Here is a 113778-nt window from a genome sequence, read left to right on the forward strand (position 1 = left end):
CTGTCTGAATATGGGGGGACCATCCTCCAAGGCTAAATACTCATCATTGACCGATAGTGAACTAGTACCGTGAGGGAAAGGCGAAAAGAACCCCGGGAGGGGAGTGAAATAGATCCTGAAACCGCGTGCTTACAAAAAGTAGGAGCCTCGTAAGGGGTGACTGCGTACCTTTTGTATAATGGGTCAGCGACTTACATTCAGTGGCAAGGTTAACCGAATAGGGAAGCCGTAGAGAAATCGAGTCCGAATAGGGCGATCAGTCGCTGGGTGTAGACCCGAAACCAAGTGATCTATCCATGGCCAGGATGAAGGTGCCGTAACAGGTACTGGAGGTCCGAACCGACTAGTGTTGCAAAACTAGCGGATGAGCTGTGGATAGGGGTGAAAGGCTAAACAAACTTGGAAATAGCTGGTTCTCTCCGAAAACTATTTAGGTAGTGCCTCAAGTATTACCATCGGGGGTAGAGCACTGTTTTGGCTAGGGGGTCATGGCGACTTACCAAACCAAGGCAAACTCCGAATACCGATGAGTACAGCTTGGGAGACAGAGCACCGGGTGCTAACGTCCGGACTCAAGAGGGAAACAACCCAGACCGCCAGCTAAGGTCCCTAAAATTGGCTAAGTGGGAAACGAAGTGGGAAGGCTAAAACAGTCAGGATGTTGGCTTAGAAGCAGCCATCATTTAAAGAAAGCGTAATAGCTCACTGATCGAGTCGTCCTGCGCGGAAGATGTAACGGGGCTAAGCCAGTTACCGAAGCTGCGGATTTGCAATTTATTGCAAGTGGTAGGAGAGCGTTCTGTAAGCCTGTGAAGGTGCGTTGTAAAGCGTGCTGGAGGTATCAGAAGTGCGAATGCTGACATGAGTAGCGTTAAAGGGGGTGAAAAGCCCCCTCGCCGTAAGCGCAAGGTTTTCTACGCAACGTTCATCGGCGTAGAGTGAGTCGGCCCCTAAGGCGAGGCAGAGATGCGTAGCTGATGGGAAACAGGTCAATATTCCTGTACCGATATATAGTGCGATGTGGGGACGGATCTTAATAGGTCATCCGGGTGTTGGATATCCCGGTTTAGTTGGATGTAGGCGTGCATTAGGCAAATCCGGTGCACATATACCGAGGCCAACGATCGAGCCAGCTTGCTGGTGAAGTGACTGAACGAGGTTCCAGGAAAAGCCACTAAGCTTCAGCTATATACGACCGTACCGCAAACCGACACTGGTGCGCGAGATGAGTATTCTAAGGCGCTTGAGAGAACTCAGGAGAAGGAACTCGGCAAATTGACACCGTAACTTCGGAAGAAGGTGTGCCCTATTAGTGTGAAGTGAACAACGGAGCATGAATGGGTTGCAAAAAATCGGTGGCTGCGACTGTTTATTAAAAACACAGCACTCTGCAAACACGAAAGTGGACGTATAGGGTGTGACGCCTGCCCGGTGCTGGAAGATTAAATGATGGGGTGCAAGCTCTTGATTGAAGTCCCAGTAAACGGCGGCCGTAACTATAACGGTCCTAAGGTAGCGAAATTCCTTGTCGGGTAAGTTCCGACCTGCACGAATGGCGTAACGATGGCCACACTGTCTCCTCCTGAGACTCAGCGAAGTTGAAATGTTTGTGATGATGCAATCTCCCCGCGGAAAGACGGAAAGACCCCATGAACCTTTACTGTAGCTTTGTATTGGACTTTGAACAGATCTGTGTAGGATAGGTGGGAGGCTTTGAAGCAGGGTCGCTAGATCTTGTGGAGCCAACGTTGAAATACCACCCTGGTGTGTTTGAGGTTCTAACCTAGGTCCATTATCTGGATCGGGGACAGTGCATGGTAGGCAGTTTGACTGGGGCGGTCTCCTCCCAAAGCGTAACGGAGGAGTTCGAAGGTACGCTAGTTACGGTCGGACATCGTGACGATAGTGCAATGGCATAAGCGTGCTTAACTGCGAGACTGACAAGTCGAGCAGATGCGAAAGCAGGACATAGTGATCCGGTGGTTCTGTATGGAAGGGCCATCGCTCAACGGATAAAAGGTACTCTGGGGATAACAGGCTGATACCGCCCAAGAGTTCATATCGACGGCGGTGTTTGGCACCTCGATGTCGGCTCATCTCATCCTGGGGCTGTAGCCGGTCCCAAGGGTATGGCTGTTCGCCATTTAAAGAGGTACGTGAGCTGGGTTTAAAACGTCGTGAGACAGTTTGGTCCCTATCTTCCGTGGGCGCTGCAGATTTGAGGAAGCCTGCTCCTAGTACGAGAGGACCGGAGTGGACACACCTCTGGTGTATCGGTTGTCACGCCAGTGGCATTGCCGAGTAGCTAAGTGTGGAAGAGATAACCGCTGAAAGCATCTAAGCGGGAAACTCGTTTCAAGATGAGATCTGCCGGGGCCTTGAGCCCCCTAAAGAGTCGTTCAAGACCAGGACGTTGATAGGTCAGGTGTGGAAGCGCAGTAATGCGTTAAGCTAACTGATACTAATTGCTCGTGCGGCTTGACCCTATAACTTTGATCAGTCTGATCAAGGTGTTATGCCAAGTTGACGCATTCAAAATAATTCGCCAAAAGCTGATTCCAAACTCTATGAATTCGTTTGATTGATCACGTGATCAGTCAGACAACCCTTTATGCCTGATGACCATAGCGACGTGGTACCACTCCTTCCCATCCCGAACAGGACAGTGAAACGCGTCAGCGCCGATGATAGTGCGGGTTCCCGTGTGAAAGTAGGTCATCGTCAGGCTCTTACAGCCCAGAAACCCCCAGTCAGCATTGACTGGGGGTTTTTGCCTTGGGGAACGCAATCAGGAAGCGAATTAGGTATTGCGAATACCTGAAATGCTCATCTCAGCTGCGCCTGCGGCAACCAATTCCGCCAAGATATCTCTGGTCAATTGATCCAAATCAACAGCGCCGAAAAAGCGCGATCGAATGGCTTCAAGATAAGCGGTGCCCCGCAACCAGGCATTCCAATCCACGACAGAGATCGATTGCACCTCCAGCAGCTTGAACTTCATCAACACCTTGATGGCGTGACGTGCGTGTTTCACTGGATCGCGCTGCAAGCCGTCGAGCCGTCGACGCGCAACGGACAAGGCCTTGTCGACATCGTCGAAGGCAGCGCCATGTCCAGGAATCACTTGTTGCGGCCTGAGCTCGCCGATCAGATCCAGCGTCGCGCCCACATCTTCGAACGACGGTTCGCCGGCCAGCTCGGGAAACGCAATGCCAAATCCGTTCTCCCACAGGGCATCTGCAGAAATCAGCGTCCGTGATTCCGCGTCGAACAGAATGACCGAATGCGGATCGTGGCCTGGCGCAGCATGCACCTGCCACGGTTTGTCCCCGAGCACGCATTCCGTTCCTGGCCGCAGCAGTCCCGTAAAGCGAAACCGTGGGCATGTCTGCCCCGTCGCCAGGAAACTTAGGCCGCGCTGATCCCAACTCTCCACCAGCGCAGCCTCGCCTGGCGGAATCTCAGTACGAGCCAACGGATAGCGCGCCTGCAGCGCCGCGTTCCCCCCGCAGTGGTCGCTGTGAAGATGCGTATTCAGAATCCGATCAAGCGGCCGTTTCTCCAGCACTGATTCAACCAAGGCCAAGGTCTGATCGGCATGCGTCGCATACCCCGTATCGACCACAGCTGTCTCTTCATCGCCCACGAACAGGACGTTATTCGAAGACAACCACCCTCGCTCGAACACGATGACATTCGCCGGCAGCCCGGCGCTCGCCGACGAATGGCTCATTCAGGCGATCGCAGCGGTGCGAAGTTCGCGGCGCAGGATCTTCCCCACATTGGTTTTCGGCAGCGATTCCCGGAACTCGATGTGCTTCGGCCGCTTGTAGCCCGTGAGCTGCGAGTGGCAGTACTGGAGCACGGCGTCTTCGGTCAGCGTCGGATCCCTGCGGACCACGAAGACCTTGATGGCCTCGCCCTGCTTCTCATCAGGCACACCCACCGCCGCGCATTCCACAACGCCAGGACACAGCGAGATCACGTTCTCGAGCTCGTTCGGGAACACGTTGAAGCCGCTCACCAAAATCATGTCTTTCTTGCGATCGACGATGCGGCTGTAGCCGTCTTCCTGCATCACGGCGATGTCGCCAGTACGCATGAAGCCGTCAGCGGTGAAGGCTGCCGCAGTCTCGGCGGGCTGGTTGTAATAGCCCGTCATTACATTCGGCCCCTTGATGCAGAGCTCGCCAGACTGGCCGATCGGCAGCGAATTCCCGTCATCGTCCTTGATCGAGATCTCAATGCTGGGCAGCGGTAGCCCAATCGTCCCGGTGAACTTGGTGTTCGATACCGGATTGTTCGTCCCGATCGCGCAGGTCTCACTCATGCCCCAGCCTTCGATCATCGGACAGCCAGTGGCCTCGAACCACTTGCGCGCCGTACCTTCCGAGGCGGCCATGCCGCCCGCCTGCGAAACGAACAGCGTCGAGAAATCGATTGACTTGAACTCGGGGTGCATCAGCAGCGCATTGAACAGCGTGTTCACCGCTGGCAGCATGTGGAACGGCCGCTTCTTCAGCACAGCAATGAACTTGTTGAAGTCCCGCGGGTTCGGAATCAGCGTCATGTGCGAGCCCTGGCGGATCACCAGCAGGCACAGCGTCAGCGCGAAGATGTGATACAGCGGCAGCGCCGCAATGCTGTTGACCTTCGCGAGGTCACCGGCGCGCGATAGCGCCGGCGTGAACCAGGCCTCGGCCTGCAGGGTTGCCGCGACGATGTTGCGATGGGTCAGGACCGCGCCCTTCGACAGGCCAGTCGTGCCACCCGTGTACTGCAGGAACGCGATCGAATCGAGCGTGCTCTGATCGGGCCCCAGCGTGCGGCCGCGCCCCTCGGAGATCGCCTGGGTGAACGGAGTGACCGTACGCCCATCGCTCAACGGCAACTTGTAGGCCGGCACGAGCTTCGCCAGATGGCGCACCGCCACCGTGATCCACGCGCCATACAACCCGCCCAGCAAGTCGCCCATCGACGTCATGACCACGTGCTTCACGGGCGTGCGCTCGATCACCTTTTCAAGCGTTGCCGCAAAGTTCTCGAGGATGACGATGGCCGTTGCCCCGGAGTCCTTCAGCTGATGTTCCAGCTCCCGCGCCGTGTACAGCGGATTGACGTTGACACAGGTATAGCCCGCACGCAGCACGCCGCACATGGTGACCGCAAACTGCGGAATGTTGGGCAGCATGATCGCCACGCGTGCACCAGGCTCGAGCCCGCGCGATTGCAGCCAGGCGCCCATCGCCTTCGACAGCGTGTCGAGCTCCCCGTAGGACATCCAGCGCTCCATGCAGACCGAGAACGGTCGATCGGCATAACGGCCGAAGGCCTCGTCGAACATGTGAGGCAATGAACGGTACTGCTCGGGATGAATCTCGTGCGGTACGCCGGCCGGATAGTTTTGTTGCGCGGATGTTGTCTGCATGCAAGCTCCTTTGGCGCGGATTGTGGGAGGCAGTGCGCCTCCGCCGCCAGCGGGCTTGTCCTAGGGAGCGGGTGTGCGCTGTCGCACGCGCGATAGCTGCGCAGCGACTGACAACCCTTCGAAAATTCAGGCCTTGCCCGATTCGCCCGGCAGCAGTACCCCAGCCTCGATGTCGGACTCGACCTTCAGCGACTCATACAGCGGCGTGAAGTCGGGCGCCGTGAAGTCGAACAGCTGCGCAAAGCTGTCGATCACGAAGTAGTTGGCCTGGTAGGTGTCGATCTTGTAGCGCGTGCGCATGGTGCGTAGCAGGTCCAGCGGCAGCCGGCGCGGCTCGTCGCTGAGCACCGCGTGCTTCAGTTCGCCCACTGAGCTCAGGATGCCGGCGCCGTAGGCACGAAGGCCGTCTGGCTGGCGGATCAGCCCGAACTCCACCGTGTACCAGTAGAGCCGCGCGAGCTTCTCGCCAGCGCCCAGTTCGTGCGCCTTGATGCCGCCTGCGCCGTAGCGCTGCACGTAGTCGGCGAAGGTCGGGTCGAACAGCATCGGCACGTGGCCGAACAGGTCATGGAACACGTCGGGCTCGACGATGTAGTCGAACTCTTCGGGCTTGCGGATCCAGTCCGTCACCGGAAACTTGCGGTTCGCGAGCAGCGTGAAGAACGGCAGCTCCGGAATCAGCCCGGGCACCGCCACGATCTCCCAGCCCGTTGCGCGATACAGCCGCTCGTTGAGCTCGTCGAAGCGCGGGATGCGGTCTTTCACGCCGAGCGAAGGCAGTGCCTTGATGAAGGCGTCGCAGGCCAGCCCCGGCAATTGCGCTGCCTGGCGCTCGTAGAGCCGCCGGTACGTGTCGTGATCGGCCTCTGTATAGCTGGCCCAGTCCTGCGGGCAGGTGTAGTCGGCCAGCACCGCGCCGCCGCGCGAGTAGTCGCCGCGGGGCGGCCGGTCCGAGGCGCCGTAGACGGCGGGGGTGACAACAGCGGCAGGGGTTTCCATGAGATCGAATCTTGAGTTACTTGAGCCAGCGGTCCATCGTGCGCTGGAAGTCGCCGCCGGCTTGCTGCAGGTGCAGCCATTGGTCGACATACGACTTGAAGGCCACGTCGTCGCGCGGCAGCATCCAGGCCATTTCGCCGTACTGCAGCGGCTTGTCGGGGTTGATCGCGCACAGGCCCGGCTTGAGCTTCTGCTGTGTGATGGCCTCGGCCGCTTCGGTCACGAACACATCCGCGCGGTTGGCGAGGATCTCGTCGAAGATCGTCACGTTCTCGCCGTGCAGCGTGAGCTTGGCCTGCTTGAAATTGGTCCGGGCGAAGCGTTCGTTGCTGCCGCCCGGGTTGAAGATGACGCGCACCGACGGCTTGTCGATGGCGGCCACGCTCTGGTATTTGGACACGTCGGCGCAGCGCGCAATGGGCGTCTTGCCGTTGACCATGTAGGGCGCGCTGAAGAAGGCGCGCTTCTGCCTGTCGGTAGTGACCGACACGCCGCCCACGGCGATGTCGCACTTGCCGGCGCTCAGGTCGGGCAGCAGGTTGGCCCAGGTGGTCTTGACCCACTCGGGCTTCGCGCCGAGGCTGGCGCTGAAGCCAGTCATCAGGTCGACGTCGATGCCCTCGAAGGCGCCGTCCGTCTTCTGGAAGCTGAAGGGCTTGTAGTCGCCCGGCGTGCAGATGCGCAGCACCGCGGCCTTCTGCACCACATCGAGGTGCGAGCCGGCCACCGGCGCGGCCGCCGGTGCCATGGCACAACCCGAAAGAACGGCGGCAGCTGCCGCGATGAAGGTCAAACCGATTGAAGACGTACAGCTGCGCATGCGGGCTCCAGAAGCAATAAGGGAAGGGGCCCTTATTTTGCGGCGCTCAGCACGCCGCGGCGCATCTGGTCGAGCTCGATGCTCTCGAACAGCGCCTTGAAGTTGCCGTTGCCGAAGCCGTCGTCGCCCTTGCGCTGGATGAACTCGAAGAAGATCGGGCCCAGCTGGTTCTCGCTGAAGATCTGCAGCAACAGCGCGTCCTTCTTGCCGTCGATCAGGATCTTGCGCTTTTGCAGCTCTTCCACGCTCTCGCCGTGGCCGGGGATGCGCTTGTCGACCAGCTCGTAGTACGTGTCGATGGTGTCGAGCAGCGTCACGCCATTGGTGCGCAGCGCGTCGACCGTGCTGTAGAGGTCGTCCGAGCCCATCGCGATGTGCTGGATGCCTTCGCCTCGGTACATGTCCAGATATTCCTGGATCTGGCCAGCCTGTTCCTTGCCCTCTTCGTTGATCGGGATGCGGATCTTGCCGCAGGGGCTGGTCATGGCCTTGCTCTTCACGCCCGTCACCTGGCCTTCGATGTCGAAGTATTTGATCTCGCGGAAGTTGAAGAGCTTTTCGTAGAAGCCGGCCCAGACGTTCATGCGGCCGCGATACACGTTGTGCGTCAGGTGGTCGATGTAGGTCAGGCCGTTGCCGAACGGCGAAAGCGCCTGTTCCGGCGCAACGCCGGGCAACGCCTCGAAGTCGACGTCGTAGAAGCCGATGTTGCCGATGTCGCCGGGCTTCGCGCCGTTCTTGCCGGGCCAGCGGTCCACCAGGTAGATCAGGCTGTCGCCGATGCCCTTGATGGCGGGAATGTTCAGTTCGCCAGGACCGGCCTTGTCGGCAAAACCCCACGCGCCGAGTGCCGTGGCGCGTTCGTAGGCTTGCTTGGCGTCTTGCACGCGGAAGGCGATGGCGCACACGCTCGGACCGTGCTCGCGTGCGAACTTCTGCGCGAAGGAATCGGGCTCCGCGTTCAGGATGAAGTTGATCGTGCCCTGGCGGTACAGCAGCACGTTCTTGTGGCGGTGCTTGGCCACGGCCTTGAAGCCCATGCGCTCGAACACCTTGCCCATGGCGACCGGATCGGGTGCCGCGTACTCGATGAATTCGAAGCCGTCGGTGCCCATGGGGTTCTCCCAGGGCGTGAAGGCGGGTGCGTCGGCTTGGCTCATGTGCGGTCTCCGGTGGGTGGGGATTGAATGAATAAGGCGCTAAATCGGCCGGTCATGCAATGTAGGGTGGATGCCTCTCAGGTTTTCTGCGTTTCCGGGCGCTCATGGTGGCTCTTGCGCAGTAAAACTGCAAGAATGATGAAATGGAAGCTCTGGACAAGATTGATAGGATGATTTTGCGCACGCTGCAAGCAGACGGCCGTGCAACCTACGACCAGATCGCGGAGCAGGTGAGCCTGTCGCCCAGCGCCGTGCTGCGGCGGGTCAAGCGGCTGGAAGAGCACCGCGTGATCGACCGCTACGTGGCCCTGGTCCAGCCCGAAGCCATCGGCCTGGGGCTGACCGCCTACCTCAACGTGCGGCTCGAAAAGCACACCGAGACCCACAAGCGCAACCCGATGGACCTGTTTCGCGCCAGCGTGCAGACCTGGCCCGAGGTGGTCGAATGCGCCGCGCTCACCGGCGACATGGACTACCTGCTGCGCGTCGTGGTGGCCGACATGGCCCACTACAGCCGATTCATCATGGACACCCTGCTCAAGCACCCCAGCGTGGAAGACTGCAAGACCAGCTTCGTTCTGGACCGTGTCAAAGCCACAACAGCTGTGCCGGTTTAGCTACATCTGGTTGCGTGAGCGCCACGTCCCTCGGTACTGGTTCACGAATGTGTCCCGCGATTGACCTTGTGGACTTGTTGTTTAAGGGAAAACCCTTACATTTGGGTCATGCTCACCGCCAAGACCCTTCTCAAAGCGTCTCTCGGCCTCGGCTCTTTCCTGAAAGCGCCGATGGTTGAAGCGCAACCACGCGCCGTCAGCGCGCCTCAACCCGTCATGGTGCCGATCCGCTCGATCGGCCCGCGCGAACGGGAGCGCATCGCCCGCCACCTGCTCGAACTCACCCCGCACGATCGCTACCTGCGCTTCGGCTATGCGGCGGCCGACGAACAGGTCCAGCGCTACGTCGACAGCCTCGACTTCGAGCGCGACGAACTCTTCGGCATCTACAACCGCCGCCTCGACCTGATCGCTATGGCGCACCTGGCCTTCGCGCCCGGCGATGAGCATAGCGACTGCGCCGAATTCGGCGTGTCGGTCTCGGCGCACGCCCGCGGCCGCGGCTACGGCGCCCGCTTGTTCGAGCGCGCCGTGGTCGTGGCCCGCAACGAAGGCGTGGGCATGCTCTTCATTCATGCGCTGAGCGAAAACGCCGCCATGCTGAAGATCGCCCGCAACGCCGGCGCCACCGTGGTGCGCAGCGGCTCCGAAGCCGAGGCTCACCTCGAGCTGCCCAGCGCCACCTTCGACAGCCGCATGAGCGAAATCGCCCTGGAGCACTATGCCGCCGTCGACTTCGCACTCAAGAGCCGCGCCAAGCAGTTCTGGGCCTTCCTGGCCAGCCTGCAGGAAGTGCGCAGCGGCATGCGCGACGCCCGCAAGAAATCCGCCCCCTGAGGGAGCGGGGCGCCCCCAACTGGCTTATGCCGGCCGTGGGGTAGAGCGTGTCACACGCAATCCGGTATCCTTGTCCCTCCTCAACTAAGCCCTCCCGCAGTGGCCGACCCTCACCCTGAACGCGCTCCCGTTGAACGGGAAGACAAGCGCGGCTTTCTCCAGAAGCTCGCCGAATTCATCCACCCCGGTCCCGACTCGCGCGACGAGCTGATCGAAACCCTGGCGGACGCCGAGGACAACGAGGTGATCGGCGCCGAATCGCGCGTGATGCTCGAAGGCGTGCTGCGCATGGCCGACATGACCGCCGGCGACGTCATGGTCGCCGCGCCGCGCATGGACCTGGTGAACATCGACGCGCCGTTCGATGCACTGCTGCACCTCATCATCGACACCGCGCACTCGCGCTTCCCGGTGTACGAGGGCGAAAAAGAAAACATCATCGGCATCCTGCTCGCGAAAGACCTGCTCAAGCTGCAGCGCGCGCCGGGCCTGAACATCCGCGCCCTGCTGCGTCCGGCCACCTTCGTGCCCGAGAGCAAGGGCCTGAATGATCTGCTGCGCGAGTTCCGCGGCAACCGCAACCACCTGGCCATCGTCATCGACGAGTTCGGCCGTGTCGCGGGCCTCATCACCATCGAGGACGTGCTCGAGCAGATCGTCGGCGAGATCGAGGACGAGTTCGACATCGCCGAAGACGAGGGCGACATCTTCGGCCTTGCCGACCACACCTACCGCGTCTCGGGCGACACGCCCATCGAGCGCGTGGCCGAGGCCTTCGGCATCGTGTTCGACGAAGAACAGCTCAGCGAAGACTTCGACACCATCGGCGGCCTGATCGCGCACGAGATGGGCCACGTGCCCAAGCGCGGCGAGCACCATGCGATCGGCGGCTTCGACTTCGTGGTGCTGCACACCAAGGGCGGCGCGGTGCGCTGGTTCAAGGTGTCCCCGGCACGCGGCGGCGACGCGGCCGACTGATGCGCGGCGCGCCGGCATCCTCTTCCGCCAACCTGTTCCGCCTGCTCGGCTTCGGTGTCGCCGGGCTCGCGCAGGCGCTTTCGATGGCTTCGCCCGTGGGCGGCAAGCCGCTGTGGTGGCTGCAATTGCTGTCGCTCGGTGTGTTCGTCTGGCTGCTCGACGGCCTGCGCGCGCAGGGCGCGGGCTGGCGCCGGGCTGGCCTGCATGGCTGGCTGTTCTCCACCACCTGGCTCACCGGCAGCTTCTGGTGGCTCTTCATTTCGATGCACACCTACGGCGGGCTGCCTGCGCCGCTTGCGGCCATCGCCGTGCTGGCGCTGGCCGCGGCGCTGGGGCTGTACTACGCGGTTGCTGCTGCCTGGTTCGTTGTGCGCGGGCCGAAAGGGCGGGTGACTGGTGCGCTCGTCTTCGCGGCGCTGTGGACGCTGGCCGAGCTTGTGCGCGGCAGCTGGTTCACGGGCTTTCCGTGGGGCGCCGGCGGCTATGCGCATGTCGAAGGTCCGCTGGCCGCGCTCGCACCGTGGGTCGGTGTCTACGGCATCGGTGCAGTGGCGGCGCTGGTCGTTGCGTTGGTCGCACTGCATCGACCTGTTCGCGGCTTGGAGATGGCGCAGGGACTGGTGCTGATCGCGCTGGTGTTCGCGGTGCCGCATCTGGTGCCACCACTGAATGGCGACGTTCAGGGCGCCAAGGGTTCGACCGGCAAGCTCCAGGTCGCGCTCCTGCAAGGCAACATCCCGCAGGACGAAAAGTTCATTCCCGGCGGTGGCATCGAGACCGCGTTGCGCTGGTACGGCGAACAGCTGCGCGATGCCAGGGCCTCGCTCGTCGTGACGCCCGAGACCGCCTTGCCGCTGCTGCCGCAGCAGTTGCCGGCCGGCTACCTCGACGCGATCCAGGCGCGCTACAGCCAGGGCACGCAGGCCGCCATCGTCGGCCTGCCGATGGGCGGGCAAGGCAGCTACAGCAACTCGGTGCTCGGCTTCCAGCCCGGTGCCGCACAGCCCTACACGTACAGCAAGCACCACCTGGTGCCTTTCGGCGAGTTCATTCCGCTGGGCTTTCGCTGGTTCATCCAGATGATGAACATCCCGCTCGGCGACTTCGAGCGCGGCGGGCTCGCGCAGGCGCCTTTCGTCTGGCAGGGTCAGCGCATCGCGCCGAACATCTGCTACGAAGACTTGTTCGGCGATGAGATCGGCGCGAACTTCCGCGATGAGGCCACTGCGCCCACCATCCTGCTCAACGTGAGCAACATCGCGTGGTTCGGCGATTCGGTCGCCATCGACGAGCACTTGTCGATCTCGCGCATGCGCGCCCTCGAGTTCGCGCGGCCGATGGTGCGCTCCACCAACACCGGCGCCACGGTCGTGATCGACGCCGAAGGCCATGTAACGCACGAGCTGCCGCGCCTCACGCGCGGCGTGCTCGAAGCCAGCGTCGAAGGCCGACGGGGCCTCACGCCCTATGCGCGCTGGGTGGCGCCCTTCGGCCTCTGGCCGCTGTGGATATTGGCAATGGCCATCGTGGCAGCAGCCTTCGTGCAAGGCCGCCGCCGGCGCTGAATCTCAGGCCGCTGGCGCAGCCTTCACCGGCCAGTCGCGCAGCTTGCCCGGGTTCAGCAGGCCCATCGGATCGAAGCGTTTCTTCACCGCGATGACTTCGGGCGGCAACGGTCCGCCGGCCTTGCCGTCTTCCACGATGTTCACGTGCGGGTTGTTGATGTGCACGTCGTGCTCGCGATGGATGCGGATGATCTCGTTCAGCCGCTCCTCGGTGCTGAAGCGCACCAGCTGCAGCCCGCTGCAGGTCATGAGCCCCGCCACGTTGCGCAGGAACTCGATGTGCATCATCACCTCGCCGCCCAGCAGCCTTTCCATCTCGATGACCTGTTCGACGTGCTTGCCGGGGATGAACCCGCTCTGCAGGTAGGTCAGCGTCGGGTCGATCTTCAGCGCGTGCAGCGTTGTGTGGTTCCAGGTGAACTCCATCAGCGTGCGGTTGCTCTTCTGCACCTCGTCCGCCGTCTTGCGGTAGCTCACGGTGCCGCCGTGCGCTTCCACCAGCAGCATCATCGCGGGCTCGTTCGATTCGGCCACCAGCGACAGCACCGTGTGGCAGCCCTTCGGCAGGTGCGCGGCCAGCTGCGCGAGGTGATCGGAGATCGGCGCGGCAAAGAACGAGATGCCGCGCTTGATGATGCCCGGCGCATGCGCCAGTTTGTCCGCGAAGTTCAGCGCGCTCTCGAAGTCGTCGAAAGTCACCAGCGTTTCGAGCCACGGATGTGCGGGCGCCAGCGCGATCTCCAGCTCCAGCACGAGGCCGTTGGTACCCCACAGGTGGTGCATGCGCATCGCCTCGGCGCCGCGCAGCTCGATCACCTGCGGCTCGGCCTCGATGGTCATCGCGCGAATGCCGAGCACATTGCCGGGCGCGCCCAGCGGCCCATAGTTGATCGAGCCCACGCCGCCGAAGCCGCCGCCGAACAGGCCGCCCAGCGTCGCACTGCGGTAGGTCGAGGGCACGCAGCGCATCTCCTGCCCCGTGGGCTTCGTCTGCTTTTCCAGTTCGCCCAGGCGGATGCCGGCCTGCGCGCGCGCCACGCCGGGCCGCACCCACAGGCAGGTGTTGTAGCCCGTCATGTCGAGCACCACGCCACCGGCCAGCGGCGTGGTCTGGCCGTAGTTGCCGGTGCCGCTGCCGCGGATGGTGATCGGCACGCAGCGGCGCGCGCAGGCGCCGACCACCGCGCGAATCTCTTCCTCGGTGCGCGGGCGCACGACCACGTCGGCGCGCTTGTCTTTCAGCTGGCGCGTGAGCACGGGGCTGAACCACGAGAAGTCTTGCGAGAGCCGCGTGACGCGGCTTTCATCGGTGATCCAGTCGAGATCGGGCAGTTCGAGCAGCAACTGCTCGATGGCGCTGTCGAGCGTGAGGGTGGGAGCATTCATGGTCAAGGTTCAATCCTGGGAAAGTTCGCTCGCATGCCACGAGCCCAGCGCCAGCTTGGTCAGCCAGGCCATCAGCACGAAGAGCGCAACACCGGTCAGAGAGATCAGCAGCAGGGCCGCGAACATGCGCGGAATGTTCAGCTGGAAGCCCGCCTGCAAAATCTGGTACGCCAGCCCCGCGCCCGAGCCACCCGTGCCGGCAACGAACTCCGCCACCACCGCACCAATCAGCGCGAGGCCGCTTGAGATGCGCAGTCCACCGAAGAAGTACGGCAGCGCGCTAGGAATGCGCAAGCGCACCAGCTGCTGCCAGCGCGTCGCGCGGTTCAGCTTGAAGTAGCTCTGCAGGTCGGGATCGATGCTGCGCAGGCCGAGCGTGGTGTTGCTGATGATCGGGAACAGCGCCACCAGCGCCGCGCACACCGTCATGGCCGCCACCGGGTTCTTCACCCAGATGATGATCAGCGGTGCCACCGCCACGATGGGCGTGACCTGCAGCAGAACCGCGTACGGAAAGAGCGCGGTCTCGATGCGCTTGCTCTGCACGAACAGGAACGAGATCAGCACCCCCGCCACCGTGGCCAGCAGGAACGACAGCACCGTGATCTTCAGCGTGACCAGCAGCGCATTGCCCAGCGGCGCCCAGTCGGTCACCAGCGTCTGCATCATCAGATAGGGCGAGGGCACCAGGTAGGGCGGCAGCTCCATCGCCACCACCATCCATTGCCACAGCGCGACCAGCACCACGCCGATCAACACCGGGTAGAGCACGCGCTGCACGCGCGGCTGGTTCAGCAGGGGCGTTGCTTTCGCTTTCGTCATCGCGCGGGCTCCTCGTCGGCGCTGCTGGCGCGCAGCAGGCTGTCCTGCAGCCGCTTGGCGTAGCGCGCGAACTCGGGCGTCACCATGAAGTCGGCGCTGCGCGGATAAGGTTCGTCGATGTGGAACTCTTCCACCACGCGGCCCGGCCGCGCGGCCATCATCACCACGCGGCTCGACAGGAACACCGCCTCGTGAATCGAGTGCGTCACGAAGATCACCGTGAGCTTCTTCTTGCGCCACAGCTCCAGCAGATCGGCATCGAGCTTGTGGCGCGTGATTTCGTCGAGCGCGCCGAAAGGCTCGTCCATCAACAGCAGGTCGGGCTGCGTGACGAGGCCGCGCGCAATCGACACGCGCATCTGCATGCCGCCAGAGAGCGCGCGCGGCAGCGCATCGGCAAACTTCTCGAGCCCCACCAGCGCAAGCGATTCCATCACCCGCGCATCGGCCTCCTTGCGCGGCACGCCGGCCAGGTCAAGCGGCAGGCGCACGTTGGTCCGCACGCTGGCCCAAGGCATCAGCGTGGGCGACTGGAACACGAACGACAGCTTGTGCGGGCAATCGTGAAGCTGCGCCACGGGCCTGCGCCACACCAGCAGCCTGCCGTCGCTGGGTTCGAGCATGCCCGCCACCATCTTCAGCAGCGTGCTCTTGCCGCAGCCCGAGGGGCCCAGCAGCGTGACGAATTCGCCCTCGGCGATCGACAGGTCCACCGGCAGCAACGCCTGCGTGCCGTTGGGGTAGGTCTTCTCGGCCGAGAGCACTTCCACCGCGGGCACGGCAGGCGCCGTTGGCGGCGCGAGGGTGTGAGGTTCGATGCGATTCATGAAAGGCTGAGGCTCGTCAGGGCAGGACTTTGGCGTCTTTCACGAACTCGGTCGTGTAGGTCTTGGCGAGCTCCACCTTGGCCGGGTCGAGCAGCTTCGCGGTCACGAGGAAGTCGTAGCTTGCCTTGGAGCGTGCATCCGTCATCACGCCGATGCCGAGCTTGGCCGCGTCGCCGCCGGTGACCATGCCCATCTCCTTGAGCTTGGCCACGCTGTAGGCCAGCTGGTCGTCGGTCATGTTGGGGTTGTCTTTCTTGATGAGCGCGTTGGCGGGCGCCGGGTCGGCGAGGTAGCTCTTCCAGCCCTCGGCCGAGGCCTTCACGAACGCGGCGACCTGCTTGCTGCGCTCCTTCACCGTCTTCTCCATGCACGACACGGTGGTCGCGTACGCGGGGAAGCCGTGGTCGCTGAACATCAGCACCGTGCTCTTCACGCCTGCCTTCTGGATGGCGTAGGGCTCGGAGGTCAGGTAGCCCTGCTGCGCGGTGTTCTTGTCCGCCACGAAGGGCTGGATGTTGAAGGTGTAGGGGCGCGTTTGTTCGTCGGTGAAGCCGAACTTGGCCTTCAGCCACGGCCAGTAGCCGCGCTGGGCCTGCGCACCGATGAGCAGCGTCTTGCCCTTCAGGTCCTCGAACTTCTTCACGTCGTCGTGCGCGATCAGCACCTGCGGATCTTTCTGGAAGAAGGCCGCCACGTTGACCACCGGCACGCCGCCTTCGCGCACCTGCATCATCTGGATGTCGCTCGAACCCATGATGCAGTCGGCCTGCCCGGCAGCCATCATTTGCGTGATGTTGACCTGCGGTCCGCCCATCTTGATGGTCACGTCGAGGCCGTACTTCTTGTAGATGCCCTGCGCCACTGCCTGGTAGAAGCCGCCGTGCTCGGCCTGCGCGTACCAGTTGGTCATGTAGGTGAACTTGTCCTCGGCCTGCGCGGGCGCGGCGGCGAGGAAGGCGATGGCGGCGGCGCCGGCCAGGGACAGTGCGAAGGAGCGCATGGGAGACCTCTCGTAGGCTGGGTGAAGTGAAGAAAAGGCGAAGTAGTCGATGCAAGAAGCAGGCTCAGGCCCATCTCAGGCCGGTTCGAAGCTCTGCTGGATGAAGCCCTGCTGATGGCCGCGCTCCCAGGTGGCTTCTTCGCGCACGACCCAGCGCAGCGCGTAAAGCTCGGTCAGTGCCTGCACCCAGCTGTCGGAGAGCGTGTCGAGAATGGCTTCGCCCTGTTCGCGCGTGGCCGTGGTCGGGTCGCCGATCACGCCGCTGGGGCCGAAGTCGCGCGCGGTCCATGCGCAGGCCGGGCGGCCATCGGCCGACAGCAGCTTGATCGGGAAGGGCGGCGGAAAGTTGGCGACCGCGCGCTCCATGTGCACCGTGTCGGGCGCGAGCGCGAGCATCAGCGCGGTTTCTGAATGGCCGGCGTGCATCGCGAGCTTTTTCTCCTGCTCGCTCACCTGTTTGCTCGCAGCGCTCGGCAGGCGCGACACGCCATGCGGCACCACCACGAAGTCGCCGTGGCGCAGGCGCAGTTCGCGCGCCGCCATTTCCAGCACCTGTGGCTGGCCACCGTGGCCGTTGGCGAACAGCAGCTTGCGAAAGCCCGAGCGATACACCGACTCGCCGATCTCGATCACCGTCGACAGCAGCGTGGTGCCCGTGAGCGTCATGGTGCCGGGAAAGTGCAGATGCTCTTCCGACTTGCCATACGTGATGGTCGGCAGCGCGAAGGCGCGCACCTCGGCGGGCAGCTTTTCCAGTGCCTTGCCCATCACGCCCGAGCAGATCACGCTGTCGACCGAGCACGGCAGGTGCGGCCCGTGCTGCTCGATGGCGCCGCAGGGCAGCACGATGACGGTGTTCTCGCGGTCGGGCAGCGCGGCGATTTCGGTCCAGCTCAGGTAGGGCAGGAAGCGGTGGGGCGGGATGTAGCCGTGGAGCATGGGAATCCTTGTGCGTTCGTTCGTTACCGGGGAAGGAAGGGCGTTGCGTCGCCGTGCGTCACGCGGCCATCGCGCAGCACCACGCGGGTGGCGGTGCGCGAGGGCCAGCCATGGCGGTCGGCCTGCGTGAACAGCACCAGGTCGGCGGCACGGCCGACCAGCGTGGGCGTGGCGGGCGTGGGTGCGCGCTGCAGCCAGTCGCCGCGGCACAGTGCCTGCGACCAGGTGTCGAAGGGCTCGTCGAGCTGCGCCACCAGCGCGGCCGTGCCCAGCGCTTCCACGGGGTCGAAGCTGCCGAGCCGGCAGAAGGGGTCTTGCACGTTGTCGCTGGCAAACAGCAGCGGAATGCCGCGCTCGCGGGCTTCCTTCACCAGCGTGATGCCGCGCTGGCGCGGCGTGCGGCCAGTGACGGCGTCCTGCAGCAGCAGGTTGGTGGCGGGCAGCGAGACAACCGTGATCGGCGCGCGCGCCACCGCATCGAGCGTGGCGAAGGCCTGCGCCTCGGGCTGGGCGGCGAGCGCGCAGATGTGTCCGCAGACCACGCGGCCTTCGTAGCCGATCTCGCGCAGGATGCGCGCCGTGGTCTGCAGGCCGACCGCCGAGGAGTTGAGTTCTTCGTCGACGTGCAGATCGATGTCGAGGTCACAGGTCTGCGCCGACACCAGCAGGTTGCGCAGCGCGTTCTCGCTCCAGTTGGTGGAGTGCACGAAGCCGCCGAGCAGCGCGTGCGGCCCGGTAGCTTTCACCTGTTTCGCGAGCCGCATCGCCTGCGCGGCGTCTTCGAACAGCGGCAGCTTGATGAGGCTCACCTGTTCGAGCCGCACCCTGCCGGCCCATTCCTGCGCCAGTTCGGCCATCACGGGCCAGGCCATCGGCACCGAGTCGGGCTCCCACCAGTCGACATGCGTGCGCAGGTGCGTGGTGCCGCATTCCCAGGCCCATTGCAGGCCGCGCGAGGCGCGCTCGCGCACGTCGTCGGGCGTCCAGTGCACGCGGTCGGCCAGCATCGCGTCGATGGCGCCGAGCAGGCCGGGCTGCACCTGTTTCATGCGCGGCAGGGTGAAAGCCTTGTCGAGATGGGTGTGGGCGTCGACGAAGCCGGGCAGGGCCAGCGTGCCGGCGAGGTTCCAGGCCGACGGCGGCGCTGCGGCTGTGGCGGGTTGCACCGATTGCACGCGGCCGGCTTCGAGCGCAATGCACGCCAGCACGGGCACGCCGTCGCGCAACGGCCAGTCCGTGGGCAGCAGCCAGCGTGGCAGCCGCACGTTGTCGAGGAGCGAGGGCGCGTTCATGCGAAACGCGCCATGGCTTGCCCCACGCGCGCCATGAAGCGCTTGAGCTGGAGCTCGGTCGCGATGTTCATGTGGTAGTGGGCGTGGTAGTCCACCTTCGCGCGTTGTCCGGTCAGCCGCTTCATGTACCGCGTGACGATCTTGCGCGGCGGATCGCCCATGTACATCGCCATCCAGCGCGGCCGGCCGTAGGTGACGACAGCGCTGATGCGTTTGATGTGCGTGAGCATCGGCTTCACGTTTGCCGGGTCGCTGATGTCGAAGGCCACGCCCGGCATGAAGAGCCGGTCGAAGTAGCCCTTGAGCATCGCCGGCAGGCCGAAGCACCAGGTCGGAAAGCAGAAAACGATGCCCTCGGCCCATTGCAGCCGATCCACGTAAGGCTTCAGCGGGAGTTGGTTGGCCGGCACGTCGTGGTAGCCCAGCCGCTCCTCGCGCGACAGCACCGGGTTGAAGCCCTCGGCGTAAAGGTCGCAGTCGTCCACCTCGTGCCCGGCGGCGCGCAGGTTCTTCAGCACCTCCTGGTGCAGGGCGGCGTGGAAGCTGGTTTCGACCGGGTGGCAGTAGACGACGAGCACGCGCATGGTGTGTTTGACCGCTTAATCAGAGCAAGTGGTCAGGTTATGCAAGCGACGTGCCAGTGCGGGTGCACCGGTTTGGGGAGGCGTGGTGGGCGGGCGACGCGACGCCTGGAAAACCCGCGCTAGCGGGCCTGAATTTCGTAACAAAAGTCACGGAAGTCTGCAAAAACGCAACGAGAAGAGCACAGCTCCTACGCTTTACGTAACACTCTCACACCCTTTCTTCTAATTGTTAACTAAAATTCACACTTCCAAGGTTGTGAACTTTGGACTTCATTTCCCGTTCGATTCACCAAGAGTTCCGTCTTACTTACATCTGTAGGCATTCCTCATGAAAAAACCTTCCCTTATCGTTGCCGCCGTCCTTGCAGCCATGGCCACCAGCGCGGCGGTAGCCGCAACGGCCACCTCCACGTTTCAGGTCCTCATTACCGTGACCAAGGCCTGCTCGGTCACGGCAGGTGCGGCATCGAACATCGATTTCGGCTCGGTCGCTTCCACCGCCACCGCTCTGTCCGCCAGCAACAACATCAGTGTGACCTGCTCCAAGTCGACGCCCTACAACATCGGCCTGCTGCCCTCGAACAACAACACCACTGGCGCCGGCGTGATGAGCCCCGTCGTGGCGGGCCCTGACACCATCGCCTACCAACTGCGCTCGGTGAGCGCCACCGGTCCGATCTGGGGCAACACCGCCACGCCCGTCGCGGTCGGCAATGGCGTGGCCGGCACCGGCACCGGCGCGGCTCAGACGATCCCCGTGTGGGCCACGGTCGCGAGCGTCAACGTGACGCCTGGCGCCTACCTCGACACCGTGACCGTCCAGGTCAACTACTGATCGATTGCCTGGGTTGCCCGTGCACCGCTTGCTTCGCTACACCTTTGCCCTCGCGTTTGCCCTGGCTCACGCGGTCGCTTCGGCGAGCGGGCTGCAGGTTTCTCCGGTCACGCTGACGCTTCAGGCCACGCAGAACGCCGATGGTCTCTGGCTCAGCAATACCGGTGACGACGTGGTGCACGCCCAGGTGCGGGTCTATCAGTGGTCGCAGGAGAACGGAGCCGAAAAGCTGACGCCCTCGCGCGAACTCCTCGTGAGCCCGCCGATGGTGCAGCTGGCCCCGTCCGAGCGACAGCTGATCCGCGTCATCCGCACCGGCGTTCCTGCCGGCGCGGCCGAGAACTCGTACCGGGTCATCATCGATGAGCTGCCGGTCGAGATGAAGGAAAAGAAGGGCCTGCAGCTCGTGCTGCGCTATTCGGTGCCCATCTTCATCGCCGCCGCTGGCGCGCAACCGACCGCGCCCCAACTCGCTTGGTCGCTGCGCCGCGAAGGCAGCCAGGCGGTGCTCGAAGTCGCCAACGGCGGCGGGATGCACGCCCAGCTTGCCGATCTGGATTTTGTCGATACCGCCGGCCGGCGCACCGCAGTGCATGCCGGCTTGATGGGCTACGTCCTGCCGGGTGCGAGCATGCGTTGGCCCTTGAAGACACCCGCGGAAGCCTTTGCTGGCGGCGGCGTTCTGGAAACGAAGATCAATGGCAACGCGACGCAGGAAAAAATCCCGCCGCTTCAACGCGTCCGCTGAGCGCCTGTTGCCACTGCTGCTGCTTCCCGGTCTGATGCCATTTGCTGCTCAGGCCGAGAACGCCGCAGCCGACTCGAGCTCATGGCTGGTCGCGTCCGCCGCGGAAAGCGACCTTACCGGCACGAACGGCAGCGACCTCTATCTGGAGCTGAGCCTCAACGGTAACCCCCAGGGGCTGGTGCATTTCGGCCTGCGCGGCCAGGAGCTCTGGGCCAGCGCCACCACGCTGCGGCAACTGGGCTTCATCCTGCCGGCGGACGCGTCCGATCCTGTGCGGCTCAAGAGCCTTCCCGGGGTCCAGGTGTCGTACGACACCGCAAGGCAGAGCCTTTCAATCAATGCCTCCGACGACGTGCTGCGCCTGCCCAGGACTGTGGTCAACACGTCGACGGTCGTCTCGCCGAAGGCCAGCGCCTCGCCCGGCCTGCTGCTCAACTACGACCTCTATGGCACGCAGGGCCGGGGCAACAACTCCACCCTCAACGCGCTCGCCGAAGTACGCGCGTTCAGCGGAACCAGCGTGTTCAGCAGCACGATGATGTCGCGCGCGACCCGCGTCGACAGCGAAGGCTGGCAGCACGATTCGGTCCGGCTCGACACCACCTGGAGCCAGTCGTTCCCCGACGACATGCTGACGCTGCGCGTGGGCGACACCACCACCGCATCTTTGCCGTGGTCGCGCTCCACCCGGATCGGCGGCATCCAGCTTTCGCGCAATTTTTCGCTGCAACCCTATCGCACCACCACCCCGCTGCCGGCGTTCCTGGGGTCGGCCACGCTGCCTTCGCAGGTGGAGCTCTACATCAACGGCCTGCGCCAATACACCGGCCAGGTCCCGGCGGGGCCCTTCCAGCTCAACACGGTTCCGAGCATCAACGGCGCGGGCAACGCCCAGGTGGTTCTCACCGACGCCTTCGGCCGTGCCACGACACTCGATTTCTCGCTGTACGACACGCAGCGGCTGCTGGGGGAGGGCCTGTCCGACTGGTCCGTCGATCTCGGCGTGGTGCGCAAGAACTACGGCCTGCGCTCGAACGACTACGGCAGCGACCCCGCCGCCACCGGCGTCTGGCGCTACGGCGTGAGCAACAGCTTCACGCTGGAGGCGCACGGCGAGGCCACCAGGGGGCTGGTCAAGGGCGGCGTCGGCGGCGCATGGCTGCTCGGGCAGAGCGGCGTGTTCACTGGCGCCGTGGCGCGCAGCAGCTATCGCGGGGAGGGGGGCTCGCTGCTCAGCATGGGCTACAGCTGGCGCGACAACCAGTTCAATTTCGCGGTCGAGGGCACGCGCACGCGCGGCGAGTACCGCGACGTCGCATCCCTGTACGGCAGCGCGCCGCCGAGCGGTTCGGGCCGGGCGTCGATCGGCTACACCACCAAGGACTTCGGCAGCTTCGGCCTCAGCTACCTCTATCTGCGCTATCCGGCGCAGGAGGCGACGCGCTTGGCCAGTGTCTATTGGTTCAGGGCGATCGGATCCAGTGCCTCGATGAACGTGAGCCTCAACCAGAACCTGGACAACCGCCGGGAACGCAGCCTTTTCGTCGGCTTTACCTGGGCGCTGGACGGCAAGGTCACGGCCAGCGCCGGCATCCAGCGCGACCGCGGCCAGACCGTCTACACCGCCGATGCGCAGAGCTCCATGCCGGGCGACGGCGGCATCGGCTGGCGCGCCGGCCTGCGCCAGGGCGGCGGCCAGAACGGCGGACAGGCCGAGATCGACTACCTGGGCCGCTACGGCCGCGCCATGGCCGGCATCAGCGTGCTCGGCGACAACCGTTACGCCTACGCCGGCGCCACCGGTTCGATCGCGTTCATGGGCGGCCAGCCCTTCGCGGCCCGGCGCATCGACGACGCCTTCGCGGTGGTCTCCACCGACGGCATTGCCGGCGTGCCTGTGAGGCTGGAGAACCGGGACATCGGCACCACGGACGACAAGGGCATGCTGCTGGTGGCGCCGCTGCGGTCCTACCAGAGCAACCAGCTGTCCATCGATCCGATGCAGTTGCCCGCCGACGTGAAGATCGAGCGCGTGAAAACGGTCGCCACGCCGAGCGACCGCTCCGGCACGATGGTGCGATTCGGCATCACGCCGGTCAGCGCGGCCGCGCTGCTGCTGGTGGACGAGGCGGGCAAGCCCCTGCCGCTGGGCAGCCGCGTGCGCGCCAATGGGCAGGATGGCGAGCCGGCGCTGGTCGGCTTCGATGGCGCGGTGTATCTCGAATCGCTCCAGGCCCACAACACGCTCGATGTGCAGACGCCCGGCGGCGCCTGCCGGACCAGCTTCGACTATCGCAAGGACGGCGTGGCAATCCCGCAGATCGGGCCGCTGCGCTGCGCCAGGGAGGCCAAGACGCCATGAGTCTTCTGACCAGTACTTTGCGCGCCCTGCGCCTGCCTCTGTTCTGCGCACTGCTGTGGCTGCTGTCGGCGGGCAGCGCGCAGGCGTCAATCAATTGCACCGCGACGATGACGGCCGTGGCTTTCGGCACGGTCGACCTGGTCGCCGGCGGCACGCCCACGCCCGCCACCGCCACGCTGAGCTACACCTGCACCAAGACCGGCAACACCAACACTACCGAGTACGCGAGGGTCTGCTTCAACATCGGCGATGGCAACGAAGGTCTCACGAACTTCAATCCGCGCGTCATGAAGAGCGGCGCGGGCGACTCCTTGAAGTTCCAGCTCTACCAGGGGACGACCAGCACGATCTGGGGCTCGAGCGGCAACGCCGCGGTGCCGAACCCGTACACCATCAACATCGCCATTCCTGCCCGGTCCACCACCTCCTCGGGAAGCACCACGATGCGAGGGGAGCTGATTGCCCTGCAGACCACCGTGCCTCCGGGCGCGTACCAGGACAACTTCGCCGGAATCCATACCTCGATCACGCTGACGTCGAGCACGAACGCCCCGCCGACGACATGCGGCACGGCGGTGGCGGACCAGTTCGCCTTCATCGTCAGCGCGACCATCGCCAAGAGCTGCCTGGTCACGGCCGATCCACTGAACTTCGGCTCCGTCGCGGGCCTCCCGGGCGGGGCCAACATCGACCAGATCAGCACCATCAACGTCACCTGCACGACGCCCACGGCCTACACGGTCGCGCTGACGCCATCCAACAACGCGACCACCGGTGCAGGGGCGATGACGCCGACCGGAGGCGTGCCCGGCAACATCGACACGGTGGCCTACCGGCTCTACAGCAATGCCGCCCGCACGAGTCCCTGGGGCGGCGTCACGGGAACCAACACCGTCGCGGGCACGGGCACCGGCCAGGTCCAGGCGTTGACCTTGTATGGCCGCGTTCTGGGCGCCAGCGTCAACGTGCGGCCGGACAGCTACCTGGACGTCGTGACGGTCGGCGTGACTTACTGAGCTGCGCCGGCGGCTGTACCGACACGGAAAAGCCTGCTGGCAAATTGCAGGCAATGCGCGAAGAATAGCGCCCGGACTACCTTCATTTTCCCGAGACTCTGCCGATAAACCGGGTTGGGCATCGATGCGATGCCTCCCATCCAGGTTGCGAGGAGGAGTTCCCATGTCCGGAAACAGGCGCTTTGCAAGGGCGGCTGCGCTGCAATCACCGCGAACGGTGCCACCGCTGGCCGCCGTCGGCGTGCTGCTGCTCTTGCTGCCACTGCCGCTGCAGCTCAGTTCCGCGGAGCCGACGCGCGGCACGAACAGCGCCACGGGCTGGTTCAACCTGACGATGGTCGTTCTTCCGACCTTCAAGGTGCTCGAGATCACGCCTGTGAAGGGTGGGCATGAGTACCGCGTCTGGACCAACATGAAGTCGGTGCTCATCAAGGGGCGCGAGTACCGGTTCGACAAGATCGGAGAAACGACGTTCATGGTGGCTGGCACCGATGCCGATGGCCGCGACAGCCTCGCCCCCGCCTGGCGCGGCGCGATCGGTGCTATGGCGGTGACCACTGGCGGCGCTGCGCCGCAGGCCGCAACCGCTCCGGCCGGCGACGGCAGCAACGCGACGCGGGTGACGGTGACTTACTAGGGGCCTTGCCCTGAATGTCGCCTTCGGGGGTCCAGAAGGACCGTCGAGAAAAAAGCCGCCTGAGCCCTGCACTTCTTCCCGTTTCCGCCGATATCCGGAGGTCGGGCGCCGATGCAGCGCCCAAAGCTCATGTTCTTCGGACGGATCGGGCCTTATGACGGGAAATTGGCTTCAATCGGCGCGCTGTGCGCTGGCCGCGTCGTTGCTGCTCGCGCCGATGCTGTGTGTAGCGGAGAGCGGCTTCGGCAGCAATTCCGCGACGGCGCGGGTGCGCATCACAGTGGTCGTGCTGCCGGTGTTCCGCGTGCTGCAAGTCACACCGACCGCCGAGGGGTATGACTACCGCGTCTGGACCAACATGAAGTCGATCATGCTCGACGGGCGCGAGTACCGCTTTGCGCGCGTCGGCGAGAACACGCTGCGCGTGCCTACAGCGCCGGGCGACACCTGGGTCGTGTACGGGCTGTAGGACGGGCGCGTGCTCGCGCCGTCGCGTCAGTTGCAATACTGCGCGTTGCCGCTCGTATCGAGCGACACCGGCGGATCGGCCAGGAACTGCTGCACTGGAACGATCGACGCATTGCAGGCTTCGTCCGTTCGCACGTCGAAGACATGCCAGTAGTCCGTGCTGTTGCTTTCACCGGCGGGCGGCGAAAAAACCGTCTGCGCCCCCCGGTTGCTCACCTCGACCCGCGCAGGAGAGCCGGTCTGTCCCGGATCGAAGGTGCCGGAGAAGTTGCGGATGTAGAAGCGGTAGGTGCGGTTCTTGGCCAGCTTGGCAAAGGTCGTCACTTCGGGGCCGAAGCTGTCCACGTCGTCCACGTCGAGCGCGATGAAAGGCGCGGCCGCGAGGCTGCCCTTGTCGCTGTAGTAGACGTGTTCGTCGGCGTTGGCGCCCAGCGTGTGCGAGTCGAGGTCACGCGGGCGCTCGCCCCAAGTCAGCTTGATCGACAGCGCGGAGCGCGTGAGTTCGAGGCAGCTGCCCAGCGGCACGTCCTCGTCCGCGACGTTCACCGTCGGCGCATTGGAGATCTCGCTGGCGGTGGTGGCGACCACGAAGGCCGAACTGGTGCGCTTCACGGCCACCGAGAACTCGCCGTTCGCATTGGTCAGCGCAGTTGCCTGGCCGGTGTACGACTTGCCTTCGGAAGCCACCAGTGCGCCTGCGACTCGCGCACCCGTCGCATCCTGCACGCAGCCATTGATTCGCACGGTGTTGTAGATCTGGTCCGCGTTCCAGGTGGTGAAGTGCGTCACCGTGCCTTCGTAGTACTGGTTGGGCGCGGTGCCTTGCAGCGTGGCCGAGCCTTCCTGCACCCACAGCCCCGTGGCCGTGTTGTAGAAGAACAGCGGCACCGACGGCGGCAGCGTGCCGGCGCGCGAGGACGGGGCGATACGCACCGTCGCGCTGGAACCCGCGGCCAGGTTCAGCGGCGTGCCGTCGGCATCCGTGAAGCTGGCGTCGAGCGCGCCGAAGCTCTCCATCGGCGCGCTGCCGCCGTCCGTGGCGGCGAGGTAGTTGCCGGGCATCACGTTGACGTCGCTGGCCGGCGCGATGGGCGTCACCCGTGCGGTCACCAGTCCGCTGGGCGCGCTGCCGTCGGGGCGGCGAAGCGAGTTGGCGCTCAGGCGGACCATCGCGGTCGAGCCCGGAACGACAACGTCGTGCGCCGATTGCCCGTCGAAGGTCTCGGTCACCGCCACGGGCAGCATCGGCACGTTGACGACTGTCGATGCGCCCGAGCCGCTCAGCGCGGCCGTGGCCCGGCTCTGCGGCACCATGCCGGCCTTCGAGAAGCTCAGCAGCACCGACGCATTCGGCGGAATCTCGGCGAGCGAGTAGCTGCCGTCGTCACCCGTGACGGCGGAGACGCCGGCGGCCGTGACCGTGACCTGCGCGACGCCCTGGCCGTCGAGTGCATTCGTCACGCGGCCGCTGACCTTCGCGTTGGTCTGCTGCTGCGGCGGTGGTGGAGGCGGTGGCGGCGGTGCGTTCTGGTCGGGTGGGGGCAGGGTGACGAAGCCCGCGCCTCCGTCGCTTCCGCCGCAGGCCACCAGTGCCGCTGCTGCCGCGAGCGCGGCAAAAAACATCCTCGTTTTCATGATCCCTCTCTCCTTTGTGTTCGTGATTCGCCGCAACCGGACAACCCGGGCAGCGAGCGTGCGAAGGTAGGCGCGCAGGCGCGGCGTCGCCAGTGCCGAAAGTCACCGCGTCGCAGGAGTAAGAAGAAAGGATTGGCCCAGACAGGGCCGCTTGCTCAGGCCTTGATGCCGCAGCCGTTCAGCACGAAGCTCACGAGCTCGCGCGCGATCGGTTCGCGATCGATGGGCGCGTCAGGCGGCAGGCCGAGCATCACGCGCGTCTGGATCGCGTAGTCGGCATAGCTCTGGGTCATGGCCCAGATGTGCATCAGCAGGATGCGCGCGTCGAGCGGGCGCATCAGCCCGCGCGCGATCCAGCCGTTGATGATGTCCACCTTCTTCTGCGTCCAGGCCCGCGCGTTGGGCCAGTAGCGGTCGAGGTTGCGGCCGCCGTCGAGGATCTCGCGCGTGAAGATGCGCGACATCTCGGGGCTGTCGATGGCGTGGTCGAGCTTCTTGCGGATGTAGTCGCCGAGCACCGTGGCAGGGTCGCTCGCGTCCTCGAACGAGAACACCACCTTCCACGCATGCAGCACCTGCATCAGCAGCTCTTCGTAGAGCTCTTCCTTGCCGGCGATGTAGTAGTGCAGCTGGGGCTTGGTGAGGCCGGCGCGCGCCGCGATGGCCTGGGTCGAGGTGCCCTTCAGGCCATGCAGGCTGAACTCGGCGACCGCCGCAGTGCGGATCGCCGCCATGATGCGTTCGCGCCCCGGCCGCGCGCGCGACAGCGGGCCGTCGGGGGCGGGCATTTCCTGGGCGGTTGAAACGGGGAGGGCGGCGGGATCGGCGTTCATGATGGCGGTGGGCGGCAGGGCGCGCGGTCGATGGTAATACCTCGCCCTTTTTCGGGCCGTCCCGGCTCTCGTGCATGACCGCATGCCATGCCGGCATGGGCAGGCAGGGCATGCGGGCACGGTTCATGTATCTTCCTCGCCGCCCCGAAAAATTCCACCTCAACACAGGAGTTCTCCATGTACCTCTCTCCCCGTTTCCGTGCCTTCGCGGCCGGCGCCGCATTGCTGGCTGCTAGCGCGCTTGCGCAGGCGCAGCAGGCACTGCCCAACGTGGTGATCCTCGCCACCGGCGGCACCATTGCCGGGGCCGGCGCCTCGGCCGTCAACAGCGCGACCTACGCGGCCGCCAAGGTTGGTGTCGAGAAGCTGATCGCCGGCCTGCCGGAGCTCTCCAAGGTGGCCAACGTGCGCGGCGAACAGGTGTTCCAGGTCGCATCGGAAAGCCTGACCAACGACAACCTGCTGACGCTGGCCAAGCGCGTCTCGGCGCTGTCGAAGCAAGCGGACGTGGACGGCATCGTCATCACCCACGGTACCGACACGCTCGAAGAAACCGCCTACTTCCTGACCCTGACCGTGCACACCAACAAGCCGATCGTCGTGGTCGGCTCGATGCGTCCGGGCACCGCGCTGTCGGCCGACGGCGCGCTCAACCTGTACGACGCCGTGAACGTGGCGGGCAGCAAGGACGCAATGGGCAAGGGCGTGCTGGTGACGATGAACGACAACATCGACAGCGGCCGCGACGTGAGCAAGAACGTCAACATCAAGACCAATGCGTTCTCCAGCCAGTGGGGCCCGCTGGGCATGATCGTCGAGGGCAAGAACTACTGGTTCCGCGCACCGGTCAAGCGCCACACCATGAACTCGGAATTCGACATCGACAGCATCACCGCGCTGCCGCCGGTCGAGATCGCAATGGGCTACGAGGGCGTGTCGTCGGTGGCCATCGACGCCATTGCCAAGAGCGGCGCCAAGGCGCTGATCCACGGCGGCACGGGCAATGGCTCGGTGGCCGACCGCATCGTTCCGAACCTGCAGAAGGCGCGTTCCGACGGCGTGATCGTGATTCGCAGCGCGCGCGTGCCCGACGGCTTCGTCATTCGCAATGCCGAGCAGCCCGACGACAAGTACGACTGGGTGGTGGCGCACGACCTGCGCCCGCAGAAGGCGCGCATCCTGGCCATGGTGGCTCTCACCAAGACCAACAACACCAAGGAACTGCAGCGCATCTTCTGGGAGTACTGATCTCCCTTGGGGTGCCTTCGGCGCCCTTCCCGGATCGGGCCGCAGCGGTGAAAGCCGTTGCGGCCTTTTTCATGGGCGACCTGTACCTCGATGGTGCCGTGCGTACTCGATGCTCGCGATGCAGATCGCCAGCCAGGCGCCGCCCGAGCACAGCCCCGCGAGCACGTCGCTCGGAAAGTGCGCCCGCACGAAGATGCGGCTGCAGGCCACGGTGGCGACCACGGCCGTTGCCGCCATCACCGACGGAACCCGCCAGCGCGGCGGCAGCATGCGCAGCCCCAGGTAGCCCAGCATGCCGTAGAGCACCATCGAGCCCGAGCTGTGGCCGCTCGGAAATGAATAGCCCGACACCTGCGCGAAGCCGAAGTCGTGCACCGGCCGCGCGCGCTCGAAGATGAGCTTGAGCACGTGGTTCAGCACCCCGTTACCGGCGATGGCCGCGACCCAGCCGGCCGCGAAGCCGCGGTGCCCGCGAAGCCACAGCGCCACTGCCAGGCCAGCACACAGCAGCACCGCGACGATAGGGTCGGCCATGTGGGTGAGCCACGAGAACACCTCCCGCACGCCCGACGGCGTGTGCATGCCCACGGCGCGGCTGATCGTTTCGTCCAGCAGGCCCATGGGCCGGCCGTCGCCCAGGCCTTCCGCCACTTCGGCGAACACCCAGGCCAGCGCGATCACCGCCGCCGCGCCGATGGCCAGTCCGCCGAACAGCAGCCCGGCGCCCGGCTCGGGCTGCGCCGCATGCCGGCGCCGCAGGTGCTCGAAGCCCCAGGCCGCGAGGCCGGCGGCCGCGGTCAGCGCGACGAGAAGAATCAGGAATCCGGGCCAGGCCTGGGCGCCGAGGCGCTCTCCCAGGGCGATCAATGCGGCATCTTCAACGGGCATGGGCGGAGCAGGCGGACGGCAGGGGCAGGCGAATCACGGCGTATCGACGAGGGTTCCAAAAGGGGAGGCCGAGCATAGCGGCCAGTTCCTGACCGCCCGCTGCCTCGTAAAATAGCCGGTTCGTTGCGCCGCGGGTTCTTCTCCCACCGGGCGGCCGCCTTCACGCAGAGCCATGCTGACCTTCCAACAAATCATTCTCAAACTGCAGTCGTACTGGGCCGACAAGGGCTGTGCGCTGCTGCAACCGTACGACATGGAAGTGGGCGCGGGCACCTCGCACACCGCCACCTTCCTGCGCGCGCTCGGCCCCGAACCCTGGAAAGCCGCCTACGTGCAGCCCAGCCGCCGCCCCAAGGACGGCCGCTACGGCGAGAACCCCAACCGCTTGCAGCACTACTACCAGTACCAGGTCGTGCTGAAGCCGGCGCCTTCCAACATCCTCGAGCTCTACCTCGGCAGCCTCGAAGCCCTGGGCTTCGACCTGAAGAAGAATGACATCCGCTTCGTGGAAGACGACTGGGAGAACCCTACGCTCGGCGCCTGGGGCCTGGGCTGGGAGGTGTGGCTCAACGGCATGGAGGTGACGCAGTTCACCTACTTCCAGCAGGTCGGCGGCATCGACTGCAAGCCCATCACCGGCGAAATCACCTACGGCCTGGAGCGCCTGGCGATGTACCTGCAGCAAAAAGAAAGCATCTACGAACTGGAGTGGGCGCCCGGCGTGACCTACGGCGACGTCTATCACCAGAACGAAGTCGAACAGTCTGCCTACAACTTCGAGCACAGCGACGCCGAGTTCCTGTTCACCGCCTTCAACGCGCACGAAAAGCAGGCCAAGCACCTCATGACCGAGCAGCTCGCGTTGCCGGCCTACGAGCAGGTGCTGAAGGCCGCGCACAGCTTCAACCTGCTGGACGCGCGCGGCGCAATCAGCGTGACCGAGCGCGCTGCCTACATCGGCCGCATCCGCAACCTGGCGCGCAGCGTGGCGCAGAGCTACTACGACAGCCGCGAGCGCCTGGGCTTCCCGATGGCGCCGCGCGAATGGGTCGCGCAGATCCCCCCGAAGAAGGCCGCCTGAGCGATGACGACCCCCATGAACAAGAACTCCCTGCTGGTCGAACTGTTTGTCGAAGAACTGCCGCCGAAGGCACTGAAGAAGCTCGGCGATGCTTTCGCGGGCGTGCTGCGCGAACAACTGGTGGCGCAAGGTCTGGCCGAAGCCGGCTCGGTGCTCACCGCCTACGCCTCGCCGCGCCGCCTGGCCGCGCACCTCACGCACGTGGCCGAGCGCGCCGCCGACAAGGCCGTGTCGCAAAAACTCATGCCCGTGGCAGTGGGCCTCGACGCCTCGGGCCAGCCCACGCCCGCGCTGCTCAAGCGCCTGGGTGCGCTCGGCGCCGACGTCTCGGCCGTGCCCGGCCTGAAGCGCGCGATGGACGGCAAGGCCGAAGCCCTTTTCTACGAAAGCACCGCCAAGGGCGCCATGCTGGCCGAAGGCTTGCAGAAGGCGCTGGCCGAGGCGATTGCCAAGCTGCCGATTCCCAAGGTCATGAGCTACCAGCTCGAAAGCGGCTGCGAGCTGCCGGGCTGGAGCAGCGTGAGCTTCGTGCGTCCCGCGCACGGCCTCGTGGCGCTGTATGGCGACACCGTGGTGCCCATCGAGGCGCTGGGCCTGAAGGCCGGCCGCGAAACGCATGGCCATCGCTTCGAGGCGGCGGTCGATCCGGTCGTGCTGCGCGATGCCAACAGCTATGCGCTGCAGATGCAGGAAGACGGCGCCGTCATCGCGAGCTTCGAGGCGCGCCGCGCCGAAATCGCGCGCCAGCTTGCAGCGGCCGCGGTGAAGGTCGGTGGCGGCTCCGTGCCCATCCACGACGACGCGCTGCTCGACGAGGTTACTGCGCTGGTCGAGCGCCCCAACGTGCTGGTCTGCAGCTTCGAACGCGAGTTCCTCGAAGTGCCGCAAGAGTGCCTGATCCTCACGATGAAGGCCAACCAGAAGTACTTTCCGCTGCTCGACGTGTCGAGCAAGCTCACCAACAAGTTCCTGGTCGTCAGCAACATCAGCCCCGCTGACGCGAGCGCGGTCATCGAAGGCAACGAGCGCGTGGTGCGCCCTCGTCTGGCCGATGCCAAGTTCTTCTTCGACCAGGACCGCAAGAAATCGCTGGCCTCGCGCGTCGAGTCGCTGGGCAAGGTGGTCTATCACAACAAGCTGGGCACGCAGGGCGAGCGCGTGGAGCGCGTGATGCGCATCGCGCGCGGCATTGCAGAGAAGATCGGCGACACCGCGCTGGCCGCGCACGCCACGCAAGCAGCACAGCTCGCCAAGGCCGACCTCGTGACCGACATGGTCGGCGAGTTCCCCGAGCTGCAGGGCACCATGGGCCGCTACTACGCGCTGCACGACGGGCTCGACGCATCGGTGGCCGACGCCATCGAAGACCACTACAAGCCGCGCTTTGCCGGCGACGAGCTTCCGCGCAACAGCGTGGGCCTCGTGGTCGCGCTGGCCGACAAACTTGAAACGCTGGTCGGCATGTTCGGCATCGGCAACCTGCCCACCGGCGACCGCGACCCGTTCGCGCTGCGCCGCCACGCGCTGGGCGTGATCCGCATGCTGATCGAGAAAGACCTGTCGCTGGGCCTCGACGCGCTGCTGCAGGACACTGCCGCGCAGTTCAGCGGCATCGCCGGTTTCGAAAGCAGCCGCGCAACGGGCGAACTGCAGGACTTCATCCTCGATCGCCTCGCCGGCAGCCTGCGCGAGCAGGGCGCCAGCGCACAGGAGGTCGACGCTGTGCTGGCCCCGCGCCCGCAGCGCCTGGGCGAAGTGCCCAAGTTGCTGGCCGCGGTGCGCGCCTTTGCCGCCTTGCCCGCCGCCGCCGCGCTGGCCGCTGCGAACAAGCGCATCGGCAACATCCTCAAGAAGGCCCCCGAAGCCGACGCGCACGTCAGCGAGCTGCTGCTGCAGGAGCCGGCCGAAAAGGCGCTGCACGCAGCCATGGCGCAGGTCGTGCCCGCTGCCAACGCACAGTTCGAAGCCGGCGACTACACCGCCTCGCTGCAGACGCTGGCCGCGCTGCGCGAGCCGGTCGACGCCTTCTTCGACGGCGTGATGGTCAACGCCGAACAGGCCGACCTCCGGCTCAACCGCCTGGGCCTGCTGATGTCGCTGCACACCGCGATGAACCGCGTGGCGCAGCTCGAACGGCTGGCTGTCTGAGCTCATTCACGACGCCTCCCCCAGGAGCGGCACCACCATGAAACTCGTCATCCTCGACCGCAACGGCACGATCAACGTGCACCGCGAAGACTTCGTGAAGAGCGACATCGAGTGGACGCCGCTGCCCGGTGCGCTCGAAGCCGTGGCGCGGCTCAACCATGCGGGCTGGCACGTGGTGATTGCATCCAACCAGTCGGGGCTGGGCCGGGGGCTGTTCGACATGGCCTCGCTCAACGCGATGCACGCCAAGATGCACAAGATGCTCGCGGCCGTGGGCGGCAAGGTCGATGCGGTGTTCTATTGCCCGCACAGTCCCGACGAGGGTTGTGAGTGCCGCAAGCCCAGGCCCGGCCTGTTCCTGCAGATCGGCGACCGCTACGGCATCGACCTCAAGGGCACCCCGACCTGCGGCGACAGCCTGCGCGACCTGCAGGCGGGCGCGGCTGCAGGCTGCGAGCCGCACCTGCTGCTCACGGGCATGGGCGCGGCTTGCCGCGGCGTCGATCCGTTGCCTTCCGAATACCCGGCGAACACGTTGGTTCACGACGATCTCGCCGCTTTTGTCGACTTTCTGCTCGCGCGCGAAGCGCGGGCCGCACTGCAGGTGGCTGTCTGATGGCGTTTTTCCGTTCCGTTCTCCACGCGTTGTGGATGCTCGTCACCGTGATCCCCTGGGGCATCATCATGTGCGTCAGCTCGCTCTGGAAGCGCGGCATTCCGCTCTACTGGATGGCCGAGCAATGGCTCAGCTGGGCCATTGGCGGCGCGCGCGTGCTGCTGGGCATCAAGACCCGCGTGAGCGGCATGGAGAACCTGCCGACCGACAAGCTTGCCGGCGCGGTGCTGCTGGTGAAGCACCAATCCACGCTCGAGACCTTCCTGATGCCCACGCTGATGCCGCACCCGCTGGCCTACGTGTTCAAGAAGGAGCTGATCTACATCCCCTTCTTCGGCTGGGCGATGGCGCGGCTGGACATGATCCACATCGATCGCAGCCAGCGTGCGCAGGCTTTCAACAAGGTGGTGAACCAGGGCCGCAAGCTGCTCGCACAGGGCATCTGGATCATCATGTTCCCCGAGGGCACGCGCATTCCGCGCGGGCAGAAGGGCACCTACAAGAGCGGCGGCACGCGGCTCGCGTGCGAGACCGGCGTGCCGGTGATTCCCATTGCCGTGACCTCGGCCAAGGTGTGGCCGCGCAAGGCCTTCATCAAGCGCCCGGGCGTGGTCGACGTGTCCATCGGCCCGGCGATCCCGAGCGTGGGCCGCAAGCCTGACGAGTTGATGCGCGAGGTCGAGGCCTGGATCGAGGCCGAGATGCGCCGTCTCGACCCCGAGGCGTATGTCGACAGCCCTCTGCAGCCCACGCAAGAAGCGGTGAGCTGAAGAGGAAAAGAGAGCCCGTCATGGGATTGCTTCGGTTCACGATGGATCTTTTCGAGGGGCTGGGCAGCGAGTTCGCTCCGCCAGCGCCCGCACCGGAGCGGCCACGCAGGGTGAAGAAGCCGAAGCCGGTGGCACCGCCGACCGCGCCTTTGGCTCCGCCCGCACCCGTCGACCTCAATGCGCCACCCGCGGTGCCGTTGGCCGATACGCTGACGCTTGCGAACTTCGCGCATCCGCAGGCCACGCGCGAAGTGGTGCTCGGCTCTGCACGCGTGGCCTATGAATTCAAGCGCGGCAAGCGCAAGACGATCGGCTTTCTCGTCGGGGCCGAAGGGCTGTCGGTACGCGCGCCGCGCTGGGTGGCGCTGCGCGATGTCGATGCGGCTATCCATGAAAAGTCGGACTGGATCCTGCGCAAGCTGACGGAAACGCAGCAGCGCCATGCGCGCGTCGAGGCCACTCGCATCGAGTGGAAGGATGGGGCCGGGTTTCCATTCCTGGGCGAGCCGGTTGTGATGCGGCTTGATCCGAAGCATGGCTTTGCGAGTGTTGGCGGCACGCTTGACGACGCTGTTGAAGAAGGTGGGCCGCGGGTGCTGCGGCTGGCTGTGGCGCAGAACGCCGAGCCTTCGCAGATTCGTGATGCGGCGCAGGCCTGGTTGATGCGGCAGGCGCGCAAGTTGTTTATCGAGCGGTTGGATCACTTTGCGCCGTTGCTTGGGGTGCAGTGGCAGAAGTTGTCGCTGTCGAATGCTTCTACGCGCTGGGGTAGCGCCAGTGCTGATGGGTCGATTCGGCTGAATTGGCGGTTGATTCACTTTCGGTTGCCGGTGATCGACTATGTTGTTGCGCATGAGTTGGCGCATCTGCGGGTTATGGATCACTCGCATCGGTTTTGGGAGACCGTTGAGAGTGTTGTGCCTGACTACGACTTGCTGCGGCGGCAACTGAAGGATGAAGCGGTTCCTCGCTGGGGCTGAATTTGTCGTTGGTATGGGTTTGCTTTCCGGGGCCGGGACTCGCCCCGGCGGGCGACCTACTTTTCTTTGCTTCGCCAAAGAAAAGTAGGCAAAAGAAAGGCGACCCCACTGTCTGCGACCCCTTCGCGTAGCGAAGGGGCAACCTGCGGTGCTCGCGTTTCGCGGGGTCTCGCCCAAACTCGCTTCGCTCAGACAAGGGCGAGCCCTGATCCGCGAAACGCTGCGCTCCTCGGCGCAGCCAGAGGGGGTTGGATACAACACGGGCCTTTGCTTCGCTCGGCCACGGGGCCACTGCAGGCGCGTAGCGCCTGCAGTGGTTGGAGTTGGCTGTTGGATGTTCGAGAGCCGAGCGCAGCGATGGCTCGTTCGGTTCCCCAATCCCTTCTGGCTGCGCCGAGGAGTGCAGACGTAGACGGGATCAGGGCCGCAGCTGTTTGAGCGAAGCGAGTTCTGCGGCCCCCCTCCGGAGTCGAGCACCGCAGGTTGCCCGTAGCGAAGCGGAGGGGCGCAGACAGTAGGGTCGCCTTTTCTTTGGCTACTTTCTTTTGGCGAAGCAAAAGAAAGTAGCTCGCTCGCCGGGGCGAGACCCGGCCCCGGAAAGAGAAAACTCAACGAGCGTGAGTAACCCCCCCATCCACAACCAACGTAGACCCCATCACATAGTCCCCTGCACGCGAGGCCAAGTAGATAGCCGCCCCAGCCATATCTTCAGGCACCCCGATGCGCCCAGCCGGAATCCGCCCCTTCACCTCATCCCCATGGTCCCGCGCCAACTTGTTCATGTCAGAAGCAAACGCACCAGGCGCAATAGCACTAACCACGATCCGATCCTGCGCCAACCGCAGCGCCATCCGCCGAGTCAACTGAATCAGCCCAGCCTTGCTCGCCGCATACGAATAAGTCTCCTGCGGATTCACCGAAATCCCGTCGATAGAAGCGATGTTGATCACCTTCGCCAGATGGTCCGTCGCAGCCTTCTTCAGCATCGGAGTCAACGCCTTGGTCAAAAAGAACGGCGTCTTCAGATTCAGATCAACCACCTTGTCCCATCCACTCTCGGGAAACTCTTCATAAGGTGCCCCCCAGGCAGCACCGGCGTTGTTCACCAGAATGTCCAGCGAACCTTCGTGCTTCGAATAGGCATCGACCAGCGCCTGCGCACCTTCGAGCGTCGACACGTCTGCAGGCAGCGAGACGCAATGACCAAAGGCCGACAGCTCCTTCGCCGTCTCGTCGCAGGCCGCGGCCTTGCGAGCCGAGATGTACACGCGTGCGCCCTGGGCCAGGAAGCCCTCGGCGATCATGCGGCCGATGCCGCGCGAGCCGCCGGTGATCAGCGCCGTGCGGCCCTTCAGCGAAAAGAGTTGGGTGGTGTCCATGGTGCGGGTGTCTCCTGAATGAAAGATCGGCAATGCAAGTTCAGGAAACGAGCTTAGTGCGCGCCGCGCCGCGCGCGCGTCACCTCGGTGTCAGCGACAGGCTCCGGGGGCTCGTGAAGCTGCGCAGGTCTCCCGTCACCGGGTCGAGAAAGGCCAGCGACTGGGCCAGCAGCTGCAGAGGCTTGCCGAAGTCATCCGCACCCTCGGGCAGCAGCACTGGGTAGATCGGGTCGTTCACGATCGGCATGCCCAGCGCCATGCAATGCACGCGCAGCTGGTGCTTGCGGCCCGTGATTGGCGAGAGCTTCAGCAGCGCGTGGCCGTCGCGCACTTCCTGCACCTCGATGCGGGTCTCGGAGTTGGGCTCGCCGGGCTCTTCCCGCACGCGCATGAAGTGCTCGTCGTCGACCAGCCGGCTGCGATAGATCTCGGGCACAGACGACACGCCCTCGCGCCACGGCACGATGGCCTCGTAGTGCTTGGCGATGCGGCGCTCGGGGAACATCACCTGGTAGGCGCCGCGCGTGGCGTGCCGCACCGAGAACAGCACCAGCCCCGAGGTGCTGCGGTCGATGCGGTGCATCGGCACGAGGTCGTCGAGCTTCAGCTTGCGTTTGAGGCGCACCAGCAGGCTTTCCTGCAGGTACTTGCCGGTGGGCGTGACGGGCACGAAGGGAGGCTTGTCCACGACCAGCAGATCATCGTCCTGGAACACGATCTGCTCTTCGAAAGGGATGCGCGCTTCGTCGTCGAGCGTGCGGTAGTAGTACACGCGCAGCGGCGACTCGTAGCGGCGCGTCGCGGTCACGGGCACGCCATGTTCGTCGATGACATCGTTCGCTTCGATGCGCTCGAGCCAGGCCTCGCGCGTGATCGCGGGAAAACGCTCGATCAGGAATTCGGCAATCGTCGGCCAGGGGCCGGAAGACAGGCCGACGCAGCTCGGGCCTACGCCGTCGCGCGTGGGTAGCGGCAGCTGCGGCGGTCGGCGCCGGGTCATGGCGATGAAGATGCTTGCTGCAGCAACGACAGCGCTTGGGCGAACGTCGGGCGCGCGGCGGCGTCGGGCTGCAGGCAGCGGTCTTTCAGCGTGCTTACCGATGCGGGCGCTGCGTCGGTGCAGCGCTCGAGCAGTTCTTCAAGCAGGCAGCCGAAGGCGCGCATCTCCAGCGCCTGGAACGCGCGCGCCTGTGCCGCGTCGAGCGCGCCGGTCATCCACGCAGCGCCGAAGTCGCCGAGCCGGCCGCCGCGCTGTGCGTGCCACAGGATGTTGTGTGCGTAGAGGTCGCCGTGAAGAATCCCTCGCGCATGCAGGTGCTGCATGGCCGAGGCGATGTCGCGTGCGATGCGCAGCGCCACGTTGGGCGTCCACCGCGCTTCTTCGGCATAGACATCGCGCGTGCATGAGGCAAGGCTCGGTGGCCCCGCGAGCGTGACGAATGACGGATCGACCAGTGCCATCACCAGGCCTTCGGTGCCGTCGGGGTGCCCGTCGATGCGGCTCTGCGCTGCGATCAGCGTTGGGTGCACGCCAGCGGCGATGCAGGCGGCCATTTCACTGTGCGGCCAGCCGTCGCTGGTGACTGCACCCTTGAAGAGCTTGACTGCCACCTGCTGTGCCTTGCCGAGCGTGGCTTGATGGATCACACCCGACGCGCCTTCGCCGAGCTTCCTGCCCAGCGTCAGTTCACGCCAGTCGATGTGCGGTACCGACTGCGCGGTGATCGCCGCGTCCTCGGCCTGCGTGTCGAAGGGGTTGCCCGCGCAGGCGAGCCACGACAGGCGCGGCAGCGAGGGCAGCCACGCGGGCAGTGTCTCGAAGCGGTTGGCCGAGATGCGAAGCAGTTCGAGCTGCTTGAGCGCGGCCATCGACTGCGGCAACGTGCGCAGGCGGTTGCCCGCCAGCATCAGCTTCTGCATGCGCGTGCAATCGCCGAGCGAATCGGGCAGTTCTTCGATCTGGTTGTCCGTGAGGATCAGCCAGCGCAACGAGGCTGGCAGCGCTGCAGCCGGCACAACGCTAATCTGGTTGGCCTTGAAGCCGACGATGTCGATACCGTGGCACCTGCCGATCGACTCGGGCAGCGTGGTGAACCGGTTGTCGGAGCAGAACAGCACGCGCAGCCTGTGCAGGCGGTTCAGGTCGTCGGGCAGCGTGTCGAGCGCATTGCCCGACAGGTTCAGCACCTCGAGCGAATCCGCGAGGTCGAAAAGCTCGCGCGGAAACTCGGTGAGTCCGCACGAGAGATCGATTCTTTTTGCGCCTGCCAGCCGGCCCGCGCGCAGCTGAGCCAGCGTGTCTTCCATCCGGGGAGTTTAGGCGGCCTTCGCGCCGAAGCGGTAGATGCCGTCCTTGCCAAGTTCGCGCTTCACCTGGCCGGAGAACCACAGCAGGTGCAGGTGGGCCACCGTTTCGCCCATGGCGAAGGTCATCTGGTGCAGGTCGAGCTCGCGCTTGAACAGGATCGGCAGGCCTTCAGCTGCCGTCAGCGCGCGTGCCGTGCAGGCTTCGAGCAGTTCGGCCAGCCGGTCGCGATGGTGCTCCTGCAGCTGGTCGACGCGGCGGTGGATGCCCCGGAAGGGCTTGCCGTGCGAAGGCAGGCCCAGCGTGTCGGCCGGCAACGCCTTGAACTTGTCGATGCTGTCGAGAAAGAGGCGCAACGAATTCGCCTCGGGCTCGCCCGCGTGCACGCTCACGTTGGTGGAAATGCGCGGCAGCATCATGTCGCCGCCCAACAGCAGCTTCAGGTCGTCGCAATACAGCGCGATGTGCTCGGGCGCGTGGCCGTAGCCGCTGATGCAGCGCCAGTCGTGGCCGCCGATGGTGACGATGTCGCCGTCGAGCATGCGCACGAAGCTCTCGGGCACCGAGGGCACCATGTTCGCGTAGTAGTTGGTGCGCGCGCTGATCTTGGCGATGGATTCGGGGTCGGTCAGGCCATGCGAGGCAAAGAAGCGCGCCGCCGGTTCGCCGCCCGCCAGGGTGTCGCCGGCAGTGCTGAGCACGCGGGCCACGTGGTAGTCGGTCGAGCTGATCCACAGCGGTGCGTTCCAGCGCGTGCAGAGCCAGTCGGCCAGGCCGATGTGGTCGGGATGCATGTGCGTGACGATGACGCGCAGGATCGGCATGCCCTGCAGCTGCGTCTCGAACACCTGCTCCCACTGCGCGCGTGCCTCGTCGCGGGCGATGCAGCAGTCGACCACCGTCCAGCCCTCGACGCCGTCGAGGGTGTCGCGCAGCAGCCAGAGGTTGATGTGGTCGAGCGCAAAGGGCAGCCGCATTCGAATCCAGCGCACGCCGGGCGCCACTTCCAGGGTTTCGCCGGGCTCGGGGAGCGTGTCACCGAGGGGGTAGTGGAGTTCGCGTTCGAGGAGGTTCATGTAAGATTGACGTTTACGTAAACGTCATGGAGTAGTGGCACCATTGTAGGGATCGCGGCGCAAACCTGCTGTCGCGCCCGTAACGCCCCTTCTCCAGACCCCCGCCATGCCTGCGCAAACCTTCACCATCAGCCAGCTCGCGAAGGAATTCGACCTCACGACGCGGGCCATCCGCTTCTACGAGGACATGGGCCTGCTCACGCCCGAGCGCGCCGGCCTGCAGCGCATCTACAGCGCGCGCGACCGCGCCCGCCTCACGCTCACGCTGCGCGCCAAGCGCCTCGGCCTGAGCCTGACGGAGGCAAAAGACATCCTCGACATGTACGACAGCCCGCGCGACACCGTGCCGCAGCTGGAAAAATTCCTTGGCGTGCTGGGTGCCCACCGGGCCCAGCTCGAGGCGCAGCTGACCGAGCTGCAGGCCAATCTCGCGGAAGTGCGGGAGCATGAAAAAAAGGGACGCGCCACCCTTGTCAAAGCACAAAAGGCGACCAAGACCCGCAGGCCGGCCGAAGCCAAGGCCTGAAAACACGACTCATCGACAATAGCCGACTATGTCCGACAACACCGATAACCTCGACGACCTCTTTGCCCACAACCGCGCCTGGTCCGCCCAGATGGAGCGCGACCGGCCCGGTTTCTTCACCAGCCTGGTGAAGCAGCAGACGCCACGCTACATGTGGATCGGCTGTTCCGACAGCCGAGTGCCCGCCAACCAGATCACCGGTCTGGAGCCGGGCGAAGTGTTCGTGCACCGCAACGTGGCCAACATCGTGGTGCACTCCGACCTCAACGCGCTCTCGGCGATCCAGTTCGCGGTGGAGCACCTGAAGGTCGAGCACATCATGGTGGTCGGCCACTACGGCTGCGCTGGCGTCAAGGCCGCGCTCAGCGGCAAGCGCATCGGCCTGGCCGACAACTGGATCCGCCACATCCAGGACGTGCGCGATCGCCACAGCGTGATGCTCGAAAGCCTGCCCGAAGAAGCGCGCGTCGATGCGCTGTGCGAACTCAACGTGGCCGAACAGGTGGTCAACGTGGCCGTCAGCACCGTCATGGTCGACGCCTGGGCGCGCGGCCAGAAGGTGCGCATCCACGGCTGGACCTTCGGCGTGCACGACGGCCTGCTGCAGGACCTGGGCCTGAGCGTCGACGGCGCCAAGCCGCTCGACGCGGTGTACAAGGCCGCGGTGCAGCGCATCCGCTACAAGTGGAGCAAGCCCGGCGAAGTGATCCAGTCGCTGACGCTGCAGGGCACGCAGGTGAACCAGTCGGTGCAGGAGGCGCAGGCCATGACGCCGCAGCCCGAGGCCGACGGCACGACAGATCCCGCCGCCGCCTGAGCGACCCGGGCGCCTCCAACTGCCTGCCCGCCCATGTTCCCGCAGCGCCTCGATTCGCCGCTGGCCTACGACATCGCGAAGGCGATGATGGACGGCTTCAACCGGCACTACCGGTTGTTCCGCGCCGAATCGGCGCGCGCCAAGCACCGTTTCGAAACCGCTGACTGGCATGGCCAGCAGCGCGCGCAGCGCGAACGCATCGAGTTCTACGACCTGCGCGTGAGCGAGGCCGTGGCCCGGCTGGAGAAAGAGTTCAAGGCCGGCGACCAGCCCATGGACGTGTGGCATCAGATCAAGCTGCACTACATCGGCCTGCTGGTGGACCACCATCAGCCCGAGCTGGCCGAGAGCTTCTTCAACTCGGTGACCACGAAGATCCTGCACCGCGCGTACTTCCAGAACGACTTCATCTTCGTGCGCCCGGCTATCAGCACCGAATACATCGAGCCGCGCGGCGCGCCCACCTACCGCCCGTACTACCCGGAGCCCGACACGCTGGCCGACACCCTCGAGCAGATGCTCGATGACTTCGCTCTGCTCGGCAGCTTCGCCAACAAGCGCCGTGATGCGGAGCGCGTGGCGCACGTCATCCTGAACCGCTTTCACCAGGTCAAGCTGCGCGCCAACTTCCAGCTGCAGGTGCTGTCGGGCCTGTTCTTTCGCAACAAGGGCGCGTACGTGGTCGGCAAGATCATGAACGGCTTCACCGAGATTCCGTTCTCGCTGCCGATCCTGCACGACAGCCACGGCAAGTTCTACATCGACGCGGCGCTGTTCGGCGAAGACGACCTGCAGATGCTGTTCAGCTTTGCGCGCGCGTACTTCATGGTCGACATGGAGGTGCCATCGGCCTGGGTGCAGTTTTTGCGCTCGCTCATGCCGCGCAAGCCGCGCGCCGAGATCTACAACGCACTCGGCCTCGCCAAGCAGGGCAAGACGCTGTTCTACCGAGACTTCCTCTCGCACCTGAACTACTCGAGCGACCGCTTTCGCATCGCGCCCGGCATCAAGGGCATGGTCATGCTGGTGTTCGACCTGCCGTCGTTCCCGTTCGTGTTCAAGGTCATCAAGGATTTCTATCCGCCGCAGAAGGACACCACGCGCGAGCAGATCAAGGGCAAGTACATGCTCGTGAAACAGCACGACCGCGTGGGCCGCATGGCCGACACGCTGGAGTACAGCGACGTGGGTTTTCCGCTCGACCGCTTCGAGCCCGAGCTGATCGAGGAAATCCGCAAGTTCGCGCCCAGCCAGCTCGAGATCGGCGACCGCGACGGCAACGGGGAAATGGAAGTCGTGGTCAAGCACGTCTACATCGAGCGGCGCATGATCCCGCTCAACATCTACCTGCAGGAAGCCTTCGACACGCTGGCCCACCCCGAGAGCCCAGCGCATGCCAAGCGCGCGAAAGACCAGCTGGAGCACGCGGTGATCGAGTACGGCAACGCCATCAAGGACATGGTCGCGGCCAACATCTTCCCCGGTGACATGCTGTGGAAGAACTTCGGCGTCACGCGCGGCGGCAAGGTCGTGTTCTACGACTACGACGAAATCGAATACGTCACCGACTGCAAGTTCCGCAAGGTGCCCACGCCGCGCAACGAAGAAGACGAGATGAGCGGTGAGGTCTGGTACTCGGTGGGTCCGAAGGACGTGTTCCCCGAAACCTTCGAGCCCTTTCTGCTGGGCAACAAGGACGTGCGCGAAGCCTTCATGGCGCACCACGCCGACCTGCTCGACGCCGCCTTCTGGCAGCACCACAAGGAACGCATCCAGGCCGGGCAGATGCTCGATGTGTTCCCGTACGAAGAATCGCAGCGCTTCCAGCACGAAGGACACGCGACGCATTTCTGATCGATCGCTTCTTGATTCCGCTTTCACACTTCTGAAGGAGACCTCCATGTCCGAATCCATCGTCATCGTCGGCGCCGCCCGCACCCCCATGGGTGGCTTCCAGGGCGACTTCTCGTCCCTCTCCGCGCACGACCTCGGCGGCGCAGCCATCAAGGCCGCCGTCGAGCGCGCCGGCATCGCGCCCGACACCGTGGGCGAAGTGCTGTTCGGCAACTGCCTGATGGCAGGCCAGGGCCAGGCCCCGGCGCGCCAGGCGGCCTACAAGGGCGGCCTGCCCGACAGCGCAGGGGCAGTCACGCTCAGCAAGATGTGCGGCTCGGCCATGAAGGCCGCGATGCTCGCGCACGACCTGCTGCTGGCCGGCACACACGACGTGATGGTGGCCGGCGGCATGGAAAGCATGACCAACGCGCCCTACCTCATGCTCAAGGGCCGCGGCGGCTACCGCATGGGCCACGACCGCATCTTCGACCACATGATGCTCGACGGCCTCGAAGACGCCTACCAGCCGGGCCGCTCGATGGGCACCTTCGGCGAAGACTGCGCGGCCAAGTACAAGTTCACGCGCGAGCAGCAGGATGCGTTTGCCATTGCCAGTGTCGAGCGCGCCAAGAAGGCCACCGACACCGGCCTCTTCAAGGACGAGATCGTGCCCGTCACGGTCAAGGGCCGGGGCGGCGATACCGTCATCTCCATCGACGAAGGCCCGGGCAAGGTCAAGCTCGACAAGATCCCAACGCTCAAGCCCGCGTTCAAGAAAGAAAACGGCACCATCACCGCCGCATCGAGCTCGTCCATCAACGACGGCGCCGCAGCGCTGGTGATGATGACCGAGTCACAAGCCAAGAAGATCGGCGCCAGGCCCATCGCCCGCATCGTCGGCCACGCCACGCACGCGCAACAGCCCGAGTGGTTCTCGACTGCGCCCGTCGGCGCCGTCGCCAAGCTGTTCCAGAAGACCGGCTGGAAGGTGAAAGACGTCGACCTGTGGGAAGTGAACGAGGCCTTCGCCGTGGTGCCGATGGCGCTGATGCACGAGCTCGACGTGTCGCACGAGATCGTCAACGTGCACGGCGGCGCCTGCGCGCTGGGCCACCCGATCGGCGCCAGCGGCGCGCGAATCATGGTCACGCTGATCCATGCGCTGAAGGCGCGCGGCAAGAAGCGCGGCGTGGCCACCTTGTGCATCGGCGGGGGCGAAGGCACCGCCGTGGCACTCGAATTGCTATAAAAACAATGGCCGGGAGCGCCCGAGGGATGGGCGCTTGCCGGCTTTTCCGTTCAGATACTTCAAACAATGCGTAGAGCAGGAGATTTCATGCGCCCATCCATCTACCGTACCGCCATCGCCGCCATCGCCGCCGTGCTGGCCACCGCCTTCGTGGCGGGCGCCGCCTGGGCCCAGAAGCGCGACAACGTGCTGTTTCAGGCTGCCACCGACGAGCAGCCCGCGGTGATCAAGACGCTGGAAAAGCTGGTCAACATCGAGACCGGCACAGGTGACGCAGAAGGCATCGCCGCCGCCGGCAGCTACCTCGAGGGCGAACTCAAGAGCTTGGGCTTCACCGTCACGCGCAGCAAGTCGGCCGGCATCGTGGTGGGCGACAACATCGTGGGCAAGATCAAGGGCCGTGGCGGAAAGAACCTGCTGCTGCTCTCGCACATGGACACCGTGTACCTGAAGGGCACTCTCGCGAAGGCGCCGTTCAAGATCGAAGGCGACAAGGCCTACGGGCCCGGCATTGCCGACGACAAGGGCGGCAACGCCGTCATCCTGCACACGCTCAAGCTGCTGAAGGACTACGGCGTGCGCGACTACGGCACCATCACCGTGCTGTTCAACACCGATGAGGAAAAAGGCTCCTTCGGCTCGCGCGACCTGATCCAGGAAGAAGCCAAGCTGGCCGACTACGTGCTCTCCTTCGAGCCCACCAGCGCCGGCGACGAGAAACTCTCGCTGGGTACCTCGGGCATCGCCTACGTGCAGGTCAACATCACCGGCAAGGCCTCCCATGCGGGCGCGGCGCCCGAGCTGGGCGTGAACGCGCTGGTCGAAGCCTCCGACCTCGTGCTGCGCACCATGAACATCGACGACAAGTCGAAGAACCTGCGCTTCAACTGGACCATTGCCAAGGCCGGCAACGTGTCGAACATCATCCCCGCCAGCGCCACGCTGAATGCCGACGTGCGCTATGCGCGCAACGAAGACTTCGACGCCGCGATGAAGACGCTGGAAGAACGCGCGCAGCAGAAGAAGCTGCCCGAGGCCGACGTCAAGGTGATCGTCACGCGCGGCCGCCCGGCCTTCAATGCCGGCGAAGGCGGCAAGAAGCTGGTCGACAAGGCCGTGGGCTACTACAAGGAAGCCGGCGGCACGCTGGGCGTGGAAGAGCGCACCGGCGGCGGCACCGACGCGGCCTACGCGGCGCTCTCGGGCAAGCCCGTGATCGAAAGCCTGGGCCTGCCGGGCTTCGGCTATCACAGCGACAAGGCCGAGTACGTGGACATCAGCGCCATTCCTCGCCGCCTGTACATGGCCGCTCGCCTGATCATGGATCTGGGCGCAGGCAAGTAAGTCAACACGAACAGAAGAAAAGACAGGAGACAACGCCATGCTGCTCAGCGCCGACCAGGAAGCCATCCGCGACGCGGTGCGCGATTTCTCGCAAGCCGAACTCTGGCCCAACGCCCCCAAGTGGGACCGCGAGCACAGCTTTCCGAAGGAAGCCCACCAGGGTCTCGCCGCGCTGGGCGCCTACGGCATCTGCGTGCCTGAAGAGAATGGCGGCGCGGGCCTCGACTACCTCACGCTCGCGCTGGTGCTGGAAGAAATCGCGGCCGGCGACGGTGGCACCAGCACGGCCATCAGCGTGACCAACTGCCCGGTCAACGCCATCCTCATGCGCTACGGCAACGCGCAGCAAAAGAAGCAATGGCTCGAACCGCTGGCGCAGGGCCAGATGCTCGGCGCCTTCTGCCTCACCGAGCCGCAGGCCGGCAGCGATGCGTCGAGCCTGCGCACCACGGCGCGCAAGGACGGCGATGCCTACGTGATCGACGGTGTGAAGCAGTTCATCACCAGCGGCAAGAACGGCCAGGTGGCCATCGTCATCGCGGTAACGGACAAGGGCGCGGGCAAGCGCGGCATGAGCGCGTTCATCGTGCCGACCGATGCGCCGGGCTACAACGTCGCGCGCCTCGAAGACAAGCTGGGCCAGCACAGCAGCGACACCGCGCAGATCAACTTCGACGCTTGCCGCATTCCGCGCGAGAACCTGATCGGCGCGGAAGGCGAGGGCTACAAGATCGCGCTCGGCGCACTCGAGGGCGGCCGCATCGGCATTGCCGCGCAGAGCGTGGGCATGGCACGCAGCGCGTTCGATGTGGCGCTGGTGTATGCCAAGGAGCGCCAGGCCTTTGGCGGCTCGATCTTCGACCAGCAGGCCGTGGGCTTTCGCCTGGCCGAATGCGCGACGCAGCTCGAAGCCGCGCGCCAGCTGATCTGGCATGCCGCGAGCCTGCGCGACGCCGGTAGGCCTTGCCTGAAGGAAGCGGCCATGGCCAAGCTGTTCGCCAGCGAGATGGCCGAGCGCGTGTGCAGCGCAGCCATCCAGACGCTGGGCGGCTACGGCTACGTGAACGACTTCCCGCTGGAGCGCATCTACCGCGACGTGCGCGTGTGCCAGATCTATGAAGGCACTTCGGATATCCAGAAGCTGCTGATTCAACGCGCGCTGGCGTGAACGACATGCGGCCCGTCTGTCATCGGTTTCGATGACAGACAGTTACGCGCCGCAGGCGCAGCATGGCGGCCTCTTCGTCGGAGGTCTTTGCCATGTCCATCTTCAAAACAGTTTCTCCCGCATTGGTGCTGCTGTGCATGGGCGCCGTAGCCCTGCCGGCGCGCGCGCAGCCTGCAGCCCCTGATATTTCCACGCTGACAGCGACCGAAGCCGTGCAGCAGCTGTGCGCCGGCACCGTCACCAGCGAGCAGTTGGTAACGGCGTATCTCGCCCAAGCCAAGGCCAAGGCGAACCTCAACGCCTTCATCACGCTCGACGAAGCCGGCGCGTTGAAGGCCGCGCGCGCCGCCGATGCACTGCGCAAGCGCGGTGGCGCCTGCAAGCCGCTGGCGGGGCTGCCGGTGGCCATCAAGGACAACATCCAGGTGCAGGGCCTGCCCGCAACGGCCGGCACGCCTGCGCTCAAAGGCTTCGTGCCCACCGCCGATGCACCGGTGGTCGCCAGGCTGCGCGCGGCTGGTGCAGTGGTGCTCGGCAAGACGAACATGCACGAGCTGGCCTTCGGCGTCACGGGCTACAACCCCGCGTTCCAGACCGGCCCCGAGGTGGGCGTGCGCAATGCCTACGACCCGAGCCGCATCGCGGGCGGCTCGTCGTCGGGCAACGGTACCGCGCTGGGCGCGCGCATGGCGCCTGCGGCGCTGGGCACCGACACGGGCGGGTCGGTGCGCATTCCGTGCGCGTTCAACGGCTGTGCGTCGCTGCGTCCGACAGTGGGGCGCTATCCGCAGCAGGGCATTGCGCCGATCTCGCACACGCGCGACACGGCGGGGCCGATGGCGCAATCGATGGCTGACGTGGCGCTGCTCGACGGCGTCATCGCAGGCGGCAAGCCGCTCAAGCCCGCCGATTTGAAGCGCGTGCGGCTTGGCGTGGTACCGGCCATGCAGGCCAACCTCGATGCCGACACGCGCGCCGCCACCGATGCCGCGTTTGCGAAGCTGCGCGCTGTCGGCGTCACGCTGGTCGATGTGGAGATGCCGAAGCTGATGGAGCTCAACGGCGCGGTCGGCTTTCCGCTGGCGCTCTACGAGGCGCACGACGACATGGTGGCCTACCTTGCGAAGTACCGCACGGGTATCGACATTGCACAGCTCACGGCCGGCATTGCCAGCCCCGATGTCAAGGGCACCTTCGAGACCTTCGTCATTCCGCGCAAGCTGCCCGCAGCCAGCGGCGTGGTCGATGCGAAGCCGATCTACGAGAACGCGATGCGCGTCGCGCGCCCGGCGCTGCAGAAGCTCTACCGCGACACCTTCGCGAAGAACAGGCTCGATGCGCTGGTGTTCCCGACGGTGCCGCGCGTGGCACTGGCCGCGGGGGCCGAAGCCAGCAGCCCCGAGAACTTCGGCTCGCTGATCCAGAACACCGACCCCGGCAGCAACGCCGGCATACCGGGCGTGCAGTTGCCATCGGGCCTCGGCGCAACCAGCGGCCTGCCCGTGGGCCTGGAGCTGGACGGCCCTGCCGGCAGCGACCGCAAGCTTCTGGCCGTGGGCCTCGCGGTGGAGCAGGTGCTCGGCCGGCTGCCGGCGCCTAAGTAAGCGCGAGCGGCATGGCCCAGCCTGCGAGCGCCGAGCGGCGCTCGATGCCCAGCTTGTCGAAGATGCGCCGCAGGTAGGTGCGCACGGTGGGCACGCCCACCGCGAGGCGCCGCGCGATCTCCTTGTCGGTGAGCCCTTCGCACACGCAGCGGGCCACTTCCTGCTCGCGCACGCTCAGCAAGGCCCATGCGGCTTCGCGTGTGTCGCCCGGGGCGACTGAAGCCGCCACACGCTGCGCCCGTTGCAGGGCCCCCGCGAACGCCGGCTCGATCAGGTCGAGCAGCGCCTTCTCGTGATCGCCGAAATCGCCGCGCCCCTTGCGGCGCCAGATGCGCAGGTCGCCCAGCGCGCGCTCGCCCTCGAAGGCATGCAGGTTCATTCCCCAGTGCAGCCCGTCGCGCGCGAGAAAGTCGTTGAAGAACGCGGTGCGCATCAGCTCGCGCTGCGGCATCACCTCGGTCACGCGCGTGGCGCGGCGCCTCGACTGCAGCACGAAGGTGATCGGGTCGTGGTGCTGGTGCCACTGCGCATAGCTGTCGAGATTCGCGGGGTCCATGTGCAGCGCCACGCGTGCGCCGAAGCTGCCGCTCGCGGCGTCCCACACGAACGAGGCGAACTGGTCCGCATGCAGCAGGTCGAGCAGCGCCCAGCCCAGGTGCTCGCGGATCTCCTGCTCGCCGCGGTCTTCCGCCAGCAGCGTGAAAACGCCGCGCAATGCGTGCTGTTCAGAGCCTGTGAGGTACATACATCGCCGACTTTCTCGAGGGAGCCGTTGTAACGCTAACGTTTAGCAAGCGCCGCGCCAAGGGTGGATGCCCGCGAATGCATGCGCCGCGCGGTCATGTATATCGCGCAGAATCGACGGCAGCCCGGCCATGCCATCGACAACTCCCATCACCGAACACGCATCCAGGCCGCTGCTGAAGCGGTTCCGTGACTATTGGATCGAGGCGCCCAACGCCAATCCGCTGGTGGACCAGAGCCTGGCGCGCGCCTATGTGATCGACACGCGGGACACGCCGCTGTCAGCCGCCGTCACGGCCGCGGTGTTCTGGATCCTGTTCCTCGTTCTCACCGGCAACCGCGGCACGCTCGTGTGGGCCGTGCTGGTGCACGCGATGCAATGGAACATGCACCGCCACCTGCACCGGCTGGATCCGGCCGCCATCGATGCAGCCACTGCCGCGCGCACGCGCCGGCGGCTGGAGTTGCGCATGCTGTTCCCGGGGCTGGTGTGGGCGTTGGCGCCGTGGCTGTTCTTCCCGCATGGCGACCTTGCCCACATCCTGCTCATGTACTTCTTCGTGAGCGGCACGACCAGCGTGATCATTGCCGCGCTCGCCCAGTGGTGGCTGGCCGCCCTGTGCTTCGGCGTCCCGGTGTTCCTGAGCCTGGCGCTGCGGCTGGTGCTTGAGCCGGGCAGCGTGACGGTCATCATGGGGTGCCTTGCGGTGTCGCAGCTGGTGGCGGCCCTGCACTATGCGCGCAAGCAGAACCGGCTGATCGTCGGCTCCATCGAGAACGGCTTCGAGAACGCGCGCCTGGCCGAAGCGCTGTCGCGCCAGCTCGACCACGTGGCACAGCTCGCCGCGCAGCGCGCCCGCATCTTTGCGGCCGCCAACCACGACCTGCGCCAGCCCATGCATGCGCTGGCCATCTTCGTCGACGCGCTGGACACGCGCAATCCGCCCACGGCCGAGAACCTGCGCTTCATGCGCGACAGCGTAGATGCCCTGCGCGGCTCCATCGATGCGCTGCTGGACATCGCGCAGCTCGACGGCGGCGTGGCGCCCGTTCGCCCCGAGCCGATGCGCCTGCAGCCGCTGTTCGATGCGCTGCACGGGCGCTTTGCGGCGCTGGCCGCGGCCAAGGGGCTGCGCCTGCGCGTGCGCCCCACGCAAGCCGCGGTGCAGGCGGACGCGCGCATGCTCGCGCGGCTGCTCGGCAACCTGGTGGACAACGCGATCAAGTACACCCCCTCGGGCACCGTGCTGGTCTGCGCCAGGCATGCGACGCCGGGCGCCTGGCGCATCGAGGTGCGCGATTCCGGCGTGGGCATCGACGCGCGGCACCAGGCGCAGGTGTTCGAGGAGTTTTTCCAGATCGACAACCCCGGGCGCGACCGCAGCCGCGGGCTCGGGCTGGGCCTGTCGCTGGTGGCGAGCACGGCGCAGGTGATGGGTTCGCGCATCCGGGTGCGCACCGCACCGGGCCGCGGCAGCACCTTCTCGCTGGTGCTCGACGAGACGGCCGCGCCACCGGCAGATGACGACCTGGCCGTGCCGGCCGGGCCAACGGAAGAAGCTGCCGCCCTTCGCATCCTGGTGCTCGACGACGAGCAACCCGTGCGCGAGGCCATGCGTTCGCTCCTGTCCGCCTGGGGCCACGAGGTGGTGCTGGCGGCCAACCCGCGCGAAGCCTTGCAGCAGGCCGGCGTGTTCGACCTGATGCTGAGCGACCTGCGCCTGGGCAGCGGCCTCTCGGGCCTGGCCGCCGCGCAGGCCCTGCAAGCGGTCGGCAAGGCACGCAACGTGGTCGTCCTCACCGGCGAAACCGCGCATGCGACGCGGGCGGAGGTCGAGCGCGCAGGCTATGCGCTGATCTACAAGCCGGCAGGTGCGCAGGCCCTGCAGGAAGCCATTGCCGCAAGCCGGCCTGCCTAGCCTCGGGGCTTGCCCCATCGGCACCTTGCCCGCAAGGTGTTCCAATAGCGGTCTTCATGAGCGCCAACGATCCCACCACCGGACCTTGCCCCTGCGGCCGTACAGACCGCCGCGACAAGCCCATCGGCTACGCCCTGTGCTGTGGCCGCTATCTCGACGATTTCGGGAACACGCCCGCGCCCGACGCCGAATCGCTGATGCGTTCGCGCTATTCGGCCTTCGTGCTGGAACGCGGCGAATATCTGCTCGCCACCTGGCACGCGTCGAAGCGGCCGGCCTCGATCGAGTTCGAGCCGGGCGTCAAATGGCTGGGGCTGGACATCCGCTCGCGCTCGGTGCTCGACGCGGACCATGCCGAAATCGAGTTCGTCGCGCGCCAGCGCAGCGCGGCCACGGGCGCCGCCACGCGCCTGCACGAGCGCAGCCGCTTCGTGCGGGAAGGCGATCGCTGGTACTACCTGGACGGCGACCTGCAAGTACCCCTGGGTTGACGCACCGGGCCGAGGCCCGCACAATCGGCCCCGCTCCGGGGTGCACGCATGTGGCGTGCTGAGATGGCAAAGCAGCCGACCCGCGAACTTGATCCGGGTCATACCGGCGTAAGAAGAGCTGCACTCCCTGGCTTCGGTCCGTCACTCCCCCTTCCGTGACGGGCTTCCCGAAGCCCACCGAGCGATTGCGGAGCACCCTTTCCTCAACAAGGAGTGCCTCCGATGAATGCCCCCGACAAGTTCACCACGCTGCTTTCGCTCACGCGCGAGCCCTTTCCCGCGTCGCACAAGTGCGTCATTCCGGGCAGCCGGCCCGACCTGTTCGTGCCCGTGCGCGACGTGCAGCTCACCAACGGCGAGACCGTGTCGCTCTACGACACCTCCGGCCCGTACACCGACCCGAAGGTCGAGATCGACGTGCGCCGCGGCCTGCCCGACGTGCGCGGCGCCTGGGTGCTGGAACGCAACGACACCGAAAGTTACGAAGGCCGCTCGCATCACGCGCTGGACGACGGCGCCAAGAACGAAGACCGCGACGCGCAGCGCCTGGCCGAGTTGCGCGCCGGTGCCTCGGCACTGCAGCGCACGCCGCGCCGCGCGAAGTCGGGCGCCAACGTCACGCAGATGCACTACGCGCGCCGCGGCATCGTCACGCCCGAAATGGAGTACGTGGCCTTGCGCGAGAACGGCAAGCGCGAGTGGATGGCCGAATACCTTGCCAACGAAGAGCGCGCCAGGCGCGTGATGGGCAACCCGATGGGCGCGACCATTCCGCGCATCATCACGCCCGAGTTCGTGCGCGACGAAGTGGCCCGCGGCCGTGCCATCATTCCCGCGAACATCAACCACCCCGAAGTCGAGCCGATGGCCATCGGCCGCAACTTCAAGGTGAAGATCAACGCCAACATCGGCAACTCGGCCGTCACGTCGAGCATCGAGGAAGAAGTCGAGAAGCTGGTGTGGGCCATTCGCTGGGGCGCCGACAACGTGATGGACCTGTCGACCGGCAAGAACATCCACACCACGCGCGACTGGATCGTGCGCAACTCGCCGGTGCCCATCGGCACGGTGCCCATCTACCAGGCGCTCGAGAAGGTGGGCGGCGTGGCCGAAGACCTGACCTGGGAGATCTACCGCGACACGCTGATCGAGCAGGCGGAGCAGGGCGTCGACTACTTCACCATCCACGCCGGCCTGCGCCTGCCGTTCATCCATCTCACGGCCGACCGCATGACGGGCATCGTGTCGCGCGGTGGCTCGATCATGGCCAAGTGGTGCATCGCGCACCACAAGGAGAGCTTTCTCTACACGCACTTCGAGGATATCTGCGACATCATGAAGGCCTACGACGTGAGCTTCTCGCTCGGCGATGGCCTGCGTCCCGGCTCGGGCGCCGATGCCAACGACGAGGCGCAGTTTGCCGAGCTGCGCACGCTGGGCGAGCTCACGCAGATCGCATGGAAGCACGACGTGCAGACCATGATCGAAGGGCCCGGCCACGTGCCGATGCACATGATCCAGTCGAACATGGACGAGCAGCTCAAGCACTGCCACGAGGCGCCGTTCTACACGCTCGGGCCGCTGACCATCGACATCGCACCGGGCTACGACCACATCGCCAGCGCTATCGGCGCGGCCATGATCGGCTGGGCCGGCACGGCGATGCTCTGCTACGTGACGCCGAAGGAACACTTGGGGCTGCCGGACCGCGACGACGTGAAGCAAGGGATCATTGCCTACAAGATCGCCGCGCACGCGGCGGATGTGGCCAAGGGCCATCCCGGCGCTCGTTCGCGCGACGACGCGCTGAGCAAGGCGCGCTTCGAGTTCCGCTGGCAGGACCAGTTCAACCTGGGCCTCGACCCCGACACGGCGCGCGAATTCCATGACGAGACGCTGCCGAAGGATTCGAGCAAGGTGGCGCACTTCTGCTCGATGTGCGGGCCCAAGTTCTGCTCGATGAAGATCACGCAGGAAGTGCGCGAATACGCAGCGAAGAAGGGCGTGGCCGAGGCGGCCGCCATGGCCGAGGGCATGGAAGAGAAGTCGAAGGAATTCATGGCGGGCGGCGGCGAGATGTACATCCCGATCCGTCCGATAGCCTGAGCTTCCTCCTGCGAAAAGGGGGCGTTGCTACCATGGGGTCAATCACCGAACTCCGGCACTGCAATGACCCCCTTTCCTTTTTCCGCCGTTCTCTTCGATTGCGACGGCGTGCTCGTCGATTCCGAACCCATCACCAACCGCGTGCTCGCCGAAATGCTCGGCGAGCTCGGTTGGCACATCACGACCGAGGAATCGATGAACACCTTCACCGGCAAGGCGGTGAAGGACGAGGCTGCGCTCATCGAGACGAAGACCGGCGTGAGGATCACCGACGACTGGCTCAAGACCTTCCGCGCCCGCCGCAATGAGGCACTTGAGCGCGACCTCGTCGCCATTCCCCACGCGCCCGCCGCCATCCGCGAAATCCATTCAAGGCTCAAGGGCCGCATTGCCTGCGCATCGGGTGCAGACCGCCACAAGGTCGAACTGCAGCTTGCCAAGGTCGGCATGCTCGACTATTTCCAGGGCCGCATCTTCAGCGGACACGAGATGCCGCGCTCCAAGCCGCACCCCGACGTGTACCTCGCCGCGGCGGAAGCCCTCGGTGTCGACCCGAAACGCTGCGCCATCGTCGAAGACACCGTTACCGGCGCAATGGCCGGCGTGGCTGCAGGAGCCACTGTGTTCGGCTACAGCACCGGCGAATCGGGCCACAGCGGCCCCGGCCCTCTGCTGAGCGTGGGCGCGGTGAAGGTGTTCAGCGACATGTCCGAACTGCCGGCGCTGCTTTCGGGCTACGGGCTGCAGGCGGCCTGAGTTTCTGGTGGAATGCAGGGCGCAACTCCCGAGCCGCAGGAACCACTTCCCATGACTTCCGAATACAAAACCGAGCAGCCCGATCGCAGCGAGATCGACGCGCTCACCGGCCCCGCCGTGGTCGAGTTCGGCACCAACTGGTGCGGCATCTGCAAGGCCGCGCAGCCGAACATCGCCGAGGCCTTTGCCAAGTACCCGGATATTCGCCGCATCAAGGTCGAAGACGGCAGCGGGCGTCCGCTGGGTCGTTCGTTCAACGTGCGCCTGTGGCCTACGCTGGTGTTCATGCGCGATGGCAAGCAGGTTGCGAAGCTGGTGCGGCCTGAAGACAGCCAATCCATTGCCGATGCGCTTGCGCTGATCGCGCAGCCCAGCTGACGCGTCATTCTCGGGGCGCGATCACGCCGACGGTGTCATCCGCACGCACCCCGAACGTGCCCCAAACGCCCTCCGCTACAGCCCCTGCTGCCGAAAGTCGCGAGGCGCATGCCCTGTCCACTGCAGGAACGCACGTGAAAAGCTCTTCTCGTTGCGAAACCCCACCGCCAGCGCCACCTGTTTGATCGGCCGCGTGGTGCGGCGCAGCTGGTCGATGGCCATTTCGTGGCGCACCTCGTTCTTCAGCGCCTGCAGCGAGGTGCCTTCCTCGTGCAACTGCCGGTGCAGTGTGCGGCTCGACACATTGAGCAACCCGGCCAGCGCCTCGGCCGTGGTGGCCTCGCTGGCGCGCGAACGCAGCAGTTCGCGCACCCGCTGGCCCAGCAGGCGGTCGCGCCGGTACTGCAGGATTGTGAGCGGCAGCGCGCGCCTGAGCATGGTGCGCAGCGCGCGCTCGTCTCGCTGCAAGGGTAGAGCGAGATAGCGCTCGTCGAAACTGATGCCCGCCTGCGGCGCGTCGAAGCGCACGTCGGGCGTGAACATCAGCGGGTAGGCGTCGCTGTGCGGCGGCGCGGCAAACGGAAAGCTCGCGTGCCGCAGCGAAATGCGCGAGTCGATGGCCCAGCACATGTAGCCGTGCACGAAGCGCAGGGTGGTCACCAGGCAGAACTCGCGGAAGGCGTCGTCCAGCGGGACGTTCTCGGCGATGCGCAGCGTGGCCACGCCGCCGGCCACTTCGAGCGACAGGCCGATGTCCTCGGTCAGCAGCCGGTGGTGGCGGCACCAGCGCTTGATGGCCACGCCTAGGTCGGGCGAGGTCAGCGAGGCGCGGCACAGCAGGCCGTAGGTGCCCCAGGGCAGGCGCCGCGAGAACCAGCCGAGCGTTTCGTCGTCGAGCTCCTGCATGGCGTGGCCTGACAGCACCTCGAACTGCGCGGCCGTCACCCTCGCGCCCGGCCGGGCCAGCTCGCGCGGCGTGATCTGTGCCGCCTTCAGGGCCTCGGCCGGGTCCATGCCGTAGCGCTCGTAGCCCTGCACGATAGCTCTCACGAAGGCCATCGGCGTGACGGCGCGGGCGGGTCTGAGGAACGACGGGGGCGACATGGTGCAGCGGATCAGTCGTGGCGTGATTTGCAACCATTGTGGCGCCAATTGCGGCACGGCGAGGCGTAAGCTGCGATCTTTCGCAAGCGCCATCCAGCGCGGGTGGCATTGCGCGCAGACCCCTTCAGAGGAGACAAACCCCATGCACGATCCCGGCCTGAACTTCGACCTGGGCGACACCATCGACTCGCTGCGCAGCGCGATCCAGGACTTCGCCGCCAACGAAATCGCGCCCCGCGCTGCCGACATCGACCGCGACAACCTGTTCCCGCACGACCTCTGGCAGAAGCTCGGCGAGCTCGGCCTGCACGGCATGACGGTGAAAGAGGAATTCGGCGGCACCGAGCTGGGCTACCTGGCGCACATCGTGGCCATGGAAGAAGTCTCGCGCGCCTCGGCCTCGGTGGGCCTGTCTTACGGCGCGCACTCCAACCTGTGCGTGAACCAGATCCACCGCAACGGCAGCGACGCGCAGAAGAAGAAATACCTGCCCAAGCTGGTGAGCGGCGAGCACGTCGGCGCGCTGGCCATGAGCGAGCCCAACGCCGGCTCCGACGTGGTGAGCATGAAGCTCAAGGCCGAGAAGAAGAACGGCTACTACGTGCTCAACGGCGGCAAGATGTGGATCACCAACGGCGGTGACGCCGACACGCTGGTCATCTACGCCAAGACCGAGCCCGAGATGGGCGCGCGCGGCATGACGGCCTTCATCGTCGAGAAGAACTTCAAGGGCTTCTCCGCCGGCACCAAGCTCGACAAGCTCGGCATGCGCGGCTCCAACACCTTCCCGCTGTTCTTCGACAACTGCGAAGTGCCCGAAGAGAACGTGCTCGGCGGCGAAGGCCAGGGCGCGAGAGTGCTGATGAGCGGCCTCGACTACGAACGCGCGGTGCTTTCGGGCGGCCCGCTGGGCATCATGGCTGCATGCATGGACGCGGTGCTGCCCTTCATCCACGAGCGCAAGCAGTTCGGCCAGAGCATCGGCGAGTTCCAGCTCATGCAGGGCAAGCTGGCCGACATGTATTCGACCTGGCAGGCCACGCGTGCCTATGTGTACGCGGTGGGTAAGGCCTGCGACCGCAACGACCATGCGCGCACCTTCCGCAAGGATGCGGCCGGCGCCATCCTGTACTCCGCAGAGAAGGCGACTTGGATGGCCGGCGAGGCGATCCAGGCGCTGGGCGGCGTGGGCTACACGAAGGACTTCCCGGTCGAGCGGCTGTGGCGCGATGCCAAGCTGTACGAGATCGGCGCGGGCACGAGCGAGATCCGCCGGATGCTGATCGGCCGCGAGCTGTTCGCTGAAACGGCATAAGCTGTGTTTCTCCCTCCCCCTCTGGGGGAGGGCAGGGGTGGGGGCAAGCGGCATTCGATGAAGCACTGCGCTGAACATACGCCGCCTGCCCCCATCCCAGCCTTCCCCCAAAGGGGGAAGGAGCCAGGCAAGGAGACAAGGAAGGAAATGAGCATGACTGCTTCGTTGACCGAGAGCTACGGCAAGGGCGCCACCGACGTCCCCCTCATCGAACAACCCATCGGCGACTTCTTCGACGACATGGTCGCGATGCAGCCCGACCGCGAGGCGCTCGTCAGCCGCCACGAAGGCCAGCGCTACACCTATCGCGAGCTGCAGGCCGAATCGAACAAACTCGCCAGCGCGTTGCTGAACCTCGGCCTTGCGCCCGGCGACCGCGTGGGCATCTGGTCGCACAACAACGTGGCGTGGGTGCTGATGCAGATCGCCACCGCCAAGGTCGGCCTCGTCCTAGTCAACATCAACCCGGCCTACCGCACCTCCGAGCTCGAATACGCGCTCAACAAGGTCGGCTGCAAGGCGCTGGTGACGATGGCGCAGTTCAAGACCAGCGACTACCTCGGCATGCTGCGCGAGCTGGGTTCGAAGAAGCTGCCGCAGCTGGCACACACCTTCTGGATCGACAAACCCGGGCAAGGTGACGAGCAGCCCGGCTTGCAGCGCTTCTCGCAACTGCTCGCGAGCGGCGATGCCGGCGACCCGCGCATCGCACAGGTCCAGAAGACGCTGAAGGCCACCGACCCGATCAACATCCAGTTCACCAGCGGTACCACTGGCTTTCCCAAGGGCGCGACGCTTACGCACCGCAACATCCTGAACAACGGCTTCTTCATCGGCGAGTGCATGAAGCTCTCGCCCGCCGACAGGCTGTGCATTCCGGTGCCGCTGTACCACTGCTTCGGCATGGTGCTGGGCAACCTGGCCTGTCTTACGCACGGCTCGGCCATCGTGTACCCGAACGACGGCTTCGACCCGCTCACCGTGCTCGAGACCGTGCAGGCAGAGAAGTGCACCGGCCTGCACGGTGTGCCCACCATGTTCATCGCCGAGCTCGACCATCCGCGCTTCAAGGAGTTCGACCTGTCGACGCTGCGAACCGGCATCATGGCCGGCTCGCCATGCCCTATCGAGGTGATGAAGCGCGTGGTCAGCGAGATGCACCTGAGCGAGATCACCATCGCCTACGGCATGACCGAGACCAGCCCCGTGAGCTGCCAGAGCAGCACCGATACGCCGCTGGACCGCCGTGTGTCGACCGTGGGCACGGTGCAGCCGCACCTCGAAGTGAAGATCGTCGACCCCGAGACCGGTGCCGTCATGCCGAGCGGCCAGTCGGGCGAGCTGTGCACGCGCGGCTACTCCGTCATGCACGGCTACTGGGACGACGAGGCCAAGACCCGCGAAGCCATCGACGCCGAGCACTGGATGCACACCGGCGACCTCGCGACCATGGACGGCGAGGGCTACGTCAACATCGTCGGCCGCATCAAGGACATGGTGATCCGCGGCGGCGAGAACATCTACCCGCGCGAGATCGAAGAATTTTTGTACCGCCACCCGAAGGTGCAGGACGTGCAGGTCGTCGGCCTGCCCGACAAGAAGTACGGCGAAGAGCTGTGCGCCTGGATCATCGTCAAGCCCGGCCAGAGCGCCACCGAAGAAGAAGTGCGCGAGTTCTGCAAGGGCCAGATCGCGCACTACAAGGTGCCCAAGTACATCCGCTTCGTCAGCGAGTTCCCGATGACGGTGACCGGCAAGATCCAGAAATTCAAGATCCGCGATGCCATGACCGAGCAACTCGGCCTTAGCCAAGAAAAGACAGCATGAGCCAACTCGAAACCAAACTCAACGCCCGCTCGGCGGATTTCCAGGCCAACGCCGCAGCCATGCGCGCGATGGTCGACGACCTGCGCACGCAGTTCGCGAAAGTGGAGCAGGGCGGCGGCGAGGCCGCGCGCGCCAAGCACACGGCACGCGGCAAGCTGCTGCCGCGCGATCGCGTGGCCGAGCTGCTCGACCCGGGCACGCCCTTTCTTGAAATCGCGCCGCTGGCCGCGCATGCGATGTATCTCGACGGCAAGGGAGCCGAGTCGGCGCCGGGCGCCGGCATCATCACGGGCATCGGCCGCGTGAACGGCGTCGACTGCATGATCGTCTGCAACGACGCGACGGTGAAGGGCGGCACCTACTACCCGATGACGGTGAAGAAGCATCTGCGCGCGCAGGAGATTGCCGAGCAGAACCGCCTGCCCTGCATCTACCTCGTCGACTCGGGCGGCGCCAACCTGCCGAACCAGGACGAAGTGTTCCCCGACCGCGAGCACTTCGGCCGCATCTTCTACAACCAGGCCAACATGAGCGCCCAGGGCATTCCGCAGATCGCGGTGGTCATGGGCTCGTGCACGGCCGGCGGCGCGTACGTGCCGGCGATGAGCGACGAATCGATCATCGTGAAGAACCAGGGCACCATCTTCCTGGGCGGCCCGCCGCTCGTGAAGGCGGCCACGGGCGAGGTGGTGACGGCCGAAGACCTTGGCGGCGGCGACGTGCACACGCGCCTGTCGGGCGTGGTCGACCACCTCGCGCAGAACGACCTGCATGCGCTGGCGCTCGCGCGCTCGGCGGTGGCCAACCTCAATGCGAAGGCGGCCGAGGCCCCGGCCAAGGCCGAGGTGCGCGCGCCCGCGTTCCCGCGCGAGGAACTCTACGGCGTGATCCCTACCGACACGCGCAAGCCCTTCGACGTGCGCGAGATCATCGCGCGCGTCGTCGACGGCAGCGAGTTCCACGAGTTCAAGTCGCGCTTCGGCGCCACGCTGGTCTGCGGCTTTGCCGAGATCGAGGGCATGCCGGTGGGCATCGTTGCCAACAACGGCATCCTGTTCAGCGAGTCGGCGCAGAAGGGCGCGCACTTCATCGAGCTGTGCTGCCAGCGCAAGATTCCGCTGGTGTTCCTGCAGAACATCACCGGCTTCATGGTGGGCCGCAAGTACGAGAACGAAGGCATCGCGCGCCACGGCGCCAAGATGGTGACGGCCGTGGCCACCGCCAACGTGCCCAAGTTCACCATCATCATCGGCGGCAGCTTCGGCGCCGGCAACTACGGCATGTGCGGCCGCGCGTACAGCCCGCGCTTCCTCTGGATGTGGCCCAACGCGCGCATCAGCGTGATGGGCGGCGAGCAGGCCGCGAGCGTGCTGGCCACCGTGAAGCGCGACGGCATTGAACTGAAGGGTGGCAGCTGGAGCAAGGAAGAAGAAGAAGCCTTCAAGGCGCCGATCCGCCAGCAGTACGAAGACCAGGGGCACCCTTACTACGCCACCGCGCGGATCTGGGACGACGGCATCATCGATCCGGCGGACACGCGGCGCGTGCTGGCGCTGGGGTTGGCTGCGGCACGGAATGCGCCGATTCCAGAGCCGAAGTTCGGCATCTTCCGCATGTAAGGCTCGGGACGGAAACGCTCTCATGACGCTGCGCCGGCTCACACTCATCGCCGCCTTGCTTTGCGTAGCGCTGGGCGCGCACGCGCAAAGCGTGGCGCGCCGCGACATCGAGATACCGATGACGGTCAAAGGCTTCTTCGGCGAGTCGCACATCAAGCTGGCCGCCACCGAATACAGGCCAGAGGGCGACGGACCGTTCCCGGTGCTGGTGATCAACCACGGCACGCCGCGCTCGCCTGCCGACTTTCCGAAGACGCAGGACCGCTATGCGCGGCAGGCCGAGATGTTCGCGAAGCACGGCTTCCTGGTCATCAATCCGCTGCGGCGCGGCTATGGCAAGTCCGACGGGCCGTGGGCCGAGAACTACTTCAGCTGCGCCAACCCCGACTACGTGCAGGCCGGCCTCGAAACCGCGAAGGACATCAGCGCCGCGCTCGACTACGCGCGCACGCTGCCGTATGCCGACGCGCAGCACATGGTGCTGCTCGGCAAATCGGCCGGTGGCTTCGGTGTGCTGGCGTTGTCGAGCCTGAACCCCGAGGGCGTGGTCGGCACCATCAACTTTGCAGGCGGGCGCGGCTCGCGCGGGCCGGACGACGTATGCAACGAAGCGAAGCTGGTCGATGCCTTCGGCCGCTACGCATCGACCACCAAGGTGCCGATGTTGTGGGTCTATTCGGAGAACGACCACTTCTTCGGCCCCGCATTGGCGAAGCGGCTGCTGGAGGCCTACAAAGCCAAGGGCGTCGACGTGCGTTTCGAGGGCGTTCCGCCCTACGGCAGTGACGGCCATGCCTTCTTCGAAGGCCGCGACAACGCCGCCATCTGGGTGCCGATGGTGGACCAGTTCCTCGCGAAGCTGGGGTTGCCCCGGCACCTGCAATGACGACAAGACAACGGACATGAGCGACTACACAAAACTGCAACTGACCCTCGAAGGCACCATCGCCCGCATCTGGCTCGACCAGCCCGACGCACGCAACGCCTTCGACGACATCGTCATCGCCGAGCTGACGCAGGCCTTCACCGAAGCCGGCGCCGCGCCGCAGGTCAAGGCCATCGTGCTCGGCGCCAACGGACCGGCCTTCTGCGCGGGCGCGAATCTCAACTGGATGCGCCGCATGGCCGACTACACGCGCAGCGAGAACGTCGCCGACGCGGGCAAGCTGGCTGCGATGCTGCGCACCATTGCCGAGTGCCCCAAGCCCACCATCGCGCGCGTGCAGGGCGATGTGTATGCGGGCGGCATGGGGCTGGTGGCCGCGTGCGACATGGCCGTGAGCGTGGACACCGCGTGGTACTGCCTGAGCGAAGTGAAGATCGGCCTCGTGCCCGCGACCATCAGCCCGTACGTGCTGCGCGCGATGGGCACGCGCGCTTCGCAGCGCTATTTCCTCACGGCCGAGCGTTTCACCGCTGCCGAGGCGCATCGCATCGGTTTCGTGCATGAAGTGGTTGCTGCCGATGCGCTCGATGCCAAGGTCGACGAGCTCGTGAAGGCATTGACCGGCGCGAGCCCTGCGGCCGTGCGTGCCTGCAAGCAGCTGATTGCCGATGTTGCCGACCGCGAGATCGACGACGCGCTGATCGCGAAGACCGTCGAGGGCATCGCCGACATCCGCGCGAGCGACGAAGGCCGCGAGGGGGTGCAGGCCTTCCTGCAGAAGCGCAAGCCCTCGTGGCTGGAAACTAACAAGGCCTGAGCACCATGGCGCACGACGCACTCATCGAGCGCATGGACGCGTGGCTGGCCGCGCATCGCGCGGACTACCACGCGGTGCTGCAGCCCGGCGTGAGCGACGCTGACCTCGACGCATTCGAAGCGAAGTTCTCGCTGAAGCTGCCAGAGGCCTTTCGCGCGCTCTACCGCTGGCGCAACGGCCAGCCGAACAGCAGCTTCGACAGCCTGCAGGACAACCGCATGTTCAGCGCGCTCGAGGACATCACCGACACCAAGGAGATGTTTGACGACATGATCGGCTCCGACTTCGAAGACCCGGCCACGTGGCGGCGCGGCTGGGTGCCGTTTCTGTCGAACGGCGGCGGCAGCCACTTGTGCGTGGACATCGACGCCGAAGGCGGCGGCGAGGCCGGCCAGCTGATCGCCTTCTGGAAGGCGGACGAAGACCGCCCCGTCGAACATGCGTCCGTCCATGCATGGCTCGCGGACCTCGTCGCTTCCATGGAAGCCGGCACCATCGAATTCGACTGAGCGAGAGCCACCATGAACACCAGCCTCGACATGCCCCAGCTGATCGCACTGGCCGCCGCCATCGGCTGGGCCAGCGGCGTGCGGCTTTACCTGGTCGTGCTGCTGACCGGCGTGGTGGGCTACTTCGGCTGGGTGCCGCTGCCGAGTGGGCTGCAGTTGCTGGCGCATCCGGTCGTGATCGCGGCCAGCGGCTTCATGGTGTTCATCGAATTCTTCGCGGACAAGATCCCCGGCCTCGATTCGCTGTGGGACGTTGTACACACCGCCATCCGCATTCCGGCTGGCGCGGCGCTCGCGGCCAGCGTGTTCGGCGCCGACCATGGCGTGATGGCCGTCGTCGCGGCGCTGGTGGGCGGCAGTTTCGCGGCCACGGCGCATGCGGCCAAGGCCACGACGCGCGCGGCCATCAACACATCGCCCGAGCCGTTTTCGAACGTGGGCGCTTCGCTGGTCGAAGACACGATGGTGCCGGCGGGCCTGTGGCTCGCGGTGGCGCACCCCTTCGTCTTTCTCGTGCTGTTCGTGCTGGTGCTTGTGCTGAGCGTGTGGCTCATCCGCAAGAGCTGGCGTTTCCTCAGGGCGCTGTTCGCCCGCGTGGCTCGCATCTTCAGCGGCCGACCCGATCCGGGCGTGGTGCCCGCGTTCCAACTGAAAAAGAATCCTCCGGGAGACACTCCGAATGTTTAAGAAGATCCTCATTGCCAACCGTGGCGAGATCGCATGCCGTGTCGCGGCTACCGCGCGTCGCATGGCCATTCGCACGGTCGCCGTGTACTCCGATGCCGACGCGCACGCCAACCACGTGCGTGCCTGCGACGAGTCGGTGCATCTCGGCGGCAGTGCCCCGAAGGACAGCTACCTGCGCTGGGAAAAGATCCTCGAAGCCGCCAAGGCCACGGGCGCTGAGGCTGTGCATCCGGGCTACGGCTTCCTCAGCGAGAACGAAGAATTCGCGCAGGCCTGCGCCGACGCGGGGCTGGTCTTCATCGGCCCGCCGCCCTCGGCCATCAAGGCGATGGGCCTGAAGGCCGAGTCGAAGCAGCTGATGGAAAAGGCCGGCGTGCCGCTGGTACCTGGCTACCACGGCCACGACCAGAACCCGCAGCTGCTGCAGCGCGAGGCTGATCGCATCGGCTACCCGGTGCTCATCAAGGCCAGCGCCGGTGGTGGCGGCAAGGGCATGCGCGCGGTCGACAAGGCGGAAGACTTTGCCGCTGCGCTGGCCTCTTGCCAGCGCGAGGCCATCAACAGCTTCGGCGACGACGCGGTGCTGATCGAGAAGTACGTGCAGCGCCCGCGTCACATCGAGATCCAGGTGTTCGGCGACGCGCACGGCAATTACGTCTATCTGTTCGAGCGCGACTGCTCGGTGCAGCGGCGCCACCAGAAGGTGCTCGAAGAAGCGCCCGCGCCCGGCATGACTGAGGCGATGCGCAAGCAGATGGGCGATGCCGCCGTGGCTGCGGCACGCGCCGTGAACTACGTGGGTGCGGGCACGGTGGAGTTCATCGTCGAGCAGCGCGAAGGCGGCGAGATGAACTTCTTCTTCATGGAGATGAACACGCGCCTGCAGGTCGAACACCCTGTGACCGAAGCAATCACAGGCCTCGATCTTGTCGAGTGGCAACTGCGCGTGGCTTCGGGCGAGACGCTGCCCGCGAAGCAGTCGGAGCTGCAGATTCACGGCCATGCCATCGAGGCACGCATCTGCGCCGAGAACCCCGACAACAACTTCCTGCCCGCCACTGGCACGCTGCGCGTGTACCGCAAGCCGCAGGCGACGGCCTTCCAGCGCAGCCGCGTGCGCATCGACGATGGCGTGCGCGAGAGCGGCGAGATCTCGCCCTTCTACGACTCGATGATCGCCAAGTTGATCGTGCACGGCACCACGCGCGAAGAAGCGCTGGCCCGGCTCGATGCGGCACTGGCGCAGGTGCAGATCGTGGGCGTGTCGACCAACGTGCAGTTTCTGCGCGGCATTCTGGCGACCGAGTCGTTCTCGAAGGCCAACCTCGACACCGCGCTGATCGAGCGTGAGCGCGCCGTGCTGTTTGATCGTGAGGCGCTGGGCCTGCCGCTGGCCGCGGCCGCCGCGATCACGCGCACGTTGATCACCGAATGGCCCGCGAAGATGCCTGACCCCTTCGCCCGCCGTGATGGTTGGCGTTCGCACGGCGAGTACCTGCGCCGCTTCGACTTCGAGTTTCGCGGCGCAGAACAGATCGCCCTGCTGACCTACAAGCGCGACGGCAGCCTGTGGCTCGAAGCCGGCGGCGCCGAAGGCCCGCTGGTGGTCGGCCAGTTCCCGACGGGTGAATTCGAGGTCGAGTTCGCGGGCAATCGCCAGACGCTCGACGTGCATCTCGACGGCGCCACGGCCCACATCTTCGCGTCGAAGGGCGCCACGAAGATCACCGCCATCGATCGCCTCGCCCACGCTGGCGACACGCAGGCCGAAGGCGGCCGGCTCACTGCGCCGATGCCGGGCAAGGTCGTTTCCTTCGCGGTCAAGGCCGGCGACAAGGTCAGCCGCGGCCAGCCGCTGGCGGTGATGGAGGCCATGAAGATGGAGCACACCATCGCAGCACCGGCCGATGGCACGGTGGAAGAACTGATGTTCGCGCCGGGCGAGCAGGTGGCCGAAGGCGACGAGTTGCTGCGAATGGGTGCCGCGGCCGCCTGAAAAAACTTAACCCCGTTCCGGGCGCCTGCCCGTATCAGCTGCGGTAGTCATCACTCAAGGGAACTCTCCATGACCTATCGCACGCCTTCCGGTTCGCCCCGTTTCCTCTTTGCCCGCCACCGCGCGGGCATCGTCCTGCTGGCCCTGGCGGCCGCGCTGTCGCTGTCCGGTTGCGACCGCAGGAACGACGAGACTGCCACGCTCGCCGAGCCGGCCTCGCCGCCGCCCGCGCCCATGCAGGCTGCAGCTGGCTATGCCGGTGGCATGGCCATGAGGAAGGAGGCGCGGATGCGTTCTGCGGAACCGGCCTCCGCACCGTCGGCCACCGACCAGTCGCAGGACAACACGCCGCTGCAGCGCTTCCTGGCCGTGCGGCAGGACTTGAACGTCGAAGTGCCGGCCGAGCAACTGGCCGACGCCTGGGGCAAGGTGCGCGACCTGTGCGGCTCGCTGAAGTGTGAGCTGTTGTCTTCCTCCCTGCTGCGCGAGACACCGCAGCAGCCCGGCAACGCCATGCTCGAAATGCGCGTGGAACCCGCCGACGTCGACAGGCTGCTCGGCGGCCTGGCCGGCGTGGCGAACGTGGTCTCGCACACCACCACCAGCGAGGACAAGACCGCCGAGGTGATCGACGTCGAGGCCCGCATCAAGAACCGCACCGAGTTCCGCGACAGCCTGCGCACGATGCTGCGAGACACCGTCACCAAGCGCACCATGGCCGATCTGCTGGCCATCCAGCGCACGCTGTCGGACACGCAGGCCGAGCTCGACGCCATCGCCACGCAGCGCAAGGTGCTGGCGCAGCAGACCAGCAAGCAGCACATCCAGATCCAGTTCACGCCCAAGCGCGCGCTGGTGAGCAGTGGCGAGGGCTACAGCCCGATGCGGCAGGCGCTTCGCAATGCAGGCACGGTGCTGGCGGAAAGCGTGGGCTCGCTGATCACCTTCATCGCGGCGGTATTGCCGTGGCTGGTGCTGGTGGTGCTGCCAGTGGGATGGCTGGTGCGCGTGCTGTGGCGTCGTCGCCGCGCCACAGCCAGGGAAGCCAAGTAAGTAAGATCGCGGGAGGGTCGGTTTGAGGCCCTTTTTCTTACGCAGGAGCCTTTCTCGATGCCGGATCCGCTACGTCTCTACGTGGATGCCCAGTTCACCAGCCCCTATGCCATGTCGGTGTTCGTGGCGCTGCATGAAAAGCAGCTGGACTTCGACTTGTCCCCCGTCGACCTCGGGGCGCTGGAGCACCGGGCGGCCGGCTTCTCGCAACTGTCGCTGACACAGCGCGTGCCGACGCTGGTGCACGGCGACTTCTCTCTGTCGGAGTCGTCCGCGATCACCGAGTACATCGACGAGACCTTCGCGCAGGGAACGGCGCTGTACCCGGCCGAGCCGCGTGCCCGAGCCCGCGTGCGCCAGGTGCAGGCATGGCTTCGCAGCGACCTGATGCCGATTCGGCAGGAGCGCTCGACCGAGGTGATCTTCTACGGCCCGGCGAGCGCACCGCTGTCGGCGGTGGCGCACCAGTCGGCGAAGACGCTCTTCCAGGTGGCGCAGGCGCTGCTTGCTGATGACGCGGAGAACCTGTTCGGCGAGTGGTCCATCGCCGACGTCGACCTGGCGCTGATGCTGAATCGCCTGGTCATGAACGGAGACGCCGTGCCGCAGCGGCTGGCGTCGTACGCGGACCGGCAGTGGCAGCGGCCGTCCGTCCAGAGCTGGGTGGCGCTGGAGCGGCCGCTGCGCTGAGGGCGAGGGCGGCCCGTCAGCCCACCACCACTTCGCTGATCTGTATTACCGGCGCGATGTCGGTGTAGTTCTTCACGTCGCCCCTGATCTCCTTCGCATGCGGTCCGAAGGCATTCTGGAAGGCCTCGACCGATTCGGCGAACACGTGGCACATGGCGACGTAGGTGGGCGCGGAGTCCGGTGCGCCGCCGGTAAGGCCCTTGTCGATGGTGTACGAGAGGCATGCGTCGCCCATGCGGGCCTTGATCAGGGGCATGTGCTTTTCGCGGTAGTAGTCGTGATCGAACCGTGCGCCGGGGGCGTGGGGATACATCACGCTGAATTTGATCATGTAGGGGTCTCCTGAGGTGAGCGTTCGAGGATAGGAGATGGCCAGTGCCCGCACAAGCCGAGGGCGACGCGGGCGCGACCTAAGATGCGTGCCCATGCGAATCACCGTCTACCTCACCGACAACCGCCCAGACCCCTGGATCGAAGGCCTGAAGGCCGAACTCCCCGACGCCGTCATCGAAGCATGGAAGCCCGGCGCGCCGCAGGCCGACCATGCCGTGGTCTGGGCGCCGCCGCAGGAGTTTCTCGATGAGCAGCCCAAGCTGCGCGGCATCTTCAACATCGGCGCGGGCGTCGACGCGCTGCTCAAGCTCAAGGTGCCGGCGCACACGCGCATCGTGCGGCTCGACGACGCGGGCATGTCGGTGCAGATGGCCGAGTACGTCTGCCACACGCTCATTCGCCATTTCCGCGAGTTCGACGCCTACGAGGCCGATGCGCGCGAGGGCAAGTGGAGCTACCGCAAGCCGAAGCTGCGGCGTGACTTTCCGGTCGGCATCATGGGCCTGGGAGTGCTCGGCGAGCGCGTGGCCAAGGCCGTGGCGCAGTTCGAGTTTCCGGTGCTGGGCTGGAGCCGTTCGCCAAAAGAGATCGACGGCGTGCGAGTGTTCAGCGGCGAGGCGCAGTTCGACGAGTTCCTGTCGTCCACGCGCGTGCTGGTCAACCTGCTGCCGCTGACCGAGGCGACGCGCGGCATCCTCAATCGCAACACGCTGGGCAAGCTGCGGCCCGAGGGCTATCTCATCAGCATCGCGCGCGGTGGCCATCTGGTGGAGGACGACCTCATTCCGATGCTCGACGCGGGCCAGCTCGCGGGCGCGACGCTCGATGTGTTCCAGGTCGAGCCGCTGCCGGCGGAGCATGCCTTCTGGCGGCATCCCAAGATCACCGTGACACCGCACGGCTCGGCGCGCACGCTGCGCGAGGAGTCCATCACCCAGATCGCCGGGAAGATCCGTGCGATGGAGCAGGGCCTGCCGGTCGCCGGCGTGGTCGATCCCGCGCGCGGCTACTGACGGCACAAGCTGCGTCAGGCCCGCCGGAATAGGGTGCGGGCAGGGGAAACCCCGAAGCGCAAGTTTTTCACAAGTATGAAAATCTTTTCATGACTGTGAAAACCGCGTTTCGGGTGATCGAGATCGTCGAGCTCTTCGCCCGCGAGAAGCAGCCGCTGGCGTTGTCCGAGATGGCGCGCCTGCTCGACATGCCGGTGTCGAGCTGCCTGGGCCTGATCCGCACGCTCGAAGAGCAGGGCTACATGTACGAGACCGGCCGCCGCCAGGGCTACTACCCGACGGGCCGGCTGCTTGCGATGGCGCAGGTCATCGCCGCCCACGACCCGGTGCTCGACCGGGTGAAGGCCACGCTCGAGGAACTGCGCGACACCGCGCGCGAGACGGTGGTCTTCGCCAAGTTCCGCGATGCGGGCCTGGTGGTCTACCTGGAAGTGCTGAGTGCACCGCAGAGCATCCGCTACACGGCCGAGTCGGGCGAAACGCGCCCGGCCTACGCCAACTCGCTGGGCCGCGCGCTGCTGTCCACGCTCGACGCCGAAGCGCGCCGCAAGCTGCTGGACGGCATGACGCTCGCGCCGCTGACCGAGGCCACGCTCACCACCGCCGACGCCATCGAGGCCGAGCTGCAGCGCTCCGCCGCACGCGGCTGGTACGGCAACGTCGGCGAAAGCATTCCCGACCTGATCGGCCTCGCATGGCCGTTGCGCATCGGCGGCGAGGCCTATGCCATCTCGGTTGCAGGTCCGCGCTATCGCATGGAGGCGCGCATCGAGGAGATCGCCGCAATGCTGCGCTCGGCCTGCCTCGCCATCGAACCCAAGACAGAAAGCCCCCGATGACTGCAACGACCGCTGCTCCACGCTACTTCGTCCGCGAGGATGAGATCACCGGCTACCACCCCGCCAACCACACCGGCACGCTGAACAAGCGCCTGATCGGCCCCGAGACCGTGGGCGCGAAGCAGCTCGAAGTGCTGGTCGGCCACATCCAGAAGGGCAAGGGCGCGCTGCCGCATGCGCACCCGGGCATCGAGCAGGTCTGCTACATGCTCGAAGGCCGCGCGGTCGCCGAGGTGGGCGGCCAGCGGCAGGAGCTGCGCCCGGGCGACAGCTGCTTCTTTCCCGCCGACGCGATGCACACCTTCACGGTGGTGAGCGACGAGCCGGTGCGCGTGCTGGTGATCTACAGCCCGCCGTACGAGGAATCGCCGGAGCGCGTGATCCGGCCCTGAACTGACAGCACAACAACCGGAGACAAACCACATGCAGACAACGAAGAACGCGATCGGGAAACCGGTCGCGGTGGCGAACCGCCGCCGTTTCATTTCCATCGGCGCGGCCGCGGGGCTTGCCGGCACCGCGCCATGGGCCTTCGCGCAGGACGGCTACCCGAAGCAGCCGATCAGGCTCGTCGTGCCCTTCGCGGCCGGCAGCGGCACCGATGCAGTGGCGCGCATCACCGGGCAGATGCTCGGCGAGGCGCTCAAGGCTTCGGTCATCGTCGACAACAAGGCCGGCGCCAACGGCGTGATCGCGGCCGAGTTTGTCGCCAAGGCACCGCCCGACGGCTACACGCTGTTCATGACGACCAACACCACGCACTCGGCCAACCCGAGCCTGATGAAGTCGCTGCCCTACGACCCGGTGAAAGACTTCGCGCCCGTCAGCCGCATGGGCAACCTGCCGTTCATGCTGGTGGTCAACAACGACCTGCCTGTAAAGAGCGTGGCCGAGCTGCTGGCCTGGGGCCGCGCGCACCCCGGCAAGCTGACCTATGCGAGCGGCAACAGCACCGGCATCGTGAGCGGCGCCACGCTGTCGCGAATGAGCGGCGTGCCGATGCTGCACGTGCCGTACAAGAGCACGCCACCGGCCATTGCCGACCTGATCGGCGGGCAGGTGTCGATGATGGTGGTCGACCTCGCCGCGGGCCTTGCCACGGTGAAGGCCGGCAAGATGCGCGCGATTGTCGTCACCACGCAGGAGCGCACCAAGCTCTTTCCCGAACTGCCGCCGCTGGCCGACACGCCGGAGCTGAAAGGCTTCGACATCACTTCGTGGAACGGCGTGTTCGCGCCGGCCGGCACGCCGCGCGACATCGTGCTGAAGCTCAACAAGGCGCTGTCCGAGATGGCGAACGGCGCGGCCTTCCGTGAGCGCGTGGCGAAGCTGGGCTTCGATGCCTTCGGCAGCACGCCGGAAGAGCTGGGCGCGTTCACCGTGTCGGAGCTTGCGAAGTGGAAGAAGCTGATCCAGGCTGCGGGGATTCAGCCCGAATGAGTGCGACCGGACCTCTGGAAGGCATCCGCATCCTCGACCTCACGGCCGTGGTGATGGGCCCGTATGCGACGCAGACGCTTGGCGACCTCGGCGCCGACATCATCAAGGTCGAGCCGCCCGGCGGCGACAACCTGCGCGCCGTCGGCCCGATGCGCCACCCGGGCATGGGTGCGATGGCGATGCACCTCAACCGCAACAAGCGCTCCATCGTGCTCGACCTCAAGCAGCCCGAGGGGCGCGAGGCTTGCTTGAAGCTGGCCGCGGGGTGCGATGCGCTGATCTACAACACGCGGCCGCAGGCGATGGCACGGCTCGGGCTGGGCTACGAAGCCGTGGCTGCGGTGAACCCGAAGATCGTCTACCTCGGCGCCTTTGGCTACGGCGAGCAGGGGCCCTATGCCGGAAAGCCCGCCTACGACGATCTGATTCAGGGCGCAGCGGGTGTCGCCTCGCTGTTCGCGCAGCAAAGCGGCGGCGCGCCGCGCTACGCACCCGTCACGCTGGCCGACCGCGCCGTCGGCCTGCAAGCCGCCATCGCATTGCTCGCCGCAGTGCTGCATGCGCAGCGCACCGGCAAGGGCCAGGCCGTCGAAGTGCCCATGTTCGAAGCCCTGTCGCAATTCGTCATGGGCGACCACCTCGGTGGCCACAGCTTCGAGCCACCGCTCGGCCCCACTGGCTATGCGCGCCTGCTCGCACCGCATCGCAAGCCCTACGCCACGGCCGACGGCTACCTCAGCGTGCTCATCTACAACGACAAGCACTGGCAGGCCTTCTTCGACGTGATCGGCCGGCCCGAGCTGCGCAGCTCGCCGATATTCGGCACGCACACCGCGCGCGCCGCGAACATCGGCGCGGTCTATGCCTTCGTGGCCGAGGTGATGGCCACGCGCGGCAGCGACGAATGGTTTGCCGCGCTGAGCGCCGCCGACATTCCCGTCGCGCGCCTGCACAGCACCGACAGCCTGCTCGATGACCCGCACCTGCGCGCCGTCGGTTTCTATCCCGAGTTCGATCACCCCACGGAGGGCCGCATCCGCACCCTCGCGCCGGTCGGCCGCTACAGCGCCACGCCCACCGCCATCCGCCGCCCCACGCCGCGCATCGGCGAGCAGAGCGTGGAGCTGCTGCGCGAAGCGGGCTACGGCGATGAAGCCATCGAACGCATGCTCGAAAGCGGCGTCACGCTGCAACCGGGCCCATTGAAGAAAGACGGCGAAGAATGAATTTCTCCCTGAACGAAGACCAGCGCTCGCTGGTCGCGGCCATCGAACGCCTTTGCGAAGACTTTCCCGCCGACTACTGGCGCGACCACGACGACCGTGCCGTGTTCCCGCACGAGTTCCACCGCGCCGTGGCCGACAGCGGCTGGCTCGGCATCGCCATGCCTGAGGCGCAGGGCGGCGCGGGGCTCGGCATCACCGAGGCGGCGCTGATGATGCGCGCCATCAGCGCATCGGGCGCGGGCATGTCGGGCGCGTCGTCGGTGCACATGAACATCTTCGGGCTCAACCCGGTGGTGGTGTTCGGCAGCGAGGAGCAGCGCCAGCGCTTCCTGCCGCCGCTGATCGCTGGCAAAGAGAAAGCCTGCTTCGCCGTGACCGAGCCCGACGCGGGGCTCGACACCACCAGCCTCAAGACGCAGGCGGTGCGCCAGCCGAACGGCAGCTACCTGCTGCACGGCCGCAAGATCTGGATATCGACCGCGCAGGTGGCCGACCGCATGCTGATCCTCACGCGCACCACGCCGCTCGACCAGGTGAAGAAGCCTACGCAGGGCCTCACGCTGTTCTACACGCCGCTGGACCGCAGCAAGGTCGAGGTGCGCGAGATCCACAAGCTGGGCCGCGCGGCGGTGGACTCGAACATGCTCTTCATCGACGGGCTCGAAGTGCCCGAGGCCGACCGCATCGGCGAGGACGGGCGGGGCTTCGAATACATCCTGCACGGCCTCAACCCCGAGCGCATATTGATCGCGGCGGAAGCCATCGGCATCGGCCGCGCTGCGCTGCGCATCGCCTCGCAGTACGCGCAGGAGCGTGTCGTGTTCGGCCGGCCCATCGGCCAGAACCAGGGCGTGGCACATCCGCTGGCGCGTGCGTGGGCCAATCTGGAAGCCGCAGATCTGATGATGCTCAAGGCCGCCACGCTGTACGACGCCGGCGAGCCCTGCGGCATCGAAGCCAATGCCGCCAAGTACCTCGCGGCAGAAGCTGCTCACGACGCCTGCCAGAACGCAGTGCTCACGTTGGGTGGCATGGGCTATGCGAAGGAATATCACGTTGAGCGCCTGCTGCGCGAGAGCTACATTCCGCGCATTGCACCCGTGAGCCCGCAGATGATCCTGAACTTCATCGCCGAGAAGGCGCTAGGGCTGCCCAAGTCTTACTGATCCGCACCACCACGCCATGAACAACGACGCCACCGTCGCCCGCCACCTCGTCATTCGCGGCCGTGTGCAGGGCGTCGGCTACCGCTGGTCGATGGTGCAGGCTGCGAAGCGGCTCGGCGTGCGCGGCTGGGTGCGCAACCGGCGTGACGGCAGCGTGGAGGCGCTTGCAGCCGGCGGGGCTGTCGCGGTGGAAGAGTTGATCCGCTGGGCGCACCAGGGGCCGGACGGCGCGCGCGTGGATGCGGTCGAGGCGACCGATGCCGCGACCACGGACGGCCCCGACGACTTTGAGCAGCGCGAAACCGCCTAGCGCCCGACTGGCATCATTTGCAACCCCACAGGCGCGCATTGCTACCTTCCGCGACTTGTGTACCGAGCAGGGCATTTCCATGTGTCGGACAATCGACGGCGGTTTCTCATCCTCCCGAGACACAAGAGACATCCCATGAAACTCCCCACCAAAGTCGAGGTCGTCGACGTCGGCCCGCGCGACGGCCTGCAGAACGAAAAGCAGCCGGTCTCCGCCGAAATCAAGATCGGACTCGTGCACCGCCTGCAGGACGCGGGGCTCAAGGAGATCGAGGTCACCAGCTTCGTCAGCCCCAAGTGGGTGCCGCAGATGGCCGACAACGCCGAGGTGATGCACGGCATCAAGCGCAAGCCCGGCGTGCGCTATTCGGTGCTCACGCCCAACATGAAGGGCTTCGAGGCCGCCATCGCCGCGCCGCGCGAAGAGTGGCCCGATGAGATCGTGGTGTTCGGCGCCGCGAGCGAGGCCTTCAGCCAGAAGAACATCAACTGCTCCATTGCCGAGAGCATCGAGCGCTTCGCACCCGTGGTGGCCGCGGCGCGCGAGAAGGGCATCTACGTGCGTGGCGCCATGTCTTGCACCGTGGGTTGCCCCTATGAAGGCGAGATTGCGCCGGCCAAGGTCGCATACCTCGCGCAACTGATGAAGGGCATTGGCGTGCAGCGCGTGGACGTGGCCGACACCATCGGCGTGGGCACGCCGCGCAAGGTGCAAGCGGCGATGGAGGCCACGCTGGCGCACTTCGACGTCGACGCCATTTCAGGCCACTTTCACGACACCTACGGGCAGGCGCTGGTCAACACGCTGGCGGCGCTCGAGATGGGCGTGTGGAACTTCCAGTCGTCCTCGGCCGGCCTGGGCGGCTGCCCGTACGCCAAAGGCGCGACCGGCAACGTGGCGACCGAAGACGTGGTCTACATGCTGCACGGCATGGGCATCGAGACCGGCATCGACCTCGACAGGCTGATCGACGCGGGCGTGTACATCAGCGAGGCGCTGGGCCGCGAGCCGAACTCGCGTGCCTCGAAGGCCATCCGTACCAAGCGGGCGGGTTGAAGCATGGATCTGCAAGTCTGGCTCGCATTCCTGGTGGCGAGTTGCGTCATCGCCGTGTCGCCCGGTTCGGGCGCGGTGCTCAGCATGAGCCATGGGCTCAGCTACGGCGTGCGGCGCACCACGGCGACCATCGTCGGGCTCCAGCTGGGGCTCGCCGTGATCCTGCTGGTGGCCGGGCTCGGCGTGGGCGCGGTGCTCACCGCCTCGGCCACCGCGTTCACGGTCATCAAGGTGGTCGGCGCTTGCTACCTTCTGTGGCTGGGCTGGCGCCAGTGGCGCGCGCCCGTTGCGAAGATCGACGGCAACGCGCAGGAGGCGGCTTCCGAGCCCGACCTCACGGCGCCGCAGCGCGTGCTGCGCGGCTTCCTGACCAACGTGACCAACCCCAAGGGCATCGTCTTCATGGCGGCCGTGCTGCCGCAGTTCATCCAGCCGACACGGCCGCTGTGGCTGCAGTTGCTGGTGCTGCTGGCCACGACGGTGATGGTCGACGTGACCGTGATGCACGGCTACGCCTGGCTGGCCGCGCGGCTGCAGGGCGTGCTTCGCAGTGTGCGGGCCCGGCGTGCGCAGAACCGCGTGTTCGGTGGCGTGCTGATGGCGATGGGCGCATTCCTGTTCGCGTTCAAGCGCAGCGCGTAGCCGCTGCGAACCTGTTTCCCTTTTTCCCGGCACCACGGTGCCAGGTGCCTGATAGATTCGAATCCATGTGCGGCTCTGAACTCCACTCCCTCCCCGAAGGTGTCCAGCGCGTCTCCCGCGTGCTGCAGGACGCCGGCCACCCCCATTCGCCACGCATGCTCGACGACGCCTGCCGCACCGCGCAGCAGGCGGCCGACGCGCTCGGTATTTCCGTCGGGCAGATCGCCAAGAGCATCATCTTCCGCCGCAAGAGCGACGAAGTGGCGGTACTGGTCATCACCTCAGGCGACAAGCGCGTGGACGAGAAGAAGGTCGATGCGCTGGTCGGCAAGACCGGCCGCGCCGACGCCGACTTCGTGAAGGCGCGCACCGGCTTCACCATCGGCGGCGTCTCGCCCGTGGGGCATGTGACCAAGCCCGTGGTGCTGATCGACCGCGAGCTGTTCCGCTTCGAGGAAATCTGGGCGGCCGCGGGCCATCCGCATGCGGTGTTCCAACTGCGCCCGCACGATCTCGAAAAACTCACCGGCGCGCCGGTGGCGGACGTGGTGTGAATTTCGACGAGGCCGAAACGCTTGCCGAACGCGCCGTGGCCGTGCAGGCCATGGTGGAAGACGTGCCCTCGCCGTGCTCGTCGGTGTGCCGCATGGACCGCCTGAGCGGCTTCTGCGAAGGCTGCCTGCGCACCATTCCCGAGATCGCGGGCTGGAGCAAGATGGAAGACGAAACGCGGCGCCACGTCTGGCGAGCGATAGAGTTGCGGGCCAAGGCCGGCATCTGGCGGGCTCCAGCCGACACAGGAGACAGGCACGCATGAAGCACATCGACTTCTATCTCGACTTCATCTCGCCCTACGCGCACCTTGCGTTCGAGCACCTGCCCGAGGCGCTCGAAGGCCTGAGCTACAGCGTGGCCTACAAGCCGGTCCTGCTGGGCGCGCTGCTCAAGCAGCACGGGCAACTCGGCCCGGCGGAGATTCCGTCGAAGCGCAGCTGGACGTATCGCCATGTGCTCTGGCTGGGCCACGCGAACGGCATCGAGATCGAGATGCCGGCCTCGCACCCTTACAACCCGCTGCCGCACCTGCGGCTCGCCGTGTCCACGAGCGATGACGGCAGCATCAGCCGCCTCGTGGCAGAGACCGTCTTCCGTCACGTGTGGCGCGGCGGTGAAGAAGCGGGCGACGCCACGCGCCTCGCCGCGCTCACCGCGCAATTGAAGCCGAAGCGCGAAGCGAACAGCGACGAGAGCAAGGCTCTGCTCAAGCGCAACACCGACGAGGCCCTGCAGCTCGGCGTGTTCGGCACGCCGGCCTATGTGGTCGACGGCCGCCCGTTCTGGGGCTTCGACGGCCTGCAGATGCTGCACGCCTACCTGGCGGGCGACGCATGGTTCGACGGCCCGCAATGGACGTCTGCGGACCAGCGCCCATCCCTGCTGCGCAGCAGCAAGAACCAGGCACCTAGGTAAAACCCGGTAAGGGCCGAATTTCTTACAGGCTGAAACGCGCTGCGCGGGTTTCACCCTAATCCGTAAGCGTCGGTTCAGTTTCGCGCAAGGCTCGGGTCAGTCGCGCCTCCAAGAATGCCTCACGGTCCCGAATGCCGGGAACCGCAACGAACGCATACACAGGAGATGACCAATGGCAGCCACACTAGATTCGAGGGGAGTGCCGCATCCGGCCCCCCGGCCCATGTCAGCGGAGGAGAAGAAAGTCATCTTCGCCTCCTCGCTCGGCACCGTGTTCGAGTGGTACGACTTCTACCTCTACGGTTCGCTGGCCGCGATCATCGCCAAGCAGTTCTTCAGTGGCCTGGATGCGGGCGCGGCCTTCATCTTCGCGCTGCTGGCGTTCGCCGCGGGCTTCCTGGTGCGTCCGTTCGGCGCCATCGTGTTCGGCCGCCTGGGCGACATGATCGGGCGCAAGTACACCTTCCTGGTCACGATCCTGATCATGGGCCTGTCGACCTTCATCGTCGGCCTGCTGCCCAGCTACGCGACCATCGGCGTTGCGGCGCCGGTGATCCTGATCGCGCTGCGCATGCTGCAGGGCCTGGCGCTCGGCGGTGAATACGGCGGTGCCGCCACCTACGTGGCCGAGCACTCGCCGCACGGCAAGCGCGGCGCCTACACCTCGTGGATCCAGACCACGGCAACGCTCGGCCTGTTCCTGAGCCTGCTGGTGATCCTGGGCGTGCGCGAATGGTTCGGCGAAGCGGTGTTCAACGACTGGGGCTGGCGCATTCCGTTCCTGGTGTCGATCCTGCTGCTGGGCATCTCGGTGTGGATCCGCCTGTCGCTGAGTGAATCGCCGGCCTTCCAGAAGATGAAGGCCGAGGGCAAGACCTCGAAGGCGCCGCTGTCCGAGTCGTTCGGCGAGTGGAAGAACCTGAAGATCGTCATCCTGGCGCTGGTCGGCCTCACGGCGGGCCAGGCGGTGGTCTGGTATTCGGGCCAGTTCTACGCGCTCTTCTTCCTGACGGCGCAGCTGAAGGTCGATGCGACCACGGCCAACCTGATGATTGCCGCCGCGCTGCTGCTGGGCACGCCCTTCTTCGTGATCTTCGGAACGCTGTCGGACAAGATCGGCCGCAAGCCGATCATCATGGCCGGCTGCCTGCTTGCCGTGGTCACCTACTTCCCGGTCTTCAAGATGCTGACTGAAGCCGCCAACCCCGACCTGGCCCGCGCACAGGCCACGGCCGCCGTCACGGTGACGGCCGACCCGGCGACCTGCTCGTTCCAGGGCAATCCGGTGGCCCGCGAGATCGACTTCCGCAGCTCGTGCGACATCGCCAAGCGCTACCTCGTGCAGAACTCGGTGAGCTATGAGAACGTGGCCGGCGCGCCGGGTTCGAAGGCCATCGTGAAGATCGGCGACAAGTCGGTCGAGGCGCCCGTCGGCAACGTCGCGAACTCCAAGTTCGATGAAAACTCCGCCAAGGAAATCGCTGCCTTCAAGAAGGGCGTGGCCGAAGACCTGAAGGTCGCAGGCTACCCGGCCAAGGCCGACCCCGCCAAGATCAACAAGGTGATGACCATCGTGTTGCTGTTCTGGCTGGTGCTGCTGGTGACGATGGTCTACGGCCCGATCGCGGCGATGCTGGTCGAGCTGTTCCCCACGCGCATCCGCTACACCTCGATGAGCCTGCCGTATCACATCGGCAACGGCTGGTTCGGTGGCCTGCTGCCGACCACGGCCTTCGCCATCGTGGCCTCCACCGGCAACATGTACAACGGGCTTTGGTATCCGATCATCATTGCCGGCATCACGCTGGTGGTGGGCACGATCTTCATCCGCGAAACCAAGAACGTGGACATCTACGCGAACGACTGAGCGTCGCTCGCACAGGAGGGCGCCATGCCCTCCGTTCAACAAAGAGGCTTCATGCCAACCGCATGAGGCCTTTTTCTTGAACCCTCGAATCAATCAACCTCGTCAGGAGACAACACCCATGTGGAAACTCGTCGTCGGCTTCGTCATCTTTGCCGCCATTGCTCTGTACGTGATCTCCAAGGCCGGCGACAAGGTCGACATGTCGGGCGAGAAGCACGGTGGCGATACCACCACGCACGAGCCTGCGCCCGCCGCTGCGCCCAAGTAAGGCGCCGCCTTATCTTTTGAATTTGCCGTCGCTGACGATCGAAAGGTCTACGAAGTCGATGCCCGTGTGGTCCGTCGGCGAATAGCTCACGTCGAGCCCGCCGCCCACGTCGTACTGGAAGTTGTTGAGCGTGGCGATGAGCTTTGCGCGCGTGGGCTTCGGGCCCGTGCGGCGCAGCGCCTCCACCATCACCTTGGTGGCGACGAAGCCTTCGAGCAGCGCCGGCGACAGGTCGTTCTGGCCCTTGGCCTTGGCCAGCGCCAGCGCTTCCTTGATGAGCGGGTGGCCGAAGGAGCGCTCGTAGGGCAGCACCTGCGTGATGATCACGCCGGCGCTGGCCGAGCCCAGTTCCTTGATGAAGCCCGAGGCCGCGTTGTTCGACAGCGTGATGATCTGCGCCGCCGAGCCCGCGGCGCGCAGCGCCTTGATGCCGTCGGTCACGGCAGTGCCCGAGCCGATCCACAGCACCGCCTGCGCGTTGGCCTTGGTCAGCTGCGGAACGATCGCCGCGAAGTCGGGCTTGTTGCGGTCGGCCAGCGCGATCACGGCCGGCTTCAGGTTCGCTTTCTCGAAGCCCTTGTTCGCGCCTTCCATCGCGTCCTTGCCGAAGGAATCGTCGGCCTGCACCACGGCAATGCGCTGGATGCCGGTGGTCTGCAGATGCTGCACGGCCTTCTCAGCCTCGCGCTGGTAGGTCGAGCGCACGTTGAAGATGTTCTTTTGCAGCGGCTTGTGCAGCGCCATCGCGCCGGTCGAAGGGCCGACCAGCGCCACGCCGTACTTGTCGAGCAGCGGAATCACCGCGAGCGTGTTGGGCGTGCCGCGGTTGAGCAGCAGCGCGACGACCTTCTTGTCTTCGATGAGCACGCGCGTGTTCTCCAGCGAGCGCTTGGCGTCGAGGCCGTCGTCCATGCGGATCACCTCGATCTGCTCGCCGTTGATCCCGCCCTGGGCATTGACCTGGTCGATGACCAGCTGCGAGCCCATGATGGTTTCCTTGACGCTGGCCGCCACCGGGCCCGAAAGGTCGGCCGACTGGCCGATCAGGATCTGGGCCGTTGCGCCCTGGGCTGCCATGGTCAGGAGCAGCGCCACGGCGCAGGACGTGAACGTCTTTTTCATCGAGCAAAGCCTTTCCACGAAGCGGAGTGCTTCTGTCAGCAGGTGTGTAATGTGTTGCTGAACGTCACTTGCCGCCAGTTCGCGGAAACCCTGTCAGAACAAGGTTTGCAGAACGCCCAAAGCCAACGGCCCGCCGGTTGTGTCGGCGGGCCGTTGGTTCGAGGAATGGCGTTATCGAGGGGCGGGGCTCAGCGCTTGAAGCGCCCGTCGCTGATGATCGACAGGTCCGCGAAGTCGATGCCGCTGTGGTCCTGCAGCGAATAGCTCACCTCCAGGCCGCCGCCCAGGTCGTAGCCCTTGAGGCTTTCGAGCGCAGCGACCATCTTCGCGCGCGTGGGCTTGGGCCCCGCGCGGCGCAGCGCCTCCACCAGCACCTTGGCCGAGGCAAAGCCTTCGAGCATGGCCGGCGACAGCTCCGCCTGGCCCTTGGCCTGTGCGAGTGCCAGGGCTTCCTTCACCATCGGCTGGCCGAGCGAGCGCTCGTTCGGGAACACCTGCGTCACGATCACGCCCTTGCTCGCGTCGCCCAGCTGCTTGATGAAGCCCGACGAGGCGTTGTTCGACAGCGTGACCACCTGCGCCGCCGAGCCGCTCGCGCGCAGCGCCTTGATGCCGTCGACCACGGCAACGCCCGAGCCGATCCACACCACGGCCTGCGCATCGGCGTCCTTGATGGCCGGCACGATGACCTTGTAGTCGGGCTTGTCGCGGTCGGCCGGAATGGTCACGACCGGCTTGGCCTTGCCCTTGGCAAAGCCGGTCATCGCGCCTTCGAGCGCGTCCGTGCCGAACGAATCGGTCACGTGCACCACCGCGATCCGCGTGAGGCCGATGGTCAGCAGGTGCTGCACCGCCTTCTCGGCCTCGCGCTGGTAGGTGGCGCGCACGTTGAACACGTGCTTTTGCAGCGGCTTGTGCAGCACCATCGCGCCGGTGGAGGGGCCGATGAGCGCCACGTCGTACTTGTCGAGCCACGGGATGATGGCCTGCGAGTGCGGCGTGCCGCGGCTCATGAACAGCGCCAGCACCTTCTTGTCCTCGATCAGCACGCGCGCGTTCTCGCTGGCGCGCTTCACGTCGAAGCCGTCGTCCATGCGCAGTATTTCGATCTTCTCGCCGTGGATGCCGCCCTGGGTGTTGACCGAGTCGATCAGCAGTTGCGCGCCGCCGATGGTCTCGTTCACGCTCGCGGCCACCGAGCCGGTCACGCCGGTGGTCTGGCCGATCAGGATCTGGGCCGATGCGCCCACGGCGCTGAAGGCCAGGAGGGCGGCGGCGCAAAGCATGCGCGTCGTCGTCTTCGTCATGGAAATCTTTCGAGGGAATGGGGGAAGCGGTTTGTGAGAAGGTGAAAACAAATGTCCTATTTGTTTCTGAAAGTATCGTGAATTCCATTCGGACAAACCCCTGCGCAGCCACCGACCTTGTGACGTAGTGCGCAAATCCGTCATTGCGCACTCCCTAGAATGTTTGCCCCACCCCCCAAGGCACTCATGACACAGGGCTCCATCCGGATTCGCGGCGCGCGCCAGCACAACCTCCAGAACCTCGACCTCGACATCCGCACCGGCGAGATGACGGTGGTCACCGGGCCCAGCGGCTCGGGCAAGTCCAGCCTCGTTTTCGACACCCTCTACGCCGAAGGCCAGCGGCGCTACGTGGAAACCTTCTCCGCCTACGCCCGCCAGTTCCTGGACCGCATGGACAAGCCGGCCGTCGACAAGGTGGAGGGCGTGCCGCCCGCCATCGCCATCGACCAGACCAACCCGGTGCGCTCCTCGCGCTCCACGGTCGGCACGATGACCGAGCTGAACGACCACCTGAAGCTGCTCTTCGCGCGCGCGGCCAACCTGTTCGACCGCGAAACCGCGCTGCCGGTGCGCCACGATTCGCCCGACAGCATCTACGCGCAGATCGTCGAGCGCGCGGCCGCGGCGGGCGATCCGCGCCTGGTGGTCACCTTTCCGGTCGAGCTGCCCGCGAGCACCACGGCCGAGGAAGTCACGCAGTGGCTGTCTGCCAGCGGCTTCACCCGCGTGCAGGCCGAGCGCGAGGTGGCCACGCCCACCGGTCCGCGCAAGGTGCTCGACGTGGTGGCCGACCGCTTTCGCGCATCGAGCGCCGAGCGCTCGCGCGTGGTCGAGGCCATCGAAGTGGCGCTCAAGCGCGGCAGCGGGCGCGTCACGGTGCACGCCACTGGCGCCGAGGAAAACGCTCCTACCGACGTCTGGAAGTTCTCCACCGGTCTGCACTGCCCCGAGAGCGACATCCGCTACGCCGACCCGATCCCGTCGATGTTCTCGTTCAACTCGGCCGTGGGTGCCTGCGAAACCTGCCGCGGCTTCGGCCGCGTGATCGGCGTCGACCTGGGCCTGGTGATTCCGAACGACAAGCTCACGCTGCGCGCCGGCGCCATCAAGACCATCCAGACGCCCGCCTGGAAAGAAGCGCAGGACGACCTCATGCGCCATGCCGAAACCGCCGGCATCCCGCGCGACACCCCCTGGAACAAGCTCACCGACGAGCAGAAGCACTGGGTGATCGAAGGCACGCCCAACTACAAGGAAGGCAACTGGAACAAGCAGTGGTACGGCGTGCGGCGCTTCTTCGGCTACCTGGAGAGCAAGGCCTACAAGATGCACATCCGCGTGCTCTTGTCCAAATACCGCAGCTACACGCCGTGCCCCACCTGCAGCGGCGCGCGCCTGAAGCTCGACAGCCTGCTGTGGCGCATCGGCAGCAAGGAAGACGCCGACGCGGTGCTGCCGCCCGAAAAGCGCTTCATGCCCACCGGCGCCAAGTGGACGCGCGCGCAGCTCGAGGCCCTGCCGGGCTTGTGCCTGCACGACCTGATGCTGCTGCCCATCGAGCGGCTGCGCAGGCTCTTCGATCGCGTTGAGCACCACGGCAACGGCCACACGGTGAGCGAAGGCGAAACCCAGGCGCTGAAGCTGCTCTTCGAAGAAATCACCACGCGCCTGCGCTACCTGCACGACGTCGGCATCGGCTACCTCACGCTCGACCGCCAGAGCCGCACACTGAGCGGCGGCGAAGTGCAGCGCATCAACCTGACCACCGCGCTCGGCACCTCGCTGGTCAACACGCTGTTCGTGCTCGACGAGCCCAGCATCGGCCTGCACCCGCGCGACATGAACCGCATCACCGAGGCCATGCTGCGCCTGCGGGATGCGGGCAACACACTGGTGGTGGTCGAGCACGACCCGGCCGTGATGCTCGCCGCCGACCGCGTGATCGACATGGGCCCCGGCCCCGGCGCGCGCGGCGGGCAGATCGTGTTCGACGGCACTACTGACCAACTGCGCGATGCCGACACGCTCACCGGCCAGTACCTGGGCGGGCGCAAGAAGATCGGCATGGGCTTCAAGCGGCTCGTGAGCGAGAACACGCACCGGCTCATTCTCGAAGGCGTGCGCGAGCACAACCTGAAGAACATCGCGGTCGAGTTTCCGCTGGCGCGCCTGGTGTGCGTTACCGGCGTCAGCGGCTCGGGCAAGTCCACGCTGATCCAGGACGTGCTGGCGCCCGCGCTCATGCGCCACTTCGGCAAGGCCACCGAAACGCCCGGCGCGCACGACCGCATGCTCGGTGCCGATCACCTCGGCGACGTGGTGTTCGTCGACCAGTCGCCCATCGGCAAGACCGCGCGTTCCAACCCCGCGAGCTACGTGGGCGCGTGGGACGCCATCCGTGAAATCTTCGCCACCGCGGCGCTGTCGCGCCAGCGCGGCTACACCGCGAGCAAGTTCAGCTTCAACTCCGGCGACGGGCGCTGCCCGACCTGCGGCGGCTCGGGCTTCGAGCACGTCGAGATGCAGTTCCTGTCCGACGTGTACCTGCGCTGCCCCGATTGCGACGGCAAGCGCTACCGCCCCGAAATCCTCGAAGTGCGCGTGGAGCGCAAGGGCAAGAGCTACAACGTGGCCGACGTGCTCGACCTCACCGTGGCCGAAGCAGCCACCGTGTTCGAGGCCGACCGCGACGTGCTGCGCGTGCTGCAACCCATTTCTGACGTGGGCCTGGACTACGTCAAGCTCGGCCAGCCCGTGCCCACGCTGAGCGGCGGTGAAGCCCAGCGCCTGAAGCTCGCGGGCTTCCTGGCCGAGGCCGCCAAGAGCGCGACCTCGAGCAAGCAGTCGGTGGCGCGCAAGGGCACGCTCTTCCTGTTCGACGAGCCGACCACCGGCCTGCACTTCGACGACATCGCGCGGCTGATGCGCGCGCTGCGCAAGCTGCTCGACGCCGGCCATTCGCTGATCGTCATCGAGCACAACCTCGACGTGATCCGCGCGAGCGACTGGCTCATCGACCTCGGCCCCGAAGGCGGCGAGGGCGGCGGCCAGGTGGTGGCCGAAGGCACGCCGGAGCAGCTGCGCGAGAACCGCGCCTCGCTCACCGGCGCTGCGCTGGCCGACTACGAGCTGGCCATCGGCCCCGATGCCTACAAGGTGGCCGAGCGCGCCGCGCGCCGCTACATCGCCAATGCGAAGACAGCGCCGGGCAGCAACGCGATCGAGATCGTCAATGCGCGCGAGCACAACCTGAAAAACCTCAGCGTCGACATTCCGCGCGGCAAGTTCAGCGTGGTGACGGGCGTGAGCGGCTCGGGCAAGTCGACGCTGGCCTTCGACATTCTTTTCAACGAAGGGCAGCGCCGGTATCTCGAATCGCTCAACGCCTATGCGCGCAGCATCGTGCAGCCGGCGGGCCGGCCCGAGGTGGACGCGGTGTACGGCATTCCGCCGACCGTGGCCATCGAGCAGCGCCTGTCGCGCGGCGGGCGCAAGAGCACGGTGGGCACCACCACCGAGGTGTGGCACTTTTTGCGGCTGCTGTACGTGAAGCTGGGCATCCAGCACTGCATTCACGACGGCGCGGCCGTGCAGCCGCAAACGCCCGACAGCATCGCAGCGCAGCTGATGCGCAACTTCAAGGGCCAGCACATAGGCCTGCTCGCACCGCTGGTGAGCAACCGCAAGGGCGTGTACACCGAGCTGGCCGACTGGGCGCGCCCGCGCGGCTTCACTCACCTGCGCGTGGACGGCGACTTCCTGCCAACCACCGGCTTCCCGCGCATCGACCGCTTCAAGGAGCACAGCATCGAACTGCCGGTGGCCAGCCTCGACGTGCTGCCTTCGAAAGAAACCGAGCTGCGCGAGGCGCTGACCAAGGCGCTCGAACACGGCAAGGGTGTGGTGCATGTGCTGAGCCAGCTCGACGGCCTGCGCGCCGCGATGATGGCGGGCGTGTCCGCCGCCGGCATCGGCCGCGTGAACGTGTTCTCCACGCTGCGCGCCTGCCCGGTGTGCAGCACCAGCTACGCCGAGCTCGACCCGCGCCTGTTCAGCTACAACAGCAAGCACGGCTGGTGCCCCGATTGCGTGGGCACGGGCGTCAAGCTCAGCAAGGACCAGCGCAAGGTGTTCGACGACTCCGTGCTGGCCGACGACAACAAGGGCCGCGAGCAGACCTTTGCCGAACCCGAGGTCGAGGACCTGGCCGACGTGGTCTGCCCGACCTGCGAAGGCACGCGCCTGAACGCCACGGCCCGCGCTGTGGGCTTCGGCACCGCGGCCGACGGCTCGGGCGGCATCGGCATCACCGAGCTTGCGCGCATGAGCGTGACCGAGGTGCGCCAGTGGTTCGAAGGGCTGTCGCTCACGGGCCGCGAGGCGGAGATCGCGCGCGACCTGGTGCCTGAGATCAAGAGCCGGCTCGAATTCCTCGAAGAAGTGGGCCTGGGCTACCTCACGCTCGACCGCGGCGCGCCCACGCTTTCAGGCGGCGAAGCGCAGCGCATCCGCCTGGCAGCGCAGCTCGGCAGCAACCTGCAGGGCGTGTGCTACGTGCTCGACGAGCCGACCATCGGCCTGCACGCGCGCGACAACCAGATCCTGCTGAACGCGCTGCACAAGCTCGGCGACAAGGGCAACACGCTGGTGGTGGTGGAGCATGACGAAGACACCATCCGCCGCGCCGACCACATCATCGATATCGGCCCGAGCGCGGGCAAGCGAGGCGGCCGGCTGGTGGCCGAGGGCTCGGTGGCCGACATCCAGAACGCCGGCGATTCGCAGACCGGCCGCTACCTGCGCGATGCCATCAAGCACCCGCTGCAGGCGCGCCGCCTCGTGCCTTCGCCCAACCCCAAGGCCACGGACAACGGCGAATGGCTCACCGTGCACGGCGCCGACCTGCACAACCTGCAGGACGTGACAGCCACGCTGCCGCTACACCGCCTCGTGGTGGTCACCGGTGTCAGCGGCTCGGGCAAATCGACGCTCGCACGCGACGTGCTGCTGGCCAACGTGCACGGCATCGTGGTGCAGCGCATGACCAAGGCGGGCCGCGACGCCGACGCCGCGGGCAAGCGCCCGGCTTGGGCCGGCTGCAGCAAGGTCGAGGGCTACGAGACCATCGATCGCGTGCTCGAAGTCGACCAGACGCCCATCGGCAAGACGCCGCGCAGCTGCCCGGCCACCTACATCGGCTTCTGGGACACCATCCGCAAGCTCTTCGCCGACACGCTCGAAGCCAAGGCGCGGGGCTACGGCCCGGCGCGCTTCAGCTTCAACACCGGCGAAGGCCGCTGCCCCGGCTGCGACGGCGCGGGCGTGCGCACCATCGAGATGAGCTTCCTGCCCGACGTGAAGGTGCCCTGCGAGGTGTGCCACGGCGCGCGCTTCAACCCCGAGACGCTGGCCGTGAGCTGGCGCGGCAAGAGCATTGGCGACGTGCTGAAGATGGAAGTCGACGAGGCCGTCGAATTCTTCGCCAGCATGCCCAACATCAGCCATCCGCTGCAGTTGCTGAAGGACGTGGGGCTCGGCTACCTCACGCTGGGGCAGCCATCGCCCACGCTGTCGGGCGGCGAGGCGCAGCGCATCAAGCTGGTGACCGAGCTGAGCAAGGTGCGCGACGACATCACTCGCCGCGGCCAGAAGGCGCCGCATACGCTGTATGTGCTCGACGAGCCGACCGTGGGCCTGCACATGGCCGACGTCGAGAAGCTGATCCACGTGCTGCACCGGCTGGTGAACGGCGGCCACAGCGTGGTGGTGATCGAGCACGACCTCGACCTGATCGCCGAGGCCGACTGGATCCTCGACCTCGGGCCCGAGGGCGGAAACGCCGGCGGGCGCATCGTCGCGGCAGCGCCACCGGAAGAGGTGGTGCGGCTCGGCACGCACACCGGCGTGGCCTTGGCGCCGGTGCTGGCGCGATAGGTAGGGTAGGGCAGGGCGGGGCTTGCCCCCGCCTTCCTCCTCTTATTTCCGGATATCGCCCAGGCAGAGGTACTTGATCTCCACGTAGTCGTCCATGCCGTGGTGCGAGCCTTCGCGCCCCAGGCCCGACTGCTTCACGCCGCCGAAGGGCACGTGCTCGGTGGCGATCACGCCGGCGTTGATGCCGACCATGCCGTATTCCAGCGCTTCCGCCACGCGGAAGATCCGGCCCACGTCGCGTGTGTAGAAGTAGCTCGCGAGGCCGAACTCGGTGTTGTTTGCCGCGTCGATGCCGTCCTGTTCGGTCTTGAAACGGAACACGGGCGCGAAGGGGCCGAAGGTTTCTTCGCGTGCGCACAGCATGTCGGGCGTGGCTTCGGCAATCACGGTCGGCTCGAAGAACTGGCCCTGCATCCTGTGGCCGCCCGCCAGCACCTTGCCGCCCTTGGCGATGGCGTCGGCTACATGGCGCTGCACCTTGTCGATGGCCGCATCCTCGATCAGCGGGCCCTGCGTCACGCCGTCGTCGAAGCCGTTGCCGACCTTGAGCGCCCTGACCTTTGCCGCGAACTTCTCGACGAAGGCGTCATAGATGCCTTCCTGCACATACAGCCGGTTCGCGCACACGCAGGTCTGGCCGGCGTTGCGGTACTTGCTCGCGATGGCGCCTTCGACAGCCGAATCCACATCCGCATCGTCGAACACCAGGAAGGGCGCGTTGCCGCCCAGCTCCAGCGACAGCTTCTTGACCGTCGGCGCGCACTGGCTCATCAGGATGCGGCCCACCTCGGTCGAGCCCGTGAAGCTCAGGTGGCGCACGACGTCGCTCTCGCACAGCTCCTTGCCGATCGCGATGCTGTTCTGGCTGTCGGCCGTGAGCACGTTGAGCACGCCCGCCGGAATGCCGGCCCGCACCGCCAGCTCCGCAGCGGCCAGGGCGGTCAGCGGCGTGAGTTCGGCCGGCTTGATGACCACCGTGCAGCCCGCGGCCAGCGCCGGCGCCACCTTGCGGGTGATCATGGCCAGCGGAAAATTCCACGGCGTGATTGCCGCGCACACGCCAATGGGCTGCTTCATCACCAGCAGGCGCCGGTTGTTGTCGAACTGCGGCAGCACCTCGCCGTTCACGCGCTTGGCTTCTTCCGCAAACCATTCGATGAAGCTCGCGCCGTAGGCAACCTCGCCCTTGGCCTCGGCAAAGGGCTTGCCCTGCTCGGCGGTCATCAGGCGGCCCAGGTCTTCGGTGTTGGCGATCAGCAGGTCGAACCACTTGCGCAGCACGATGCTGCGTTCCTTGCCGGTCTTGCCACGCCAGGCGGCGAGCGCCTTGTTGGCGGCGGCGATGGCGTGCGCAGCGTCCGTACGCGTGAGGTTGGCCACGTCGACCAGCTTCCGGCCGGTAGCCGGGTCGTTCACGTCGAAGCGGCTGGCGCCCGCAATCCATTCGCCCGCGATCAGCGCGTCGGTCTTGAGCAGGGTCGGGTCGTTCAGCAGCGCGAGGGGAGAGGTTTTTGTGTTCATGGTGTCAGGGCTTGTCTACGTTCTATTTGGGTTGGAGTGAAGGTCAGGGCGCGGTGGTTGATCGGCCCGCACAACGACTGCGCCGATGTGCGAATGGCATCGGGTGCTCCCCGCAGCGAAATAAAGGAGGAGCCGAAGGCGGGGGACATTCGCGGAGGGGAGTACCCGGTGTCATTCGCACGCACCCCGAACGGACCCTGCAACCGGCTCTCAGCGAAAAGGCACGCCAGGAAGCACGCACAGCATTTCGTAAAGCAGGTTGGCCCCAAGCAGCGCAGTGTTCCCGCTCGTGTCGTACGGCGGGCTGACCTCCACCAGATCCGCGCCCACCACGTTCAGCCCGCGGCAGCCGCGCACGATTTCCAGCGCCTGCGGCACGGTGAGTCCGCCGATCTCGGGCGTGCCGGTGCCGCCGGCGAACGAAGGATCGATGCCGTCGATGTCGAAGCTGATGTACACCGGATGCGTCGGCCCGATGCGCTCGCGCACCTGCGCCATCAGCGGCGCCAGCGACTGATACCAGACCTCGTGCGCCTGCACCACCGTGAAGCCCTGTTCACGCGGCCAGTCGAAATCGTCCGCCGCATAGCCGGTGCCGCGCAGGCCGATCTGCCAGACCTTGTCGCAGGCCAGCAGGCCCTCTTCGACGGCGCGCCTGAACGGAGTGCCGTGCGCAATGCGTTCGCCGAACATGTCGTCGTTCACGTCCGCGTGCGCATCCACATGCACCAGCGCGACCGGGCCATGCTTGCGCGCCAATGCGCGCAGGATCGGCAGTGCGATGGTGTGGTCGCCGCCCAGCGTCAGCGGCGCGCAGCCGGCGGCCAGCACCGTGTCGTAGAAGTCCGAGATGATGTCGATCGATTTCTCGAGCGAATAGGTGTTGATCGGCACGTCGCCCAGGTCGGCCACGTTCAGCTTGTCGAAAGGCGCTGCGCCGGTGGCCATGTTGTAGGGCCGCAGCAATGCCGATTCGGCGCGGATCTGGCGCGGCCCGAAGCGCGCACCCGGCCGGTTGGAAGTGCCGATGTCCAGCGGCACGCCGATGAACGCCGCGTCCAGCCCCTGCGCAGAAGTTGCCGAGGGCAGCCGCATCATCGTGCCGGGGCCGGCAAAGCGCGGCATCGTGTTGCCGCCCAGCGGCTGGTTCGGTGTTGTGGTGGTGGGCATCGTGTGAATGTTCAGCGCCGCCGGCCGCGCAGCCATTCGAGCGCAAGCAGCAGCGTGGTGGTGAAGATGATCAGCAGCGTCGCCACGGCGGCGATGGTGGGCGAGATGTTCTCGCGGATGCCCGTGAACATCTGGCGCGGCAGCGTGACCTGGTCCGGCCCCGCGAGGAACAGCGTGACCACCACTTCGTCGAACGAAGTAGCGAAGGCGAACAGCGCGCCCGAGATCACGCCCGGCGCAATCACCGGCAGCGTGACGCGCATGAAGGTTCTGAACGGCGTCTCGCCCAGGCTCAGCGATGCGCGCACCAGGTTCTGGTTGAAGCCGGCCAGCGTGGCGAGCACCGTGGTCAGCACGAAGGGCGCGCCCAGCGCCGCATGCACCACGATCAGCCCGAAGTAGGTGTCGGCCAGCCCGATGGGCGCGAAGTAGAGGTACGTGGCAACGCCCACCACCACGATCGGCACCACCATCGGCGAGATCAGCACGCTCATGAGCAGGCCCTTGAAGGCGAAGCTCGTGCGCGACAACCCCACCGCCGCCAGCGTGCCTAGCACGGTGGCCAGCACCGTGGCGGCCGGCGCGACGATGAAGCTGTTGCGCGCCGCGCGTGCCCACTCGGGCGATTCGAAGAGGTTGCGATACCACCGCAGCGACCAGCCGGGAATCGGGTAGGCCAGGAACGAACTGTCGGAGAACGACAGCGGAATCACCACCAGGATCGGCGCCAGCAAGAAGGCCAGCACCGCGACGCAGCCGGCGCGCACCAGCCACCAGCCGAGCTTGTCGGCGAAGGTGGCATAGGCCGGGAATTGGGGAAGCTTCAACATGCTTGTTCGTCTTTCGTGCGGCTCAGCCCAGGCTCAGCTCGGCCTTGCCGATGCGGCGGTACACGGCATACAGAATCAGCGTGGCGACGAGCAGCACGGAGCCCAGCGCGCATGCCATGCCCCAGTTGATTTCGACGTTGGTGTAGCGCGCGATGTAGTAGCTCAGCATCTGGTCGTCCGCGCCGCCGAGCAGCGCCGGCGTCACGTAGTAGCCGATAGCGAGGATGAAGACCAGCAGCGCGCCGGCGCCGATGCCCGGATAGGTCTGCGGCACGTACACGCGGAAGAAGGCCGCCAGCGGCGAGCTGCCCAGCGAGACGGCCGCGCGCAGGTAGGTGGGCGGCACGCTCTTCATGACGCTGTACAGCGGCAGGATCATGAAGGGCAGCAGGATGTGCACCATCGCGATGATCACGCCGGTGCGGTTGAACAGCAGCGCCAGCGGATGGTCGATCAGGCCGATGCCCATGAGGCCTCGGTTGACCAGCCCCTCGGACTGCAGCAGCACGATCCAGGCCGCCACGCGCACCAGGATGGAAGTCCAGAACGGCACCAGCACCAGGATCATCAGCACGTTGGCCTTGCGCGCGGGCAGCGTCGATAGCCACCACGCCAGCGGATAGGCCAGCAGCAGGCAGAAGAAGGTGACCACGGCGCTGATCTGGAAGGTGCGCAGCAGGATGCCAGCAAAGGCGCGCTGGTCGGCGGGCATGCGCTCGACCTCGCCGGCCACGTCGCGCCGCAGGTCGACCGAGGCGAGCAGGTAGTCGGGCGTCCAGCGCGAGCCGTTCTTGGCGATCGCCTGCCAGTACGGCGCCTCGCCCCAGCGCGGGTCGAGCTGCAGCATGCGCGCCTTGACCTCTTCCGGCGTGCCGGCGATGGGCAGCGCACGGAAGGTACCCATCACCAGCGAGCGGGCGCCGGCGATCTCGGTGTTGAGGCGGCGCGCCAGGGCGCCCGCGTCGGAGCTGTCAGGCAGCTGGCCGAGATCGGCTGCGATGGCTGCAAAGGCCGCTGGCGCGGGCGCCTCCTTGCGGTTCCAGCCGTCGAGCGCGCGCACGGTGCGCGGCAGCGCGTTGGCCACTTCGGGGTTTTCTACCGCGCGCTGCAGCAGCGCCACGATGGGCACCAGCAGCGTCAGCAGCAGAAACACCAGCAGCGGCACCGTGAGCGCAAACGCGCGCCACTTGCGGCGGGCTTCGGCGCGCGCCAGCGCACGCCGCAGTTCGCCGGGCGGCGCTTCTGCTGGAACCAGGGGGACAGACGTTGCCGCGTGCATGGCCTTTTTCGCGCTCGCTCGTTTGCCTGTTTACTGCGTGGCCCAGGATGCGAAGCGCTTCTCGAGCGCCTCGCCCTGGTCGGCCCAGAAGCCGACGTTGAACTGCAGCGCATCCTTGGCGTTGCTCGACGAGGTCGGCAGGTCGGCCAGCACCTTGCTGCTGAGTGAAGTCAGCGCCTTGGTGTTGGTGGGGCCATAGGCGATGTTCTGGGCATAGACAGCCTGGTTGGCCGGCTGCATCGCGAACTGGATGTACTTCAGCGAGGCTTCCTTGTTCGGTGCGCCCTTCGGGATCACCAGGTAGTCGAGGTCGTAGATGCCGCCCGGCCAGTAGATCTTGAGGTCGCGGCCTTCGCGGTTGGCCGCGTCGATGCGGCCGTTGTAGACGGTGGTCAGCACCACGTCGCCGGCCACCAGGAACTGCGGTGGCTGCGCGCCGGCTTCCCACCACTGGATGTTCGGCTTGAGTTCGGTGAGCTTCTTGAACGCGCGGTCGGCGCCTTCCTTGGTGCCGAGCACCTTGTAGACATCGGCCGGCTTCACGCCGTCGGCCATGAGCGCGAACTCGAGGTTGTAGCGCGCGCCCTTGCGCATGCCGCGCTTGCCGGGGATCTTCTTCACGTCCCAGAAATCGGCCCAGCTGCTGGGCGCGGTCTTGAGCTTTTCGCCGTTGTAGGCCATCACGGTCGACCACACAAAGAGGCCCACGCCGCAGTCGGTGACGGCGGCCGGCAGGAAGTCGGCCTTGCTGCCGATCTTGGAATAGTCGAGCTTCTCGAACAGGCCTTCGTCGCAGCCGCGCGCCGCATCGGGCGACTCGACCTCGACCACGTCCCAGGTGACCTTCTTCGTCTCGACCATGGCCTTGATCTTGGCCTGCTCGCCGTTGTATTCGACCGGGATGATCTTGGTGCCGGTCTTCTCGAAGGGCTCGTAGTAGGCCTTCTTCTGCGCATTGGCGTTGGCGCCGCCGAAGTTGACCACGGTGAGCTGCTGCTGGGCAAAGGCCGGCAGTGCGAAGCTGGCGGCGACGGTGCAGGCGAGGAGAGTCTTTTTCATGGTGGAAGTCTTCCTGGGTGATGAAAGCAAAGAAAGGAAACGAGGGAACAACAAGCCGGATTCAGGAGGCATAGATGCGCGCATGCGCCGTCGGAAATTCGAGCACCACCGCTTCGCCGGCCTGCGGCGCGGCTGCACCGTCGAGGCCGTTCAGCGGCAGCTTCACGGTGGCTTCGGCCTGGTCGCCGCCAACGCTGCACAGCAGCCGCAGGTGGTCGCCGAAGTAGATGACGCGCGCCACCTGGGCGGCGAGCATGTTGGCGCGCGGCGCGGGCGGACTGCGGTGCAGCACCACGCGCTCGGGGCGGATGCAGGCCTCGACGGTCGCGCCCGCGGCTGCGCCGCTGACGTTGAGCCCGTGCAGCACGCGGCCATCGGGCAGCTTCATCTCGGCGTGCTCACCGCCATGGCCCTGTTGGCCCAACTGGCCCTTCAGCACGGTGTTGTCGCCGACGAAGCCGGCCACGAAGCGGTTGGAAGGCGTCTCGTACAGCCGGTCGACCGTGTCCAGCTGCTGGATCACGCCTTCGTTGAACACCGCCACGCGGTCGCTCATGGTGAGCGCCTCGCCCTGGTCGTGCGTCACGTAGACGAAGGTCACGCCCAGCTGGCGGTGCAGGTCCTTGAGCTCGAGCTGCATGTGCTCGCGCAGCTGCTTGTCGAGCGCGCCGAGCGGCTCGTCCATCAGCACGAGCTGGGGCTCGAACACCAGCGCGCGCGCGAGCGCCACGCGCTGCTGCTGGCCGCCCGAGAGCTGGCCGGGCAGGCGGTCGGTCATGCCGCGCAGCTGCACCATGTCGAGCGCGCGCTGCACGCGGCGCTGCTGCTCGTCCTTGGGCACCTTGCGCACGGTGAGCGGATAGGCCACGTTCTGGCCCACGCTCAGGTGCGGGAACAGCGCGTAGTTCTGGAAGACCATGCCGAAGTTCCGCTTGTGCGGCGGCGTGCCGGTGATCTGCTTGCCGTCGAGCAGGATCTCGCCCGAGGTCGGCGACTCGAAGCCCGCCAGCATCATCAGCGTAGTGGTCTTGCCCGACCCCGAAGGCCCGAGCAGGCTCAGGAACTCGCCACGGTGAATGTCCAGATCGAGCTGGCGCACCACCAGGTGTTCGCCGTCGTAGGTCTTCTGGACGCGCTGGAAGCGCACCAAGGGTTCTGCTGTCATGGAGGAGAAATTAAGGAAGGGATCTGTCGATCAGCGCAGTGCGGCGAAGCTGTCCGCGAGAAGCGCCAGGCCTTCGTCCACAAGCAAGTCGGATGCCGTGAGCGGCACCAGTACGCGAATTACATTGCCGTAGGTGCCGCATGACAGCAGGATTAACCCGCGCCGCGCCGCCTCCGCGACCACCTTGCGGGTCAGCGCGGCATCGGGGCGCGACGTGTCGCCCTGCTCGAACAGCTCGACGGCCACCATGGCGCCGAGCCCGCGCACGTCGCCGATGGCCGGCACGTCGGCCGCGATGCGGCGCAGGCCGGCCGTGAGCCGCTCGCCCAGCGCGCGGCTGCGCGCCAGCAGTTGCTCGTCGTCGAACACTTTCAGCACTGCGAGTGCCGCGGCGCAGCCGATGGGGCTGCCGGCATAGGTGCCGCCCAGGCCGCCGGGCGCGGGGGCGTCCATCACCTCGGCTCGGCCCACCACGCCGGAGATCGGGAAGCCGCCCGCCATCGACTTGGCGGTGGTGATCAGGTCGGGTGCCACAGGCCACTGCTCGCTGGCAAACCAGGTGCCGGTGCGGCCCGCGCCGGTCTGCACCTCGTCGGCAATGATGAGGATGCCGTGGCGGTCCGCCAGCGCGCGCAGGCCTTCGACGAAGTCGTTGGGCGCCACGTAGAAGCCGCCTTCGCCCTGCACCGGCTCCAGGATGAAGGCCGCCACGCGCTCGGGCTCGATGTCGTTCTTGAACAGCAGCTCGACCGAATGCAGGGCATCGTCCACGCTCACGCCGTGCAGCGCGTTCGGGTACAGCGCATGGAACACCTCGCCCGGGAAGGGGCCGAAGCCGATCTTGTAGGGAGCCACCTTGCCGGTGAGGCCGAGCGTCATCATCGTGCGGCCGTGGTAGCCGCCCGTGAAGGCAATGACGCCGGGGCGCCGGGTGTGGGCGCGCGCGATCTTGACGGCGTTCTCCACCGCCTCGGCGCCGGTGCTCAGGAAGATCGACTTCTTCGCGAACGCGCCCGGCGCCAGTGCATTCAGGCGCTCGGCCAGCTCCACATAGGGCTCGTAGGCCACCACCTGGAAGCAGGTGTGCGAATAAAGGTCTACCTGCGCCTTGACGGCGGCGCTGATCTCCGGGTGGCAGTGCCCGGTGTTGAGCACCGCGATGCCGCCCGCGAAGTCGATGTAGCGGCGGCCCTCGACGTCCCACAGTTCGGCGTTGGCGGCCCGGCTGACGAAGATTTCATGGGCCTGGCCGACGCCGCGGGCGACGGCCGCGCTGCGGCGGGCCATGAGGGCGGCGTTGCTGAGGTGGGGTTCGCGTTGCATGGTACGACCTGTGCTTTGGAGAAGGAAAGCCGGCACTCTAGGTCGCGCGAATCGATCCAGCCATGTACACCGGAAGTGATCGCCCGGAAGACTGTACTGGTCTTGTATCCTGTACATACTTTCCTCAATATGGTGCAGGCCGGTCTGCCAGAGACGCCCCTCGATGCTCATTCTTCGCCCCGAACAGCCGACGCCGCTGGTAAGCCAGATCGTGGAAGGGCTGCGCGGACTGATAGGCGCCCAGAAGCTCAAGGCCGACAGCAAGCTGCCGTCGATCCGCGCCTTTGCCGCGGCGCACGGTGTCAGTGTTTTCACGGTGGTCGAGGCCTACGACCGGCTGGTGGCGCAGGGCCTGCTGGTCTCGCGCGCCAACGCGGGCTTCTTCGTCAAGCGGCGCAGCGAAGACAGCGTCGCCGGCGCGGCCAGCGTGCCCCGCCCGGACCCCCGCTTCGACGCCCGCTGGTATCTGCAGCAGATCTTCGAGAACCGCAACCTGCCGCTCAAGCCCGGCTGCGGCTGGCTGCCGCACGACTGGCTGTTCGAGGACGGCATGCGCCGCAGCCTGCGCCACCTGGCCTCCGAAGGCACCGACATCGGCGGCTACGGCCTGCCTTTCGGCCACATGGCATTGCGCATGGCAACGGCCGAGGCGCTGTCGGAGCAGCAGATCGTGGTCGAGGCTGCACAAGTCCTGCTGACCCAGGGTTCCAGCCAGGCGCTGGACCTGGTCGCGCGCCGCCTGCTCAAGCCGGGCGATTCGGTGCTGGTGGACGACCCGGGCTATCCGAACCTGATGTTCATGCTGCGCTTCCTGGGCGTGGAGATCATCGGCGTGCCGCGCACCCCGACGGGCTATGACATGCCCGCGCTCGAGGCACTGCTCGCGGTGCACCGGCCCAAGGCCTTCTTCACCCAGCCCCGGCTGCAGAGCCCGACCTGCTCGATGGCCTCGCTGCCGCAACTGGTGCAATTGCTGCAGCTGGCCCAGACGCACGACTTCACGCTGGTCGAGAACGACATTTACGCCGAGATGGACGCATCGATGCGCCCCTCGCTCGCCAGCCTGGGGCAGCTGCGCCGCGTGGTCTACGTGAGCAGCTACTCGAAGACCATCTCGCCGAACATCCGCGTCGGCTATGTGGTCGCCCAGCCGGAACTGCTCGAAGAACTGGCGCAGCTCAAGATGGTCTCGGGCCTCACTTCATCCGACATCACCGAGCGCCTGGCCTTCGGCACCGTGACCGACGGCCGCTGGCGCAAGCATCTCAAGGCCCTGCGCGACAGGCTCGCGCAGGCGCAAGGCAGCGTCGCGAGGCGGCTGGACGGGTTGGGCTTCGAGCTGTTCCATGAAGCCGCGGCTGGCATGTACCTGTGGGCCCGGCACCCGGACATTGCCGACAGCGCCGAGCTCTCGCGGCGCGCCGCGGCGGAGGGAATCATGCTCGGTCCGGGCCAGCTGTTTCTGGTCAACCCGCATCCCACCGGCTGGCTGCGCTTCAACGTGGCCTTCAGCGAAGACGAGCGGCTGTGGCGCTTTCTTGAGCGCAACATCGAAGAGCACAGGCACGACTGACTGCTGGCACGGCCGGGGCTCGCAAAGGCCAGCAAGCAGGCGCACAATGGCTCGAACCCTTGGCGCAGGCGCATCCTGAATCAGCCATGGTGGAGTGAACATGTGAGGGGATGAAGCGCCGTGCCGGGGGCTACGCAAGGAGCCGCGCCATGACCCGCTTCATCGATGTTCACAGCCTGGTCCGCCTGGTGGACGAGACCGGCATTCCCCAATTCCTTACCGCGCTGGCCGATGCGCTGCGCGACGACTTCCTGCGGTGGCGCGAGTTCGACAAGAAGGCGCGCGTGGCCAGCCATTCGCATCTGGGCGTGATCGAGCTGATGCCCGTGGCCGACGACGGCGCCTATGCCTTCAAGTACGTCAACGGGCATCCGCACAACACGCAGGTCGGGCTGCCGACAGTCATGGCTTTCGGCGTGCTGGCGGAAGTCGACACGGGCTACCCGGTGCTGCTGTCGGAGCTCACGCTTACCACCGCGTTGCGCACCGCCGCCACTTCGGCCATGGCGGCGCAAGCACTGGCGAGGCCCGATTCGCGCAGCCTCGCGCTCATCGGCAACGGCTCGCAGAGCGAATTCCAGGCGCTGGCTTTTCATGCCTTGCTCGGCATCGAGGAAGTGCGCGTGTACGACACCGACCCGCACGCCACCGACAAGCTGGTGCGCCACCTGTCGGCCTGCACGCCGCTGGAGATCGTGCGCGCGCGCTCCGTGGCCGACGCGGTGCGCGGCGCCGACATCGTCACCACCGTCACCGCCTGCCAGGGGCGTGCGACCGTGCTCACGCCCGACATGATCGAGCCCGGCATGCACATCAACGCCGTGGGCGGCGATTCGCCCGGCAAGACCGAGCTGCACCCCGACGTGCTGCGCAAGGCGCGCGTGTTCGTCGAGTACGAGCCGCAGACCCGCGTCGAAGGCGAGATCCAGCAGATGCCCGCCGACTTTCCGGTGCACGAGCTGTGGCGCGTGCTGCTCGGCGAAGTGCCCGGCCGCGAAACCCCTGCGCAGGTCACGCTGTTCGATTCGGTGGGCTTCGCGCTGGAGGACTACACGGCGCTGCGCTACATCCAGCGCCTTGCCACGGAGCGCGGCATCGGCCAGCAGATTGCGCTGGTGCCCGAGCTCGACGACCCGAAGGACCTGTTCGGTCTCACGGCCTCGGGCCGGCGCCGGGCGGTGCTGCGGCGTGCGGCATGATGGGCGGCTTCATCACCGCCGATCCTGCTTTTCCATGCTCACCATCTACAACGACCAGCACGTTCTTCACCAGGGCAAAGTCGAGATGTTTCGCGGCGAGCTTGTGCCGTGCTTCGAGGTGCCCGCCCGCGTCGATCATGTGAAGCATGAGCTGGAGCGCAGGGGCCTCGGCGCGCTGCAGACGCCCGACGCCTTCGACGAGGCGCTGCTGGCCAAGGTGCATGCTCCGCGTTACCTGGACTTCCTCGCGCATGCGTGGGAAGAGTGGGTTGCGCTGGACCCGACCAACGTTTCGCGCGATGCGCTGCCTTCGTACTGGCCCACGCGCGGCATGCGCACCGATGTGTTGCCGAAGAGCTTTCCGGCGCGCATGGGGCTGTTCTCTTTCGATGCGGGCACGCCGCTGATGGCGGGCAGCTGGGCGGCGGCGCGGCATGGCGCGGCCTGTGCGTGGACTGCGGCGCAGCGCGTCATCGGCGGCGAGCGCGCGGCCTTCTCGCTCTCGCGGCCGCCGGGCCACCATGCCGGCGCCGATTTCTTCGGCGGCTACTGCTTCCTCAACAACGCCGCCGTCGCGGCGCAGGCGCTGCGCGACGCGGGCGTCGAACGCGTGGCCGTGCTCGACGTGGACTACCACCACGGCAACGGCACGCAGGCCATCTTCTATGAGCGCAGCGACGTGCACTTCGCGAGCCTGCACGGCGATCCGCTGACCGACTACCCGTACTACCTGGGCCACGCCGACGAGCGCGGCGCGGGGCAGGGCGAAGGCTTCAACCACAACCTGCCGCTGCCGCGCGGCACGGACTTCGCGGCCTGGCGCGCGGCGCTGAAGACCGCGCTCGAGCGCATCGCGGCGGTGAAGGCCGGCGCGCTCGTGGTCTCGCTCGGCGTCGACACCTTCGAGGGCGACCCGATCTCGGGCTTCAAGCTCAAGAGCGACGACTACCTGCGCATGGGCGAAGACCTGGCGCGCGCGGGGCTGCCGACGGTGTTTGTCTTCGAGGGCGGCTACGCGGTGGCCGAAGTGGGCGTGAATGCGGTGAACGTGCTCGAAGGCTTCGGGCAGGCGTAGCCCTGCCCGCCTCTCGTGCTGCGCTGACGCGCAGGCGACTCGGATGCCGCGAATGGCCCTGTTTTCCCCGGGAAATCAGGGGAGCCCCGATTGCCTTCCCCAACGGGGCGGGGCCCAATCGGCGCTTGCTTTCAAAGTCAGGATCCAGTCAGCCATGCTCCGCCGCACCACATTCCTCCGCGCCGCCGCCGCGCTCGCCGCTTGCGGCCTCGTTTCTCCCATGGCGGCGTTCGCGCAAGGCTTTCCCGCCAAGCCCATCAAGCTGGTGATCGCTTTCCCGGCCGGCGGCCCGACCGACATCACCATGCGCCAGCTTGCGGAGAACGCGAGCAAGATCCTCGGCCAGCCGGTGATCATCGACAACAAGCCCGGCGCCGGCGGCACGCTGCCCGCGCAGGCGCTGCAGACCTCGCAGCCCGACGGCTACACCGTCGCGCAGATCCCGCTCGGCGTGTTCCGCCTGGGCTACACCACCAAGATCAACTGGGACCCGCTGAAGGACATCACGTACGTCATCAACGTCACGGGCTACGCCTTCGGCATCGTCGTGCCGGCCAACAGCCCCTTCAAGACCTGGGCCGACTTCGTTGCGTATGCCAAGGCCAACCCCGGCAAGTTGACGTACGGCTCCACCGGCACGCTGACCAGCCCGCACCTGACGACCGAGATCGTCGCGCAGAAGGCCGGCATCGAACTGCAGCACGTGCCCTACAAAGGCAGCGCCGACCTGATGCTCGCCGTGGTCAGCGGCCAGCTGATGGCTGCGGCCGACAGCACCGGCTTCGCGCCGCAGGTCGAGGCCGGCAAGCTGCGCGTGCTCAACACCTGGGGCGAGAAGCGCCTGGCCAAGTTCCCCGATGCGCCCACGCTGAAGGAGCTGGGCTACGACGTGGTGCAGAACTCGCCCTTCGGCATCGGCGCACCCAAGGGCACGCCGCCCGAAGTGGTGAAGAAGCTGCACGACGCGTTCAAGCAAGCCATGGAAGAGCCGAGCTACGTGACCGCGCTGGGGCGCTACGACATGCTGCCGAACTACATGAGTTCGGCGACGTACACCAAGTTTGCGCAGGAGACGGTGGTGCGCGAGAAGGTGATCATCGACAAGTTGGGGCTGGCGAAGGGCTCGTGATCTGACCAGTAGTGCATGTTTCATGTTTAAAAAATCCAGTTTTTTAAACATGCCAGAGGGCTCATGTATGAAAATCGGCGTTTTCTATACATGTTCGCACTTAGCGACGCCGAATGAAGTTCGACCGAAGCCAGCCTTTCAATGATCTTCCTTTGCTTCCGCCTGCGTTCGAGCTCGAAAGCAAGGCGGTGCTCAAGCAGGCGATCGGGGCCAACCGCGTGCTGGCCAATTTACGTGGGCTGGCTGCACAGATCCCGAACCAGGCCGTCCTGATCAGCAGCGTCGTGCTGCAGGAGGCACGGCTGTCGTCGGAAATCGAGAACATTGTCACGACCAATGACGAGCTGTATCGGGCCGATGCTGATGCTGATGGCAACACCGACCCACAGACCAAGGAGGTCTTGCGCTACCGCGAGGCTCTCTATCACGGGTTCGATGCATTGAAGACGCGCCCGCTGGCGATCAATCTGTTCGTCGAGATCGCCCAGCGCATCAAGCAGATCGAGTTCGATGTGCGCGTCGTTCCCGGCACTGCCTTGAAGAACGGACGCGGCGAGGTGATCTATACGCCACCAGTTGGCGAAGCCGTCATTCGCGAGAAGCTGGCGAACCTTGAGAGGTTCATCCACGCCGATGACGACCTCGACCCACTGCTAAAGATGGCGGTGATGCACTACCAATTCGAGGCGATCCATCCGTTCCCTGATGGCAATGGTCGGACAGGCCGCATCTTGAATCTGCTCTTCCTGGTCGACAAGGGACTGTTGGACATTCCCGTGCTGTTCTTGTCGCGCTACATCATCGCGAACAAGGCGGACTACTACGACGGCTTGCGCCGCGTCACGGAGTCGCAGGACTGGGAGAACTGGCTGCTGTTCATGCTTCGTGCGGTCGAAAGCACGGCGCAGCAGACCTTCGATCAGGTCAACCGGATTCGCGATCTGATGGAACAGGTTCGCGAACGCGTGCAGCGCGAGGCGCCTGGTGTTTACAGCAAGGACCTGATCGAGGTGATCTTCAGGCACCCGTACACCAAGATCCAGTTCGTGGTCGATGCGGGCATTGCCAAGCGGCAGACGGCGTCGGGTTACCTGCAGGCGCTGGCCAAGCTGGGTGTCTTGCGCGAGAACAGACGCGGACGCGAAAAGTACTACATCAACGATGCGCTTTTCGACGAGTTGGTAGCGTGAAGGTCATGTCGACGGAATCGACATGTCATAAGAACATGTCGATTTTCATTGGATTTTTAGACATGTTTGACTGGCGTGTTGAATCAATTGGCATATCCCGAGGGCGCTGCGCAAGGTAATTAAAGGCTTTTAATGGGCTTTGCCAGCTAGCGTAAAGAGCTCGTCCACCAGCCGCTCCGCCAGTTCCGGCTTCACGGCGTCGCCCCCGAACACCAACCGAAACACGATCGGCGCAATCAGGTGGTCGATCACCTGCTGCGGCTCCGGCGCGTGCTCGCCACGGGCGCGCGCCTGCTCGACCAGCGTCAGCGCTTCCTTGCGGCGGTTGCGCAGGCAGTCGGTGTCTGAATCGCCGTTGGCCAGCGCGGCCGCGGCTTTCAGCAGCGAGGTGTTGCACGGCTTGGCCAGGTGCTCGATGAGTTCGCGTGCCCAGGCTTCGAGATCGGCCCGTAGTGCGCCGGTGTCTGGCAATGGGCGGTTCGGGTCCAGCCGGTGGGTGGCCGTCTCCGCCAACAACCCCTGCAGATCGCCCCAGCGCCGGTAGATGCTGGAGGCGCTGACGCCCGCGCGCTCGGCCACTGCCGGCACCGTCACACGCTCCCGCCCTTGTTCGGCCACGAGTTCTTCGAGGGCGGTGCGCACCAGCGCCTGCACCTGCGCGCTGCGGCCGCCGGGACGTTTGTTGGGAAGAGCGATGTCGTTCATGCTCGGACTTTAACGCAAAGATATTTGCTTTAGCTGATTCTCAGGTCTAGAATCACAAAAGCAAAAAAAGTTGCGTTAAGGATTCGCCATGCCGTCCACCTGCCCCGACCTCGCGGTCAGCACCTCCGACCTCGCTGCCCGCGCCAAGCCCTGGCGCCTGCCGGCACGCGCGGCTTTTCCGTTGCTGGCCGCCGTGCTGTTCGCCTTCTTCTTCGCGGCGGCTGCACCGTCGCCGCTGTTCGTGGTGTTCCAGCACGCCTGGCACTTCTCGTCGTCGCTGCTCACGGTGGCTTTTGCCATCTATGCGATTGCGTTGCTGATCTCGCTGCTGGTGGCGGGTTCGCTGTCGGACCACATCGGCCGGCGGCCGGTGGTGTTGGCGGCGCTGGTGTTGCAGGCGGTGGCGATGGGGCTCTTTCTGCTGGCGCACGGCATCGGCGGGCTGATCGTCGCGCGCGTGGTGCAGGGCGTGGCCACGGGCATCGCGAGCGGCGCCCTGAGCGCGGCGGTGGTCGAGGCCGCGCCGGCTTCGCGCAAGCGGCTGGGGGCGCTGATCACGAGCGTGTCGCCGCTGGCCGGCCTGGCGTTGGGCGCGTTGCTGACGGGTGTGGCGGTGAAGTTCTCGGTTCAGCCGGTGATGCTGGTTTTCGGCGTGCTGGCCGCGGTGTTTGCGCTGGGCGCGGCGGTGGTGCTGTGGATGCCCGAAACCGTCACGCCGCGCGCCGGTGCGCTGGCCTCGCTGGTGCCGCGCGTGTCGATTCCTGTGCGCGCCCGGGCCGAGTTCACGCGCGGGCTGCCGGTGTTCGTCGTGGTGTGGGCGCTCGGCGGGTTGTATCTGTCGCTCGCGCCGTCGTTGATGCTGCATGTGTTCGGCATCGACAACGGCGTGGTCAACGGCCTCACGGTGGCAGTGCTGTCCGGTATGGGCGCGATTGCGCCGACCTTGCTCGGCCGCTTCGCTGCACCTCGTCCAGCCATCCTCGGCATGGCCAGCATTGCGGTCGGGCTGGGGCTGCTGCTCGCCTCGCTTGCCACCCGTTCGCTTGCGCTGTTCTTCGTCGGCACCGCTGTGGCGGGCATCGGCTTCGGCGGTGCGTTCTCGGCGCTGGTGCAAACGCTGGCGCCACTGGCGCAATCGCACGAGCGCGGCGAATTGTTCGCGGCGATCTTCGTCGTGAGCTATCTCGCGTTCAGCCTGCCCGCGATGCTGGCGGGTTTCCTGGTGGCACCGCTGGGGTTGCTGAACACGACGGAAGGCTACGCGGCGGTGTTGCTGCTGATCGCTGCTTTCGGCGTCTGGAGCCAGTGGTCGGTGTTGCGCCGCGGCGCGCATTGACGCGCATGGGCGCGCAGCGCACACATGTCAAGTGCGGTACCCCTTCGTCAATCAAGCGTTAACCCTATGTAATTCATTCGTCTTCTAGCGAAGAAACACTCGGATGCAGTCCTGTGGCGCCAAAGCCCGGACTTCTTAACTGTCGCGCCCGATACGGAGCGACGAATTCCCCATCCTGGAGTGATACGAATGAAAAAATCCCTGCTTGTTCTGGCTGCCTTGGCGGCTTGCGGTGCCGCGTCGGCGCAATCGACCGTAACGCTGTTCGGCGTGGTCGACGCCGCCTACCGCAACGTATCGAACAAGAGCGAATCGACGAACCCCTTCGGCCCCTTCTACAGCGTGAAGGCCAGCCGCACCGAACTGGCCAATTCGGGCCTGAGCTCCAGCCGCCTCGGCTTCCGCGGCGTGGAAGATCTGGGCGGCGGCCTGTCGGCCAGCTTCTGGCTCGAATCCCCGATCACCAACGACGACGGCGCCACTGGCCTCAGCAACTTCAGCCGCCGCTCGACGGTGAGCCTTGCCGGCAGCTTCGGCGAGATCCGCCTCGGCCGCGACAAGACCGCCACCGTGCTGAACGAAGAGCAGTTCGATCCGTTCGCCGACACCGGCATCGGCGGCTCGCTGATCATCGACGCCAACGAAACCAGCGTGTCGGGCACCGGCTACGGCAGCAACAGCACGTACAAGCGCGCCGGCAACATGGTGCAGTACTTCCTGCCGCGCAACCTGGGTGGCTTCTACGGCAACGTGGGCTACAGCCTGCATGAACTCACCCGCACTTCGCCGGACTCCGTGGCCGGCGCCGACAAGACCAACACCGGCCGCCACATCGGTGGACGCGTCGGCTACGCGGCCGGCCCGCTCGACGTGGCTGCCAGCTACGCGCAGAACGACACGAGCTTCACGACCGGCACTGGCGCCGCGGCCGTGGCGCGCCCGGGCAAGATCAAGACCTTCAACCTCGGCGCGACCTACGACTTCGGCGTGGCCAAGCTGTTCGGTGAGTACTCGCGTTCGAAGGACCAGCGCGACCCGCTGAATGCCTTCACCCGTGTGCCGGACGTGGACCTGACCGGCTACCTGATCGGCGTGACCGTGCCGATCGGCCCGGGCCAGATCCGTGCTTCGTACTCGCAGGTCAAGTACGACTTCAACCGCGTGCCGGTTCTCGGCGTCGTGAACGCCCCCGATCCGAAGTCCAACAAGCTCGCACTGGGCTACGTGCACAACCTGTCGAAGCGCACCGCGCTCTACGGCACGATCGCGCGCGTCAGCAACAAGAACGGCGCGGGCAACACGGTCGGCGCCGGCCCGTCGTATGTCGTCGCGTTCAACCGCGCCGCGCTGCAGCCCAAGTCGTCGATGGGCTACGAGTTCGGCATTCGCCACGCGTTCTGAGCCGGGGAGTCCTCCCGAGTTTTCTCCAAGGGTCTCTAGACCGATCCTTTTTAGCCCGCCTCGTGCGGGCTTTTTTTATTTCCTTGTTGCATTCGTGCCGACAGCACGGCGCGCGCCGCCTCGGCAAAACCCGCGCCGCGCTCGCCCTGCGTCACGTAGCGCGGCAGGTGCTCCAGCTGCGGCACGAAGCGCGCGACGTTCGCCACGCCGATGCTGTGCGCGAAGGTGCGAAACATCAGTTGGTCGTTGGTGGAATCTCCCACGTAGGCCCAGCGGTCCATTTCGTCGTCGAGCGTGCGGCCCCACAGCTCGCGCACGATCCAGCGCGCGCCTTCGAGCTTGTCGTTGTCGCCGTACCAGCCGTTGATGTGGATGCTGCTGACGGTGGCGTGCATGCCCTCGCTGCGCATCAGCGCCACCACCTGCGCGATGGTGGCGTCGCTCAACTGCACGAACTCGCTGTGGTCGATGGCGATGTCGGTCTCGCGCCCCGGCGAATCGGTGGCGCGCCCGACGCCCGGAAATTCGCGCTCGATGCGCGCCAGCACGGTCTGCATCCGCGCGAAGTTGGCCGCGCGCGTGGTCGCATCCTGCTGGTAGCGTTTCCAGACCCGGTCACCGGCCGCGGGCAGCAGCGCTACCGCGCCGTTCTCCGCCACGATGGCATCGACGGGCCAGGCGTTGACGAAGGGCAGGCTCCAGCCCACCGGCCGGCCGGTGATTGCCACCACCGACAGCCCCGCGGCCTTGAGATCGCCCAGCGCCTGCAGCGCATCGGGCGTGATCGCGCCTTCGTGGGTCAGCGTGTCGTCGATGTCGGTGAAGACGCCGACGAGCGCGCTGCGTGCTGTCGCCTCCCAGCGGGTCAGCGGCAACAGGTGGTGGGGCGAGGCGGGCAGCGAGGGCATGGCGAGGAATGTTGGGGGGAGTCGGTGATCGTACTTGTGCCTTCTTCGTGTAGCATCCCGCCCCCGCCGCGCCATCGAGGCCGGCGCGGCGCCTTCATGCCTCACATCCTCGTCGACCACCTCCGCAAGACCTACCGAATCTCCGAGCGCGACCCGGGCGTATTGGGCGCGCTGCGCGGGCTCGTGCGGCGCCGCCATCGCACGGTGGAGGCGCTGTCGGGCGTCTCGTTCTCGCTCGAGCGCGGCGAACTACTCGGCTTCATCGGGCCGAACGGTGCGGGCAAATCGACCACCATCAAGATCCTCTCGGGCATCCTGCGGCCCGACGGCGGGCGCGTGGAAGTCGACGGGCGCGACCCGTTTGCAGACCGCGAGCGCCACGTGGCGCGCATCGGCGTGGTCTTCGGCCAGCGCACGCAGCTGTGGTGGGACCTCCCGGTGGGCGACGGCTTCGACCTGCTGCGCGACATCTACCGCGTGGACCCGGTGCGCTACCGCCGCACGCGCGACGAACTGGTCGCGCTGCTGCATCTGGAGCGCGTGCTCGACCAGCCGGTGCGCCAGCTCTCGCTGGGCCAGCGCATGCGCGCCGAAATCGCGGCGGCGCTGTTGCACGAACCTGACATTCTTTTTCTCGACGAGCCGACCATCGGGCTCGATGCGCCGTCGAAACTCGCCGTGCGCGACTTCGTGCGCCGCGCCAACCGCGAGCGCGGCACCACCGTGCTGCTGACCACGCACGACATGCATGACATCGAGGCGCTGGCCCGCCGCGTGATCGTCATCGGCCACGGCCGCGTGCTGGCCGACAGCCCGGTGGAGGCGCTGCGCGCGCAGGTGATGGCCGAGCGCCGGCTGGTGGTCGACTTTGCGCAGGACGCGGTGCTGCCGTCGCAGGTGGCCGGAGCGAAGGTGCACTCGCGCGACGGCCAGACGCTGGTGCTGGACTTCGACCCCGCGGTGACCACCGCTCCGGCATTGATCGCGCGCATCGCGGCAGAGCATGCGGTGGAGGACATCCGCCTCGAAGGCCTGGCCATCGAGGCCGTCATCGCGCGCTTCTATGCCATGCATGGAGCGGCCGAAGCGTGACGGCGACCAGCCCGCGCGATCTTGCGCGGCCCTACTTCGCGGCCTTCGCGTCGCGCTTCCTGCAGATGCTGCAGTACCGCACCGCCGCGCTCGCGGGCTTTGCGACGCAGTGCTGGTGGGGCGGAATCAAGGTGATGGTGTTCGCGGCCTTCTATGGCGGGACGGCCATTGCGGGCGCGGGTTCGCCTATGTCGCTCGCACAGGCCATCACCTACACTTGGCTCGCGCAGGGACTATTGGTGCTGCTGCCGTGGCTCGGCGATCCGGAGGTGGCGCAGGCAGTGCGCACCGGCGCGGTGGCCTACGATCGGCTGCGCCCCGTGGACGCCTACGCGCTGTGGTTCGCGCGCAGCGCCGGCTGGATCGCCGCGCGTGTGCTACCCCGCATGGCGTTGATGGCTGCCTTTGCTGCGGTCGCGTTGCCGTTGATGGGGTTGGGCGATTGGGCCTGGCAACTGCCCGCGAGTGCGGCGGCGGGTGTCGCATTTTTGTTGTCGGTGCTGCTCGCGCTGCTGCTTTCGACTGCGATGGTGATGCTGCTCAATGTGGCGATCACGGCGGCACTGAACGAGCGCGGCATCAGCGCCATGGCGACTCCCGTGGTCATCGTGCTCTCGGGCAATCTGCTGCCGCTCGCGTTGCTGCCGGACGCCTGGCAGACCGCGTTGCTGATCCAACCGTTGGCTGGGCTGATGGACATTCCGGCGCGGCTGTACTTCGGGCAGTTGAGCGGCTGGCATGCGCTGGGCGGGTTGGGGCTGCAGTGCTTCTGGATCGTCACGCTGGTCACGTTAGGTCGCCTCGCGATGGGGCGGACCATGCGCAGTCTGCAGATCCAGGGTGGCTAGGGTGGACGCTTGTCTTTTGATTTGCTGCATTGTTTTCGGGGAGTACCCGGTGTCATTCGCACGCGCCCCGAACACAAGCCACTGAGATGCGCTCGCTACCTCTTTTCTTCCGACTGGTCCGCACCTCCATCGCAGCCCAGGCCCGCTACCCGGCTTCGGCACTGATGCTGACGCTAGGCCAGTTCCTCGGTTCCGGCATCGAGGTGATCGCCGTCTGGGCGCTGTTCCATCGCTTCGGTGAAGTGCAGGGCTGGCACATCGGCGAGGTGGCGTTGTTCTACGGGCTGGTGAACTGCATGTTCGCGCTGGCCGATGCGCTGGGCCGCGGCTTCGACGTGCTCGGCACGGAGTTCCTGCGCACAGGTGCCTTCGACCGCCTGCTGCTGCGCCCCCGTTCGCTCGCGCTGCAACTGATGGGCAACGACTTCCGTATCAGCCGCGCAGGGCGCCTGCTGCAGGGTGTGGCGGTGATCGTGTTCGCCACGCATCAGGCGGCCATCGCATGGACTCCGGCCACGGTGACGATCGCGCTGTTCGCCATTGCCGGCGGCATCGCGCTGTTCCTGGGCATCCTCGTGCTGCAGGGCACGCTGTCGTTCTGGACCGTCGAGAGCCTGGAGATCGCCAATGTGCTGACTTATGGCGGTGTGCAGGCGGCGCAGTACCCGTTGGCGCTGTATGCGCAGTGGTTCCGCCGCGTGCTGACCTTCATCGTGCCGCTGGCCTGCGTGGCTTATTACCCGGTGCTGGCAATTCTGGGCAAGGCCGATCCGCTGGGGGCGCCCGGGTGGGTAGGCATGGTGTCGCCGCTCGCAGGATTCGTGTTTCTCGCGGCGGCTTTCGGGGCTTGGCGCTTCGGGTTGCGCCACTACGCGTCGACGGGCAGCTAGCGCGCCATCAACCGGCGCTCTGCAGCGCCAACCCCGCATGCTCCCGCAGCGGATGAAAGTGAATCTTCGGAAACCGCTCCTGCGCCAGCCGCACGTCGTACGGCGAAGTGCACAGGAAGGCCAGCGTATCGGCCGCGTCCTTGGCCATGCGCACCGGGTACGCGTTGACGAACTCGCGCAGCTCGGCTGGGGTGTCAGCCGTGATCCAGCGTGCGCCGGTGTACTGGCAACCTTCGAGCCGCACGTCGGCGTCGTACTCGGCCTTCAGGCGGTGCTGCACCACTTCGAATTGAAGCTGGCCGACCGCGCCCAGCAGCATCGGGCCACCCACTTCGGGGCGGAACACCTGAATCGCGCCTTCTTCGCCGAGCTGGGCCAGGCCCTGCTGCAGCTGCTTGGTGCGCAGCGGGTTCTTCAAGATCACCGTCATGAACAGCTCGGGCGCGAAGAAGGGCAGCCCGGTGAACTGCAGGCTCGCGCCATCGGTGATGGTGTCGCCCAGCTGCACGCCGCCGTGCGTGGTGAAGCCCACGATGTCGCCCGCGTAGGCCTCTTCGACCGCCTCGCGGCGCTGGCTCATGAAGGTCACGACGCTGGTGGGGCGCAGTTCCTTCGAGGTGCGCTGCACCTTGAGCTTCATGCCCGGCGTGTACTTGCCCGAGGCCATGCGCACGAAGGCGATGCGGTCGCGGTGGTTGGCGTCCATGTTGGCCTGCACCTTGAAGACTACGCCCGCGAAGTCCTTGTCCTCGGGCTGGATCTCCTTGACCACCGGCTGGCGGTTGACCATGGTGGTGCTGATGCGCGACTGCGGTGAAGGCGCCAGGTCGACCAGTGCGTCGAGCACTTCCATCACACCGAAGTTGTTCACGCCGGAGCCGAAGAACACGGGCGTCTGCTTGCCGGCCAGGAAGGCTTCGCGGTCCCAGGTGGGCGATGCGCCGGTGGCCAGCTCCATGCTGTCCATGGCAGTCTCGAAGTCGGCGCCGAAGCGCTTGGTGAGCGTGTCGCGCTCGCTCAGCGGAATGGTTTCGAAGTCTTGCGGCAGCCGTTCGCTGCCCGACTCGAACACCGTCATCGCCTGCGTGCGCAGGTTCATGATCCCGCGGAAGGTCTTGCCCTGGCCCACGGGCCAGGTCATGGGCACGCAGGGCATGCCGAGCTCGCGCTCCACCTCGTCGAGGATGTCCAGCGGCTCGCGCACTTCACGGTCCATCTTGTTGACGAAGGTGATGATGGGCGTGTCGCGCTGGCGGCAAACCTCGATCAGCCGCCGCGTCTGCGCTTCCACGCCGTTGGCCGCGTCGATCACCATCAGCGCCGAGTCGACGGCCGTGAGCACGCGGTACGTGTCTTCCGAGAAGTCCTTGTGGCCGGGCGTGTCGAGCAGGTTGATCACGTGGTCGCGGTACAGCATCTGCATGACCGACGAGGCCACCGAGATGCCGCGCTGCTTTTCGATTTCCATCCAGTCGGAGGTGGCATGGCGCGAGGCCTTGCGCGCCTTCACCGAACCGGCGATCTGGATCGCGCCGGAGAAAAGCAGCAGCTTTTCGGTCAGCGTGGTCTTGCCGGCGTCAGGGTGGGAAATGATCGCGAAGGTGCGGCGGCGGCGGGTTTCGGCAACAAAAGACAAGGTGGGCAATCTGCGGGGGAATGCCGCGATTTTAGAAGGTCGCCCCGTGGCAGCCCCGGCCGAGGGGCAGACAGCGTCAATCCCGGATGCCGCTCCAGCGGTATGCGCGGGCCGAGTTCGTCGAAAAGAACTTCGTCTTCGCCTGCCCGGTCTTGTCCCGCATGAACCACAGGGCCGAGCCCAGAATGTCGCGAAACGGGGCCGCGCGCAGGCTGTTGGGCCAGTCGCTGCCGAACAGGCACCGGTCTTCGCCGAACAGTTCCCACAGGGTGTCCAGGCGGTTGCGGGCCTGTGCCGAGTCGCTCGCGTTCAAGGGAATCTGGGAGATCTTCGCGAACACCCCAGGGTGCGCCGCCAGCGCCCGCAGGTTGTGCAGGAAGGTCTGTTCCTGATGAGTCGGGATAACGGCGCCGGGCAGGTGGTCGACCACGATCCTCAGTTCCGGCACCTGGTGGGCGATCTCCAGCAGGGCCTCGATCAGCCGTGCATCGGGGTTGGCGCTGTCGAGGCTGCGGCCGCTCTTGGCCAGCGCGCGCAGGCCGTCGATGAACGCGGGGCTTCGAACATCTTCGCGCAGGTCGCGATCCCAGAGGTTGCCGCACCGGATGCCGAGGAACAGCGGCTCGGCCGCCAGCCGTTCCAGCGTGGGGAGAAAGTCGCCCGCGCCGGGCAGCAGGTTGCCGACGAAGCCGAGCATCCTGGCGTCGTCGCGCAGCGTTTCCAGCAGCCAGAAATTGTCGTCATGCCAAGGGCTGGCTTCGACGGCGATGGCACCGGTGACGCCGTGCTTCTTCGACACGGCGAAGTAGTCCGCAGGGAGCGTGGGCCGATGGATCGCATCGCCCTTCGGAGGCCACGGAATGCCTTGCGGGCGGCGAGGGTCGAACAGGTGAATGTGCGAATCGACGATCGGTCCGGTGTAGATGCCCGAACCCGCGGCGGGCGCTTCCAGCCAGAGCTCGGGCGTCATTGCAGATTGACGAACATGCCGCCATCCACCAGCAGCGCGGCGCCCGTGACATAGCGGGCCATGTCCGACGCCAGAAAGACGACCGGGCCCGCGATGTCCTCGGGCGCGCCCAGCCGGCCCAGCGTGGTGCGCCGGATCATGTAGGCGCGCTTTTCCTCGTCGGCCAGGTCTTCCTGGTTGATGTCGGTGGCGATGGTGCCTGGCAGCACGGTGTTGCATCTGATGCCGTACGGCCCGAGCGCGATGGCGCAGGACTGCATCAGCGAGTGCAGCCCTGCCTTGGTCGGTGTGTAGTGCGTCTGCATGCCACCCCCGACCAGCGCGCTGATGGAGCTCACGGCGATGATGGCGCCGCCGTTGCCCTGCTTCTTCATCTGGTTGGCGGCGGCCTGGACTGCGAAGTAGGCTCCGTTCAGGTTGGTGTCGACCGTGCGCAGGTAGGTCTCGCGGGGCATGTCGAGAAAGGAATGGAAGGGGCAGATGCCGGCGTTGTTGACGAACACGTCCACGCTCCCGAAGGCGTCGAGCGCCGCCGCGACCAGCCTGCCGCCGGTGTCCAGGTCGGCGGCATCGCTGCCCACTTCGATGCCGTGGCCGCCGAAGCCGGAGATTTCCTCCATCAGCGAGAAGGCGGCCGTGCGGCCCTGGGCACTGCCGCTGTGCCCTATGACGACGCGCGCTCCCTGGCGCGCGCATTCCAGCGCCACGGCGCGGCCGATGCCGCGCGAGGCGCCGGTCACGATCACGGTCTTGTCGGCAAGCAGCATGTGCGGTGCTCCTTCAGGTGGGTGATTCGGGCGAAAAGGCGAAGACCGGCAGCAGCTCGACGCTGACGGGGGAATGATCGGGGTGGGTCTGCATGATGTCCGCCATGTAGGCCCACCAGCGCTGCATCACGGGCGAATGGGGCAGCGCTTCGAGCAGGTCGTCGCGCCGGTAGTGCATGACACCGTAGAGCGCGCCGTCCGTCTCGTCGAGAAAGATGCGGTAGTCCTCGATGCCGGCCTCCTGCAGCAACGCTGCCAGCTCGGGCCACAAGGCATCGTGCCGGCGACGGTATTCCACCGCCTGGCCCGGGTTCAGCTGGAGCCTGAAAGATCGCACGGGCATCGCTTGAGCACCTCAATGGCTGTAGGGCCGCTCCAGCAAGCATTCCGGATTCAGGCGCACCCCGAAGCCCGGCTTGTCGAGCTGGTTCACCGACATTCGCCCCTGCTGCGGAATCGGTTCGTCGAGCAGCAACGGGTTGAACATCGGCACCACCTCATCGGCCTTGGGCGCCATCATCAGGAACTCGGCAAACGGGCTGTTGTGCCGCGTGATGACGAAGTGATAGCTGTAGACCGACGAGCCGTGCGGCACCACCAGCGCACCATGCGCGTCGGCCAGCGCGGAGATCTTGATCAACTCCGTGAGGCCGCCGCACCAGTTCACGTCGGGCTGGATGATGTCGCAGCATCCCATCTCGAGGAGCAGGCGGAAGCCCCAGCGCGTGGCCTCGTGCTCGCCGGTCGAGACCATCATGCCGGCGGGCATGTTCTTGCGCAGCGCCGCATAGCCCCAATAGTCGTCCGGCGGCAGCGCCTCTTCGATCCACTTGAGCTTGAAGTCGGCGGCAGCGTGCGCCAGCCGCGTGGCGTAGTTGAGGTCCAGGCTCATCCAGCAGTCGTACATCAGCCAGAAGTCGGGGCCGACCTGCTCGCGCATGTGGGCCAGCTTCTCGAGGTTGCGCCGCAGGCCTTCCTCGCCTTCGGCCGGGCCGT

The 113778-nt window shown here is 66.1% G+C and carries 100 protein-coding genes, 2 rRNA genes, 1 pseudogene and 1 riboswitch (2 of these 104 only partly in view); of the genes and pseudogenes, 65 read left to right on the forward strand and 38 right to left on the reverse strand.

Annotated features, from left to right (window positions below):
- Positions 1-2486 (forward strand): 23S ribosomal RNA (locus NWF24_RS01730); it begins 387 nt to the left of the window's first position.
- Between the two features lie 128 nt (positions 2487-2614).
- Positions 2615-2727, forward strand: a 5S ribosomal RNA gene (rrf, locus tag NWF24_RS01735).
- Between the two features lie 73 nt (positions 2728-2800).
- Here rrf and NWF24_RS01740 read toward each other — a convergent pair.
- From NWF24_RS01740 to hppD, 5 genes are all read right to left on the reverse strand, one after another.
- Positions 2801-3733: an MBL fold metallo-hydrolase gene (locus tag NWF24_RS01740; RefSeq protein WP_258352720.1), complete on the reverse strand. Its 933-nt coding sequence runs from the start codon at positions 3731-3733 to the stop codon at positions 2801-2803.
- Complete coding sequence (locus NWF24_RS01745; RefSeq protein WP_258352721.1) at positions 3734-5428, reverse strand: AMP-binding protein; 1695 nt, start codon at positions 5426-5428, stop codon at positions 3734-3736.
- A 126-nt stretch (positions 5429-5554) separates the two neighbouring features.
- A complete protein-coding gene (gene phhA / locus NWF24_RS01750) occupies positions 5555-6427 on the reverse strand; it encodes a phenylalanine 4-monooxygenase (RefSeq protein ID WP_258352722.1) in 873 nt (290 codons plus the stop codon).
- Positions 6428-6443: 16 nt separating this feature from the next.
- Entirely contained in the window at positions 6444-7247 is an 804-nt protein-coding gene (locus tag NWF24_RS01755) for a transporter substrate-binding domain-containing protein (RefSeq protein WP_258352723.1), read from the reverse strand.
- A gap of 32 nt (positions 7248-7279) precedes the next feature.
- Positions 7280-8407, reverse strand: coding sequence for a 4-hydroxyphenylpyruvate dioxygenase (gene hppD / locus NWF24_RS01760; RefSeq protein ID WP_093059826.1), 1128 nt, complete (start codon positions 8405-8407; stop codon positions 7280-7282).
- Between the two features lie 143 nt (positions 8408-8550).
- Between hppD and NWF24_RS01765 the strand changes: the two genes are divergently transcribed.
- The 4 genes from NWF24_RS01765 to lnt all read left to right on the forward strand — a co-directional run bounded on the left by NWF24_RS01765 (position 8551) and on the right by lnt (position 12404).
- Complete coding sequence (locus NWF24_RS01765; protein WP_093059828.1) at positions 8551-9024, forward strand: Lrp/AsnC family transcriptional regulator; 474 nt, start codon at positions 8551-8553, stop codon at positions 9022-9024.
- 108 nt (positions 9025-9132) lie between these two features.
- Entirely contained in the window at positions 9133-9861 is a 729-nt protein-coding gene (locus NWF24_RS01770; protein ID WP_093059830.1) for a GNAT family N-acetyltransferase, read from the forward strand.
- Between the two features lie 99 nt (positions 9862-9960).
- Positions 9961-10839 carry an HlyC/CorC family transporter gene (locus tag NWF24_RS01775; protein ID WP_007836122.1) on the forward strand — a complete coding sequence of 293 codons (879 nt, stop codon included), beginning with the start codon at positions 9961-9963 and terminating at the stop codon, positions 10837-10839.
- A complete protein-coding gene (gene lnt, locus NWF24_RS01780; protein WP_258352724.1) occupies positions 10839-12404 on the forward strand; it encodes an apolipoprotein N-acyltransferase in 1566 nt (521 codons plus the stop codon). Before NWF24_RS01775 ends, lnt begins: the two co-directional genes overlap by 1 nt.
- A 3-nt stretch (positions 12405-12407) precedes the next feature.
- Here lnt and NWF24_RS01785 read toward each other — a convergent pair whose 3' ends face one another.
- The 7 genes from NWF24_RS01785 to NWF24_RS01815 form a co-directional block, all read right to left on the reverse strand.
- Positions 12408-13790 carry an FAD-binding oxidoreductase gene (locus NWF24_RS01785; protein ID WP_258352725.1) on the reverse strand — a complete coding sequence of 461 codons (1383 nt, stop codon included), beginning with the start codon at positions 13788-13790 and terminating at the stop codon, positions 12408-12410.
- A 9-nt stretch (positions 13791-13799) separates the two neighbouring features.
- Positions 13800-14612, reverse strand: a complete 813-nt coding sequence (locus NWF24_RS01790) for an ABC transporter permease (protein WP_258352726.1) — start codon at positions 14610-14612, stop codon at positions 13800-13802.
- Complete coding sequence (locus tag NWF24_RS01795) at positions 14609-15439, reverse strand: ABC transporter ATP-binding protein (RefSeq protein WP_258352727.1); 831 nt, start codon at positions 15437-15439, stop codon at positions 14609-14611. Before NWF24_RS01795 ends, NWF24_RS01790 begins: the two co-directional genes overlap by 4 nt.
- A gap of 16 nt (positions 15440-15455) precedes the next feature.
- Entirely contained in the window at positions 15456-16439 is a 984-nt protein-coding gene (locus NWF24_RS01800) for an ABC transporter substrate-binding protein (protein ID WP_258352728.1), read from the reverse strand.
- A gap of 75 nt (positions 16440-16514) precedes the next feature.
- Positions 16515-17378: a creatininase family protein gene (locus tag NWF24_RS01805; RefSeq protein WP_258352729.1), complete on the reverse strand. Its 864-nt coding sequence runs from the start codon at positions 17376-17378 to the stop codon at positions 16515-16517.
- Positions 17379-17401: 23 nt separating this feature from the next.
- Positions 17402-18670 (reverse strand): amidohydrolase family protein, encoded by a 1269-nt coding sequence (locus NWF24_RS01810; protein ID WP_258352730.1) that lies wholly within the window; start codon positions 18668-18670, stop codon positions 17402-17404.
- On the reverse strand, positions 18667-19254 hold the full coding sequence (locus NWF24_RS01815; protein WP_258352731.1) for an NAD(P)H-dependent oxidoreductase: 588 nt from the start codon (positions 19252-19254) through the stop codon (positions 18667-18669). Before NWF24_RS01815 ends, NWF24_RS01810 begins: the two co-directional genes overlap by 4 nt.
- 328 nt (positions 19255-19582) lie before the next feature.
- Here NWF24_RS01815 and NWF24_RS01820 point away from each other — a divergent pair, with 328 nt between their 5' ends.
- The 6 genes from NWF24_RS01820 (at position 19583) to NWF24_RS01845 (ending at position 25321) form a co-directional block, all read left to right on the forward strand.
- Positions 19583-20089, forward strand: a complete 507-nt coding sequence (locus NWF24_RS01820; RefSeq protein WP_258352732.1) for a Csu type fimbrial protein — start codon at positions 19583-19585, stop codon at positions 20087-20089.
- Between the two features lie 19 nt (positions 20090-20108).
- On the forward strand, positions 20109-20837 hold the full coding sequence (locus NWF24_RS01825; RefSeq protein ID WP_258355221.1) for a fimbrial biogenesis chaperone: 729 nt from the start codon (positions 20109-20111) through the stop codon (positions 20835-20837).
- A 34-nt stretch (positions 20838-20871) separates the two neighbouring features.
- Positions 20872-23199 (forward strand): fimbria/pilus outer membrane usher protein, encoded by a 2328-nt coding sequence (locus NWF24_RS01830; protein WP_258352733.1) that lies wholly within the window; start codon positions 20872-20874, stop codon positions 23197-23199.
- Complete coding sequence (locus tag NWF24_RS01835; RefSeq protein WP_258352734.1) at positions 23196-24215, forward strand: Csu type fimbrial protein; 1020 nt, start codon at positions 23196-23198, stop codon at positions 24213-24215. The genes NWF24_RS01830 and NWF24_RS01835 overlap by 4 nt, the downstream gene beginning before the upstream one ends.
- Positions 24216-24378: 163 nt before the next feature.
- Positions 24379-24852 (forward strand): hypothetical protein, encoded by a 474-nt coding sequence (locus tag NWF24_RS01840; RefSeq protein WP_258352735.1) that lies wholly within the window; start codon positions 24379-24381, stop codon positions 24850-24852.
- A 154-nt stretch (positions 24853-25006) separates the two neighbouring features.
- Positions 25007-25321: a hypothetical protein gene (locus NWF24_RS01845; protein WP_258352736.1), complete on the forward strand. Its 315-nt coding sequence runs from the start codon at positions 25007-25009 to the stop codon at positions 25319-25321.
- Between the two features lie 26 nt (positions 25322-25347).
- On the opposite strand, the gene NWF24_RS01850 is transcribed toward NWF24_RS01845, so the two are convergent.
- Both NWF24_RS01850 and NWF24_RS01855 read right to left on the reverse strand, forming a co-directional pair.
- A complete protein-coding gene (locus NWF24_RS01850; protein WP_258352737.1) occupies positions 25348-26955 on the reverse strand; it encodes a carboxypeptidase regulatory-like domain-containing protein in 1608 nt (535 codons plus the stop codon).
- A gap of 155 nt (positions 26956-27110) precedes the next feature.
- On the reverse strand, positions 27111-27788 hold the full coding sequence (locus NWF24_RS01855; RefSeq protein WP_258352738.1) for a TetR/AcrR family transcriptional regulator: 678 nt from the start codon (positions 27786-27788) through the stop codon (positions 27111-27113).
- Between the two features lie 177 nt (positions 27789-27965).
- Between NWF24_RS01855 and NWF24_RS01860 the strand changes: the two genes are divergently transcribed.
- Positions 27966-29036, forward strand: coding sequence for an asparaginase (locus tag NWF24_RS01860; protein WP_093059858.1), 1071 nt, complete (start codon positions 27966-27968; stop codon positions 29034-29036).
- Between the two features lie 69 nt (positions 29037-29105).
- Here the strand turns inward: NWF24_RS01860 and NWF24_RS01865 are convergent, their stop codons facing one another.
- Positions 29106-29924 carry a phosphatase PAP2 family protein gene (locus NWF24_RS01865; protein ID WP_258352739.1) on the reverse strand — a complete coding sequence of 273 codons (819 nt, stop codon included), beginning with the start codon at positions 29922-29924 and terminating at the stop codon, positions 29106-29108.
- Positions 29925-30096: 172 nt separating this feature from the next.
- Here NWF24_RS01865 and glyQ point away from each other — a divergent pair, with 172 nt between their 5' ends.
- Genes glyQ through NWF24_RS01890 form a run of 5 tightly spaced genes read left to right on the forward strand, consistent with a single transcriptional unit; the run spans position 30097 to position 35519 of the window.
- Positions 30097-31005 (forward strand): glycine--tRNA ligase subunit alpha, encoded by a 909-nt coding sequence (gene glyQ, locus NWF24_RS01870; protein ID WP_258352740.1) that lies wholly within the window; start codon positions 30097-30099, stop codon positions 31003-31005.
- A 15-nt stretch (positions 31006-31020) separates the two neighbouring features.
- Positions 31021-33153 (forward strand): glycine--tRNA ligase subunit beta, encoded by a 2133-nt coding sequence (glyS, locus tag NWF24_RS01875; protein ID WP_258352741.1) that lies wholly within the window; start codon positions 31021-31023, stop codon positions 33151-33153.
- Positions 33154-33190: 37 nt separating this feature from the next.
- Positions 33191-33769 carry a D-glycero-beta-D-manno-heptose 1,7-bisphosphate 7-phosphatase gene (gmhB, locus tag NWF24_RS01880; protein WP_093059864.1) on the forward strand — a complete coding sequence of 193 codons (579 nt, stop codon included), beginning with the start codon at positions 33191-33193 and terminating at the stop codon, positions 33767-33769.
- The gene (locus NWF24_RS01885; RefSeq protein ID WP_093059866.1) at positions 33769-34539 is read left to right on the forward strand and encodes a lysophospholipid acyltransferase family protein; all 771 of its coding nucleotides are present in this window, start codon (positions 33769-33771) and stop codon (positions 34537-34539) included. Before gmhB ends, NWF24_RS01885 begins: the two co-directional genes overlap by 1 nt.
- Positions 34540-34580: 41 nt before the next feature.
- Complete coding sequence (locus tag NWF24_RS01890) at positions 34581-35519, forward strand: M48 family metallopeptidase (protein ID WP_258355222.1); 939 nt, start codon at positions 34581-34583, stop codon at positions 35517-35519.
- A 608-nt stretch (positions 35520-36127) separates the two neighbouring features.
- Here NWF24_RS01890 and NWF24_RS01895 read toward each other — a convergent pair.
- From NWF24_RS01895 to NWF24_RS01910, 4 genes are all read right to left on the reverse strand, one after another.
- Positions 36128-36898 carry an SDR family oxidoreductase gene (locus NWF24_RS01895; RefSeq protein ID WP_093056769.1) on the reverse strand — a complete coding sequence of 257 codons (771 nt, stop codon included), beginning with the start codon at positions 36896-36898 and terminating at the stop codon, positions 36128-36130.
- 79 nt (positions 36899-36977) lie between these two features.
- Positions 36978-37898: a pseudouridine synthase gene (locus NWF24_RS01900; RefSeq protein WP_258352742.1), complete on the reverse strand. Its 921-nt coding sequence runs from the start codon at positions 37896-37898 to the stop codon at positions 36978-36980.
- A complete protein-coding gene (locus tag NWF24_RS01905; RefSeq protein WP_258352743.1) occupies positions 37895-39205 on the reverse strand; it encodes a leucine-rich repeat-containing protein kinase family protein in 1311 nt (436 codons plus the stop codon). Before NWF24_RS01905 ends, NWF24_RS01900 begins: the two co-directional genes overlap by 4 nt.
- Positions 39206-39214: 9 nt before the next feature.
- Positions 39215-40279, reverse strand: coding sequence for an MBL fold metallo-hydrolase (locus NWF24_RS01910; RefSeq protein ID WP_258352744.1), 1065 nt, complete (start codon positions 40277-40279; stop codon positions 39215-39217).
- A 106-nt stretch (positions 40280-40385) separates the two neighbouring features.
- Between NWF24_RS01910 and NWF24_RS01915 the strand changes: the two genes are divergently transcribed.
- The 7 genes from NWF24_RS01915 to iaaH all read left to right on the forward strand — a co-directional run bounded on the left by NWF24_RS01915 (position 40386) and on the right by iaaH (position 48823).
- Complete coding sequence (locus NWF24_RS01915; RefSeq protein ID WP_258352745.1) at positions 40386-40805, forward strand: MerR family transcriptional regulator; 420 nt, start codon at positions 40386-40388, stop codon at positions 40803-40805.
- A gap of 28 nt (positions 40806-40833) precedes the next feature.
- Entirely contained in the window at positions 40834-41622 is a 789-nt protein-coding gene (gene can, locus NWF24_RS01920; protein WP_258352746.1) for a carbonate dehydratase, read from the forward strand.
- Between the two features lie 33 nt (positions 41623-41655).
- Entirely contained in the window at positions 41656-43476 is a 1821-nt protein-coding gene (gene aceK / locus NWF24_RS01925) for a bifunctional isocitrate dehydrogenase kinase/phosphatase (protein WP_258352747.1), read from the forward strand.
- A gap of 46 nt (positions 43477-43522) precedes the next feature.
- The gene (locus NWF24_RS01930; protein WP_258352748.1) at positions 43523-44707 is read left to right on the forward strand and encodes an acetyl-CoA C-acyltransferase; all 1185 of its coding nucleotides are present in this window, start codon (positions 43523-43525) and stop codon (positions 44705-44707) included.
- Between the two features lie 87 nt (positions 44708-44794).
- Positions 44795-46051, forward strand: coding sequence for a glutamate carboxypeptidase (locus tag NWF24_RS01935; protein ID WP_258352749.1), 1257 nt, complete (start codon positions 44795-44797; stop codon positions 46049-46051).
- A gap of 37 nt (positions 46052-46088) precedes the next feature.
- On the forward strand, positions 46089-47219 hold the full coding sequence (locus NWF24_RS01940; RefSeq protein WP_258352750.1) for an acyl-CoA dehydrogenase family protein: 1131 nt from the start codon (positions 46089-46091) through the stop codon (positions 47217-47219).
- Positions 47220-47311: 92 nt separating this feature from the next.
- Entirely contained in the window at positions 47312-48823 is a 1512-nt protein-coding gene (gene iaaH, locus NWF24_RS01945; RefSeq protein WP_375338433.1) for an indoleacetamide hydrolase, read from the forward strand.
- Here the strand turns inward: iaaH and NWF24_RS01950 are convergent.
- The gene (locus NWF24_RS01950) at positions 48816-49568 is read right to left on the reverse strand and encodes a helix-turn-helix transcriptional regulator (protein ID WP_258352751.1); all 753 of its coding nucleotides are present in this window, start codon (positions 49566-49568) and stop codon (positions 48816-48818) included. The two genes, iaaH and NWF24_RS01950, sit on opposite strands and share 8 nt — an antisense overlap.
- A gap of 130 nt (positions 49569-49698) precedes the next feature.
- On the opposite strand from NWF24_RS01950, the gene NWF24_RS01955 reads away from it, so the two are divergent.
- The 5 genes from NWF24_RS01955 to NWF24_RS01975 all read left to right on the forward strand — a co-directional run bounded on the left by NWF24_RS01955 (position 49699) and on the right by NWF24_RS01975 (position 55217).
- Positions 49699-51486 (forward strand): hybrid sensor histidine kinase/response regulator, encoded by a 1788-nt coding sequence (locus NWF24_RS01955; protein WP_258352752.1) that lies wholly within the window; start codon positions 49699-49701, stop codon positions 51484-51486.
- A gap of 56 nt (positions 51487-51542) precedes the next feature.
- The gene (locus NWF24_RS01960) at positions 51543-51977 is read left to right on the forward strand and encodes a YchJ family protein (protein ID WP_093177258.1); all 435 of its coding nucleotides are present in this window, start codon (positions 51543-51545) and stop codon (positions 51975-51977) included.
- A 26-nt stretch (positions 51978-52003) separates the two neighbouring features.
- A riboswitch (TPP riboswitch) is annotated at positions 52004-52109 on the forward strand.
- 90 nt (positions 52110-52199) lie between these two features.
- Positions 52200-54083, forward strand: a complete 1884-nt coding sequence (gene thiC, locus NWF24_RS01965; protein WP_258352753.1) for a phosphomethylpyrimidine synthase ThiC — start codon at positions 52200-52202, stop codon at positions 54081-54083.
- 63 nt (positions 54084-54146) lie between these two features.
- The gene (locus tag NWF24_RS01970) at positions 54147-54839 is read left to right on the forward strand and encodes an HAD family hydrolase (RefSeq protein ID WP_258352754.1); all 693 of its coding nucleotides are present in this window, start codon (positions 54147-54149) and stop codon (positions 54837-54839) included.
- A 51-nt stretch (positions 54840-54890) separates the two neighbouring features.
- Positions 54891-55217, forward strand: a complete 327-nt coding sequence (locus NWF24_RS01975; protein WP_093056754.1) for a thioredoxin family protein — start codon at positions 54891-54893, stop codon at positions 55215-55217.
- Positions 55218-55292: 75 nt separating this feature from the next.
- On the opposite strand, the gene NWF24_RS01980 is transcribed toward NWF24_RS01975, so the two are convergent.
- Positions 55293-56321 (reverse strand): AraC family transcriptional regulator, encoded by a 1029-nt coding sequence (locus NWF24_RS01980; protein WP_258352755.1) that lies wholly within the window; start codon positions 56319-56321, stop codon positions 55293-55295.
- Between the two features lie 142 nt (positions 56322-56463).
- On the opposite strand from NWF24_RS01980, the gene NWF24_RS01985 reads away from it, so the two are divergent.
- The 10 genes from NWF24_RS01985 (at position 56464) to yfcF (ending at position 67720) form a co-directional block, all read left to right on the forward strand.
- Complete coding sequence (locus NWF24_RS01985) at positions 56464-57636, forward strand: isovaleryl-CoA dehydrogenase (RefSeq protein ID WP_258352756.1); 1173 nt, start codon at positions 56464-56466, stop codon at positions 57634-57636.
- Positions 57637-57783: 147 nt separating this feature from the next.
- Entirely contained in the window at positions 57784-59463 is a 1680-nt protein-coding gene (locus NWF24_RS01990; protein WP_258352757.1) for an AMP-binding protein, read from the forward strand.
- Positions 59460-61082: a carboxyl transferase domain-containing protein gene (locus tag NWF24_RS01995; RefSeq protein ID WP_258352758.1), complete on the forward strand. Its 1623-nt coding sequence runs from the start codon at positions 59460-59462 to the stop codon at positions 61080-61082. Before NWF24_RS01990 ends, NWF24_RS01995 begins: the two co-directional genes overlap by 4 nt.
- A 22-nt stretch (positions 61083-61104) precedes the next feature.
- Positions 61105-61968 carry an alpha/beta hydrolase family protein gene (locus NWF24_RS02000; protein WP_258352759.1) on the forward strand — a complete coding sequence of 288 codons (864 nt, stop codon included), beginning with the start codon at positions 61105-61107 and terminating at the stop codon, positions 61966-61968.
- Positions 61969-61984: 16 nt separating this feature from the next.
- Entirely contained in the window at positions 61985-62785 is an 801-nt protein-coding gene (locus NWF24_RS02005) for an enoyl-CoA hydratase/isomerase family protein (protein ID WP_258352760.1), read from the forward strand.
- 5 nt (positions 62786-62790) lie between these two features.
- Positions 62791-63294 carry an SMI1/KNR4 family protein gene (locus NWF24_RS02010; protein ID WP_258352761.1) on the forward strand — a complete coding sequence of 168 codons (504 nt, stop codon included), beginning with the start codon at positions 62791-62793 and terminating at the stop codon, positions 63292-63294.
- Between the two features lie 12 nt (positions 63295-63306).
- Positions 63307-63981 (forward strand): DUF4126 domain-containing protein, encoded by a 675-nt coding sequence (locus NWF24_RS02015; RefSeq protein ID WP_258352762.1) that lies wholly within the window; start codon positions 63307-63309, stop codon positions 63979-63981.
- Positions 63974-65977 carry an acetyl-CoA carboxylase biotin carboxylase subunit gene (locus tag NWF24_RS02020; protein WP_258352763.1) on the forward strand — a complete coding sequence of 668 codons (2004 nt, stop codon included), beginning with the start codon at positions 63974-63976 and terminating at the stop codon, positions 65975-65977. Before NWF24_RS02015 ends, NWF24_RS02020 begins: the two co-directional genes overlap by 8 nt.
- A 69-nt stretch (positions 65978-66046) precedes the next feature.
- A complete protein-coding gene (locus tag NWF24_RS02025) occupies positions 66047-67030 on the forward strand; it encodes a DUF4349 domain-containing protein (protein ID WP_258352764.1) in 984 nt (327 codons plus the stop codon).
- Positions 67031-67087: 57 nt separating this feature from the next.
- Positions 67088-67720 carry a glutathione transferase gene (gene yfcF / locus NWF24_RS02030; protein ID WP_258352765.1) on the forward strand — a complete coding sequence of 211 codons (633 nt, stop codon included), beginning with the start codon at positions 67088-67090 and terminating at the stop codon, positions 67718-67720.
- 16 nt (positions 67721-67736) lie between these two features.
- On the opposite strand, the gene NWF24_RS02035 is transcribed toward yfcF, so the two are convergent.
- Complete coding sequence (locus NWF24_RS02035) at positions 67737-68051, reverse strand: EthD family reductase (protein WP_093056743.1); 315 nt, start codon at positions 68049-68051, stop codon at positions 67737-67739.
- A 94-nt stretch (positions 68052-68145) separates the two neighbouring features.
- Between NWF24_RS02035 and NWF24_RS02040 the strand changes: the two genes are divergently transcribed.
- From NWF24_RS02040 to NWF24_RS02105, 14 genes are all read left to right on the forward strand, one after another.
- On the forward strand, positions 68146-69066 hold the full coding sequence (locus tag NWF24_RS02040; RefSeq protein WP_097197900.1) for a 2-hydroxyacid dehydrogenase: 921 nt from the start codon (positions 68146-68148) through the stop codon (positions 69064-69066).
- An 89-nt stretch (positions 69067-69155) separates the two neighbouring features.
- Positions 69156-69905, forward strand: coding sequence for an IclR family transcriptional regulator (locus NWF24_RS02045; RefSeq protein WP_258352766.1), 750 nt, complete (start codon positions 69156-69158; stop codon positions 69903-69905).
- Positions 69902-70297 (forward strand): cupin domain-containing protein, encoded by a 396-nt coding sequence (locus NWF24_RS02050; RefSeq protein ID WP_258352767.1) that lies wholly within the window; start codon positions 69902-69904, stop codon positions 70295-70297. Before NWF24_RS02045 ends, NWF24_RS02050 begins: the two co-directional genes overlap by 4 nt.
- Positions 70298-70328: 31 nt before the next feature.
- On the forward strand, positions 70329-71345 hold the full coding sequence (locus NWF24_RS02055; protein WP_258352768.1) for a Bug family tripartite tricarboxylate transporter substrate binding protein: 1017 nt from the start codon (positions 70329-70331) through the stop codon (positions 71343-71345).
- Positions 71342-72571 carry a CaiB/BaiF CoA transferase family protein gene (locus NWF24_RS02060; protein ID WP_258352769.1) on the forward strand — a complete coding sequence of 410 codons (1230 nt, stop codon included), beginning with the start codon at positions 71342-71344 and terminating at the stop codon, positions 72569-72571. The genes NWF24_RS02055 and NWF24_RS02060 overlap by 4 nt, the downstream gene beginning before the upstream one ends.
- Positions 72568-73737, forward strand: coding sequence for an acyl-CoA dehydrogenase family protein (locus tag NWF24_RS02065; protein ID WP_258352770.1), 1170 nt, complete (start codon positions 72568-72570; stop codon positions 73735-73737). The genes NWF24_RS02060 and NWF24_RS02065 overlap by 4 nt, the downstream gene beginning before the upstream one ends.
- A 16-nt stretch (positions 73738-73753) precedes the next feature.
- Complete coding sequence (locus tag NWF24_RS02070; protein WP_258352771.1) at positions 73754-74047, forward strand: acylphosphatase; 294 nt, start codon at positions 73754-73756, stop codon at positions 74045-74047.
- A 135-nt stretch (positions 74048-74182) separates the two neighbouring features.
- Positions 74183-75103, forward strand: a complete 921-nt coding sequence (locus NWF24_RS02075; protein WP_258352772.1) for a hydroxymethylglutaryl-CoA lyase — start codon at positions 74183-74185, stop codon at positions 75101-75103.
- Positions 75104-75106: 3 nt separating this feature from the next.
- Positions 75107-75745 carry a homoserine/homoserine lactone efflux protein gene (rhtB, locus tag NWF24_RS02080; protein WP_093056734.1) on the forward strand — a complete coding sequence of 213 codons (639 nt, stop codon included), beginning with the start codon at positions 75107-75109 and terminating at the stop codon, positions 75743-75745.
- Positions 75746-75810: 65 nt separating this feature from the next.
- Positions 75811-76299 carry a YbaK/EbsC family protein gene (locus tag NWF24_RS02085; protein WP_093056785.1) on the forward strand — a complete coding sequence of 163 codons (489 nt, stop codon included), beginning with the start codon at positions 75811-75813 and terminating at the stop codon, positions 76297-76299.
- Entirely contained in the window at positions 76296-76562 is a 267-nt protein-coding gene (locus NWF24_RS02090) for a DUF1289 domain-containing protein (RefSeq protein WP_258352773.1), read from the forward strand. Before NWF24_RS02085 ends, NWF24_RS02090 begins: the two co-directional genes overlap by 4 nt.
- A complete protein-coding gene (locus NWF24_RS02095) occupies positions 76559-77215 on the forward strand; it encodes a 2-hydroxychromene-2-carboxylate isomerase (RefSeq protein ID WP_258352774.1) in 657 nt (218 codons plus the stop codon). The genes NWF24_RS02090 and NWF24_RS02095 overlap by 4 nt, the downstream gene beginning before the upstream one ends.
- A 172-nt stretch (positions 77216-77387) precedes the next feature.
- Entirely contained in the window at positions 77388-79082 is a 1695-nt protein-coding gene (locus tag NWF24_RS02100) for an MFS transporter (RefSeq protein ID WP_258352775.1), read from the forward strand.
- 118 nt (positions 79083-79200) lie between these two features.
- Entirely contained in the window at positions 79201-79350 is a 150-nt protein-coding gene (locus tag NWF24_RS02105; RefSeq protein WP_019656389.1) for a hypothetical protein, read from the forward strand.
- Positions 79351-79359: 9 nt separating this feature from the next.
- Here NWF24_RS02105 and NWF24_RS02110 read toward each other — a convergent pair whose 3' ends face one another.
- On the reverse strand, positions 79360-80472 hold the full coding sequence (locus NWF24_RS02110; RefSeq protein ID WP_258352776.1) for an ABC transporter substrate-binding protein: 1113 nt from the start codon (positions 80470-80472) through the stop codon (positions 79360-79362).
- Positions 80473-80660: 188 nt separating this feature from the next.
- On the reverse strand, positions 80661-81779 hold the full coding sequence (locus tag NWF24_RS02115) for an ABC transporter substrate-binding protein (protein ID WP_258352777.1): 1119 nt from the start codon (positions 81777-81779) through the stop codon (positions 80661-80663).
- A 186-nt stretch (positions 81780-81965) separates the two neighbouring features.
- Between NWF24_RS02115 and uvrA the strand changes: the two genes are divergently transcribed.
- Entirely contained in the window at positions 81966-87716 is a 5751-nt protein-coding gene (uvrA, locus tag NWF24_RS02120) for an excinuclease ABC subunit UvrA (RefSeq protein ID WP_258352778.1), read from the forward strand.
- A gap of 42 nt (positions 87717-87758) precedes the next feature.
- On the opposite strand, the gene NWF24_RS02125 is transcribed toward uvrA, so the two are convergent.
- The 7 genes from NWF24_RS02125 to gabT all read right to left on the reverse strand — a co-directional run bounded on the left by NWF24_RS02125 (position 87759) and on the right by gabT (position 96063).
- A complete protein-coding gene (locus NWF24_RS02125; protein ID WP_258352779.1) occupies positions 87759-89237 on the reverse strand; it encodes an NAD-dependent succinate-semialdehyde dehydrogenase in 1479 nt (492 codons plus the stop codon).
- A 210-nt stretch (positions 89238-89447) separates the two neighbouring features.
- Positions 89448-90407, reverse strand: a complete 960-nt coding sequence (speB, locus tag NWF24_RS02130; protein ID WP_258352780.1) for an agmatinase — start codon at positions 90405-90407, stop codon at positions 89448-89450.
- Between the two features lie 11 nt (positions 90408-90418).
- The gene (locus NWF24_RS02135; RefSeq protein ID WP_258352781.1) at positions 90419-91237 is read right to left on the reverse strand and encodes an ABC transporter permease; all 819 of its coding nucleotides are present in this window, start codon (positions 91235-91237) and stop codon (positions 90419-90421) included.
- 22 nt (positions 91238-91259) lie between these two features.
- Positions 91260-92516, reverse strand: coding sequence for an ABC transporter permease (locus NWF24_RS02140; protein ID WP_258352782.1), 1257 nt, complete (start codon positions 92514-92516; stop codon positions 91260-91262).
- A 30-nt stretch (positions 92517-92546) separates the two neighbouring features.
- Entirely contained in the window at positions 92547-93575 is a 1029-nt protein-coding gene (locus NWF24_RS02145) for an ABC transporter substrate-binding protein (protein ID WP_258352783.1), read from the reverse strand.
- A gap of 61 nt (positions 93576-93636) precedes the next feature.
- Complete coding sequence (locus tag NWF24_RS02150; RefSeq protein WP_258352784.1) at positions 93637-94740, reverse strand: ABC transporter ATP-binding protein; 1104 nt, start codon at positions 94738-94740, stop codon at positions 93637-93639.
- A gap of 30 nt (positions 94741-94770) precedes the next feature.
- Positions 94771-96063, reverse strand: coding sequence for a 4-aminobutyrate--2-oxoglutarate transaminase (gabT, locus tag NWF24_RS02155; RefSeq protein WP_258352785.1), 1293 nt, complete (start codon positions 96061-96063; stop codon positions 94771-94773).
- A 163-nt stretch (positions 96064-96226) separates the two neighbouring features.
- On the opposite strand from gabT, the gene NWF24_RS02160 reads away from it, so the two are divergent.
- From NWF24_RS02160 to NWF24_RS02180, 5 genes are all read left to right on the forward strand, one after another.
- Positions 96227-97636 (forward strand): aminotransferase-like domain-containing protein, encoded by a 1410-nt coding sequence (locus tag NWF24_RS02160; RefSeq protein WP_258352786.1) that lies wholly within the window; start codon positions 96227-96229, stop codon positions 97634-97636.
- 149 nt (positions 97637-97785) lie between these two features.
- Positions 97786-98835, forward strand: a complete 1050-nt coding sequence (locus tag NWF24_RS02165) for an ornithine cyclodeaminase (RefSeq protein ID WP_258352787.1) — start codon at positions 97786-97788, stop codon at positions 98833-98835.
- Positions 98836-98869: 34 nt separating this feature from the next.
- On the forward strand, positions 98870-99910 hold the full coding sequence (locus NWF24_RS02170; RefSeq protein ID WP_258352788.1) for a histone deacetylase family protein: 1041 nt from the start codon (positions 98870-98872) through the stop codon (positions 99908-99910).
- Positions 99911-100064: 154 nt separating this feature from the next.
- Positions 100065-101039 carry a tripartite tricarboxylate transporter substrate binding protein gene (locus tag NWF24_RS02175; protein WP_258352789.1) on the forward strand — a complete coding sequence of 325 codons (975 nt, stop codon included), beginning with the start codon at positions 100065-100067 and terminating at the stop codon, positions 101037-101039.
- Positions 101040-101152: 113 nt separating this feature from the next.
- Positions 101153-102229: a Fic family protein gene (locus NWF24_RS02180; protein ID WP_258352790.1), complete on the forward strand. Its 1077-nt coding sequence runs from the start codon at positions 101153-101155 to the stop codon at positions 102227-102229.
- A 129-nt stretch (positions 102230-102358) separates the two neighbouring features.
- Here the strand turns inward: NWF24_RS02180 and NWF24_RS02185 are convergent, their stop codons facing one another.
- Entirely contained in the window at positions 102359-102934 is a 576-nt protein-coding gene (locus tag NWF24_RS02185; protein WP_258352791.1) for a TetR/AcrR family transcriptional regulator, read from the reverse strand.
- Positions 102935-103022: 88 nt separating this feature from the next.
- On the opposite strand from NWF24_RS02185, the gene NWF24_RS02190 reads away from it, so the two are divergent.
- Positions 103023-104270, forward strand: coding sequence for an MFS transporter (locus NWF24_RS02190; RefSeq protein WP_258352792.1), 1248 nt, complete (start codon positions 103023-103025; stop codon positions 104268-104270).
- A 189-nt stretch (positions 104271-104459) separates the two neighbouring features.
- Positions 104460-105671, forward strand: a complete 1212-nt coding sequence (locus NWF24_RS02195; RefSeq protein WP_258352793.1) for a porin — start codon at positions 104460-104462, stop codon at positions 105669-105671.
- Between the two features lie 50 nt (positions 105672-105721).
- Here NWF24_RS02195 and NWF24_RS02200 read toward each other — a convergent pair whose 3' ends face one another.
- Positions 105722-106579 (reverse strand): HAD-IIB family hydrolase, encoded by an 858-nt coding sequence (locus NWF24_RS02200; protein ID WP_258352794.1) that lies wholly within the window; start codon positions 106577-106579, stop codon positions 105722-105724.
- Between the two features lie 243 nt (positions 106580-106822).
- Between NWF24_RS02200 and NWF24_RS02205 the strand changes: the two are divergent.
- The 3 genes and pseudogenes from NWF24_RS02205 to NWF24_RS02215 all read left to right on the forward strand — a co-directional run.
- Positions 106823-107671 (forward strand): annotated as a pseudogene (locus tag NWF24_RS02205) (ABC transporter ATP-binding protein); the annotation flags it as partial.
- A gap of 65 nt (positions 107672-107736) precedes the next feature.
- Entirely contained in the window at positions 107737-108519 is a 783-nt protein-coding gene (locus NWF24_RS02210; protein WP_258355224.1) for an ABC transporter permease, read from the forward strand.
- Positions 108520-108605: 86 nt separating this feature from the next.
- Complete coding sequence (locus NWF24_RS02215) at positions 108606-109409, forward strand: ABC transporter permease (protein ID WP_258352796.1); 804 nt, start codon at positions 108606-108608, stop codon at positions 109407-109409.
- A 7-nt stretch (positions 109410-109416) separates the two neighbouring features.
- Here the strand turns inward: NWF24_RS02215 and NWF24_RS02220 are convergent, their stop codons facing one another.
- The 5 genes from NWF24_RS02220 to rhmD all read right to left on the reverse strand — a co-directional run.
- Positions 109417-111045 (reverse strand): peptide chain release factor 3, encoded by a 1629-nt coding sequence (locus tag NWF24_RS02220; protein WP_258352797.1) that lies wholly within the window; start codon positions 111043-111045, stop codon positions 109417-109419.
- A 76-nt stretch (positions 111046-111121) separates the two neighbouring features.
- A complete protein-coding gene (locus tag NWF24_RS02225; RefSeq protein WP_258352798.1) occupies positions 111122-112015 on the reverse strand; it encodes an amidohydrolase family protein in 894 nt (297 codons plus the stop codon).
- Complete coding sequence (locus NWF24_RS02230; protein WP_258352799.1) at positions 112012-112782, reverse strand: SDR family NAD(P)-dependent oxidoreductase; 771 nt, start codon at positions 112780-112782, stop codon at positions 112012-112014. Before NWF24_RS02230 ends, NWF24_RS02225 begins: the two co-directional genes overlap by 4 nt.
- A gap of 13 nt (positions 112783-112795) precedes the next feature.
- On the reverse strand, positions 112796-113125 hold the full coding sequence (locus NWF24_RS02235; protein ID WP_258352800.1) for an L-rhamnose mutarotase: 330 nt from the start codon (positions 113123-113125) through the stop codon (positions 112796-112798).
- Between the two features lie 12 nt (positions 113126-113137).
- A protein-coding gene (rhmD, locus tag NWF24_RS02240) for an L-rhamnonate dehydratase (protein ID WP_258352801.1) crosses the window boundary here: on the reverse strand, positions 113138-113778 show its 3' portion. It continues 544 nt past the right edge of the window; the window shows 641 of its 1185 coding nt (coding positions 545-1185); its start codon lies beyond the right edge, outside the window; the stop codon is at positions 113138-113140.

This window comes from Variovorax paradoxus (genome assembly GCF_024734665.1).
Lineage (GTDB): Bacteria > Pseudomonadota > Gammaproteobacteria > Burkholderiales > Burkholderiaceae_C > Variovorax.

Excerpts from the sequence above, each read along its gene's own strand:
- NWF24_RS01740 (WP_258352720.1), bottom strand. The coding sequence starts at position 3,733 with ATGAGCCATTCGTCGGCGAGCGCCGGGCTGCCGGCGAATGTCATCGTG.
- NWF24_RS01745 (WP_258352721.1), bottom strand. The coding sequence starts at position 5,428 with ATGCAGACAACATCCGCGCAACAAAACTATCCGGCCGGCGTACCGCAC.
- phhA (WP_258352722.1), bottom strand. The coding sequence starts at position 6,427 with ATGGAAACCCCTGCCGCTGTTGTCACCCCCGCCGTCTACGGCGCCTCG.
- NWF24_RS01755 (WP_258352723.1), bottom strand. The coding sequence starts at position 7,247 with ATGCGCAGCTGTACGTCTTCAATCGGTTTGACCTTCATCGCGGCAGCT.
- hppD (WP_093059826.1), bottom strand. The coding sequence starts at position 8,407 with ATGAGCCAAGCCGACGCACCCGCCTTCACGCCCTGGGAGAACCCCATG.
- NWF24_RS01765 (WP_093059828.1), top strand. The coding sequence starts at position 8,551 with ATGGAAGCTCTGGACAAGATTGATAGGATGATTTTGCGCACGCTGCAA.
- NWF24_RS01770 (WP_093059830.1), top strand. The coding sequence starts at position 9,133 with ATGCTCACCGCCAAGACCCTTCTCAAAGCGTCTCTCGGCCTCGGCTCT.
- lnt (WP_258352724.1), top strand. The coding sequence starts at position 10,839 with ATGCGCGGCGCGCCGGCATCCTCTTCCGCCAACCTGTTCCGCCTGCTC.
- NWF24_RS01785 (WP_258352725.1), bottom strand. The coding sequence starts at position 13,790 with ATGAATGCTCCCACCCTCACGCTCGACAGCGCCATCGAGCAGTTGCTG.
- NWF24_RS01790 (WP_258352726.1), bottom strand. The coding sequence starts at position 14,612 with ATGACGAAAGCGAAAGCAACGCCCCTGCTGAACCAGCCGCGCGTGCAG.
- NWF24_RS01795 (WP_258352727.1), bottom strand. The coding sequence starts at position 15,439 with ATGAATCGCATCGAACCTCACACCCTCGCGCCGCCAACGGCGCCTGCC.
- NWF24_RS01800 (WP_258352728.1), bottom strand. The coding sequence starts at position 16,439 with ATGCGCTCCTTCGCACTGTCCCTGGCCGGCGCCGCCGCCATCGCCTTC.
- NWF24_RS01805 (WP_258352729.1), bottom strand. The coding sequence starts at position 17,378 with ATGCTCCACGGCTACATCCCGCCCCACCGCTTCCTGCCCTACCTGAGC.
- NWF24_RS01810 (WP_258352730.1), bottom strand. The coding sequence starts at position 18,670 with ATGAACGCGCCCTCGCTCCTCGACAACGTGCGGCTGCCACGCTGGCTG.
- NWF24_RS01815 (WP_258352731.1), bottom strand. The coding sequence starts at position 19,254 with ATGCGCGTGCTCGTCGTCTACTGCCACCCGGTCGAAACCAGCTTCCAC.
- NWF24_RS01820 (WP_258352732.1), top strand. The coding sequence starts at position 19,583 with ATGAAAAAACCTTCCCTTATCGTTGCCGCCGTCCTTGCAGCCATGGCC.
- NWF24_RS01830 (WP_258352733.1), top strand. The coding sequence starts at position 20,872 with ATGCCATTTGCTGCTCAGGCCGAGAACGCCGCAGCCGACTCGAGCTCA.
- NWF24_RS01835 (WP_258352734.1), top strand. The coding sequence starts at position 23,196 with ATGAGTCTTCTGACCAGTACTTTGCGCGCCCTGCGCCTGCCTCTGTTC.
- NWF24_RS01840 (WP_258352735.1), top strand. The coding sequence starts at position 24,379 with ATGTCCGGAAACAGGCGCTTTGCAAGGGCGGCTGCGCTGCAATCACCG.
- NWF24_RS01845 (WP_258352736.1), top strand. The coding sequence starts at position 25,007 with ATGACGGGAAATTGGCTTCAATCGGCGCGCTGTGCGCTGGCCGCGTCG.
- NWF24_RS01850 (WP_258352737.1), bottom strand. The coding sequence starts at position 26,955 with ATGAAAACGAGGATGTTTTTTGCCGCGCTCGCGGCAGCAGCGGCACTG.
- NWF24_RS01855 (WP_258352738.1), bottom strand. The coding sequence starts at position 27,788 with ATGAACGCCGATCCCGCCGCCCTCCCCGTTTCAACCGCCCAGGAAATG.
- NWF24_RS01860 (WP_093059858.1), top strand. The coding sequence starts at position 27,966 with ATGTACCTCTCTCCCCGTTTCCGTGCCTTCGCGGCCGGCGCCGCATTG.
- NWF24_RS01865 (WP_258352739.1), bottom strand. The coding sequence starts at position 29,924 with ATGCCCGTTGAAGATGCCGCATTGATCGCCCTGGGAGAGCGCCTCGGC.
- glyQ (WP_258352740.1), top strand. The coding sequence starts at position 30,097 with ATGCTGACCTTCCAACAAATCATTCTCAAACTGCAGTCGTACTGGGCC.
- glyS (WP_258352741.1), top strand. The coding sequence starts at position 31,021 with ATGAACAAGAACTCCCTGCTGGTCGAACTGTTTGTCGAAGAACTGCCG.
- gmhB (WP_093059864.1), top strand. The coding sequence starts at position 33,191 with ATGAAACTCGTCATCCTCGACCGCAACGGCACGATCAACGTGCACCGC.
- NWF24_RS01885 (WP_093059866.1), top strand. The coding sequence starts at position 33,769 with ATGGCGTTTTTCCGTTCCGTTCTCCACGCGTTGTGGATGCTCGTCACC.
- NWF24_RS01890 (WP_258355222.1), top strand. The coding sequence starts at position 34,581 with ATGGATCTTTTCGAGGGGCTGGGCAGCGAGTTCGCTCCGCCAGCGCCC.
- NWF24_RS01895 (WP_093056769.1), bottom strand. The coding sequence starts at position 36,898 with ATGGACACCACCCAACTCTTTTCGCTGAAGGGCCGCACGGCGCTGATC.
- NWF24_RS01900 (WP_258352742.1), bottom strand. The coding sequence starts at position 37,898 with ATGACCCGGCGCCGACCGCCGCAGCTGCCGCTACCCACGCGCGACGGC.
- NWF24_RS01905 (WP_258352743.1), bottom strand. The coding sequence starts at position 39,205 with ATGGAAGACACGCTGGCTCAGCTGCGCGCGGGCCGGCTGGCAGGCGCA.
- NWF24_RS01910 (WP_258352744.1), bottom strand. The coding sequence starts at position 40,279 with ATGAACCTCCTCGAACGCGAACTCCACTACCCCCTCGGTGACACGCTC.
- NWF24_RS01915 (WP_258352745.1), top strand. The coding sequence starts at position 40,386 with ATGCCTGCGCAAACCTTCACCATCAGCCAGCTCGCGAAGGAATTCGAC.
- can (WP_258352746.1), top strand. The coding sequence starts at position 40,834 with ATGTCCGACAACACCGATAACCTCGACGACCTCTTTGCCCACAACCGC.
- aceK (WP_258352747.1), top strand. The coding sequence starts at position 41,656 with ATGTTCCCGCAGCGCCTCGATTCGCCGCTGGCCTACGACATCGCGAAG.
- NWF24_RS01930 (WP_258352748.1), top strand. The coding sequence starts at position 43,523 with ATGTCCGAATCCATCGTCATCGTCGGCGCCGCCCGCACCCCCATGGGT.
- NWF24_RS01935 (WP_258352749.1), top strand. The coding sequence starts at position 44,795 with ATGCGCCCATCCATCTACCGTACCGCCATCGCCGCCATCGCCGCCGTG.
- NWF24_RS01940 (WP_258352750.1), top strand. The coding sequence starts at position 46,089 with ATGCTGCTCAGCGCCGACCAGGAAGCCATCCGCGACGCGGTGCGCGAT.
- iaaH (WP_375338433.1), top strand. The coding sequence starts at position 47,312 with ATGTCCATCTTCAAAACAGTTTCTCCCGCATTGGTGCTGCTGTGCATG.
- NWF24_RS01950 (WP_258352751.1), bottom strand. The coding sequence starts at position 49,568 with ATGTACCTCACAGGCTCTGAACAGCACGCATTGCGCGGCGTTTTCACG.
- NWF24_RS01955 (WP_258352752.1), top strand. The coding sequence starts at position 49,699 with ATGCCATCGACAACTCCCATCACCGAACACGCATCCAGGCCGCTGCTG.
- NWF24_RS01960 (WP_093177258.1), top strand. The coding sequence starts at position 51,543 with ATGAGCGCCAACGATCCCACCACCGGACCTTGCCCCTGCGGCCGTACA.
- thiC (WP_258352753.1), top strand. The coding sequence starts at position 52,200 with ATGAATGCCCCCGACAAGTTCACCACGCTGCTTTCGCTCACGCGCGAG.
- NWF24_RS01970 (WP_258352754.1), top strand. The coding sequence starts at position 54,147 with ATGACCCCCTTTCCTTTTTCCGCCGTTCTCTTCGATTGCGACGGCGTG.
- NWF24_RS01975 (WP_093056754.1), top strand. The coding sequence starts at position 54,891 with ATGACTTCCGAATACAAAACCGAGCAGCCCGATCGCAGCGAGATCGAC.
- NWF24_RS01980 (WP_258352755.1), bottom strand. The coding sequence starts at position 56,321 with ATGTCGCCCCCGTCGTTCCTCAGACCCGCCCGCGCCGTCACGCCGATG.
- NWF24_RS01985 (WP_258352756.1), top strand. The coding sequence starts at position 56,464 with ATGCACGATCCCGGCCTGAACTTCGACCTGGGCGACACCATCGACTCG.
- NWF24_RS01990 (WP_258352757.1), top strand. The coding sequence starts at position 57,784 with ATGAGCATGACTGCTTCGTTGACCGAGAGCTACGGCAAGGGCGCCACC.
- NWF24_RS01995 (WP_258352758.1), top strand. The coding sequence starts at position 59,460 with ATGAGCCAACTCGAAACCAAACTCAACGCCCGCTCGGCGGATTTCCAG.
- NWF24_RS02000 (WP_258352759.1), top strand. The coding sequence starts at position 61,105 with ATGACGCTGCGCCGGCTCACACTCATCGCCGCCTTGCTTTGCGTAGCG.
- NWF24_RS02005 (WP_258352760.1), top strand. The coding sequence starts at position 61,985 with ATGAGCGACTACACAAAACTGCAACTGACCCTCGAAGGCACCATCGCC.
- NWF24_RS02010 (WP_258352761.1), top strand. The coding sequence starts at position 62,791 with ATGGCGCACGACGCACTCATCGAGCGCATGGACGCGTGGCTGGCCGCG.
- NWF24_RS02015 (WP_258352762.1), top strand. The coding sequence starts at position 63,307 with ATGAACACCAGCCTCGACATGCCCCAGCTGATCGCACTGGCCGCCGCC.
- NWF24_RS02020 (WP_258352763.1), top strand. The coding sequence starts at position 63,974 with ATGTTTAAGAAGATCCTCATTGCCAACCGTGGCGAGATCGCATGCCGT.
- NWF24_RS02025 (WP_258352764.1), top strand. The coding sequence starts at position 66,047 with ATGACCTATCGCACGCCTTCCGGTTCGCCCCGTTTCCTCTTTGCCCGC.
- yfcF (WP_258352765.1), top strand. The coding sequence starts at position 67,088 with ATGCCGGATCCGCTACGTCTCTACGTGGATGCCCAGTTCACCAGCCCC.
- NWF24_RS02035 (WP_093056743.1), bottom strand. The coding sequence starts at position 68,051 with ATGATCAAATTCAGCGTGATGTATCCCCACGCCCCCGGCGCACGGTTC.
- NWF24_RS02040 (WP_097197900.1), top strand. The coding sequence starts at position 68,146 with ATGCGAATCACCGTCTACCTCACCGACAACCGCCCAGACCCCTGGATC.
- NWF24_RS02045 (WP_258352766.1), top strand. The coding sequence starts at position 69,156 with ATGACTGTGAAAACCGCGTTTCGGGTGATCGAGATCGTCGAGCTCTTC.
- NWF24_RS02050 (WP_258352767.1), top strand. The coding sequence starts at position 69,902 with ATGACTGCAACGACCGCTGCTCCACGCTACTTCGTCCGCGAGGATGAG.
- NWF24_RS02055 (WP_258352768.1), top strand. The coding sequence starts at position 70,329 with ATGCAGACAACGAAGAACGCGATCGGGAAACCGGTCGCGGTGGCGAAC.
- NWF24_RS02060 (WP_258352769.1), top strand. The coding sequence starts at position 71,342 with ATGAGTGCGACCGGACCTCTGGAAGGCATCCGCATCCTCGACCTCACG.
- NWF24_RS02065 (WP_258352770.1), top strand. The coding sequence starts at position 72,568 with ATGAATTTCTCCCTGAACGAAGACCAGCGCTCGCTGGTCGCGGCCATC.
- NWF24_RS02070 (WP_258352771.1), top strand. The coding sequence starts at position 73,754 with ATGAACAACGACGCCACCGTCGCCCGCCACCTCGTCATTCGCGGCCGT.
- NWF24_RS02075 (WP_258352772.1), top strand. The coding sequence starts at position 74,183 with ATGAAACTCCCCACCAAAGTCGAGGTCGTCGACGTCGGCCCGCGCGAC.
- rhtB (WP_093056734.1), top strand. The coding sequence starts at position 75,107 with ATGGATCTGCAAGTCTGGCTCGCATTCCTGGTGGCGAGTTGCGTCATC.
- NWF24_RS02085 (WP_093056785.1), top strand. The coding sequence starts at position 75,811 with ATGTGCGGCTCTGAACTCCACTCCCTCCCCGAAGGTGTCCAGCGCGTC.
- NWF24_RS02095 (WP_258352774.1), top strand. The coding sequence starts at position 76,559 with ATGAAGCACATCGACTTCTATCTCGACTTCATCTCGCCCTACGCGCAC.
- NWF24_RS02100 (WP_258352775.1), top strand. The coding sequence starts at position 77,388 with ATGGCAGCCACACTAGATTCGAGGGGAGTGCCGCATCCGGCCCCCCGG.
- NWF24_RS02105 (WP_019656389.1), top strand. The coding sequence starts at position 79,201 with ATGTGGAAACTCGTCGTCGGCTTCGTCATCTTTGCCGCCATTGCTCTG.
- NWF24_RS02110 (WP_258352776.1), bottom strand. The coding sequence starts at position 80,472 with ATGAAAAAGACGTTCACGTCCTGCGCCGTGGCGCTGCTCCTGACCATG.
- NWF24_RS02115 (WP_258352777.1), bottom strand. The coding sequence starts at position 81,779 with ATGACGAAGACGACGACGCGCATGCTTTGCGCCGCCGCCCTCCTGGCC.
- uvrA (WP_258352778.1), top strand. The coding sequence starts at position 81,966 with ATGACACAGGGCTCCATCCGGATTCGCGGCGCGCGCCAGCACAACCTC.
- NWF24_RS02125 (WP_258352779.1), bottom strand. The coding sequence starts at position 89,237 with ATGAACACAAAAACCTCTCCCCTCGCGCTGCTGAACGACCCGACCCTG.
- speB (WP_258352780.1), bottom strand. The coding sequence starts at position 90,407 with ATGCCCACCACCACAACACCGAACCAGCCGCTGGGCGGCAACACGATG.
- NWF24_RS02135 (WP_258352781.1), bottom strand. The coding sequence starts at position 91,237 with ATGTTGAAGCTTCCCCAATTCCCGGCCTATGCCACCTTCGCCGACAAG.
- NWF24_RS02140 (WP_258352782.1), bottom strand. The coding sequence starts at position 92,516 with ATGCACGCGGCAACGTCTGTCCCCCTGGTTCCAGCAGAAGCGCCGCCC.
- NWF24_RS02145 (WP_258352783.1), bottom strand. The coding sequence starts at position 93,575 with ATGAAAAAGACTCTCCTCGCCTGCACCGTCGCCGCCAGCTTCGCACTG.
- NWF24_RS02150 (WP_258352784.1), bottom strand. The coding sequence starts at position 94,740 with ATGACAGCAGAACCCTTGGTGCGCTTCCAGCGCGTCCAGAAGACCTAC.
- gabT (WP_258352785.1), bottom strand. The coding sequence starts at position 96,063 with ATGCAACGCGAACCCCACCTCAGCAACGCCGCCCTCATGGCCCGCCGC.
- NWF24_RS02160 (WP_258352786.1), top strand. The coding sequence starts at position 96,227 with ATGCTCATTCTTCGCCCCGAACAGCCGACGCCGCTGGTAAGCCAGATC.
- NWF24_RS02165 (WP_258352787.1), top strand. The coding sequence starts at position 97,786 with ATGACCCGCTTCATCGATGTTCACAGCCTGGTCCGCCTGGTGGACGAG.
- NWF24_RS02170 (WP_258352788.1), top strand. The coding sequence starts at position 98,870 with ATGCTCACCATCTACAACGACCAGCACGTTCTTCACCAGGGCAAAGTC.
- NWF24_RS02175 (WP_258352789.1), top strand. The coding sequence starts at position 100,065 with ATGCTCCGCCGCACCACATTCCTCCGCGCCGCCGCCGCGCTCGCCGCT.
- NWF24_RS02180 (WP_258352790.1), top strand. The coding sequence starts at position 101,153 with ATGAAGTTCGACCGAAGCCAGCCTTTCAATGATCTTCCTTTGCTTCCG.
- NWF24_RS02185 (WP_258352791.1), bottom strand. The coding sequence starts at position 102,934 with ATGAACGACATCGCTCTTCCCAACAAACGTCCCGGCGGCCGCAGCGCG.
- NWF24_RS02190 (WP_258352792.1), top strand. The coding sequence starts at position 103,023 with ATGCCGTCCACCTGCCCCGACCTCGCGGTCAGCACCTCCGACCTCGCT.
- NWF24_RS02195 (WP_258352793.1), top strand. The coding sequence starts at position 104,460 with ATGAAAAAATCCCTGCTTGTTCTGGCTGCCTTGGCGGCTTGCGGTGCC.
- NWF24_RS02200 (WP_258352794.1), bottom strand. The coding sequence starts at position 106,579 with ATGCCCTCGCTGCCCGCCTCGCCCCACCACCTGTTGCCGCTGACCCGC.
- NWF24_RS02210 (WP_258355224.1), top strand. The coding sequence starts at position 107,737 with ATGCTGCAGTACCGCACCGCCGCGCTCGCGGGCTTTGCGACGCAGTGC.
- NWF24_RS02215 (WP_258352796.1), top strand. The coding sequence starts at position 108,606 with ATGCGCTCGCTACCTCTTTTCTTCCGACTGGTCCGCACCTCCATCGCA.
- NWF24_RS02225 (WP_258352798.1), bottom strand. The coding sequence starts at position 112,015 with ATGACGCCCGAGCTCTGGCTGGAAGCGCCCGCCGCGGGTTCGGGCATC.
- NWF24_RS02230 (WP_258352799.1), bottom strand. The coding sequence starts at position 112,782 with ATGCTGCTTGCCGACAAGACCGTGATCGTGACCGGCGCCTCGCGCGGC.
- NWF24_RS02235 (WP_258352800.1), bottom strand. The coding sequence starts at position 113,125 with ATGCCCGTGCGATCTTTCAGGCTCCAGCTGAACCCGGGCCAGGCGGTG.